At 67.2% G+C, this 115,343-nt stretch carries 92 protein-coding genes and 1 tRNA gene (2 of these 93 running past the window's edge); 59 read left to right on the forward strand and 34 right to left on the reverse strand.

Going from position 1 to position 115,343, the window contains the following annotated elements; all coding sequences use genetic code 11:
- Nucleotides 1-618: the 3' portion of a carbohydrate ABC transporter permease gene (locus W5W_RS0105485; RefSeq protein WP_017194668.1), read on the forward strand. 210 nt of this gene lie to the left of the window's left edge; 618 of the gene's 828 nt are visible here — the last part of the coding sequence; its start codon lies off the left edge, out of view; it ends in the stop codon at nt 616-618.
- 158 nt (nt 619-776) lie between these two features.
- On the forward strand, nt 777-2,777 hold the full coding sequence (locus W5W_RS0105490; protein ID WP_017194669.1) for a glycoside hydrolase family 31 protein: 2,001 nt from the start codon (nt 777-779) through the stop codon (nt 2,775-2,777).
- Between the two features lie 105 nt (nt 2,778-2,882).
- Here W5W_RS0105490 and W5W_RS0105495 read toward each other — a convergent pair whose 3' ends face one another.
- Nucleotides 2,883-4,169, reverse strand: coding sequence for an ROK family transcriptional regulator (locus W5W_RS0105495; RefSeq protein ID WP_017194670.1), 1,287 nt, complete (start codon nt 4,167-4,169; stop codon nt 2,883-2,885).
- A 239-nt stretch (nt 4,170-4,408) separates the two neighbouring features.
- On the opposite strand from W5W_RS0105495, the gene xylA reads away from it, so the two are divergent.
- Both xylA and W5W_RS0105505 read left to right on the forward strand, forming a co-directional pair.
- Nucleotides 4,409-5,590 carry a xylose isomerase gene (gene xylA / locus W5W_RS0105500; protein ID WP_017194671.1) on the forward strand — a complete coding sequence of 394 codons (1,182 nt, stop codon included), beginning with the start codon at nt 4,409-4,411 and terminating at the stop codon, nt 5,588-5,590.
- A 176-nt stretch (nt 5,591-5,766) separates the two neighbouring features.
- On the forward strand, nt 5,767-7,251 hold the full coding sequence (locus W5W_RS0105505) for a xylulokinase (RefSeq protein ID WP_017194672.1): 1,485 nt from the start codon (nt 5,767-5,769) through the stop codon (nt 7,249-7,251).
- Nucleotides 7,252-7,416: 165 nt separating this feature from the next.
- Here the strand turns inward: W5W_RS0105505 and W5W_RS0105510 are convergent, their stop codons facing one another.
- Complete coding sequence (locus W5W_RS0105510; RefSeq protein WP_017194673.1) at nt 7,417-9,558, reverse strand: glycoside hydrolase family 2 protein; 2,142 nt, start codon at nt 9,556-9,558, stop codon at nt 7,417-7,419.
- 123 nt (nt 9,559-9,681) lie between these two features.
- On the opposite strand from W5W_RS0105510, the gene W5W_RS0105515 reads away from it, so the two are divergent.
- The 7 genes from W5W_RS0105515 (at nt 9,682) to W5W_RS0105545 (ending at nt 15,223) form a co-directional block, all read left to right on the forward strand.
- A complete protein-coding gene (locus W5W_RS0105515) occupies nt 9,682-9,966 on the forward strand; it encodes a hypothetical protein (protein ID WP_017194674.1) in 285 nt (94 codons plus the stop codon).
- A complete protein-coding gene (locus W5W_RS0105520; protein ID WP_017194675.1) occupies nt 9,953-11,077 on the forward strand; it encodes a hypothetical protein in 1,125 nt (374 codons plus the stop codon). Before W5W_RS0105515 ends, W5W_RS0105520 begins: the two co-directional genes overlap by 14 nt.
- Before the next feature lie 63 nt (nt 11,078-11,140).
- Nucleotides 11,141-11,596, forward strand: coding sequence for a hypothetical protein (locus tag W5W_RS0105525; RefSeq protein ID WP_017194676.1), 456 nt, complete (start codon nt 11,141-11,143; stop codon nt 11,594-11,596).
- On the forward strand, nt 11,593-12,144 hold the full coding sequence (locus W5W_RS0105530; protein WP_017194677.1) for a hypothetical protein: 552 nt from the start codon (nt 11,593-11,595) through the stop codon (nt 12,142-12,144). Before W5W_RS0105525 ends, W5W_RS0105530 begins: the two co-directional genes overlap by 4 nt.
- Complete coding sequence (locus tag W5W_RS0105535; RefSeq protein ID WP_017194678.1) at nt 12,145-12,975, forward strand: hypothetical protein; 831 nt, start codon at nt 12,145-12,147, stop codon at nt 12,973-12,975.
- Between the two features lie 160 nt (nt 12,976-13,135).
- The gene (locus tag W5W_RS0105540; RefSeq protein ID WP_017194679.1) at nt 13,136-14,101 is read left to right on the forward strand and encodes an aldose epimerase family protein; all 966 of its coding nucleotides are present in this window, start codon (nt 13,136-13,138) and stop codon (nt 14,099-14,101) included.
- Nucleotides 14,102-14,212: 111 nt separating this feature from the next.
- Nucleotides 14,213-15,223, forward strand: a complete 1,011-nt coding sequence (locus tag W5W_RS0105545) for a LacI family DNA-binding transcriptional regulator (RefSeq protein WP_034498355.1) — start codon at nt 14,213-14,215, stop codon at nt 15,221-15,223.
- Nucleotides 15,224-15,338: 115 nt separating this feature from the next.
- Here the strand turns inward: W5W_RS0105545 and W5W_RS0105550 are convergent, their stop codons facing one another.
- Nucleotides 15,339-16,007 (reverse strand): potassium channel family protein, encoded by a 669-nt coding sequence (locus W5W_RS0105550; RefSeq protein WP_008733643.1) that lies wholly within the window; start codon nt 16,005-16,007, stop codon nt 15,339-15,341.
- A 103-nt stretch (nt 16,008-16,110) separates the two neighbouring features.
- Nucleotides 16,111-17,769, reverse strand: coding sequence for an MFS transporter (locus W5W_RS0105555; protein WP_017194681.1), 1,659 nt, complete (start codon nt 17,767-17,769; stop codon nt 16,111-16,113).
- Nucleotides 17,770-17,903: 134 nt separating this feature from the next.
- Between W5W_RS0105555 and W5W_RS0105560 the strand changes: the two genes are divergently transcribed.
- A complete protein-coding gene (locus W5W_RS0105560; RefSeq protein WP_029574098.1) occupies nt 17,904-18,572 on the forward strand; it encodes a TetR/AcrR family transcriptional regulator in 669 nt (222 codons plus the stop codon).
- Between the two features lie 65 nt (nt 18,573-18,637).
- On the opposite strand, the gene W5W_RS0105565 is transcribed toward W5W_RS0105560, so the two are convergent.
- Together W5W_RS0105565 and W5W_RS0105570 are read right to left on the reverse strand one after the other, a co-directional pair.
- On the reverse strand, nt 18,638-19,111 hold the full coding sequence (locus W5W_RS0105565; protein ID WP_017194683.1) for a hypothetical protein: 474 nt from the start codon (nt 19,109-19,111) through the stop codon (nt 18,638-18,640).
- A 10-nt stretch (nt 19,112-19,121) separates the two neighbouring features.
- Entirely contained in the window at nt 19,122-20,738 is a 1,617-nt protein-coding gene (locus tag W5W_RS0105570) for a TrkH family potassium uptake protein (protein ID WP_017194684.1), read from the reverse strand.
- 222 nt (nt 20,739-20,960) lie between these two features.
- On the opposite strand from W5W_RS0105570, the gene W5W_RS0105575 reads away from it, so the two are divergent.
- The 5 genes from W5W_RS0105575 to W5W_RS0105595 all read left to right on the forward strand — a co-directional run bounded on the left by W5W_RS0105575 (nt 20,961) and on the right by W5W_RS0105595 (nt 26,068).
- Nucleotides 20,961-21,200 (forward strand): helix-turn-helix domain-containing protein, encoded by a 240-nt coding sequence (locus tag W5W_RS0105575; protein WP_008733611.1) that lies wholly within the window; start codon nt 20,961-20,963, stop codon nt 21,198-21,200.
- A gap of 202 nt (nt 21,201-21,402) precedes the next feature.
- Nucleotides 21,403-21,501: a 30S ribosomal protein bS22 gene (locus W5W_RS15640; protein WP_003792170.1), complete on the forward strand. Its 99-nt coding sequence runs from the start codon at nt 21,403-21,405 to the stop codon at nt 21,499-21,501.
- 132 nt (nt 21,502-21,633) lie between these two features.
- Entirely contained in the window at nt 21,634-22,917 is a 1,284-nt protein-coding gene (locus W5W_RS0105585) for a UDP-N-acetylmuramate dehydrogenase (RefSeq protein WP_017194685.1), read from the forward strand.
- Between the two features lie 350 nt (nt 22,918-23,267).
- Nucleotides 23,268-24,116 (forward strand): glycerophosphodiester phosphodiesterase family protein, encoded by an 849-nt coding sequence (locus tag W5W_RS0105590; RefSeq protein ID WP_238533264.1) that lies wholly within the window; start codon nt 23,268-23,270, stop codon nt 24,114-24,116.
- Between the two features lie 428 nt (nt 24,117-24,544).
- Nucleotides 24,545-26,068: an MFS transporter gene (locus W5W_RS0105595; RefSeq protein WP_017194687.1), complete on the forward strand. Its 1,524-nt coding sequence runs from the start codon at nt 24,545-24,547 to the stop codon at nt 26,066-26,068.
- Here the strand turns inward: W5W_RS0105595 and W5W_RS0105600 are convergent.
- Entirely contained in the window at nt 26,032-27,087 is a 1,056-nt protein-coding gene (locus tag W5W_RS0105600; protein WP_017194688.1) for an adenosine deaminase, read from the reverse strand. The genes W5W_RS0105595 and W5W_RS0105600 overlap by 37 nt on opposite strands.
- A 138-nt stretch (nt 27,088-27,225) precedes the next feature.
- On the opposite strand from W5W_RS0105600, the gene W5W_RS0105610 reads away from it, so the two are divergent.
- Nucleotides 27,226-28,473, forward strand: a complete 1,248-nt coding sequence (locus W5W_RS0105610) for a phosphotransferase (RefSeq protein WP_017194690.1) — start codon at nt 27,226-27,228, stop codon at nt 28,471-28,473.
- Nucleotides 28,474-28,685: 212 nt separating this feature from the next.
- Nucleotides 28,686-30,194 carry an alanine/glycine:cation symporter family protein gene (locus W5W_RS0105615; protein WP_017194691.1) on the forward strand — a complete coding sequence of 503 codons (1,509 nt, stop codon included), beginning with the start codon at nt 28,686-28,688 and terminating at the stop codon, nt 30,192-30,194.
- An 87-nt stretch (nt 30,195-30,281) separates the two neighbouring features.
- Here the strand turns inward: W5W_RS0105615 and W5W_RS0105620 are convergent, their stop codons facing one another.
- A complete protein-coding gene (locus tag W5W_RS0105620; RefSeq protein WP_017194692.1) occupies nt 30,282-31,514 on the reverse strand; it encodes a pyridoxal phosphate-dependent aminotransferase in 1,233 nt (410 codons plus the stop codon).
- Nucleotides 31,515-31,755: 241 nt separating this feature from the next.
- Here W5W_RS0105620 and W5W_RS0105630 point away from each other — a divergent pair.
- From W5W_RS0105630 to rplA, 5 genes are all read left to right on the forward strand, one after another.
- A tRNA-Trp gene (locus W5W_RS0105630) sits at nt 31,756-31,828 on the forward strand.
- Between the two features lie 94 nt (nt 31,829-31,922).
- Nucleotides 31,923-32,201 carry a preprotein translocase subunit SecE gene (gene secE, locus W5W_RS0105635; RefSeq protein WP_008729736.1) on the forward strand — a complete coding sequence of 93 codons (279 nt, stop codon included), beginning with the start codon at nt 31,923-31,925 and terminating at the stop codon, nt 32,199-32,201.
- 123 nt (nt 32,202-32,324) lie between these two features.
- Complete coding sequence (gene nusG / locus W5W_RS0105640) at nt 32,325-33,182, forward strand: transcription termination/antitermination protein NusG (protein ID WP_008729735.1); 858 nt, start codon at nt 32,325-32,327, stop codon at nt 33,180-33,182.
- 287 nt (nt 33,183-33,469) lie between these two features.
- Nucleotides 33,470-33,901, forward strand: coding sequence for a 50S ribosomal protein L11 (gene rplK / locus W5W_RS0105645; protein ID WP_008729734.1), 432 nt, complete (start codon nt 33,470-33,472; stop codon nt 33,899-33,901).
- Nucleotides 33,902-33,987: 86 nt separating this feature from the next.
- On the forward strand, nt 33,988-34,677 hold the full coding sequence (rplA, locus tag W5W_RS0105650) for a 50S ribosomal protein L1 (RefSeq protein WP_008729737.1): 690 nt from the start codon (nt 33,988-33,990) through the stop codon (nt 34,675-34,677).
- 67 nt (nt 34,678-34,744) lie between these two features.
- Here rplA and W5W_RS14705 read toward each other — a convergent pair whose 3' ends face one another.
- Nucleotides 34,745-35,404, reverse strand: coding sequence for an OmpA family protein (locus W5W_RS14705; RefSeq protein ID WP_008733245.1), 660 nt, complete (start codon nt 35,402-35,404; stop codon nt 34,745-34,747).
- A 95-nt stretch (nt 35,405-35,499) separates the two neighbouring features.
- Nucleotides 35,500-36,162, reverse strand: coding sequence for a hypothetical protein (locus W5W_RS0105660; RefSeq protein ID WP_029574100.1), 663 nt, complete (start codon nt 36,160-36,162; stop codon nt 35,500-35,502).
- Nucleotides 36,163-36,584: 422 nt separating this feature from the next.
- Between W5W_RS0105660 and W5W_RS0105665 the strand changes: the two genes are divergently transcribed.
- Nucleotides 36,585-39,074, forward strand: coding sequence for a serine/threonine-protein kinase (locus W5W_RS0105665; protein WP_017194696.1), 2,490 nt, complete (start codon nt 36,585-36,587; stop codon nt 39,072-39,074).
- Nucleotides 39,075-39,308: 234 nt separating this feature from the next.
- Nucleotides 39,309-40,883 carry an OmpA family protein gene (locus tag W5W_RS0105670; RefSeq protein WP_008733232.1) on the forward strand — a complete coding sequence of 525 codons (1,575 nt, stop codon included), beginning with the start codon at nt 39,309-39,311 and terminating at the stop codon, nt 40,881-40,883.
- Between the two features lie 195 nt (nt 40,884-41,078).
- On the opposite strand, the gene W5W_RS0105675 is transcribed toward W5W_RS0105670, so the two are convergent.
- The 24 genes from W5W_RS0105675 to W5W_RS0105790 form a co-directional block, all read right to left on the reverse strand.
- Complete coding sequence (locus W5W_RS0105675) at nt 41,079-42,788, reverse strand: OmpA family protein (protein WP_029574101.1); 1,710 nt, start codon at nt 42,786-42,788, stop codon at nt 41,079-41,081.
- A 206-nt stretch (nt 42,789-42,994) separates the two neighbouring features.
- The gene (locus W5W_RS0105680) at nt 42,995-44,698 is read right to left on the reverse strand and encodes an OmpA family protein (RefSeq protein ID WP_008733189.1); all 1,704 of its coding nucleotides are present in this window, start codon (nt 44,696-44,698) and stop codon (nt 42,995-42,997) included.
- A gap of 206 nt (nt 44,699-44,904) precedes the next feature.
- Nucleotides 44,905-46,755, reverse strand: a complete 1,851-nt coding sequence (locus W5W_RS0105685) for an OmpA family protein (RefSeq protein WP_017194698.1) — start codon at nt 46,753-46,755, stop codon at nt 44,905-44,907.
- 168 nt (nt 46,756-46,923) lie between these two features.
- Nucleotides 46,924-47,472: a hypothetical protein gene (locus tag W5W_RS0105690; RefSeq protein ID WP_008733216.1), complete on the reverse strand. Its 549-nt coding sequence runs from the start codon at nt 47,470-47,472 to the stop codon at nt 46,924-46,926.
- Nucleotides 47,469-48,089 carry a hypothetical protein gene (locus tag W5W_RS0105695; RefSeq protein WP_017194699.1) on the reverse strand — a complete coding sequence of 207 codons (621 nt, stop codon included), beginning with the start codon at nt 48,087-48,089 and terminating at the stop codon, nt 47,469-47,471. The genes W5W_RS0105690 and W5W_RS0105695 overlap by 4 nt, the downstream gene beginning before the upstream one ends.
- On the reverse strand, nt 48,086-48,715 hold the full coding sequence (locus W5W_RS0105700) for a hypothetical protein (protein ID WP_017194700.1): 630 nt from the start codon (nt 48,713-48,715) through the stop codon (nt 48,086-48,088). Before W5W_RS0105700 ends, W5W_RS0105695 begins: the two co-directional genes overlap by 4 nt.
- A 51-nt stretch (nt 48,716-48,766) precedes the next feature.
- On the reverse strand, nt 48,767-49,705 hold the full coding sequence (locus tag W5W_RS0105705) for a hypothetical protein (protein ID WP_238533265.1): 939 nt from the start codon (nt 49,703-49,705) through the stop codon (nt 48,767-48,769).
- A 488-nt stretch (nt 49,706-50,193) separates the two neighbouring features.
- Nucleotides 50,194-51,201, reverse strand: coding sequence for a hypothetical protein (locus W5W_RS16390; RefSeq protein ID WP_017194702.1), 1,008 nt, complete (start codon nt 51,199-51,201; stop codon nt 50,194-50,196).
- Entirely contained in the window at nt 51,201-51,869 is a 669-nt protein-coding gene (locus tag W5W_RS0105715) for a hypothetical protein (RefSeq protein ID WP_017194703.1), read from the reverse strand. Before W5W_RS0105715 ends, W5W_RS16390 begins: the two co-directional genes overlap by 1 nt.
- A gap of 88 nt (nt 51,870-51,957) precedes the next feature.
- Nucleotides 51,958-53,688 carry a hypothetical protein gene (locus tag W5W_RS16085; protein WP_154650254.1) on the reverse strand — a complete coding sequence of 577 codons (1,731 nt, stop codon included), beginning with the start codon at nt 53,686-53,688 and terminating at the stop codon, nt 51,958-51,960.
- A gap of 51 nt (nt 53,689-53,739) precedes the next feature.
- Nucleotides 53,740-54,348, reverse strand: a complete 609-nt coding sequence (locus W5W_RS0105725; RefSeq protein WP_017194705.1) for a hypothetical protein — start codon at nt 54,346-54,348, stop codon at nt 53,740-53,742.
- A gap of 125 nt (nt 54,349-54,473) precedes the next feature.
- Nucleotides 54,474-55,166, reverse strand: coding sequence for a pilus assembly protein TadG-related protein (locus tag W5W_RS15645; RefSeq protein ID WP_081486211.1), 693 nt, complete (start codon nt 55,164-55,166; stop codon nt 54,474-54,476).
- Nucleotides 55,167-55,282: 116 nt separating this feature from the next.
- Nucleotides 55,283-55,591, reverse strand: a complete 309-nt coding sequence (locus W5W_RS14710; RefSeq protein WP_034498376.1) for a hypothetical protein — start codon at nt 55,589-55,591, stop codon at nt 55,283-55,285.
- A 30-nt stretch (nt 55,592-55,621) separates the two neighbouring features.
- A complete protein-coding gene (locus tag W5W_RS0105740) occupies nt 55,622-56,245 on the reverse strand; it encodes a response regulator transcription factor (RefSeq protein WP_017194707.1) in 624 nt (207 codons plus the stop codon).
- Nucleotides 56,242-57,426: a sensor histidine kinase gene (locus tag W5W_RS0105745; protein WP_017194708.1), complete on the reverse strand. Its 1,185-nt coding sequence runs from the start codon at nt 57,424-57,426 to the stop codon at nt 56,242-56,244. The genes W5W_RS0105740 and W5W_RS0105745 overlap by 4 nt, the downstream gene beginning before the upstream one ends.
- Nucleotides 57,427-57,487: 61 nt before the next feature.
- A complete protein-coding gene (locus W5W_RS0105750) occupies nt 57,488-58,396 on the reverse strand; it encodes a type II secretion system F family protein (protein WP_017194709.1) in 909 nt (302 codons plus the stop codon).
- A 1-nt stretch (nt 58,397) separates the two neighbouring features.
- A complete protein-coding gene (locus W5W_RS0105755) occupies nt 58,398-59,324 on the reverse strand; it encodes a type II secretion system F family protein (protein WP_008733234.1) in 927 nt (308 codons plus the stop codon).
- Complete coding sequence (locus W5W_RS0105760) at nt 59,321-60,634, reverse strand: TadA family conjugal transfer-associated ATPase (RefSeq protein WP_017194710.1); 1,314 nt, start codon at nt 60,632-60,634, stop codon at nt 59,321-59,323. The genes W5W_RS0105755 and W5W_RS0105760 overlap by 4 nt, the downstream gene beginning before the upstream one ends.
- 1 nt (nt 60,635) lies before the next feature.
- Nucleotides 60,636-61,031 (reverse strand): hypothetical protein, encoded by a 396-nt coding sequence (locus W5W_RS0105765; RefSeq protein WP_017194711.1) that lies wholly within the window; start codon nt 61,029-61,031, stop codon nt 60,636-60,638.
- Nucleotides 61,028-62,626, reverse strand: a complete 1,599-nt coding sequence (locus tag W5W_RS0105770) for a CpaE/TadZ family protein (RefSeq protein ID WP_017194712.1) — start codon at nt 62,624-62,626, stop codon at nt 61,028-61,030. Before W5W_RS0105770 ends, W5W_RS0105765 begins: the two co-directional genes overlap by 4 nt.
- Nucleotides 62,626-63,348, reverse strand: coding sequence for a Flp pilus assembly protein CpaB (cpaB, locus tag W5W_RS0105775; protein ID WP_029574104.1), 723 nt, complete (start codon nt 63,346-63,348; stop codon nt 62,626-62,628). Before cpaB ends, W5W_RS0105770 begins: the two co-directional genes overlap by 1 nt.
- Entirely contained in the window at nt 63,348-64,040 is a 693-nt protein-coding gene (locus W5W_RS16090; protein ID WP_154650255.1) for a hypothetical protein, read from the reverse strand. Before W5W_RS16090 ends, cpaB begins: the two co-directional genes overlap by 1 nt.
- Nucleotides 64,041-64,595: 555 nt before the next feature.
- A complete protein-coding gene (locus tag W5W_RS14720) occupies nt 64,596-65,531 on the reverse strand; it encodes a prepilin peptidase (RefSeq protein ID WP_017194715.1) in 936 nt (311 codons plus the stop codon).
- 13 nt (nt 65,532-65,544) lie between these two features.
- Complete coding sequence (locus tag W5W_RS0105790; protein WP_017194716.1) at nt 65,545-66,015, reverse strand: DUF192 domain-containing protein; 471 nt, start codon at nt 66,013-66,015, stop codon at nt 65,545-65,547.
- Between the two features lie 505 nt (nt 66,016-66,520).
- Between W5W_RS0105790 and rplJ the strand changes: the two genes are divergently transcribed.
- The 33 genes from rplJ to rpmC form a co-directional block, all read left to right on the forward strand.
- On the forward strand, nt 66,521-67,042 hold the full coding sequence (gene rplJ, locus W5W_RS0105795; RefSeq protein WP_008733214.1) for a 50S ribosomal protein L10: 522 nt from the start codon (nt 66,521-66,523) through the stop codon (nt 67,040-67,042).
- A 101-nt stretch (nt 67,043-67,143) separates the two neighbouring features.
- Nucleotides 67,144-67,533 carry a 50S ribosomal protein L7/L12 gene (gene rplL / locus W5W_RS0105800; RefSeq protein ID WP_008733203.1) on the forward strand — a complete coding sequence of 130 codons (390 nt, stop codon included), beginning with the start codon at nt 67,144-67,146 and terminating at the stop codon, nt 67,531-67,533.
- 596 nt (nt 67,534-68,129) lie between these two features.
- Complete coding sequence (locus W5W_RS0105805) at nt 68,130-69,116, forward strand: hypothetical protein (RefSeq protein WP_238533267.1); 987 nt, start codon at nt 68,130-68,132, stop codon at nt 69,114-69,116.
- Between the two features lie 927 nt (nt 69,117-70,043).
- Nucleotides 70,044-73,565, forward strand: coding sequence for a DNA-directed RNA polymerase subunit beta (gene rpoB / locus W5W_RS0105810; RefSeq protein ID WP_017194718.1), 3,522 nt, complete (start codon nt 70,044-70,046; stop codon nt 73,563-73,565).
- Between the two features lie 170 nt (nt 73,566-73,735).
- Nucleotides 73,736-77,695 carry a DNA-directed RNA polymerase subunit beta' gene (locus W5W_RS0105815; protein WP_017194719.1) on the forward strand — a complete coding sequence of 1,320 codons (3,960 nt, stop codon included), beginning with the start codon at nt 73,736-73,738 and terminating at the stop codon, nt 77,693-77,695.
- Between the two features lie 292 nt (nt 77,696-77,987).
- Nucleotides 77,988-79,082: a hypothetical protein gene (locus W5W_RS0105820; RefSeq protein WP_017194720.1), complete on the forward strand. Its 1,095-nt coding sequence runs from the start codon at nt 77,988-77,990 to the stop codon at nt 79,080-79,082.
- 381 nt (nt 79,083-79,463) lie between these two features.
- Nucleotides 79,464-80,267: a variant leucine-rich repeat-containing protein gene (locus W5W_RS0105830; RefSeq protein WP_017194722.1), complete on the forward strand. Its 804-nt coding sequence runs from the start codon at nt 79,464-79,466 to the stop codon at nt 80,265-80,267.
- A gap of 306 nt (nt 80,268-80,573) precedes the next feature.
- Nucleotides 80,574-80,993: a hypothetical protein gene (locus W5W_RS0105835; protein WP_238533268.1), complete on the forward strand. Its 420-nt coding sequence runs from the start codon at nt 80,574-80,576 to the stop codon at nt 80,991-80,993.
- 7 nt (nt 80,994-81,000) lie between these two features.
- Complete coding sequence (locus W5W_RS0105840; RefSeq protein WP_017194724.1) at nt 81,001-83,745, forward strand: hypothetical protein; 2,745 nt, start codon at nt 81,001-81,003, stop codon at nt 83,743-83,745.
- Between the two features lie 44 nt (nt 83,746-83,789).
- Nucleotides 83,790-87,362, forward strand: coding sequence for a tubulin-like doman-containing protein (locus W5W_RS0105845; protein WP_017194725.1), 3,573 nt, complete (start codon nt 83,790-83,792; stop codon nt 87,360-87,362).
- A gap of 41 nt (nt 87,363-87,403) precedes the next feature.
- Nucleotides 87,404-90,136: a hypothetical protein gene (locus tag W5W_RS0105850; protein ID WP_017194726.1), complete on the forward strand. Its 2,733-nt coding sequence runs from the start codon at nt 87,404-87,406 to the stop codon at nt 90,134-90,136.
- A gap of 53 nt (nt 90,137-90,189) precedes the next feature.
- Nucleotides 90,190-92,379, forward strand: a complete 2,190-nt coding sequence (locus W5W_RS0105855; protein ID WP_017194727.1) for a SaeA-related protein — start codon at nt 90,190-90,192, stop codon at nt 92,377-92,379.
- Nucleotides 92,380-92,383: 4 nt separating this feature from the next.
- Nucleotides 92,384-95,113: a GAP1-N2 domain-containing protein gene (locus W5W_RS0105860; protein WP_017194728.1), complete on the forward strand. Its 2,730-nt coding sequence runs from the start codon at nt 92,384-92,386 to the stop codon at nt 95,111-95,113.
- A 26-nt stretch (nt 95,114-95,139) separates the two neighbouring features.
- The gene (locus W5W_RS0105865) at nt 95,140-96,024 is read left to right on the forward strand and encodes a hypothetical protein (protein WP_154650256.1); all 885 of its coding nucleotides are present in this window, start codon (nt 95,140-95,142) and stop codon (nt 96,022-96,024) included.
- Nucleotides 96,021-97,214, forward strand: coding sequence for a hypothetical protein (locus W5W_RS0105870; RefSeq protein ID WP_017194730.1), 1,194 nt, complete (start codon nt 96,021-96,023; stop codon nt 97,212-97,214). The genes W5W_RS0105865 and W5W_RS0105870 overlap by 4 nt, the downstream gene beginning before the upstream one ends.
- Before the next feature lie 108 nt (nt 97,215-97,322).
- A complete protein-coding gene (locus W5W_RS15245) occupies nt 97,323-99,080 on the forward strand; it encodes a hypothetical protein (protein ID WP_017194731.1) in 1,758 nt (585 codons plus the stop codon).
- A 440-nt stretch (nt 99,081-99,520) separates the two neighbouring features.
- Nucleotides 99,521-99,895 carry a 30S ribosomal protein S12 gene (gene rpsL, locus W5W_RS0105880; RefSeq protein WP_008729379.1) on the forward strand — a complete coding sequence of 125 codons (375 nt, stop codon included), beginning with the start codon at nt 99,521-99,523 and terminating at the stop codon, nt 99,893-99,895.
- Nucleotides 99,895-100,365: a 30S ribosomal protein S7 gene (gene rpsG, locus W5W_RS0105885; protein WP_008729401.1), complete on the forward strand. Its 471-nt coding sequence runs from the start codon at nt 99,895-99,897 to the stop codon at nt 100,363-100,365. Before rpsL ends, rpsG begins: the two co-directional genes overlap by 1 nt.
- 81 nt (nt 100,366-100,446) lie before the next feature.
- A complete protein-coding gene (fusA, locus tag W5W_RS0105890) occupies nt 100,447-102,588 on the forward strand; it encodes an elongation factor G (protein ID WP_017194732.1) in 2,142 nt (713 codons plus the stop codon).
- A 184-nt stretch (nt 102,589-102,772) separates the two neighbouring features.
- Nucleotides 102,773-103,963, forward strand: coding sequence for an elongation factor Tu (gene tuf, locus W5W_RS0105895; protein ID WP_008729430.1), 1,191 nt, complete (start codon nt 102,773-102,775; stop codon nt 103,961-103,963).
- Nucleotides 103,964-104,481: 518 nt separating this feature from the next.
- The gene (locus W5W_RS0105900; protein ID WP_017194733.1) at nt 104,482-107,307 is read left to right on the forward strand and encodes a CshA/CshB family fibrillar adhesin-related protein; all 2,826 of its coding nucleotides are present in this window, start codon (nt 104,482-104,484) and stop codon (nt 107,305-107,307) included.
- 173 nt (nt 107,308-107,480) lie between these two features.
- A complete protein-coding gene (locus tag W5W_RS0105905) occupies nt 107,481-109,067 on the forward strand; it encodes a SpaH/EbpB family LPXTG-anchored major pilin (protein ID WP_017194734.1) in 1,587 nt (528 codons plus the stop codon).
- Nucleotides 109,068-109,200: 133 nt separating this feature from the next.
- On the forward strand, nt 109,201-110,148 hold the full coding sequence (locus W5W_RS0105910) for a class C sortase (protein ID WP_017194735.1): 948 nt from the start codon (nt 109,201-109,203) through the stop codon (nt 110,146-110,148).
- Between the two features lie 330 nt (nt 110,149-110,478).
- Nucleotides 110,479-110,787: a 30S ribosomal protein S10 gene (gene rpsJ / locus W5W_RS0105915; protein WP_003786051.1), complete on the forward strand. Its 309-nt coding sequence runs from the start codon at nt 110,479-110,481 to the stop codon at nt 110,785-110,787.
- An 11-nt stretch (nt 110,788-110,798) separates the two neighbouring features.
- On the forward strand, nt 110,799-111,467 hold the full coding sequence (gene rplC, locus W5W_RS0105920) for a 50S ribosomal protein L3 (RefSeq protein ID WP_008729392.1): 669 nt from the start codon (nt 110,799-110,801) through the stop codon (nt 111,465-111,467).
- A gap of 5 nt (nt 111,468-111,472) precedes the next feature.
- Nucleotides 111,473-112,129 (forward strand): 50S ribosomal protein L4, encoded by a 657-nt coding sequence (rplD, locus tag W5W_RS0105925; RefSeq protein WP_017194737.1) that lies wholly within the window; start codon nt 111,473-111,475, stop codon nt 112,127-112,129.
- Nucleotides 112,126-112,431 (forward strand): 50S ribosomal protein L23, encoded by a 306-nt coding sequence (gene rplW / locus W5W_RS0105930; RefSeq protein ID WP_008729405.1) that lies wholly within the window; start codon nt 112,126-112,128, stop codon nt 112,429-112,431. The genes rplD and rplW overlap by 4 nt, the downstream gene beginning before the upstream one ends.
- A gap of 21 nt (nt 112,432-112,452) precedes the next feature.
- On the forward strand, nt 112,453-113,289 hold the full coding sequence (gene rplB / locus W5W_RS0105935) for a 50S ribosomal protein L2 (protein ID WP_008729377.1): 837 nt from the start codon (nt 112,453-112,455) through the stop codon (nt 113,287-113,289).
- A gap of 12 nt (nt 113,290-113,301) precedes the next feature.
- Nucleotides 113,302-113,580, forward strand: coding sequence for a 30S ribosomal protein S19 (gene rpsS / locus W5W_RS0105940; protein ID WP_008729396.1), 279 nt, complete (start codon nt 113,302-113,304; stop codon nt 113,578-113,580).
- Between the two features lie 29 nt (nt 113,581-113,609).
- Nucleotides 113,610-113,987: a 50S ribosomal protein L22 gene (gene rplV, locus W5W_RS0105945; protein WP_017194738.1), complete on the forward strand. Its 378-nt coding sequence runs from the start codon at nt 113,610-113,612 to the stop codon at nt 113,985-113,987.
- The gene (gene rpsC / locus W5W_RS0105950) at nt 113,987-114,799 is read left to right on the forward strand and encodes a 30S ribosomal protein S3 (RefSeq protein WP_008729398.1); all 813 of its coding nucleotides are present in this window, start codon (nt 113,987-113,989) and stop codon (nt 114,797-114,799) included. The genes rplV and rpsC overlap by 1 nt, the downstream gene beginning before the upstream one ends.
- Before the next feature lie 3 nt (nt 114,800-114,802).
- Nucleotides 114,803-115,222: a 50S ribosomal protein L16 gene (gene rplP / locus W5W_RS0105955; RefSeq protein ID WP_008729395.1), complete on the forward strand. Its 420-nt coding sequence runs from the start codon at nt 114,803-114,805 to the stop codon at nt 115,220-115,222.
- Nucleotides 115,222-115,343, forward strand: partial view of a 50S ribosomal protein L29 gene (gene rpmC, locus W5W_RS0105960; protein ID WP_008729402.1) — the 5' portion only. The gene runs 124 nt beyond the window's last position; only the first 122 of its 246 coding nucleotides appear in the window; it begins with the start codon at nt 115,222-115,224; the stop codon falls past the right edge of the window. Before rplP ends, rpmC begins: the two co-directional genes overlap by 1 nt.

Genomic DNA, 115,343 nt, shown 5'->3' on the forward strand with positions numbered 1-115,343 from the left:
ACGAGCCTCGTGGTCTCCCTGGGCGCCGTGGCGATCTGCCTGTGCGTGGCCACGCCGGCGGCCTACGCCCTGTCCCTTCACCGGGTGAAACGCTCCGGGGTCATCCTGTTCGTCATGCTGCTGAGCCAGATGATCCCCGGGATCATCATCGCCAACGCGCTGTACAGCGCCTACAACACCCTGGGAATCCTCAACACTGTTCCCGGACTGATCCTGGCCGACGCCGCCCTGGGGATTCCCTTCTCCATCCTCATCATCCGCGCGTTCATGGCGGCTATTCCGGTTTCGATCCTGGAGGCGGCCAGAATGGACGGTGCGGGGCGCCTGCGCATCTTCTTCTCCATTGTTCTGCCGTTGGGCAGGAATGCGCTCGTCACGGCTGCGCTCTTCAGCTTCCTGTTCGCCTGGAGCGACTTCCTGTTCGCACTCACGCTCGACTCGAATTCGGCCGCAAGGCCGGTGACGCTGGGCATCTACCAGTACATCGGGGGCTTCGTGGCCGACTGGGGCTCCGTCATGGCGACGGCGACCATGGCCTCGCTGCCCGCCGCGATCCTGCTGGTCGTGGCGCAGAAGTACGTGGCCGCCGGCGCGACGGGAGGCGCGGTGAAGTCCTGAAAGCGCTGACCGCTCTCAGGGGCGATCCGCCGGGGCTGCCGAGCGGCCGAGCGGCTGGGCTGCCGAGGAGTCGCCGGGAAATCGCCGTCGAATACTGTCCGGCCATATTCGTGAGAATTTATCGAGTTCATCTGAATGCATGATAAAAAGGAATTCATATGCTGGAATACGTCACTATTGATCATGGCTTCGAGATCCGGCACGCGCATGAGGTGATGCGCGTCGAGCAGTGGGGGCGCGACTCGGTCCGCGTGCGCTGCACCCAGCACGCCATTGCGCCCACGGATGCCGGAGCGCTGGAGGCCGCGCCCGAGCCGCGCGACTGCGCCCCGGCCGTCCGGGATGGAGAAGAGGTCCGCCTCGTCGTCGGCGGCCTCACCGTTGAGGCCCGCCTGGACGCCGGGGACGGCAAGCCGGCGGTCATGCTCCGCTTCCTGCGCACTGACGACGGCCGGGAGCTCCTGGCCGAGGATCGTGAGCACTTCTGGTGGCCGGGTTCGCACGTCTTCTACGGGCAGCGCTCGGGCCTGTACGAGATCCACCAGCGGTTCCGCGCCTACCCCGGGGAGCGGATCTATGGGCTGGGGCAGCACACGCACGGGCGGCTGGACCACAAGGGGCTCGTGCTCGACCTCGTTCAGCGCAATGCCGAGGTGTCGATCCCCTTCTACCTGTCCAGCCGCGGATACGGATTCCTGTGGAACAATCCGGCGGTCGGGCGCGTGGAGTTCGCCGAGAACGGCACCCGCTGGGTCGCGGACGCCGCACCGGGACTCGACTACTGGGTGACGGCCGGCGAGACCCCGGCCGAGATCCTGGAGCACTACGCCGACGCCGTCGGGCACGCCCCGGTGCTGCCCGAGTGGGCCACGGGGTTCTGGCAGTGCAAGCTGCGGTATCTGGGCCAGGAGGAGCTGCTCGACGTCGCCCGGGAGTACCGGCGCCGGGAGCTGCCCCTGTCGGTGATCGTCACGGACTTCTTCCACTGGACCGCCATGGGCGACTACCGCTTCGACCCCGAGGAGTACCCGGACCCCGAGGCGATGATGCGCGAGCTCGACGAGCTCGGCGTCAAGCTCATGGTCTCTATCTGGCCGACGATCTCGCCCCTGTCCGAGAACTACGACGCCATGGCGGAGCAGGGCCTCCTGGTGGGCGCCGACCAGGGCGTGGAGCTCCACCAGGACATTCATGACAAGAAGATGCCGCGCTCCCTGCCGGTCGCCCTCTACGACCCGACCAATCCCCGGGCTCGCAGGTTCGTCTGGGAGACCGTCAAGCGCAACTACTTCGACCTGGGGGTGCGGGTGTGGTGGCTCGACGCCTGCGAGCCGGAACTCAACCCCGGACACCCGAGGAACCTGTCCTTCCACGCCGGACCCGGTTCGGCCGTGGTCAACATCTACCCGCGCGACAACGCCCGCACCTTCTGGGAGGGCAACCGGGATGCCGGTGCCCCCGGCACCGTGCTGCTGTGCCGCTCGGCTTGGGCGGGGCAGGCCAAGTACGGGGCCGCCGTCTGGTCCGGGGACATCGCGCCGACGTGGGAGTCCCTGGCTCAGCAGGTTCGCGCCGGCCTGAGCATCGGCATGTCCGGAATTCCCTGGTGGACCACCGACATCGGCGGCTTCCACGGCGGCGATCCGAGCGAGGAGTCCTACCGGGAGCTCTTCGCCCGGTGGTTCGCCTACGGGACCTTCTGCCCGCTGTTCCGCCTGCACGGGCATCGCGAGCCCCGCGGCGAGCTCGGCTCGCCCATGACCGGCGGCCCCAACGAGGTCTGGAGCTACGGGGAGCGGTGCCTGGGCGTCGCCCGCGAGCACATGGAGCTGCGCGAGAGGCTCCGCCCGTACATCCAGGAGCAGATGGCGGCTGCGGCTGAGCGCGGCACGCCCCCGATGCGCCCGTTGTTCCTGGAGTTCCCGGACGATGCGCGCGCCTGGGAGACCGACGACGAGTTCCTGCTGGGTCCCGATCTGCTCGTGGCGCCGGTGACGGAGCCGGGCGTCACCAGCCGCGGGGTCTACCTGCCCGCCGGAGCCGACTGGGTCGAGATCCACTCCGGCCGGACCTTCGCCGGGGGAGCGGACTACGAGGCGGACGCGCCGTACGAGTACATCCCCGTCTTCCGCCGCGACGGCGCCGAGATCGGCGTCTGAGGTCGGTCCGGCCCTCCTGGCCGGTCATGGTTGCTTACTACGCTTCTTCGCCCCTTACGTCCGTACAGTAAGGGGTAAAGGAGCGTAGTAAGCGGCCTGGGCGCCTCAGGCCCAGGCGGCCGGGTCCGCGATGACGCCCTCGAGCAGGGACCAAGCCCCTCCGGTGGCGCCCGGGGTCTCGTCGTCGGGGGCGGGGAGGATCTGCGGGGCGGACCAACGCGAGGCCAGGACGCGTCTGCTGAGGATCTTCTGCAGGGGCGGGGCGAGGAGCCCGGTGAGCGGGGCCAGGTGACCACCGAGGACGACGGCCGGGATGTCGAGGATGTTGATGGCGGTGCCCAGGGCGATCCCCAGGGCGTCGGCGGCGGCATCGATGGCGCGCCGGGCCCGTTCGTGATGGGGTGAGGCGTCGTCCTCGCAGGCCTTCAGCAGCTCTTCCGAGCCGGCGCCGCGAGGCAGACCGGCGGCGTTGAGGATGGCGCGTCGTCCCGCGAAGCGCTCCAGGCAGCCGCGATTCCCGCACCCGCACTCGGGGCCCTTCGGGTCCACCTGGATGTGGCCGATCTCCCCGGCGAAGCCGTTGGCGCCCAACCAGACCTCGCTGTTGCGCACGATTCCGGCGCCGATACCGTTCTCCCCGGACAGGTAGATGAAGTCGCGGTGCTCCCCGGGGGCGCCCGGGCGCACTCTGGCGGTGGTCAATGCGGCCAGGTCGGCCTCGTTCTCGACGACGAGGCCGGCGCCGAGGCGGTCCAGGACGGGGGTCAGGACCTCGGCGGGGCGGATGTCGGACCAGCCGAGATTGGGGGCGCGCAGAAGGGTGTTGTCGCGCACCAGGCCCGGCAGCGCCAGGGCGGCGCCCACCAGGCGCGCCGAGCCTACGGCGCCGATGGCGGCTATCGGCTCTAGCAGGTCGGCCAGACGCCCCAGGACGGCCGGAGCGTCGGAGGAGGAGAAGTCGTCGACGACGATGCGCTCGGCCAGGACCTGGCCGGCCAGATCGACGGCGCGCACGGCCATGCGGGAGACGTTGACCTCCAGTCCGAGGGCCACGAAGGTGCCCCTGGCCGGGAGCAGCGGGACTGCGGGGCGGCCGGGTCCGGAGGAGGCGACGGGGTCGAGCTCGCGCACCAGGCCGATGGCGACGAGCTCGTCGGCGAGCCGTGAGGCCGTCGAGCGGGTCATGCCGGTTTCGGCGGCGATGTCGGCGCGGGAGACGGGCTCGGGGGAGGAGAAGACCCGGCTGGCGAGCAGTGCGAGATTCGATGTGCGCAGACTGGACTGACGGGCCGAGGGGACGGCGTCGGGCGGGCCGCCCCCGGTCCGGTCGCGGCGGGATTCGGGGGAGGGCGACTGCGTTCGTCGTGCTCGCGTCCGTGTGCTTCGTGCCACGTCTTGACCCTACTCCGATGTTCCCGGTTAGTCGCGATCAAGAACAAAGGAGTCCTGGGAGGTGCTGAGGGGTCGCTGCTCCTCAAGGGCCGCCGAGGAGGGCGACGGACGTGCTGGTGGGGCGACGGGCGGCGCCTGCGGTCCTGGCCCCCTGGTCGGCCTCGCGTCCAGCCCTTGACCGGCGACGGGCGGAATGCCATAGTTGTTTCAATAAACAAAATTGGCTCAAGGAGGAGCTCATGGTTCGCAGGCCCACCAAGGAAGACAAGTTCTCATTCGGATTGTGGACGGTCGGCTGGCTCGCCGCCGACCCCTTCGGTGAACCGACTCGCGCCGCTCTGCGCCCGTGGGAGTACGCCGAAAGGCTCGCCGAGCTCGGCGCCTGGGGCATCACCTTCCACGACAACGACGTCTTCCCCTTCGACGCCACCGACGCCGAGCGCGACCAGATCGTCGCCAGGCTCAAGGAGACCGTCGAGGCCACGGGCCTGACCATCGAGATGGTCACCACCAACACCTTCACCCACCCGATCTTCAAGGACGGGGGCCTGACCAACAACGACCGCTCCATCCGCCGCTTCGGCCTGCGCAAGATCCTGCGCAACGTCGACCTGGCCGCCGAGCTGGGCGCCACGACCTTCGTCATGTGGGGCGGCCGCGAGGGCGCGGAATACGACTCCTCCAAGGACCTGAACGCTGTCTTCGACCGCTACAAGGAGGGCCTGGACACCGTCGCCGGGTACATCAAGGATAAGGGCTACAACCTCAGGATCGGCCTGGAGCCCAAGCCCAACGAGCCCCGCGGCGACATCTTCCTGCCCGCCGTCGGTCACGCCCTGGCCCTCATCGCCGAGCTCGACAACGGCGACGTCGTGGGGCTGAACCCCGAGGTCGGCCACGAGCAGATGGCGAACCTCAACTACACCCACGCCCTGGCCCAGGCCCTGAACGCCGGCAAGCTCTTCCACATCGACCTCAACGGCCAGAAGGGCCTGAAGTACGACCAGGACCTGGTCTTCGGCCACGGTGATCTGCTCTCGGCCTTCTTCACCGTGGACCTGCTCGTCAACGGCTTCCCCGGCGGCGGCCCCCGCTACGAGGGCCCGATCCACTTCGACTACAAGCCCTCCCGCACGGACGGAATGGAGGGCGTGTGGGAGTCCGCCGCCGCGAACATGGAAATGTACCTCCAGCTGGCCGACAAGGCCCGGGCCTTCCGCGCCGATCCCGAGGTCCGCGAGGCGCTCGAGCGCTCGGGCGTCTACGGGCTGAGCGAGCCGACCCTGGCCGAGGGCGAGTCCCTGGACGACTTCCTGGCCGATCGCTCCGCGTACGAGGACTTCGACACCGACGCCGCGGCCGCTCGCGACTACCATTACGTGGATCTCCACGAGAAGGCCGTCCAGCACCTCATCAGCTGAATCAGCTGAATCGGCTGACGGCCCGCATGCGCGGGGGCGGCGTCCGCGGGGCGCCGCCCCGAGCGCAGCCCATCGCCCGCATACTCGCCCGACCATCCCCTTCATCTCCCTCGTTGCTTTCGCAGCGTTTTACAGCCTTTACAGCCTTTACAGCCTTCACCGTGGAAGGAAGCCGCATGGCACTCGTCGCCGGCGTCGACTCCTCGACGCAGTCCTGCAAGATCGTCATCCGCGACGCCATCACCGGCGCCCTCGTCCGCCAGGCCAAGGCGTCTCATCCCGACGGCACCGAGGTCCACCCCGATCATTGGTGGCGGGCGCTGGGGGAGGCGATCGACGACGCCGGCGGCCTCGACGACGTCGCCGCCCTGTCCGTGGGCGGGCAGCAGCACGGCATGGTCGTCCTCGACGCCGACGGCGAGGTCATCCGACCCGCCCTGCTGTGGAACGACACCCGTTCGGCCGAGGCCGCCCGCGACCTCATCCGCGAGCTGGGCGACGGCGACGAGGCGGCCGGAAGGAAGGCCTGGGCCGACGCCGTTGGCAGCGTCCCGGTCGCCTCGCTGACGATCACCAAGCTGCGCTGGCTGGCGGATCATGAGCCCGACAATGCGCGCCGCATCGCCGCCGTCTGCCTCCCGCACGACTGGCTGACGTGGAGGCTGTCGGGGGCGGAGTCTCTGGAGTCGCTGACCACTGACCGCTCCGATGCGTCGGGCACCGGCTACTTCGACTCCGTGGCGAACGCCCACCGCCGCGACCTGCTCGCGCTCGCCCTGCGGGTCGACCAGGAGAATGCGGAGCGCATCGTCCTGCCGCGCGTCGTCGGCCCGCACGAGGCCGCCGCCCGCGGCGGGGGCGACGTCGATGGGCGCGACCTGAGCCATCTCGTTCTCGGCCCCGGCTGCGGCGACAACGCCGGTGCCGCTCTCGGCCTGGGGCTGCGTCCCGGGCAGACGAGCGTGTCCCTGGGCACCTCGGGGGTCGTCGCAGCCGTGTCGGCCGCCCCGAGTCGCGACGCCTCCGGGCTGGTCGCCGGCTTCGCCGACGCCACCGGCGTCTTCCTGCCGCTGGCCTGCACTCTCAACGGCGCCCGCGTGCTCGACGCCGCCAAGAGGGTCCTGGACGTTACCTACGACGAGTTCGACGCCCTCGCCCTGTCCGCCGAGCCCGGAGCCGGGGGGCTGGTGCACGTGCCCTATCTGGAGGGGGAGCGCACCCCGAACCTGCCCGAGGCCACCGGCGTGCTTACCGGCATGACCCTGGAATCGCTGACCCCCGCCAACTACGCGCGCTCCGCGGTCGAGGGCCTGCTGTGCCTCATGAGCGCCTGCGTCGACGCGGTACGGGCCCAGGGGGCCGCCATCGATCGGGTCAGCCTCGTGGGCGGCGGAGTGAAGTGGACCAGCGCCAAGGAGCTGTCGTCGGCGGTCCTCGGCGTGCCCGTCGATGTGCCCTCTCCCGGGGAGTACGTGGCCAATGGCGCCGCCAAGCAGGCCGCCTGGGTGCTGGCCGGAGGCGAGGAGCCCCCCGCCTGGGAGTTGGGCCCCGTCGAGCGTCTCACCGCCGAGCCCCGGCCCGAGGTCCGGGCCGCCTACGACCGGGTCTCTGAGATCGTCGCGGCGGCCGTGAGGGCCAGGCCGGCCGCAAGCGCGCGGTGAGGTGATCGAGGTGATCCGAAGCGATCTGCTGTGATCCGCGGTGATCACGGCTTCGCCCGGACACTGCGCCTGAATCGGGGCTGACGCCGGCTCGCCCAGGACTCAGCGCCGGCGGCCGACGCCCGCGTCCAACCGCCTACGAGCGCTCGCGTCCTGCTGTCGCCGTCAGGAGGTGACCGGCGCCTTCACGATCTCGCGGATCACCTTGGCCGCGATCTTGGGGCGGCGGCGCGCGTCGACCAGGCCGTTGGCCTCCTGCATGGTGTCGGTCAACTGGGTGTAGCAGAAGCCAGCCAGGTGGGGGCTCGCCTGGAGCGCGCCGAAGGCCCGGCGCAGTCGCGCCTCGAAGTCCTCGGGCCCGGCGGCGGTCGTATAGCCCCAGGTGGTCTCCTCCTTCTCGTCCTCGGCCTCGTCCGCGCTCTCGGCGGCGGCTCTGGAGCTCGCCTTGGCGTCCGTCTTGGCGGCGGCCACGGCCTCGACGGCGTTCTTGATGGTCTCCACGGCCTCGCTGGTCTTGATGGTCTCGCCGGTCTCGACGGCCTTGCCGTTCGAGCCGCTCCCGTTGTTGCCGCCGTCGGCGTCATCATGGTCGGGGACGTAGCGGATACCGCCGAACTCCGTGACCATGACCGGCAGCTCGCGGTCCACCGCACCCCGCACGGTGATGCGCCGCCCGGACGGACCCAGGCCGTCCAGCACGGCGCTCAGCCGGTCCTCCTCGGCGTAGCGTAGCGTCACCGCCAGGTCGTCGGCGTCGTAGTCGTGGATCGAGATGATGTCGGAGCAGGTGTGCTCCCAGCCGTCGTTGGAGACCACCGGCCGGGACGGGTCGAGCGCGCGGGTCAGGTCGGCGAGCGCCCGGCTGAGCGCCCGCTGCTCGGGGCGATCGGCGATGTGCTGCACGCCCCAGCTCTCATTGATCGGCACCCAGGTGACGATGCTCGGGTGGGAGCGATCGCGGCGCACCACCGCACTCCACTCCGCCACCAGTCGAGTCGCCGCCTGCGTGGTGAACTCGTAGGGCGCGGCCATCTCGCCCCATATCAGGAGGCCGAGCCGATCAGCCCAGTACAGGAAACGCGGGTCCTCGACCTTCTGATGGATGCGCGCCGCATTGAAGCCGAGCCTTTTGATCAGGGCGACCTCGTCGCGGCGGGCCTTGTCGTCGGGCGCCGCCAGGTGCGAGTCCGGCCAGAAGCCCTGCTCCAGGACCCCGCGCACGTAGTAGGGCCGGCCGTTGAGCAGGAAGCGGCGGTGCGCGGTGCCCACCGAGCGCAGCCCCAGGTAGGAGGCGACGACGTCGGGCACCGAGGCGGGCGCGGTGGCGGTCCCGCCCGCGAGTGCGGCCTTGGCGGGGGCGAGCATGACCTCGGCGTCAATGAGCCGCGGGTGCTCGGGGGACCATAGCAGCTTCTCATAGCGCTGGCCGTGCATCTGCTCGCGCAGGTCGATGGTCAGCCGGGCCGTGGTCGTCTCCGGCAGCCTCGCCGTCACCTCCGCCAGCAGGCGGCCCTCAATGCTCAGCCGGGCGGTGATCCGCGAGCCCTCCGGGACGGGGCGCGTCATGGTCGCCTCGAGCTCGACGGCGTCGCAGGCCCGGTTCGGCGTCCAGGCGAGCTCGGCGATGGCGGTGCGCGGCACCGCCTCCAGCCAGACACTCTGCCATATGCCGGTCGTGCGCGCGTACCAGATGTTGTGGGGCTCGGGCTGCCAGTCCTGCTTGCCGCGGGGCTGCCCGACGTCCAGGGGCCGGTCCTCGGCCCGCACGACGAGCACGGCGTCGGCATCGCCGGTGGGCAGGGCGCGCGTGATGTCGAGCGTGAAGGGGGTGTGCCCGCCCTCGTGCTCGCCCATGAGCTGGCCGTCGATCCAGACGCTCGCCCGGTAGTCGACCGCGCCGAAGTGCAGCAGTACCCGGTCGCCCTGAGCCGGCAGGCCGGCGCGGGCCAGATCGTCGGCGGTGAGCATGCGCGAGTACCACACGACGGGGTGGTAGCCGGTGTCCCCGATGCCGGAGAGCTCGCTCTCGGGCGGGAAGGGCACGGTGATGGTCCGCTCATCGACGCCGCTGTAGGGCCAGTCCTTGTCCGGGCCCGTCTCGGCGTCGTCGTAGGCGAAGTTCCACTGACCGTTCAGACTGCACCAGCGGGAGCGGCGCAACTGGGGGAGGGGGTGGCCCCCGGACGGGTCGGCGTGCGACCGGTGCCCCGTCGTGGCGCCCCCAGAGGTCCTGGAGGCCTCACTGGACGCCTCAGGAGTCTCAGCTGCCTCAGCAGGTTCAGCAGGTTCGGCGATGTCGGCACTCATCCATGTCCCCTTTCGCGGCCGGCGCGAGTCGAGTGTGCCACAACACCGGGTTTTGTTGACGGCCCGTTTCGCGGGGGGAATGATGGGGCGAGCTCGTTGAGTCCCGTCGAAGGAGACGCTCGCGTGACCACTCTGCATGTGAACCCAGACACCCTTGATGCCCAGGCCGGAAAAGTCGATGAGGCGGCGGCGGACCTGGAGTCCGTGTCCTACCCCGCCGCCCCCGACGTCGGGCGTTCGACCTCCTCGGTGTCCACCGCTATCAGCCGTCTCTCCTCCAAGGCGTCCGGTGCGGCGTCCAGCGCCCGATCGACGGCGAGCTCCCTGAGGAGGGCCGCCACCTCCTTCCGCAACACCGACGCGTCGGTGGCCTCCTCGACCCCGGGAGGCTCGCATGAGCACTCTTGACGCCAAGGTCATCACCGAGCCGTCGGGCGCCTGGAACGCGGCGCAGAGCCTGACGTCGATCTCGACGACCGTCAGCACCGCAGGCGAGGACATCTCCTCGGCCCACAACCAGGTGGCCTCGGACTGCACGAGCGAGACGACGAACGCCGCGCTCTCCTCACTGTCCTCGCAGCGGAGCACCCTGGACGCGCTGTCGACGAACACGACGTCGCTGGCGACGGCGCTCACCGCATTCGGCAACTCGATGAACTCGATCAAGACCCGGCTGGCTCAGGTCGTCGCCGACGCCGCGGCCGCGGAGCTGGTCGTGTCGGGGGCGACCATCCACTCCCCCGACGATACCTCCGATGAGAAGTACGAGACGAAGAAGGCGAAGTTCGACGAGCTCAAGGAGACCCTCTACCTGATTCGCCAGGACGAGTCGTCCGCGCACGACACCCTCATCTCCGCCTGCGACTCCCTCAAGAGCGCCGGTGAGTGGTTCAGGGACAAGTACCTGCCGACCGGAGGGGTGGGCGACGCCTCCAAGATGGCGGGGTGGGTGAGCCGAGTGGCGACTGGAGCCCATTGGGGATCGATCAGGGCGATCTCCAGGTTCCAACCGCGCTATCCGAAGGGACATCCCAATGCGGGGGCCTTCATGAGAGTGGCCGACCGCAACAAGATGGGAACCCTGCGCACGCTGTGGGCCAAGACGAAGACCTCGAACTGGGTGAACAAGCCCTACACCCGTGGCACGACCGCCTGGAAGGTGCAGCAGGGCGTGACCAAGGCCGCGCCGGTGCTCAAGGGGCTGGGGTACGCCTCGGCGGGTCTTTCCGGGGCGCTCGCCGGTTGGGATCAGTACAAGAAGGACTCGGCCAACCCCAGCATGGGGGAGGGGGAGAAGATCGCCCGCGCCGGGACCCAGGCCGTCACCCAGGGGGTCGGCGGATACGCGGGAGGATGGGCGGGGGCCCAGGTTGGTATGACGATTGGCGCCGTTGGTGGCCCTATTGGCATTGCCGCCGGAGGGATTATCGGCGGGGCGATCGGCGGCATGGCCGGTTCGAAACTCGGAGAGTCAGTGGGCAATGCCATCAACAAGGGCTGGCATAAGCTCTTCGGCTAGGGTCCGACTCCCGCGGGAGAATGGAATGGAGAGAAATGGAGAGAAGCGGACGGAGGTCATGTCGTGTGGGGCGCATTCGGCGTTCTCGTCTTCGGTCTCGTGATTATCATGTACTGGGCGCTGGCCATGTTCACGGATACCGGGTACGGCGAGTTCGCGCGTGAGACGAGTGCCGAGATCGGTCATAAGAACAATCTCGCCCTCACGATTCCCTCCACGGGGCTCATGTTCGTCTTCGGCTCCGCGACAATGGTGGCGGAGGGGTCCGACTCGACTCCCGTCTTCGTGTGCGGCATCCTGAGTGTTGTCTGCATGCTGGTTGTGGTGGTGAGCTTCACCCCGGTCCCTCTGCCGGCGTGGATGTATCCCGAGTGGCACCTGGCCCGTCGTCGGGAGGGGCGGCTGGCGCGGATCGCGGAGGCGGAGCGACGTCGGAGCGGCGCCCGCGCGGCCTCATCGCACCCGTTGCCCGGCGATTCGTCACCCCACTCGCCCGACCTCTCAGGAGATGATGCATGACACCCCGACCGACCTCGGACCTGCCGCAGAGGCTGGCGGGCCGCGCCATCGCGATGGCGGTCCCCGCCACGTGGATCCCCATCGACTCGGACGCCGTCACGGGCGCCGGCGGGCTCGCCGATAGCCCGGGAGATCCTGGTGGCCCGCACGGCCCCGCCGGCCCGGCGGGTTTCATCGACCTCATCTGCGCCGAGCCGCGCAGTGCCGGCCCGCCCGGCTTCGCGGAGAACTGCGTGGTCACCGTCGCCGACCTGCCGCCGGGGGCATCCGTCGAGGACTGGCACCGCGACTCCACCGCGCAGATCATGACCTCCATACCCGGGGCGCAGCTGATCGACATCACCGAGTGGGACATGGACGACCGCACGGGTCTGCTGCGCTCGGGCGTTTACATCAACGACACCGTCTCGGTGACCTTCCTGCAGTGGTCCTGGGTGAGCGGGGCCTCGCGGCGAGGCTTCTCCGCGACCTTCTCCTGCCCGACGAGATCCTGCGACACCGCGGCCCTGCGCTTCTCGGACATGGCCCTGACCCTGGAGGAGATCTAGATGGCTCACCTGGACACCGGCGGGTACGCCCCCGTCCTCATCCTCGGGGATGCCGAGTGGCTCACCGTGCGGGCCGTGGCCGCGGGAGGGCGGGTCCCCGATGACAGGGTCGCTCGCCGCCTGCGCAGAAGCGGGATCCTGGACGACGACGGCATCGCGCCGCAGGCCGTTCCCGCACTGCACGGGGCCGCGGGGGCGACCCGGCACCTCGACGTCGCCCGTTTCGAGGGCGACGGGTCGGGCCGGCGTGTCGAGGCCTGGATCGGCCCCCGGCGCGCGACCCTCGTCAAGCACGAGCAGGACGGCTTCCACGTCTACGGGCTCGATGACTGCGAGGTGCCCTCGGCCTTCGCCCAACTGCTCGACATCGGCCCGCGCTACAACGTCGACCTGGGGCCGCACGTTTTGCCCGAGCGGGTCTACGAGCTTCTCGACAGCGGCGACCTCGACGCCCTGGCCATCGAGCTGGAGGACCTCGCCCGTCGCCTCGACCAGGGCGCGGAGCCCGGCGAGCTCGGCGGACCGACTCCGCTGACCGAGGGCTTCGCCCACCGGACCTGGACGCTCAGCCTGATCTCCACTGAGGCCCTGAGGGCCGACGGGTGGGAGCTCGACGGCGCCCTGACCACCCTTTCGGTCCCGGAGTGCCTCTACGAGCTGCTTCCCAGGTCCGTCGCCGACGCTCTCGACTCCGGCGCCCCTCCGGAGGCTCCCGCCTCGATGGGCACGGCCGGGGCCGAGGAGTCCGGGGAGCCCGAGGAGATGGTGCTCGCGATGATGACCTCGCTGGAGCTGTGGGCGCGCGTGAGCACCTGGTTCTTCGCGGCGTGACGGGTCGGCTCCGGCGCGTGTGAGCGGCGCCCGCGGTCAGTATGCTGGGGCGGGCGTTCGCACCGGAGCCGAGAGGGGCGGACAGGATCAGCCGCCGTGCCGGTCGTTCGGGTTCGGAAAGACCGAGGAGCCGGCCTCACGAGAGACAGGACCCACCATCATGATCAATGGAGAGCTCATCGACCTGGTCGCCGGAGACTACGAGGCCCGCATCGCCACCTCGGGTGCCACCCTCGTCCACCTTCGCAGGGCGGGCAGCGATCTCGTCATCCCCTTCGACGCCGAGGCCTCACTGCCCGAGGGCTGGCAGGGCAAGACCCTGGTGCCATGGCCCAACCGCATCGTCGGAGCGCGCTACGCCTATCGCGGTCAGGAGTACCCGGTGCCCTGCAACGAGCCCGAGACCGGCTCGGCCCTGCACGGACTGGTGGGCTGGGCCGACTTCCAGGTGGTCGCCACGAGCGCCGGGGATGACGCGGTCGGCGATGCCCCGTCGTCGGTCGCGCTCGAACTGACGCTGCCGGGCTCGTACGCCTATCCCTGGAGCCTGCAGGTCGACGTGCGCTTCGCCCTGGACGCGCGAGCCGGGCTGACCGTGGCCGCCACGACCACCTGCCTCGGGGCGGGCGCGCCCGCGGCCCCCGACGCCGTCGGCGCCCCCGAGTCGGACGGCCTGCTCGCGCCCGCGCCCTATGGCGTCTCCTTCCACCCCTATCTGACGCGCTCCGTGCCGTTGGACGAGTGCGTGCTGCAGGTGCCGGCCGCGCGCGTCCTCGACGTCGATGAGCGCATGGCCCCCGCGGCCGAGCGCGACGTCGCCGGCACCGATTGGGACTGGCGCGCCGGTCGCCCGGTGGGAACCATCTCAACCGACAACGCCTACACGGGCCTGCCGCAGGGCCCCTGGGAGGTGCGGCTGACCGGAGGCGAGGCGGGCAGCACTGTGGTGCTGAGCGCCGAGGCGCCGTGGGTGCAGGTCTACACCGCGGAGCACCTGGGGCGACGGGGCGTCGCCGTGGAGCCCATGACCTGTCCTCCTGACGCCTTCAACAGCGGGCGCGACCTGGTCGAGCTGGAGGTGGGGCGTTCCCATTCCTTCAGCTACTCCCTGCGCGAAGACGACTGACGACGCCAGCCCTCCCCGACGTTCTCCCCAGTTCCCCCTCCAGTTCCCCCAGTTTTCCGAAGTTCTCCGCCGCGGGTGCAGGTCCGGCCGCGGTCGGTGCAGGAGGCGATCATGACAAATAGCAGCTCGGCGTCGCGACGCCCGGGCATGATGGACGTGGCCCGGCTCGCCGGGGTGAGCCCTCAGACGGTGTCCTGTGTGCTCAATGACCCGGAGTCGGTGCGTCCAGTGATGCGCGAGAAGGTCCGGGAGGCCATGGCGCAGCTGGGTTACCGCCGGGGTTCGGCTGCCCGGTCACCGGTCGCCGAATCCACGCGCACCATCGGGATCGTGACTGCGGGGTCGCACTTCTTCGGGCCGGCGTCGACGGTGGCCGCCATCGAGATCGCGGCACGGCGGGTGAGCTACGCCTCTCTCGTGATCGCCCTGAACCGGAGCTTGGACGATGAGGTCGCCGAGGCCCTCCACTTCCTCATCGCCCGGGGCGTTGACGGCATCATCGTCGTGGCCCCACAGACGCACATCGTCGCCTCGGTCGAGCGGGCCGCGTGGGCGGTCCCGCTGGTCGTCGTGGCCGACGGCTTCCCGTCCGGCAAGCGGATCCACGTGGTCTCCGTGGACCAGGAGCTCGGGGCGCGCACGGCGGTCGGTCATCTTCTCGGCCTCGGGTGCCAGTCGGTGGCCCACGTGCGCGGACCGCTGGACTGCTTCGATGCGGCGGCCCGGGTCTGCGGGTGGCGTGCTGCTGTGGAGGAGGCGGGGGCGAAGCCGGGGGATCTCCTTGAAGGGGATGGGAGTCCCGAGCGGGGCTACGAGGCCGGTGCCGCTCTTGTGGCGCGCGGGCTTCCGGACGGCGTCTTCTGCTCCAACGACCTCATGGCGCTGGGCGTGCTGGCGGCACTGCGCGACCGGGGGATTCGCGTCCCCGAGGATGTGGCTGTGGTGGGCTACGACGACGTGTCGGGGGCGGCTTTCTTCTCTCCCTCGCTGACCACCGTCCGACAGCCCTTCGACGAGGTCGGGAGGCTGTGCATGGAGGTGCTGCTGGAGGCGATCGGCGGGGCCGAGGGCAGATCCCACTCCATATCGCCGACTCTCCAGGTGCGCCGCTCCAGCACGTGAAGGGGCTGGTGCCGGGTTGCCGGGCTGGGTCCCCGGTCGTCGATCTCGTTCGAAGAAGTCTGTTTCGTGGTCTCGTATCTGTATACGGGACGCCGAACAGGCCCGCGCTCCGTCCTCAGGCCCGGTTGGCGAAGCGCTCCAGCAGCGTTGCGTCCCCGCCGACGACGAGCACGTCCTCGGCACTGACCAGGGTTTCCGCCGTCGCGTACTCGAAGGGCTCGCCGGGGCTCATGAGGCCGAAGACCGTGATGCCGTAGCGCGAGCGGATCTTCGACTCCCCGATGGTGAAGCCGTGCAGCTCGGCCGGCGGCCGCATTTTGACGATGGTGAAGCCGCCCTTCTCCATCTCGATGTAGTCCAGCATGCGGCCGCTGACCAGGTGCGCGGCGCGCTGACCGGCGTCGAACTCGGGGTAGACCACGTGGTGGGCGCCGATGCGGCGCAGGATGCGTCCGTGCGCCCGGGAGATCGCCTTGGCCCAGATCTGGTGGGTCTCCAGGTCCACGAGATTTCCGGTGATGAGGACGCTCGCCTCCAGGGACGTCGCCACGCCCACGACCGCGGTGCCGAACTCGGTGGCGCCCAGCTGCTCGAGCGCCTCCATGTCGGTGGCATCGGCCTCGATCAGGGGGATGCGGCCGGTCCACTGGCGCACGATCGCCGGATTCGACTCCACGGCGAGGACCTCTCGGCCGAGCCGGTCCAGGGTGGCCGCTACGGCCGACCCGAAGCGTCCCAGTCCGATGACGAGGGTCGAGTCGGTGCGATCGACGGGGGCTGCCATGGGTTCTCCTGCGCGGGCGGTACGGCGGATGGCCGGGCGGAGGCCGCGGCCTGGTGCATCCACCGTAGTGCAGTGCGGACGCGGGGTGGGCCGGGCGGCCGCCTCAGTCGCGGCGACGAGACCGACGGGCCTGCAGGGCGGCGCGTGCTCTTCTCAGGGCCGCCGGCGCCGTCAGCGCTCCCAGCAGCGCTCCGACGGCGATGAGGATGCAGGCCATGAGGAGGAATCCGCCGCTGTAGGCGCTGATCTGCGCGTGATCGGCCAGCTCGGCGGTGAATCTGGCGATGATCGATTGCCCGGCGGCGGAGTCCGGAGTCGCTTGCGCCTGGCTCAGTGCCCTCATGGCCTGCGCCTTGGTCTGCTCCGCATGCTCATCGACGTACATGTTCACGCGCCTGCTCGCGTAGGTCGCCAGGAGGGCGACGCCCAGCGAAGCGCCGATCTGCTGGGAGACGGTGATCACCGCCGAGGCCAGGCCGATGTGAGATGCGGGGATGTCCCGGGTGCCGGAGTTGAACGCGACCGGCATGACGAAGCCGATTCCGATGCCGAAGATCAGGAGTCCGGGGATGACTGCTGCGGCATAGGTGGAGTCGACGTCGATCCGGGACAAGAAGGCGAAGGCCGCCGCCTCGATCCCGATGCCCAGGATCAGGACGCCGCGCGTGCCCAGACGCCGGAGGAGGAACTGCCCGGCCGTCGGAGCGGTTGCGACGAGCGCGCCGATCATGGGCAGGAAGGCGATTCCGGTTCGCAGGGGCGAGTAGCCGAAGTGGTTCTGCATGTAGTAGGTCAGGTAGAGCGCCCCGCCCATCTGGGACGCGCCGACCGTGGCCGCTCCGACGTAGGAGGCGGCTCGTGCGGGCCGGGTAACAATCCATAGGGGCAGCGTGGGGGCGGAGGCGGTGCGCTCCCTGATGACGAACAGCAGCGCCAGGACGATCGCGGCGGCGAGCCAGCCGATGGTCGACGCCGATCCCCAGGAGGTCTGCTCGGCGCGGTCCAGGCCGAACACTGCGCTGAAGCAGGCCGCGCAGCCCAGGAACAGGCCGGACAGGTCGGAGAATGCCGGCTCGTCGCGGCGGGGGTTCGCGGCGGGCAGTCCGCGCAGGCCGACGAGGAAGCCGATCGTGGCGATCGGCACGTTGACGTAGAGGGACCAGCGCCAGTCGAGCCAATCCGTGAGCGCCCCTCCGATCAGGAGCCCGGCCGCGGCTCCGACGCCGCCCGTCGCGCCGAAGAGCGCGAAGACTCGTCTGCGACGCGGGCCTTCGGGGAAGGCGGAGTTGAGCAGGGCGAGTGCCGTCGGTCCGAGGAGCGCGGCGAAGGCGCCCTGGGCGGTGCGGGCGGTCACCAGCACGGGGAAGGAGGTCGCCATGCCCGCGACGAGGCTCGCGGTGGCGAAGCCGGTTTGCCCCAGCCAGTAGGCCCGACGGATGCCGAGAACGGCCGTCAGGCGCCCGCCGAGCAGGACGAGCCCTCCATTGGCGAGGGTGTAGGCGGTGATGGCCCACGGGCGCTGGGAGGACGTCAGCCCCAGATCCTCCTGCATGCGGGGCAGGGCGATCGCGATGATCGTCATGTCGAGGACGATCATGAGCTGAGTGATCAGGGAGCCGGCGACGAGGGACAGTTCCCGGGAGGGCGGGGAGGGGGTGGCCTGCGATGCGGCTTGCGATACAGCCTGGGATGCGGTGGCGCCGGTCGCTGAGAGACGGGGCGCTGCTGCGGGTTCCGGGGTCGGCGTGGGGGACATGATCATCACCAAATCAAAACGATCGTTTTTATGTTCGAGTCGGACTCTATTCGGCGGCCCATCTCGATGCAACAACGATCGTTTCGTTTTGGTGGTGCTGTGTGCTATGCCATATTCGGACGGTCCCGTATCCTGCTGCCATGCCCCGCGTCACTCAGTCGCACCGAGATCGGCAGACCGCCCGAATCCTGGCGGCTGCACAACTCTGTTTCGCTCGGCGGGGCTTCGACGGCGCCTCAATGGACGAGATCGTCGCCAAGGCGGGGATGTCGTCGAGTACGGTCTACCGATACTTCCCGGAGGGCAAGAGCTCGCTCGTGCGGACCGTCATCGGTCGAGTCATGGATCCGGTCGTGGACTGGATCGCGGGGCTGGCCGAGGTCGATGAGCTCCCGAGTTTCGAGGACGTCTTCGTGACGGCGGTCGAGCGCTCCTGGGTCTTCGGGCGCCCGTTCCTGGGTGAGGCCGATGCCTCGCCCGAGGCTGAATCTTCTGAGTCGGCTGCCGCGACCGCGGCCCCCGACCAGATCGATCTGATGGTCGGCGTTTGGGCGGAGCTGGCGCGGCAGCCGGATCTGCGGGAGGTGTATGCGGACGGCTATATCCGCGTGCGCGGGGAGATCGCGCGCGTGGTCCGTCAATGGCAGGGAAGGGGGGTCATCGCGGGCGGGATCGATCCCGATGAGGCGGCCGCCGTCATCCATAACGCGGCCGTGGGGCTGATCATCCAGCGAACCGTCACCGGTGAGCTCGGCCGGGCCGACGCCGCGACGACCGCCCATGCGGTCACGCGGCTCCTGGGCATCTGAGGGGTCTCTGATGCGCGTCTGACGGGCGTCCGATCGCGGGTCCCGGACTCCGCCGGCTCGCCGCCTCACCGCTCGGGCGGATCGGGCTGCTCGGGCGTCTCGGGGCGCGATGGGCGCTGAAAATCCGAGTCCGACAGTCTGGCCATGATGAAGGCGTTGTCCATTTCGCGCTCGTCGCCCAGGCCGCGGTAGGCCAGGCCCACGATCTCCCAGTACTCCTTGAGGTTCTCGTCGCTGGCGTCGGAGAACTCGTAGAGCGCGCCGGCGAGCTCCGCGGCGTGCAGGCACTCCTCGTACTGATGGGCCAGCAGGTGCCTGGCCGCCGCGGAGACCAGCTCCTGGGCCGGACCGTAGGTGATCAGACTCAGGTGCGGGTCCGCCTGCTCGCTGCTGCGGCCCGCCATGGCGGCGGCTCTGGCGCGCATGGCCAGCCGTGCGCCGTCGTCGTACATGCCCTGCGTGATGGCACGTATGGATAGGGAGCGCAACCGCGTGGCCTTCGGGTCGGAGGCCTCTTCCGGGGGGTCGTCGTACCGCATGGGCGCCTCGTCAACCGATGAGCGGGCGCTCGGCGGGCATGCGGATGACGCGACGGCGCTCGCGCATGGCCAGGGCGGTCGCCGCCGTCATGGTGCCCACGCGCCCCACGAACATGAGGACCACGATGACGTACTTGGCGCTGGTCGGCAGCAGGGGCGTGATTCCGGTGGACAGTCCCACGGTGGCGAAGGCGCTGACGACCTCGAACAGGATGCGGTCCAGCGTCAGGTTGGTCATCTCCAGCATGAGCAGCGTCGCGGTGCCGATGATGGAGGCCCCGATGAAGGCCACGGCCACGCTCAGGCGCACCGAGGACAGGGTGATGCGCCGCCCGAACGCCTCGATGTCGCGGTCGCCCCGCGCCTCCGCCAGAATCGCCAGGACCAGGATCGCGAAGGTCGTCACCTTGATGCCGCCGGCCGTGGAGGCTGAGCCGCCGCCGACGAACATGAGCGCGTCCTGAAGGAACCAGGTCGCCTCGCGCATGTGTTCGGGGGTGATCGTGGACAGCCCCGAGGAGCGGGCGTTGACGCCGTTGATGAGCGCCGTCAGGAGCTTTCCCCCCGTCGGCAGGGCTCCGTAGGTGCGGGGGTTGGTCCACTCGAAGGCGGCGATGGCCAGGGCGGAGACGGCCGACAGGGCGGTGTAGGTGGCCAGGGTCAGCTTCGTGTGCAGGGTCCACTGGCGCGGGCGTCGCAGGTGGCGCACGACGTCGAGGATCACGGGGAATCCGACGGCGCCCACGAAGGTGCCCACGGCGATCGGCACGCCCATCCACCAGTCCGTCGCGTAGGGTGCCAGCCCCTCGGGCAGGATGACGAAGCCGGCGTTGTTGAAGATCGACAGCGCCATGAAGAGCGCGTACCAGCAGGCGTGCCCCAGGTCGAGCCCCAGTGTGAGGAAGCGGGGCAGGAGGATGAGCGCCAGCAGGGTCTCGGCGCCGAGTGCGGTGTATATCACGGCCCGTAGTAGGGCGGCGACGTCGCCCAGGCGGGACTGGTTCTCGCTGGCCGCCATCATTCGCTGGGTCAGGCCCACATGGCGGGATACGGCGAAGGACAGCAGGGAGGCCAGCGTCATGATGCCCAGGCCGCCGACGGCCGCGCCCAGAATGATGACCGCCTGGCCGAAGGGCGACCAGTAGGTCGCGGTGTCGACTGTGGTCAGGCCGGTGACGCACACCGCCGAGGTCGCCGTGAACAGGGAGTCGATCATGCTGGCGTGCCGATTGTCGGCGGTCGCAATGGGCAGACTGAGCAGTGCCGTGACCACCGCGATGATGCCGGCGAAGACGACGACGGCCAGGCGGGCCGGGGTGAAGCGCGCGGCCCTCGCCAGGCGGCTGCGCAGGTTCCAGCGCTCCAGGAGCGCCAGAAGTCGTGGGGTCTCGGGGTTGCCGGCGGTCTGGGGCGCGGTGGAGGGCGAGGAGGAGGGCTCCGCAGGGGCGGTCGTGCTGGTCGCGGTGGTCGTTCTGGTTGAGGCGGTCGCAGTGGTCGAGGAGCGCCGTCGCCTCGCGAAGGTGGGGATCGGGGCGTGCCAGTGCCGGGGTCCGGAGGCACGCTTCCCCCGCTCTCCGCCAGGGGGCGGGGAGTCCGTGTGTCCGAGGGGGCGGTGCGAGGGGGGCACAGGGACATTCTTGCCCGGAGGGCCCGATGGCGGTAAACCGCGCGCCCTGCTGCCGTGATCAAAATGTGATCTGCGACGCGAGTGGCTCATGTGAGAGGAAATCACCTATGCGTCGCGAGAGGCTCAGGTTATATTGTCTGTGGGCCCGCTGTGGTGCGGACCCGCGCGGCGGTAGCAGCGCTGTCGCGTCACCGACATCCGACGACGGGAAACTCACAACCCATGGCACCGGGCATCCCTTCCTCCGGCGCTTCGAGCGCCCCCTCCTTCCTCACCGTGGCCGAGGTCGCCACCATGCTCCGCGTCTCCAAGATGACGGTCTATCGCATGGTTCACTCCGGCGACCTCCCGGCCATGCAGGTCGGCCGTTCCTTCCGCGTGCCCGAGCGCGCCGTCAAGCAGTATCTCTCTGCTGGGCTGGGTGACTGGGGCCACGAGCAGTCTGAGTCGACGGGCTCCTGATACCCGCTACACTCACGCAAGTCACCAGTGTGGCCGGAGTGTGGGCTGTCCGCGGGCAGCCCGCCGTTCGGCCACCGTACTCGCTCAACTCGCTCACCGCTCGCTCATGCTCTCCGGCCATCGGCCGGCGTCGGCGATAGATGCCGGAACATGAACGTGAACGTGCTCGAGCCTCCGGATGCACCACAACTGAGGAGTCCCTATGGGATCTGTCATCAAGAAGCGCCGCAAGCGCATGGCCAAGAAGAAGCACCGCAAGCTGCTCCGTAAGACCCGCCACCAGCGCCGTAACAAGAAATGACGATCGCACCGCTGTGATCGCAGGCCCCGCACCGCTTCGTGCGGGGCGTTCTTGTGAGTGAACGCCAGCCGGAGCCGTGCACGGCATCAGCCCGATGCCCGCCCGATCTCAGGAGCCATTCAGGAGTCAGTCATGAGTCAGCCCACCAGCGACACCCCCGGTCCCCTTGGCTCCGCCGAGCCCCTCTTCGAGGACGAGATGTGCGCCATGCCCCTGTCCGTCAACGCGGACTGCGCCGACTGGCCCGCGTCCGTTGAGGCGCTCGGCCGGGTGCCCGGCTCGCAGGCACAGGCGGAGGCGCCCTGTCTGGCCGAGCTGACGACTCTGCGCGTGGGCGGCCCGGTGGGCCGCTATGTCGAGGCCGCCGACGAGGCCGAGCTCATCGACGTCGTCAGGCAGGCCGATGCCGAAGGCGCGCCGCTGCTCGTGATCGGCGGCGGCTCCAACATCCTGGCCGCCGATCGCGGCTTCGACGGGGTCGTCGTGCGCGATGCGCGCGCCGACGTCGACCTGGTCTCCGATGACGCCTGCGGGGGCGCGGAGATCACCGCCACGGCGGGCACCACCTGGGATGACCTCGTGCGGCAGGCTGTTGCCTCCCACTGGGGCGGCTTCGCCGCGCTGTCGGGCATCCCCGGCACGGTCGGTGCCGCTCCCGTGCAGAACATCGGCGCCTACGGCACCGAGGTCGCCGAGCTCCTGGCCTCCGTGCGCGCCTGGGACCGCGCCGCGGGGAGAGCGGTTCACCTTCCGCTGTCGGAGCTGCGTCTGGCCTACCGCGACTCCGCTCTCAAGCGCTCCTTGACCGATCCGGATATCGGTGCAGGACGCACGTGGGGGCCGACGGGCCGCTGGGTCGTGCTCTCGGCGACCTTCCACGTGCGCCAGGCGTCCCTGTCCGCCCCCATCGCCTACAGTCAGCTGGCCGCGGCTCTCGACGTCGATATGGGCGCCCGCGTCGATGCCCGTGAGGTGCGCGAGGCTGTGCTGGCACTGCGCCGCTCCAAGGGCATGGTCCTGGATGCGGCGGACCACGACACCTGGTCCGCCGGCTCCTTCTTCACCAATCCGATCCTCACTCGGGCGCAGGCCGCGACTCTTCCCGAGGATGCGCCCCGCTTCCCTGTCACCGACCACACGCGGGTCGTCGCCGGCACCCGGGGCGCTCCCGTCGTCGATGGCCTCGTCAAGACCTCGGCCGCCTGGCTCATCGACCACGCCGGGTTCCCGAAGGGCTTCAGCGTCTCCGGGGGCTCCGGGCGGGCGAGCCTGTCCACCAAGCACGTGCTGGCCCTGACGAACCGGGGCGACGCCACCGCGGACGACGTCGCCGCCCTGCGCGATGCGATCGTCGCGGGGGTGCGGGAGCGCTACGGGGTCACCCTGGTGCCCGAGCCCGTCGCCGTGGGCTGGTGAGGTCAGGCATCCCGAGCCCGCCTCTTTCGTCGAGATCGGTCGTACTCCGGCTCGAGATCGGTCCAAGCGCGCGCCGGGCGGCCCGCCGAACCGATCTCGGTGCGGAAGCGGACCGATCTCGGTGCGGAAGCGGACCGATTTCGGTGCGGAACTGGACCGATCTCGGTGCGGAAGCGGACCGATCTCGGCGTGGGCGGGTGGCGCGCTAGTCTGGACCCGGACGTCGAGACCGGGGAAGAAGACTGCACATGCCGGATACGTCGAGTACGCCAGACACGTCGGGGCCGTCGGGTCCTCACGATGGGAGTCGTGAGGGCCCCACCGCGCGGGCGCTCGCGCGCATCGCCGGCATGACCGTGACTGCGACGAGCAGTGCAGGTCGGGCTGCAGGCGGGGCTGCAGACGGGCCGGACGGAGCCGGCCGGGCACCGGCGCTTGCGAAGCGCAATGCTCCCTGCCTCGAGCGCGCGGTACTGGCCCATCGGGGGCTGCCCTCGGCCGCCCCCGAGAACACGATGGCGGCCTTCTGCGCAGCCGCCGACGCGGGCGCCAGGTGGATCGAGACCGATATCGACCTGCTCGCCGATTCGACCCCGGTGATCATCCATGACACTGCTCTGGGACGGACCACCGACCGCAGCGGCAGCATCTACGGGCTGCGGGCCGCCGACCTCGAGAACATCGACGCCGGCGGCTGGTTCGGCCCCGGTTTCGCCGGCCAGCGCATTCCCACGCTGGACAGCTTCATCGACTTCATGAATGAGCGCGGAATCAACGCCAACATCGAGCTCAAGGCCAACGAGCAGGGGGCCGCCCGCAGTATCGAGCTGGTCGATGCGCTCGCCGCGGCGCTGGAGCGGCTCGACGCGTGCAGGCAGGTCCTCGTGTCCTCCTTCAGTCAGCCCCTGCTCATGGCCTTCCACCAGCGCCACCCCCAGTACGCCACCGCCGTCCTGTACAAGTCGGCGACCATCCGGCCCGACTGGCGCTCGGTGGCCGAGCTGTGCGGAGCCGTCGCCATCCACCCAGAGGACGAGGGGCTGACCGAGGCGATGGTGCACGCCGCCCGCGCGGCCGGCTACGGCGTCAACGTGTGGACGGTCAATCGGCCCGACCGCGCCAACCAATTATTCAACTGGGGCTGTACCGGGGTGTTCAGCGATGTCTATCCGCTTCTCGCCGCGGGCCCGGCGCGCTGAACACATCGCTCGGGACAGGGGAGTCCCGCCCGGGTCTTTCTCCACCTGGACCGCCCCACCGGAGGGCTGTGATGGTTGGCTGACGGGCTGTGACGGTCGGCTGACGAGAGCCCGTAATCTCGTACAACGACCGCGGTTGGCAATTCTCTGTGCTGTCGAGTAATGATGGCGCAGCGGCACGGCCCCGCGCGTTCTGTATTATCAGTATTATCCGGAACGCGTCTCTTTACTCCCACGATCGTTCCTATTTCATTCCTGCCATGTTCTGTTCGAACACCGGCCATGCCGTTATGTTCTCCATCTCATCAGCGCAATGACAATTGACAATCCCGACGTCGGATAACCGCTGTCGATCTCACTATTCTCGCTCAGGGCCCCGACTCTCCTTCCCCGTTACATCACCCGATCTCTCTTGAGGAGATATCCCGATGAGTCCGCGTTCAGGTTCAGCATCACTCCTCCCCGCCTTCATGCGCCGGGGCCGCATCCTGCCCTTCCTGATCATCTCCCTGTCCGGAGAGATCATCTATGGGAGTTTCGAGGCCTTCAAGGGATCACTTATGATTCCTCTGCAGGAGACCCTCGGAATTACTCAAACCCAGTTCGGCCTGCTCATGACCTACCTCGGCCTGGCCATGTTCATGTATGTGCCCGCGGGCTGGGTCAACAATCGCGTCCGAGTGCGCACAATCATCCTGTACGGCATGGGCTGGAGAATGATCACCGGCCTCATCCTGTTCGTGTTCATTCCGCCCTTCGTGATCATGAGCGCCATTGCGATCTCCTGGGCGGTCGTCGATGCCATCATATGGCCCGCCGTCGCCAACGGCGTGTGCGTTCTGGCGGCGGATCAGGACCGCAAGGGCAGGGGCCTGGCGATGGGGCTGCTGGAGGCGATCCGCCGTTTGACCGAGTTCGTCCTGAACGGAATCGTCATCCTGGTCCTCATCGTCCTGCCCGATTCGACGACCACCGTCATGCGCGGCTTCGCCATCGGCTACGCCCTGCTCTTGATGCCGATGATGCTCGCCGTGGCGCGCCGCGTCCCCGACACCAAGATCGCCACCGCGGAGAACGCCTCGCATTCGATGGCCGCTCTCAAGGGCCTGCTGCACGTGCTCGCCCTTCCCCGCATCTGGCTCGCCGGCATCGCCGCAATGGCCGTGTACTGGTGCGACGTCAACCTCATGTACATCTCCGCCCCGTACCTGGAGCAGGTCTTCGGGGCCTCTACCGCGGTGGCGGCGACCTTCGGCATCTTCAACGTGGGCGTGGTCGCCATGTTCGCCGGAATCATCTCGGGAGTCACGGCCGACTACGTCTTCAAATCATCTACCAGGATGATGATGGTCGCTCTGGGCATCGTCGCAGTGGCCTGCAACATCATCCTGGTACTGCCGGCCACGTCGGGCATGATCGGGCCCATCGTCTGCCTGCTCGTTCTGGTGGCTCTGGCCACCTTCCTCGGCAAGTCCGTGATTCTGGCGCCTATCGGCGAGCTGGAGCTGCCCGAGGAGATCGATGGATCCGCCATGGCGGTCGGCTCCCTTCTGGCCTACGCCTCCGTCCTGTGGGGCTACAACCTCAACGGTCGTATCCTTGACAGCTACGTCTCCGACCCGGCCACGGGATATCGGATCATCTTCATGATCACTGCGATCGCCGCGGGGCTCGGCTGCATCACCGCCGTGGTCCTGGACCGGGCCAACCGTCGCGCCGCTCGACTCGAGCGGGGCAGGGAGACGGTTGAGCCCTCCGGTAACCCTGATAACCCCGATGAGGCTGTGAGCGCGGCCGTAATCGAGGATGAGGCGCAGTCCGTGGTTGAGGCTGGGGAGGAGGCGGCGGAGCCTCAGTTCGCGGGCGAGGCCCCGGCTGAGCCGGCAGCCGAGGTAACGGAGGCTGCGGACGAGCCTCAGGATCCGGAGGAGACCGGCACCACCGTCTCCTGATCCGCTGGGCCGGCCAGCCAGGCGTCGATCTCCGCCAGCCATCGGCGCTTGGAGGTCGGCGAGGCCAGGCAGGCCCGGATCGAGCTGCGCGCCAGCTCGGCCAGGGCGGTGTCGCTCAGGCCGAGCCGGCGCGCGATCTCGTACTGGTCGGTCAGCCGCGACTGGAACAGGAGCGGATCGTCGGCACTGAGTGCGACCTGCGCCCCGTGCTCGAGCAGAGTCGCCAGCGGAACGTCCTCGGCGGTGCGGTAGACCCCCAGGCACACGTTCGAGGTGGGGCACACCTCCAGGCTGATGCCCGCGGCGACCACGGAGTCCAGCAGCGCCGGATCCTCGCTCGCGCGCACGCCGTGCCCCAGCCGCGTCGGCCCCAGGGCCGTCACCACGTCGCGCACGTGCTCGGGCCCCAGCAGCTCGCCGCCGTGCGGGAGCGAGGCGAGTCCCGCGCGGCGGGCGATCGCGAAGGCGGGCTCCCACGCGCTGGTCCGGCCGGCGCGCTCGTCGTTGCTCAGCCCGAAGCCGACGACCGTGCCCGGAGCGTCCCCCGCATACCTGGCTGCGAGCCGGGCGAGCGTGCGCGCGTCCAGGGGGTGGCGCATGCGGGAGGCCGCCACCACGACGGCGACCTCGATCCCCGACAGGATCGTCGCCTGGCTCGCCGCGTCGAGGACGATCTCCAGCGCCGGCGTGAGGCCTCCCACGAAGGGGGCGTAGGAGGTCGGATCCACCTGGATCTCCAGGCGCCGCGAGCCCTCTGCGGCGTCGTCGAGCGCGGCCTCCAGCACGATCCTGCGCATGGTCTCCTCAGTGGTGACCAGGTGGCGGGCGGTGTCGTAGGCCCGCTGGAAGCGGAACCAGCCGCGGTGGTCGGCCGGGACCCGGAGCGGGTCGCCGTCGATGAAGGACGACGGCAGGCGCGTGCGCGAGGCCTGGGCCAGGTCCACCAGCGTCTCCAAGCGCATCGCCCCCGTGAAGTGCAGATGCAGGTGCGCCTTGGGCAGGCGGGAGAGGTCGCGCATGAGACCGGATTGTGTCATGCGCCCGGTCGTGCTGGTCCTGGTCGCCGACGGCGCCGTCATGCGCCGGTGTCAGCCCTCAGCCGCAAAAGTCGTCGCGGATGTGGCGGATGACGCCTCGCGGTGAGGCACACTACTCCCATGAGCAGAACGCAGGTCGCACGTGAGCCCGAGGAGGTCGCCCTCCTGACCGGGCCGCGTGCCGCCTCCGTCCTGTCCGGAGCGCTGGCCCCGGTCGGCCAGCAGCTGTTGAGCTGGGAAGTGCACTCGGTCCACCATCGGCCGGGCGCCGGGGTCTCCGTCGGCTACACGGCCGTCGTGGTCACCCCGAACGGGTCTCATCGCACTGAGTATCTGTGTGCGACGACCGCGCGCCTGTCCAACCCCCAGGCGGCGGGCCTGACCCGGGTCTCGCCGCGCGGCGGGGAGGGGCCGGTCGTTCATGTCTGGCGGCATCCCGCTGATCCCGAGCTGCCGGCGTTGGCGATCGCCTGCACTCCGTCGCTGCTCTCCCGGCGTCTGGGCACGCCGATTAAAGCCACCATGGTGGCTTATCGGCCCACGCGGCGCGCGGTCGTGCGCGTGACCTACTCGGACTCGTCGACCGCTTACGCCAAGGTGCTGCGGCCCGGCCAGTCGTCCGCTTTCGCGGATCGGCATCGCATGCTGCGCGCGGCGGGCGTGCCCGCGCCCGATGTCCTGCGCGACGACCCGGACGGCCTCGTGCTGCTGTCGACCGGGCGCGGTGTGGCCCTGTCGGGCCTGCTCTCCCGCGGCATGGACGAGGGGCGCGCCGCCCGCGTCTTCACCTCCCTGACCACGCTTCTGGACGCGCTGCCCACCAGCGCCCTGCAGCTCACCCCTCACCCGGCCTGGTCCGAGCGGGCTCGCCACTACGCGCATGCGGCCTCGACGGTGCTTCCCGAGCATGCTCTGCGGGCGCGCGCCATCGCCGACGGCGTCGAGCAGCTCATGGCGGCCTCCGATCCCGGTCCGATCGTCCCGGTGCACGGCGACTTCTACGAGGCGAATGTCCTCATGGAAGGCGAGGGCGTGGCGAGCATGCTCGATGTGGATTCCCTGGGGCCCGGTCACCGTGTGGACGACCTCGCCTGTCTGCTCGGCCATGTCAGTGTTCTGGACCATCTGGCCCCGGCCTCCTACCCCCATCTGCGCCCGGTGCTGGAGGTGTGGACGCGCCTGGCCGAGCAGCAGGTCGATCCGGTCTCTCTGCGTGCCCGCTGCGCCGGCGTCGTCCTGTCTCTGGTCGCGGGTGCGCGCCGGGAGGACGGCGGTCCGTGGCGCCCCGACGCCGAGGGGCGGCTCGCGCGCGCCGAGACCTGGCTGGCCCAGGCCCGGGAGATTCAGGCCAGGCGGGGTGCGCACTGAGGCCGCGGCCGTCCTAGAAACCGCGCTGGAAACCTGGGAACCTGGGAACCTGGAAACACTGAACTAGCGGCATGGGCGCATGCGCCCGGAGCTCCTCTCCGCCTCCCCGCAGCCCTTAGCCCCTGTCCGCATGGCGGATGTCACCTTCCCGTCATCGTGCGTGCGCATACGGTGCGGCGCACACCCGACCCGGGGACGGAAAGGCGCGTCCAATGCTCGATCCCACCTTTGCCGCAGCCCATCCCATTGCGGGCTCCGCAGCGCCCGCCAGCGCCGCAGCGCCCGCCGGCGCCCTCAGTGCCCTCAGCGATGGCCTCGAGGCTTTCGACGCCTTCCTGTGGGGGCCATGGCTCCTCATCCCCCTGCTGCTGGGCACCGGCGTGGTGCTGACGATCAGGCTGCGGGGGCTGCAGGTTCGAAAACTCGGCCCCGCGCTGCGCTTCGCCTTTCTGCAGCGCGACGGCGGCGGAGAAGACGCGAGCGCGGAGGGGGACATCTCCCACTACCAGGCTCTGACCACAGCGCTGGCGGCCACCGTGGGCGTGGGCAACATCGTGGGGGTCGCCACTGCGATTCACCTGGGCGGCCCGGGCGCCCTGTTCTGGATGTGGGTCACGGCCCTGTTCGGCATGGCCTCGAAATACGCCGAAGCCTTCCTCGCGGTGCGGTTCCGCACCGTCGACGCCCGCGGGCGGCAGTCCGGCGGCCCTCAGTACTACCTCATGCGCGCCGTGCCCGGCGTCGCGGGGAAGGCGCTGTCGATCTTCTTCGCCTGCGCCGCCATTCTGGCCTCCTTCGGCATCGGCTCGATGACGCAGTCCAACGCGGTGGCGGCTCAGCTGCACAACTCCTTCGGCTGGGACGGCGCCGTCGTCGGCATCGCCCTGGCGATCGCCGTGGGCGCCGTCCTTCTGGGCGGGATCGAGGCGATCGGCACGGTGACCAGCGCCTTCGTGCCGATGATGATCGTCTTCTACGTCGGCGGCTGCTTCTACATCCTGGCCGCCAACGCCTCCGGGATCCCCGCGGCGCTCGGCCTGGTGCTCGGCGGCGCCTTCACCGGGCACGGTGCGCTCGGCGGTTTCGCCGGATCGACGTTCCTCATGGCCGTGCAGTTCGGGGCGGCGCGCGGCATCTTCTCCAACGAGTCCGGAATGGGGTCGGCCGCCATCGCGGCCGCTGCGGCCAGGACCAACCACCCCACCCGTCAAGGGCTGGTCTCCATGACCCAGACCTTCATCGACACGATCGTGGTCGTGACCTGTACGGGGCTGGTGATCCTGACGACCGGGACCTGGACGGGCTCGGACCCGGCCACCATGACCGGAGACGCCTTCACCCATGGTCTGCCGGGAGAGTGGGGCCACTACATCGTGTCGGTCTCGATCGTCTTCCTGGCGGCGTCGACGATCCTGGGCTGGGCCTACTACGGCGACCGTTGCGCGGAGCGGCTGGTGGGCGTGCACGGCGTGCTGCCCTTCCGGCTCATCTTCACCTGCGTCGTCTTCCTGGGCGCGGTCACCGAGCTGAAGGACGTGTGGACCTTCGCCGACATCGCCAACGGCCTCATGGCCATTCCGAACCTCATCGGCCTGCTGGTCCTGTCCGGCCTGATCGCCCGGGAGACCGCCTCCTACCTGGAGCAGGATCCGCACCTGCGCCGCCGCGGCGACGACTTCGACTCGCTGCCGCAGACGGCCGCCGACGATTGCGCGAACTGAGCCTTGCGACGCCGGCGGGGCCGGAGCCCATTCCTCGGGCTCCGGCCCCGCCGGCTGCTGACAACTGCTGACAACTGCTCTGCTGGCTCAGTCCACCTCGGCCAGGAGCGTCTGGATGCGGCCGACGCCCTCGACCAGGTCGTCGTCGCCCAGCGCGTAGGACAGGCGCAGGAAGCCGGAGGGCCCGAAGGCCTCACCGGGCACGACGGCGACCTCGGCGTGCTCCAGGATGAGCCCGGCCAGGGTGGCCGAGGAGTCGATGGCGGTCCCGCGCAGGCTGCGGCCGAGCAGCGCCTCCATGCTGGGGTAGGCGTAGAAGGCGCCGCGCGGCACGGGCACGGTCAGCCCCTCGATGGTGGAGAGCATCTCCACTATGGTCCGGCGGCGGCGGTCGAAGGCGCTGCGCATCTCCTCCACGGCGGTCAGATCGCCGCTGACGGCCGCCAGTGCCGCCCGCTGGGAGACGTTGGCGACGTTGGAGGTCAGGTGGGACTGGAAGTTGGTGGCCGCCTTGATGACGTCGGAGGGGCCGATCATCCAGCCCACGCGCCAGCCGGTCATGGCGTAGGTCTTGGCCACCCCGTTGAGCACCACCGTCTGGTCGGCGAGCTCGGGCACCAGGGCGACGACGTGGGCGGGCTGGGCGCCGTCGTAGAGCAGGTGCTCGTAGATCTCATCGGTGATGACCCAGATGCCGTGCTCCAGCGCCCACTCGCCCAGGGCCCTCAGCTCCTCGGGGGTGTAGACCGAGCCGGTCGGGTTCGACGGCGAGCACAGGAGCAGGGCCTTGCTGCGCGGCGTGCGGGCCGCCTCCAGCTGGTCCACCGTGACCTTGTAGTCCTGGTCGGCGCCGGCGAAGACCTCCACCGTGGTGCCCCCGGCCAGGGCGATGGCCTCGGGGTAGGTGGTCCAGTAGGGGGCGGGCAGCAGGACCTCGTCGCCGGGGTCCACGAGTGCGGCGAAGGCCTGGAAGACGGCCTGCTTGCCGCCGTTGGTGACCAGGATGTCGTCGGGGGAGACCTCATAGCCGGAGTCGCGCAGCGTCTTGGCGGCGATGGCCTCGCGCAGCGCCGGCAGGCCCTTGGCGGGGGAGTACTTGTGACTGGCCGGGTCCTTCGCGGCGGCGACGGCGGCCTCGACGATGTAGTCGGGCGTGGGGAAGTCGGGTTCCCCGGCTCCGAAGCCGATGACGGGGCGGCCGGCGGCCTTGAGGGCCTTGGCCTTGGCGTCCACGGCCAGGGTGGCTGAGGGGGCGATGGCGGACAGGCGGGCGGAGACGCGGCTCCTGGGGGCCGTGCGTTCGGTGTTATCGGTGCTCACGGGCTCATGGTCCCACGCATGGGTGTCATGCGCCCGTCACACGGGGCGCACGGGGCCGCCGGGAGTGCCGGGATCGTGAGGCGCGAGCCGGTGAGGAGCGCGGTGATGCGTACGGCGATGAGCGCGGTGAGGAGCGCGTGAGCATGCCGATCTGCCGGCGATGGGCCGACTCGCGTGGCGCAGTCCACGTCCCGGCGCTTCGCCATCCGGGCGAACCTGTGACAAGATGGGGCACCGCTGAAGGGCAGTGGCGCAATTGGTAGCGCACCGGTCTCCAAAACCGGCGGTTGTGGGTTCGAGTCCCGCCTGCCCTGCTGAGAACGGCGGATCTGTCGGGGATACCGTCGGTTCCGTCCTCTCGCCCATTAAGGGCATGATCGAACCGTCGAACCCGAGGAACCTCAGAGCATGAGTGAGAGCGCGAGCGTCGCCAGGCGCAAGCAGAGCACCAGGCGCGGCCCCCTGGGGGGCATCGTCCTGTTCTTCCGCCAGGTGATCGACGAGCTGCGCAAGGTCGTCTGGCCCACGAGCAATGAGTTGTGGACCTACTTCCTCGTCGTCGTGGTGTTCATCGCGGCGATCATGGCCTTCACCGGGGTGCTCGACTTCGCCTTCGATCGGCTCGTGATGTGGGCCTTCTCCCGCCCCGGGGGAGGCGTGCAGCCGACTCTGACTCCGACTCCTTGACAATCCCTGATAATTCTGACAACTCCCCAACCCTTGAACCCCTGAGCCCCTGAGACTCCTCCGAGACTCACTGAAGCCGGGCGTCGCCCTCAGTCGCATCCGCCCGAGGAAAGCAGGTACATCGTGTCCGAGCCGTCCGAGCAGATCCTTCCCGAGGAGCTTGCTCCTGTCATCGACGAGGTCGACGAGGAGGCCGTCCAGCTGGATGAGGCGCAGCCCGACTCCCTGGACTCTCAGGCCGAGGAGGCCGTCGCCGAGGAGGTCGAAGAGGCTGAGCCGGCTGAGTCCGCCGAAGAGGCTGAGCCGGCGCCCGCCGCGCCCGAGCCCGAGGTCGATCCCGTCGAGGAGTTCCGCAAGCAGATGTCCTCGCTGCCCGGCGAGTGGTACGTCCTGCACACCTACTCTGGCTATGAGCGCCGTGTGGCCGCCGATATCGCCGCCCGCGCCGAGAACTTCGAGATCGAGGACTATGTGTTCGACGCCGTCGTCCCCATGGAGACGGTCATCGAGATCAAGAACGCCGGCAAGAAGAAGGAAGTCTCCCGGGTGCGCATCCCCGGGTACGTCTTCGTGCGCATGGACCTGGACGACCCGGAGACCTCGGATAAGGTGTGGCGCACCATCAAGGACACCCCGGCCGTGACCGGCTTCGTCGGCGACCGCTATAACCCGGTGCCGCTGACCTTCGAGGAGGCCGTCTCCCAGCTCGGCCCCACGCCCGAGGAGATCGCCGCCAAGCAGACCGCCGCCAAGGCCGCTCCCCAGGAGGGCGCGAGCGCCAAGGCGTCCTCGGACGGTCCGGTCTACGAGGTCGCTTTCGAGGCGGGCGAGTCCGTCATCGTCACCGATGGCCCCTTCGAATCCCTCCCGGCCACCATTGCCGAGATCCATCCCGAGACCCAGAAGCTCCAGGTGCTCATCTCGCTGTTCGGCCGCGACACTCCGGCCGAGCTGTCCTTCTCCCAGGTCGCCAAGATCTGAGGCGGTAGGGGTCGTCGGCTCCGGCCCCGAGGACTCCTGAGCACTGTTGTGCACCGCGACGCCCGTCGTCGGCCAGTGGGACCGACGACGGGCGTCGCGTTTCACACGAGTCGCCGCTGTGATTCCGTGCACCGAACGCTCCGCGGACTCCGGTCGGGGATAAGATGAGCGTTCGTGTGTGCGTATGCCTTATGGTCGCGCAATATGCAGGTTGTGCAGGCGCATGCGCACGCACTCCGCTGCACGGCAGGCGTGCAGCTCTCCGGACAAGAAAGAGATCCATCCACATGGCTCCCAAGAAGAAGGTCTCTGGGCTCATCAAGCTCCAGATCCAGGCCGGCCAGGCCAACCCCGCCCCGCCGATCGGCCCCGCGCTCGGTCAGCACGGCGTGAACATCATGGAGTTCTGCAAGGCCTACAACGCCGCGACCGAGTCCCAGCGCGGCAACGTCATCCCGGTGGAGATCACGGTCTACGAGGACCGCTCCTTCACCTTCGTGACCAAGACGCCGCCGGCCGCCGAGCTCATCAAGAAGGCCGCGGGCGTGCCCAAGGGCTCCCCGAGCCCCCACGCCGACAAGGTCGGCTCGCTCACCGCCGCCCAGGTGCGCGAGATCGCCGAGTCCAAGATGGCCGACCTCAACGCCAACGACGTCGAGGCCGCCTCCAAGATCATCGCCGGCACCGCCCGTTCCATGGGCATCACCGTTGAGGCCTGAGCCGCGACTGACATCGCACCCCCGATCGAACCCCCCCGTGGAAGGGCCGGCGCGGCCCGTTCACCACGACTGCTAAGGAGAAGCAGATGACCAAGCGCAGCAAGGCCTATCGAGCCGCCGCTGAGAAGATTCAGTCCGGAGTCCTCTACACCCCGGCCGAGGCCGTCGCACTCGCCAAGGCCACGTCCGTCACGAAGTTCGACTCCACCGTGGATGTCGTCCTCCGTCTTGGCGTGGACCCCCGCAAGGCCGACCAGATGGTGCGCGGTACCGTGTCCCTGCCGCACGGTACCGGCAAGACCGCACGCGTCGTCGTCTTCGCCCAGGGAGAGCGCGCCGAGCAGGCCCTCGCCGCGGGCGCCGACGAGGTCGGCAGCGATGATCTCATCGCGAAGGTCGCAGGCGGTTACACCGACTTCGACGCCGCCGTCGCCACCCCGGACCTCATGGGCAAGGTCGGCCGTCTCGGCCGCGTGCTCGGTCCCCGTGGCCTCATGCCCAACCCCAAGACCGGCACTGTGACGATGGACGTGGCCAAGGCCGTCACCGACATCAAGGGCGGCCGCATCGAGTTCCGCGTCGACCGCGCCGCGAACCTCAACTTCATCATCGGCAAGGTGTCCTTCACACAGGAGCAGCTGACCGAGAACTTCCAGGCAGTCCTGGACGAGGTTGTGCGTCTGAAGCCGTCGACCTCCAAGGGCCGCTACATCCTCAAGGCGACCATGGCCACTACCATGGGCCCCGGCATTCCGCTGGACGTCGCCAAGGCCTGAGGCTCTTCTTCACGACGGCGTCGGCCGCCTCCCATGCGTGGGAGGCGGCCGACGCCGTTCTCGATCGCTACTGATTCCAGGTGAGCTCCACCCGGCGGTTGGCGGCCCTGCCCTCCTCGCTGACGCTGCCGTCGTCATTGGTCTCGCTGGCCGCGGGCTGGGTCTCCCCCTTTCCCGAGGCCTCTACTTTTACTGAGGGCGACCGGGAGGTCAGATAGTCCGCCACCGCCTGGGCCCGCTGTTCGGAGAGGGTTTGATTGTGGGCGTGGTCGGCCACCGAGTCGGTGTGGCCGATCACGGTGACCGAGTCCGGCGGCGTCCCGCCCCAGTCCGACACGATGCCGTCCAGGATCTCGGTGGCACGGGGCGTCAGCGTCGCCGAGTCCACCTCGAAGGTGACATCGCTGTTGAGGGTCGCCTTCGTCCTGCCCTTGCCGGAGTCGGTGGTGACGGCGCCGTCGGACGCCCCCGTGCGCAAGACGAGGGAGAGCGCCGGGGCCACCGTGTCTATGACGGGTGCGATATCAGGAGTTGCCGACTTTGGGGGTATCGCTCTGGTGGCCGTGGGGGACAGGGACGCTTTTGTTGCTGTTGCTGTTGCTGCCGCCGACGGGTTCGGCGTCGGAGAACCGCTTTCCTTGGCGGCCGAGTCCGCCGCGGGGACCAGGAGTCCGGCCGCCAGCGCGGTCACGGCGGCCGCGGCGACGGCGGGTCGTGAGGCCACCATGCGGAATCCACGAAATCTCTTGAATCCGGTGGATCCACTGAATCTTCTCAATGCTCTGCTAATTCGCTGGTGCCTCTGATGCGCGGTTCGGGAATTCATCGCGTCACCGGCACATTCTCGAAAGCGCCCGCCATGGGAATGGTGACGGTGACGGTGTCCACGTCATCGGGCACTGCCGCGAAAGACGTCTGCAGAACTGTGGTGGCGCCTCGGGCGATGGCGACGCCATCGGTGCTGGAGCATAAGCATCCGCCGGCGGTGTCGTAGGCGGATCGGTAGATCTTCTTGCTTGAGGTGTCCAGAACCGTGACGCCATCGGTGTTGAATTCGGTTCCGCCGCTTGTCGTAGCTCCATCATCGTTGAGGGGAACATCATTGGATCCGTCGGAGAAATGAGTCATCACGGACCAGGTATTGCTGGAAGAACCCGGCGTATCGTTCGTGACAGAGAAGATGACGGTGGTGATCCCACCGGTCACGCTCACCGAGTTGAGCGTGACTGACAGCGGAATGTCATTGTCGGAGGTCTGTCGCGTGGCGACCACCGGCAGCTCCGAGTCGACCTCCACGGGGTCCGTCGAACCCGCCGCGGCCTGCGTATCCGCCAGCGTGCTTTTCACCTCCTGAGAGGTCGCGGGGTGGGTGGCGCTGGAATCGCCATCGCCTTTGCCGACCTCCACGAATTGGCATCCGGTCAGGCTCGCGGCCAGTCCGATTGCGCTCACTGCGGCTAGAGCCCGTCCTGGAATCCCGATCATTGCGGATCCTCCTATTCTTCATTCCTCACGATTCTTCGCGATTCTTCATGGTCATCTTCATTCTGACGCGGCCGCGCTGCGCGATATCGCTGCGATGTCCGTGTGATGTCGGTGTGGTGTCGATGCGATCTCTTCGAGCCGTAATGGGCTCGCGGCGCGGTGTCACAGTAAAAGACTCTCAGCGCTCGACGAATGGGCACTTTTGCACGGGGAGAAAACGTGTCGTACCCGGGGATGGCCGGGTACTCCCCATATCCGCATTCACTCCCCATGCACTGCACGGGGAGTGAATGGGGATGAACCGGAGGGCGAACTGGAGAATGAATTGGAGGGGTGAGTATGGCCCACCGTCATCACACGCGGGTCACGACGCTGTAGGTTTGGCCCCGTAGCCGACTAGCCCCGACCCGAGTGGAACCCGCATGACCGCCCCCAGTCCGACCAGCCCCGGAGAACCCCGTCGCCTCGGCAGCGCCTATGTCCTGACCTCCCTCATCGGCACCGGCGCTCAGGGCGAGGTCTGGCTGGGACGCCGCGTCGACGGCCCCGCGATCAACCTCGCGGTGAAACTCCTGCGCGCCGATCTTCTTCAGGATCCCGGGGTCATCGAGCGCTTCGTGCGCGAGCGCGCCACCCTGATGCGAGTGCGTTCCCCCTATGTCGTCGGTGTGCAGGACATGGTGGTCGAGGGGGACAGCGCCGCCATCGTCATGGACCACGTCGGCGGTGGGGACATGCGCGGGCTTCTGGAGGCATGGGGCACCATGCCTCCCGCCGAGGTCGCCAGGGTCGGGGCGCTCCTGGCCGAAGGGCTGTCTGTGGTGCACAGCGCCGGCGTCGTGCACCGCGACGTCAAGCCGGCCAACGTCCTCATCGACGTCGTCGATACCCCTGGCGCCTCGGCCCAGGCGCCCGCCGGGCAGGCCGTCACCACGTGGATCCCGCGCCTGGCCGACTTCGGTGTGGCCCGCATCTGCAGCACGGTGGCCTCCTCCAAAGCGACCGGCGCCATCGGCACGCCGCTGTACATGGCGCCGGAGATCCTCGACGTCCATGCACCGACCCCCGCCGCCGACATCTACTCGCTGGGAATCGTCCTGTACGAAGCGGCGTGCGGTGTACCGCCCTTCGTCGGCGCGCCCTCCCAGGTCCTCGGTCAGCATGCGCGGCGGGCGCCGGGGCGGCCGCAGGGCATCCCGGACTCCTTGTGGATGATGATCGAGCGGATGCTCGCCAAGCGGCCGGAGGCTCGACCCGCTGCGTCCGAGATCGCCCAGACCCTGACCGCCGTCGCCCCCAGTCTGGCGGGGCTGCCGGCGGCCCCGCGCGCCCAGGAGCCGCCGCCCTCGACGCCGTCGGCGGTGCCGTACATGTGGAGCGAGGAGTCAGAGTCAGCCCCGAGCGAGGACACCGTTGCGCCCACCGCTCCTACGACGGGGACGGACCCAACGGTTGTGGACGGGTACGCGCCCACCCTGGTCGCGCCCTCGACGCCGGCCGGGGAGACAGTAGCGGTATCCCCGTCCCCGGGCACGCCGACCATCTCGTCCGCCTCCGCCGCGGGTGCCACTGCGCCGCGCCGGCGGCGTCGCCGTCCGCTCATCGTGGCGGGCATCGCCACCGTTGTCGTCGTCTGCCTGGTCCTGGTCGCCGGAGGCCTGTTCCTGTGGCAGCGTCACCGCAGTCAGGCCGCCCTCGCCGGTACCTTCGCCTCCCTGCCGGGCAAGGCCAAGGTGGTCGAGCTGCGCCATATCACCGACGTATCCGACTATGCCTCCGCGCCTGGCGGAGGCGCCCTGGCGGTCAAGTCCTCCGGCGAGTGGTCGCTGTACGACCTCGATTCATCGGATCAGGCCCCGACGTGGACGGGCAAGTGCGACAAGGTCCGCTTCTGGAACAACACGACGCTGGCGTGCAAGGGAACATCCGACGCGATGACCCTGGTCTCGCTCGATGGCAGCACCTCTGACGATGTGCCCGGCCCGGCGGGCCATCAGCTCATGGGCTCCGACGGCGAGCGCGCCGTTCTCATTGAGGGCGACACCAAGGGCACGAGCAGCTCCCAGGGCTCCCTGGTCGCCATCGACAAGGACGGGAAGGAGTCCTGGCGCTCGGAGGGCCACTTCTCCAAGGCCCGCGTCAGGAACGGCTTCGTTCTGGCCTATGAGGGCCACTCCAAGCGCCTGTACGTCCTGTCCGCCGCCACCGGGGACGTCCTCTACTCCCAGGCCGTCGACACCGCCCCCGACTTCGCCCGTACGGGTTCGGGCAGCAGGGATCCCGCTCCCGGTGACGAGTACTTCGAGCCCGGCGGCATCAATCTCGATGCGGGAACCAACGCCTTCGTCGTGCGGGGGAGCTCGTCCGCCACCGTCTACGATTCGCAGGGGGGCCAGATCGCCAGCATCTCCAGCGATACCTCGAAAGACCCGGCCTGGGCGATGTCGGCGAACCGTGAGGCCAAGGACTTCGCCAACGATCTGTCCAAGGTCGAGGGTGCGTCCGACACGTTCGCGGTGGTCGGGGCGGGCGCCTCGGTGCCCGTCGAGGCCGATGCTGCGGGCTGCGAGGCCACGCGCACCGACAAGAAGGTCACATTCACGCCGCCCGAAGGGGCCTGCACCATGAGGCCCATGGGCCTCATCGGAGGGGATTCTGCCGCCCTGTTCGCCACGGGGGACTCCACGACCACTACGAGTGGCACGAGTAGCTACGACACCACTGACGCCTATGCGGTCGCCTACGACCTCAAGACGGGCGAGCAGTTGTGGCAGGCGGCCGGCATTCCGGCCCGGGCGCTGCCGCCGTCCAGCAATGCCTCCGGGAATGCAGCCGGGCAGCCGCGCCTGCTCATGCTTCGAGGCACGAGCAGCAGCGGCGAGCTGGTCATCGACGCCATCGTCCCCGGCTGAGCTCGGCGGGCGCAGCCGCCGGTGGGCGGGGGCCTGCAGGCTGCACTCGGGCTGTACTGGCTGGCTTCCGGCCTGCTGCTGACTGCCGGCCGACTCGACTCGCTGCCTGCCGCCTGCCGGGCCCGTCGCGCACCCCGGCTCGGCCTCGTGCGCGGCGGTGCGGTGCAGTACTGCCCATCGTCGCCGCGGGCGCGGCACGGTATTGTCGCGACACCACGTATAGGAAAGTGACCCATGAACAACCTCCGTCATCCCCGCGCGACACGATCCGGCCTTTCCCGCCGGGTTGTCCTCTCGCTGCCCGCGCTGGCTGTGGCCGGCGGGCTCGCCGCCTGCAACAAGCGCGAGTCCCCCATCGTTCCGGCGACCCCCACAGCCTCCCCGGCCTCGACCGCCGCCGAGGCGCTCACGACCGGTGAAACGCTCAACATCTCGGTCGGCCCGCTGGTGCGCGTCACCCATCAGGGGAGCGATCTGTCGGTACTTCCCCTCACCATCGCCCGCCCCAAGGATGCGGTTGAGCCGACATTGAACGCCGCGGCCGTCATTATGGGAGGTATTACGAGCAATGTGGTTCTTTACAGGCCTCTGCGTCTGATCGACTCCGCGGGGCTGCGGGTCTGGTCGACCACCACCGGGAAGACCGATTTCGGCTCCATCGCTCCCGGTGATGACCAGGACCTCTATCCGACTTTCGGTCCGGTCGACGTCGATACGGTGACGGTCTTCCTGTCTCACGGGGGCTTCATTGAGGTGCCCGTCGTCAACGCCGACGATGCCCAGGCGCCCAAGCTGGACGTCGGCTCGATCGTTTCGAATGCGAAGCTTCAGGACACCCTGCGCGATCCCGTGTCCATCGAGCGCTACTCCGTGGCACTGGACGGCTCCTCCAGCGGGCTGACCGATGGGGACGAGACGTCCGTGGACGTGGCCAGCGATGTCACCTTCGCCGTCGATTCCGCCGAGCTGACCGCTCAGGCCGACGATGCTCTCAAAGGGGTCGCCGAGACGATCGCCGGTTACAGCGGCGGGGAGCTGACGATCACCGGGCATACCGACGATGTGGCGGACGACGCCCACAACCAGAAGCTGTCTGAGGACCGGGCCCAGGCCGTCGCCGACCGGCTCGGGAAGCTGACCGACCTGAGCGCCTGGACGACGACCGTCGCCGGCAAGGGGGAGACCGAGCCCAAGTCCGCCAACGACACCGAGGAGGGCCGTCAGGCCAACCGGCGCGTCGAGGTGGTCATCGCTCCGACGGACGGGACCGACGGCTCCCTGGCGCGCTCCGGCAGTGGCGCCGAGATCCCTGAGCCCGCCGGACCCAGCGGCAGCGGACCCGATGGCGTCACTGTCGGGAGCGGTACGTTCGGGCTGGGGCAGGTCACGGTCAAGCTCGCGCAGGTGCAGCGCCGTGGAAGCCTGCTGCTGGGCGTCCTCGAGGTCACCGGGGGCAAGGGCGGGTCGTTGACCCCTCTGGGTACTGGTTGGCTCTCCGATCCGGGCAGTGTGCTCAACAATGCGCGCGGCGAGCTGGGCGGCGCCACGAGCCTGTTGGCCTCCGACGGGCTGACCCTGCTGTCGGGGTCGGATCGGATCTATCCCGTGGACTACCTGCTGCCCGATTCGGATGCGCACCGTGCGCTCACCGAGCTCGAGCTCTCCGAGATCCTGACCGAGGGGCAGACGAGCCGGGTGTGCGTGGCCTGGCCCGACACCGAGGAGGACACCGTCATGGTCGATCACCCGGACGGCGGCGCCCTGCCCTGGCCCTGGCGGCTGACCGACGTGCCCGTCGTCGATGGCTGAGTAGGCTGAGTAGGGTCAGGCGGGTGGTCCGGGTCCCGTTCCCGTTCAGTGCCGCCACTGCCGCCAGTGCTGCGCCGAGATCGGTCGTACTCCGCGCCGAGATCGGTCGTACTCCGCATCGAGATCGGTTCACCAGCGCTAACGGATGAGGCTGCCGGTAATACTGGCAGTGCCGGTGACTCTCAGGCGGCGTTCTCAAGCAGTGATGACGGGGATGTCGGTGAGGCGGAAGACATATGAAAGGTTGTTCTTGTGTCCGGGGTGGTCGAGGGTGACGGTGTCCTGGCCGGTGTCGGGCCAGACGACGCACACGGTGGTGGTGGCGCCTTCTTTGAGGGGTTTGTAGGTGTAGAGCTCGGTCAGGGGGTGGTGCCAGGTGCTGTCTGGTGGGAGGTAGTCGGTGGGGTAGAGGCGCTGGCCGTCGGCCAGGAGGGTCAGGCCGTTGGCGATGCCGACGGCGCTCGCACCGCCGTTCTCGCCGCGGGAGCTGGCGAAGGCCTGTGCGGGGTCTTTGAGCCAGGTGGTTAGGGTGGCGTCGTCGGTGCCGCCGGGTCCGGTGGTGATGGTGAGCTGGGCGGTTAGGAGGCCGCCGTTGCGGGTGACGTGGTCGAGGGTGATGGTGATCTGGCCTTTGCCGTCTGGGCCGGGGACGGTGACGCCGTCGGGGCCGGTGCCGACGGGGCCTTGAGCTTCGGGCAGGCCGGTGTCCGAGGCCGGTGGGGCTGACGGCGTGGCGGTGCCGGTGGTTCCCGGCTGCTTGGCGGTGGTGCCGCTGGTGGGGGTGATGGTGATGACGACGCGTCTGTTGGCGGCGCGGGCTTCGTCGGTGGTGTCGTTGATGGCGGGTTCGGTTTCGCCTTTGCCGGTGGTGGTGATCTGCCATTTGGCGAGGGCGGCCAGCTGGCCCAGACGGTCCTTGACCGTGCCGGCCCTGTTCTCGGACAGGGTCTGGTTGTGGGCGTTGTCGGCGACGTCGTCGGTGTGTCCCACGATGTCGAGGTTTCCGCCGTCGGGGTACTGGGCGATCTGGTCGGCGACGGTCTGCAGCTGGGCATCAGCCGCTGCCGTGAGGTTGTAGGAGTCGGAATCGAAGGTGACATCGCTGGCCAGGGTGACCGTGACGTCCTTGTCGGTGGTGCGCGTACCGGTCGAGTCATCCAGAGCCCGGGTGTAGCGCTCCAGGGGCACCACGGCGGCCTTGTCACCGGGGCCACTATTGTCTTGGATGATCTTGTCGGCCTTGCCCAGGGCTTCGGAGCTGACCCCGACGTCGGCGGCGGCGTCGCGGTCGATGACACGCACGCGGACAAAACCGGTCTGCGGGACGAGCACGGTGACCTCGTCAAGGTCGACCGGTGTGAACACCACGGTGGAGGAGACCGTCTCACCGGGCTTGAGCTCAAGAGTTCCTCCGGACGCCGATCCGGCGGTCCACACCCGACCCGCGCCGGCAGTGTCGATCAACCGCACACCGCTGGCGCCACGAGCCGGAAGAGGTCTACCCAGAGAGGTGCTGGCGTAGACCGTGTTGTCACTGTCGTCCGAACCGCTCTCGGAGCTCTGGACATCGGCGACCGCCGCGTCGTCCGCTGCCCGGGTGAGTTCCAGGACCAGGGCCGTAGCCTCCTCACTGACACGCACCAAGGGCGATACCCTCACCGAGACGCGGTGCCCCAGCAGATGACCATCCAAGTCCTGCCACCCATCTGGTGCAGGCGAAGCCGCACCCGACGACCCAGCACCACCACCGCCCGAGACACCACCACCGCCCCCAGACCCGGCCCTGGACAGACGACACCCCGCCACCACCGGCACGCCCGCGGCGGTCAGGGCGGTCAAGGTCAGGAAGGAGCGTCGGCTGCTTTGCTTGGGATGGAGGGCCAGTGGTCGTGGTTTAGGGGACATGATGGGCCTCCTTTCAGCGAGGCTTGATGTTCATTGCGAATGATGTAAGCGGAACGCTCCGATCTCGGTTCTCAGCGCGGAACTGGACCGATCTCGAGCCGGAAGTGGACCGAACTCGAGCCGGAACCGGACCGATCTCGGTGCGGAATACGACCGATCTCGGCGATGAGGGGGCCAGCAGTGCCGGTGACTCTCAGGCGGCGTTCTCAAGCAGTGATGACGGGGATGTCGGTGAGGCGGAAGACATAGGAAAGGTTGTTCTTGTGCCCGGGGTGGTCGAGGGTGACGGTGTCTTGTCCGGTGTCGGGCCAGACGACGCACACGGTGGTGGTGGCGCCTTCTTTGAGGGCGCTGGTCAGCGTCTGCTCGGTGAGGGGCCTGTGGCGGTCTATGTCTGGTGGGAGGTAGTCGGCGGGGTAGACGCGTTGGCCGTCGGCCAGGAGGGTCAGTCCGCTGGAGGCGCCGATGGCTTCGATCCCCCCTGTTTCTCCTCGTGAGTTGGCCAGGAGGACGGAGCTGTCAGTGAGCCATGCGGATAAGAACGGGTTACCGGTGCCACCGGGGCCGGTGGTGACGGTGAGCTGGCCGAGTAGGAGGCCGCCGTTGCGGGTGACGTGGTCGAGGGTGACGGTGATCTGACCGCCGCCTCGGGTGTCGGGTCCGTTGAGGGTGACGCCGTCGGGGCCGGTGCCGACGGGGCCTTGTGCGTCGGGCAGGCCGGTGTCCGACGTCGGTGGGGCTGACGGCGTGGCGCTGTTCGGGGTCCCCGGTTGCGTGGTGGTGCCGCTTGTGGGGGTGATGGTGATGGCGACGCGGCGGTTGGCGGCGCGGGCTTCGTCGGTGGTGTCGTTGATGGCGGGTTCGGTTTCGCCTTTGCCGGTGGTGGTGATCTGCCATTTGGCGAGGTCGGCGAGTTCTGTCAGTCGTGTTTTGACGGCGGCGGCGCGGTCCTCGGAGAGCTTCTGGTTGTGGGCGTCGTCGGCGACGTCGTCGGTGTGGCCCACTATGTCGAGGTTTCCGCCGTCGGGATGCTGGGCCAGTTGCCCGGCCACGGTCTGCAGCTGGCCGTCGGCCTTGTCGGACAGATTGGCGGAGTCGGAGTCGAAGGTGACGTCGCTGGACAGGGTGACCGTCACGTTCTGGTCGGTGGTTCGCGTGTTGGTGGAGTCGTCCAGGGCCTCGGTGAAGGACTCAATGCGTACGGGGGCACTCCTACCGGAATCGGTGCTGAGCTTGCCCAGGGTCTTGTCCATGGCGGCCAGGTCGATGCCGATGGTGGTGGCCGTGTCCCGGTCGATCACGCCGAGGGGAACGAAACCGGTCTGGGGGATGAAAGCGGTGACCTGATCGATGTCGACCGGCCCGAAGGGAATGTAAACCGTGTCGGATTCGCCCGGGGCGAGTATGAGGTACTGCAGACTATCCAGCGTGGTAATCCATACTCGACCCTGGTCGGGGTCCAACAGCCGCACACTGCTGTTAACGGAGTCGGTCATATACGGGTTGACTGGCATCCGGCTGTCGCTATTCCAGTGCTGCTGCACATCCACCATGGCGGCGTCGTCGGCGGCCCGAGTGAACTCCAGGACCAGGGCCGTGGCCTCCTCACTGGTGCGGACCAGGGGAGAGACCCGGACAGATAATCGGTGCCCCACGATGCGGGCGTCCAGGGTCTGGAAATCGGTCGGAGCGGGAGACGCCGAAACCGAGGAAGTACTACCACCAGACCCAGACGACGCGCCGCCATCGGCCCCGACCTTGGACAAACGACACCCCGCCATCACCGGCACGCCCCCGGCACCCAGGGCCGTCAGGGCGGTCAGGGTGAGGAAGGAGCGTCGCCCGGGTGCCGCCGCCGGGTGAGGGGCTGGAGGCTGCGGCTTGGTGGGGTTGGCGGGGGTGGCGGACATGAGGGGCCTCCCTTCGGTGAGGTCTGATGGTTGTGCGGATGCAGTAAGAAACCGGACCGATCTCGGTGCGGAATACGACCGATCTCGAGCCGGAACTGGACCGATCTCGGTGCGGAATACGACCGATCTCGAGCCGGAACTGGACCGATCTCGGCGGTGAGGGGGTCGGCAGTGCCGGCGGGCCGCCGGCGGGCCGCAGGCGGCTCTCAAGCGGTGATGACGGGGATATCGCTGAGGCGGAAGGCGTAGCCGTCGTCGAAGCGCCCGCCGGGGTGGTCGAGGGTGACGGTATCCTGGCCGGTGTCGGGCCAGACGACGCAGATGGTGGTGGTGACGTTCTCCTTGAGGTCCTCGTAGGCGTAGAGCTCGGTGAGGGGCCTGTGCCAGTCGCCGCCGGGCAGGATGTAGTCGGCGGTGTAGACGCGCTGGCCGTCGGCCAGGAGGGTCAGGCCATTGGTGATGCCGACGGCGCTCACGCCGCCGCTCTCGCCGCGGGAGCTGGCGTGAACTTGTGCGGGGTCGTTCAACCATCCGGTCAGGGTGGTGTCGCCGGTGCCGCCCGGCCCGGTGGTGACGATGAGCTGGCCGAGCAGGAGGCCGCCGTTGCGGGTGATGTGGTCGAGGGTGACGGTGATCTGGCCGCCGTAGTCCTCCGGTCCTTTGACGGTGACGCCGTCCGGGCCGGTGCCGACCGGGCCCTTGGCCTCGGGCAGACCGGTGCCCGAGGTCGGTGGGGCTGAGGGCGTGGCGGTGCCGGTGGTTCCCGGCTGCTTGGCGGTGGTGCCGCTTGTGGGGGTGATGGTGATGACGACGCGGCGGTTGGCGGCGCGGGCCTCGTCGGTGGTGTCGTCGATGGCGGGCTCGGTCTCGCCCTTGCCGGTGACGGAATCCGGCCACGATCCCAGATCGGCGAGTTCGGCCAGCCGGTCGCGCACGGCCTGGGCCCGGTCCTCAGACAGCTTCTGGTTGTGGGCGTCGTCGGCGACGTCGTCGGTGTGCCCCACGATGTCGAGGCTGCCGCCGTCGGGATACTGAGCCAGTTGCTCGGCCACAATCTGCAGCTGGCCGTCGGCCTTGTCGGACAGTGCCGCGGAGTCGGAGTCGAAGGTGACGTCACTGGACAGGGTGACCGTGACGTCCTTGTCGCTGGTGCGCGTGCCGGCCGAGTTGTCCGGGGCCTGGGTGTAGCGCTCCAGGGGCGCGACGGCCGCGTCCTCACCGGGGCCGCCGTCCTGGATGATCTCGTCGGCCTCGTCCAGCGCCTGAGAACTGATCCCGGCTCCTGCCGCCTGGTCGCGGCCGATGACGCTCACCGTGGCGAAGCCGGACTGGGGCACGAAGACGATGACCTCGTCGATGTCGACCGGTCCGAACACGACCGTGGACGTGATCGTCTCGCCGCGCTTGAACTCCAGGGCCCCTCCGGATGCCGACCCCGCGGTCCACACCCGTCCCGCGCCGGCGGTGTCGATCAGACGCACGCCATCGGCACCACTGCCCCCAGCGGGCGCGCTCAGACTGGGAGTGGCATAGGCGGTGTCCGGATCAGTGCCCGAGTCAGCGCCCGGGTCGTCGGTGCTGTCCGGACTGCCCTGACCGTCCTGCGCGTCGTCGGAGGCGGGGGATTCCTCGGCGTCGTCTGTCGGCAGGCTGCCGGAGTCCTCAATGTCGGCAGGCGCAGCGTCGTCAGTCGCGCGGGTGATCTCCAGGACCAGGGCCGTGGCGGTGTCACTCGCGCGCACCAGGGGCGAGACCCGGATCGTGGCGTGATGCCCCAGCAGGTGGCCGTCGAGATCCTGCCATCCGGCCGTGCCGTTGTTCGTCGCCCCGGCCGAGGCGGCGGAGGTGGCGGAGGCGCCATCGGTGGGTGCTCCGTTCTCGCCCGAATCGGATGAGCGCCCGCAACCCGCTGCCAGTGACGCGCCCGCGGCGGTCAGGGCCGTCAGGGCGGTCAGGGTCAGGAAGGAGCGTCGCCCGGGCGCCGTCGAGCGAGGGACCGGAGGCCGGGGCGGTCGTGCCGGGGTTGTTAGGTTCAGGGGACGTGAGGTGCGGTGCATGGTGGTCTCCTCCCGGTGAGGTAGGGACTTCTGCGGCGGATGGACCGGAGGAACACCTCGACCGTAGCCGGTCGGCCCTGCGTTCTCGATGGGGACGGACCCATCAGTCCCCATCTGCTCCCCATCACTACCCGTGCACTCCCCGTGGAGCGCCGGCCGTTCAGACGATCAGGCGAGCTCGATCCAGCGGCCCGCGGTCTCGAGCTGCTGATCCGTGATCGACTCGCCTGAGAAGTCGATGAGTGAGATCCGTGAACCGTTGCTCACCGCCCAGGTCGCGCCGCGGTTCGCGTAAGGCCAGGAGGTCTGATAGTCCTGCCGGGCCACAACGGTACCGCCGTCGGTGATCGCTGTGCGGGCTCCGGGCAGGTAGCCGCGTGTGGAGGCGCGGGCGGCATTCATCGCCAGGTCGAGCGCCTGGTACGCATCCGCGGCGCTCACCGACTGGGCCGTCATGAGTACGGACGACTTGTCCGCAGGGTCCGTCCAGCGGGTGCTCCACAGGCTGGACTGGGGGACCGTCTTGTCCCAACCGGACGGGACGATGAGCCGCAGGCCGCCGTCCTGCGCCTTGTCCCAGCCGGGGACGGGGCCTGCGGATGAGCACGCGGTGAGTGATGCCAGCGACGCCAGCGATCCTGCCGACGCCGTCGAGGCCGCGACCAGCGTGACCAGGACTCCGGTGCGCCGTCGTATGCGTGTCTGCATGCGCGTCATGCCGCTCTCCTCGTCAGATTGAGCGTGTTCTCGATGCCGTTGCGCAGCCCGTCATCGATCGAGGTGCCGAGGAGGGTCATGACGCCCGTGCCGGCATCCGTGGCGATAATCCAGGTCCACCCGCACCAGGTGCTGTCCGGCCCCCAGTAGAAGGCGATGCGCTCGATCGCCGGGCCGTTGGAGTCCGCCTGCCAGGAGACGCGACCGATCTCCGCATAGTTCTCGATGAGGCCGGAATTGATCAGGTCGGTGGTCTGCCTGATGCCGTCGGCGGTGGTGACGGCATCGACCGTCGAGACCATGACCCGCTGGTCGAACTCATTGTCCGATTCGGCCAGATCGTAGGAGACGGCGTACAGGCCCCAGTCGGTGTGCGGCGTGGGACCGGTCATGGTCGTCGGGATGCTGAAGGAGATGCCGGAGAAGTTCACGGCGGTCCACTCCTGCGGGGATTCGTCCGGACCGGGGGAGGGGGCCGGGGGCTGGCTCACGTCGGCGACGGACTCCATGCCGTCGTTGGGTGCGGCCTCTTCCGACTTGCCACAGGCGGACAGGGTGCCCAGGGCAGCGATCCCGCCGGCGCCGGCACCGGCGGCCAGTAGCGTGCGGCGCCTCATGGGGCGCTCACCACGATCGAGTCGAGAATCGCTGTCATCTGAGCCGTGCTGTCGGCCCTCGTGGAGTCGGCGAAGACATAGACGCCGTAGCTGTATCCGTCCGCCCCGTCGACGATGATGCCAGTGCTGGCGACCTTCACCGGGGTGGCCTGGGCGTCCTGGGACCACGGCGGGACGGCGGAGGACGTCCAGCTGAGACGGGTGGCATTGCCGCCGCCCTCGACCGTGGCTGAATCCGCAGTAGCCTCCACGCCCTGCGACGTCAGGGCATCCTTCTCCGCGGCGAGCATGGCGCTGGCCGGCTTGGTGCCGCCGGAGTAGTACTCGACGTCGATCGTGACGGCGGTGGAGTCGTAGTAGGTCTGGGTCATGCCGTCGTCGTAGGTTGTCGCTGCCGCGGTAAGGGCGTCGGCGGGCACCTGAATCATGAGCCCCGGGGCCGGCTCAAGGGTCATATCCGTTGTCCCCGCAGCGTTGCTCCCGCCCGATGACGACACCGCCTGCGATGCGGTCACGTTGGTCGACGGCGCGGAGGCTTCGGCGCCGCCGCTGCCGGAGCAGGCGGCCTGGGCCAGGAGCGCCGCGATCAGGAAGGCGGACGCTGTCGCCCGCCGTGCTCGTGCCATCGTCCCTCCTCACGTGGGATCCGGGTGTTACAGGTGTTCATGGGCGGCCCGTCAGAGATCCTGGGTGGCCAGCTGCTTGCGATCCGCCGCCAGTCGGCTCGCGGTCCAGCTCTGGGCCAGGGCGTCCGCACCGCCGTGGTCCTTGAGCGCCGCCCCCTCCAGGATCTGCCGGGTAGTGGTGGCGTGGGCGGAGACGATGTCGGCGAAGCCCTGTCCGGGGCTCATGGCGGGCGATAGCGCCGTCAGAGGGGTGTCGAGGGTGCCCGATGCGAGGGCGGAGCGGCGCGCATAGGACGTGGCGATCTCCTGGTCGGCCTCGCTGAGCAGCGGCACCTCCAGGGTCGTGGTGACGATGCTGGTCACCGTCGCGCCCGGGGTGACCCCGGCGATGCCCTCCCTGGCGGTGCCCTCGGTTGCGTGGGTGAAGACGATGGTGTCCAGATCTCCACCGCTGTCGTAGCTGAAGGAGATGCTGCCGACGCAGGTGCGCTCGCCCTCGGCCGGTGCGGTCGTGCCGAATGAGCTCCAGGGATCCTCCTTGTCCTGCTGGACGGGCGGAACCTCGGCCTTGTAGGACAGCGTGTGCGAAACCGCACCGGTTCCGTTGGGCTCCGCGGTGGTGGCGCGCTGGTAGCCGGCTGTACCGCTGATCGTGAGCGCGGGTTCTGAGGCGCCGGCAGTCGCGGCGTCGGTTGGCGTGGTCTTCCCGGGACTGGTCTGGCCGGCAGAGGCGGCGGAATCGAAGGAGGGTAGTGAGAGGACGACGCGGGCTCCGGCCGACTCGACTGTGTGGTCGAGTGCGACGTGGCCCCGCCGCCGATTGGTGCGTAGGCGGCCGGTGCCGGCGTTATCCGCTGGAGTACTGCTCACCTGCCCGGCCGCGTCGCAGGTCCGTTGATTGGCGCATTGGCGGGTGGTGTCGGTGGCGAGCATGGCGGTGACCTGGGAGGTCACAGGGTTGTCTGCGACGGTTTCCTGGTCTGCTGCCATATAACCACTGGTGAGCTTCTGGGTTGTCGAGGTTGCCCGTGAGGAGTCCGCGGTTGCGGCTGTCGTGTCCGTGGCTGTGTTCGTCGTAGCCGCGCCTGCAGGAGGCGCCGTGCTGATGGGCGCACTCGCTGCCAGAGCGATGGCCAGTGCAGTGGCACGTGTGCTCGAGAGCTTTGAGTTCGGCGCACCAGTTTTCCCGGCATCGGCTCCCCCGGCTGCGAACCGTGCGAATAGCGGCGCCTGGAGGCGACGGTGCATGAGGGTGCATCCTTTCGACGGCGGCGGACGGCGGGTGGCGTCCAATGGTTCCGTTGGTTCCGTGTGATGGGACCACGATTCGCTGCCGAGCTTAAGGGCGCATGTGCTGAGCCGATACGGGGAGTGGGACCCGTGGAGCATGAACGGGTTCTTGACACCGGCCATTCGGGAGATCGATTATCCGGAGCGCCGGTTTCATCGATGTGCTATCGCTTTCTATGGCCGTGCAATCACACCGTGAGGGCGAGAGACTGCTCGATCGAGTCGCGTAAATCAGTATCGATGGGGCCCGTGCCCGAGTACTGCACAGCTGCGACATGGGAATCCTGGCGAAGCACCCATATGCAGCCTTCATCGGTATTGTTATCGCCGGCGCTGAAATCGGTTCGAATCGCTTCGGTGAGACCGGACAGGTGAAGGGAATTCTCCTGCTGCTTGGTGTAGTTGACCAGTGCACCGCCGGACGAGTCATTCTCAATTTGAGACATTGCGTCCGTGACGGTGCTCTGCGGCATGGTAGGTGCAAGAAAAAGCCTCTGCGCCATGATCTCATCCTCGACCAGCGCCCAGGTACTGACCCACCTCTCCGAGCCTTCCAGAGCGCCTGTATCAGTCCAGTCCTCGGGCAGAGCGCAACTGAGCCCCGAGACCTCAATGTACTGGCTGCCGTCGGTGCCGGGCGATACCGTTGCGGAACTTGTGATCGACGCAGTTGCGGAGGCGGTTCCAGTGAGCTCGATCCATGAGCCGACGGTGGTGAATTGCTCGTCCGTCACGGAGCTCCCGCTCAGATCGACGAGAGCAATAAGACCATTGGAACTGATCGCCCATGTGCTTCCGCGGCCCTCAACTGGCCACGTCGTCTGATAGTCCTGTCGGGCCAGAGTAGTAGTGCCGTCGGACCAAGCGGTGCATTCGCCGACCAGCCGGTATCCCCGGGTGACGGATCGCGCGGCGTCGGCCGATGTGTCGAGCGCTGTGTAGACGTCGTCCTCGTCGATCGAGCTGGTGGTCATGAGGACATTGGAATCGTCTTCGGGGTCGGTCCAGCACGTCGTCCATGCGCCGCTATCGGGAGTGGATTTCTCCCAGCCCTTCGGGATGGCGACCAGAAGATTGCCGTCGCCGTCCCGCTGCCAGTTCCCCGAGGGGGCCGCGGGTTTGTTCGACGAGCATGCCGCAACCGCGGAACTCACTGCGATGGTCGCCAGTGCGGCGAGGCCTGAACGGCGTTTCATCATTCCCCTCCATCCAGGGTCAGAGTGTCCTCAATGCTGTTGCGCAAACCATCGTCAGCGTTGACGCCTAAGGAGGTGACGACCCCGACTCCCGCAGAAGACGCGATCATCCAGGTATAGCCGGGGAAGTCGATATCGGGACCCCAGTAGAAGGCGATCCGCTCGATGGCGGTGGTGTCGTCCACGCTCCAGGAGATCGTATTGATCTCGCTGTAGTTCTCGATCAGCCCGCCATTCATGAGATTGACCGTCTGCCTGATCCCATTGGCGGTTGTGACCTCGGTGTCGATGCCTGTGACCAGAATCCTGTGGACCTTGGTGTCGTCCTCGAAACGGTCATACGCCATCTTGTAGATTCCCCAGTCATCATGCTGCGCGGGCTCCTCGAAGGCCGTCGGAAGACTGAAGGACTGCCCTTCATATGTCACGGTTGTCCAGTCGTCGGGAGCCTCGCTCTGCGGCGTTGTTCCAGCATAGGGCTGGGGGACATCATCGACCTTTGCGAGCCGGTCTCCCGGAGGCTGTGACGACGTGCCGTCGCATGCCGCAAGAGTCGTCAGGGCGGCCCCCGAGAATCCCGCCATGAGGAATCTCCGTCGCCTGGCGATGACGCCGTAGTCGGTCGACGGGGGGAAGGACGTACTGGTGCCCGCGCTGTTGTGGTGCACAAATCCTCCTTATCGGATGTTGTCATGAGGCCGACTCAGAGTGCTCACAGAGCCGCTTACGCCTACTCCTGCTTACTTCCACATCTACTTACTCCACATCCTCAAACGTGCGTTCTCCGTCCGGCCCGGGACGGCCCAGCTGCTGAGCCTTGATCGTGTCCTGCGAGCCATGAGTGGATTGCGTCTGATATCTGAGGACCCAAAAGTCCCAGCCCCCGTTCTTGGTGATCATCTCGCCCTCCTGCACGGTTCGAGTCGTTTGCCCCTGGCGATAAAGCAGGTTGTCGAAGCTGTCGCTCGATGGTTTCGATGGTTTGAAGGACGACTCCGTGACAAAGAGTGCACCATTTGTAAAGGATCGGGAGGCGTACTTCTCCGCGATTTTGCGATCCTCTTGACTCAATCCGGAAACGTCCAGTGTGGTTGTGATCGTCGTTGTCTTTGATTCGCTCTTTCCTCCTCTGCCTTCTTCCTGATGCTCCTTGACGTTGGTGAATGTAATGGTCTTGAGTTCGCCGTCATCATCGTAGGTCAGCTCGTAGCTGCCGTAATAGCTGCCGTTTGTGCTATTCTTTCCGTTATCTTCGCCGAAAGCCGAGCCTGCTAGCTCTGCATTAACCTCGCCCTTGTATGCGAATCTATTGGATGTTTCTGTCTTTCCGTCGGCATGTGTTTCGGTGCGGGTGTAGCCCACTTTTCCGGATGCGCTTGCACTGGCTTTAGCTTTGACTCTGCCGTAATTCAAGACTTTTTCCTTAGCGGCCTCCTTGGCGTCTTTCGGGTCGTATCGGCGCTCTTTTCCGCCTTTTTTATTGCCCTTTTTTGTATCTTCTGGATCCTTTACTCCGATCTCAGTGCTGACGGAAACTCCACCCTCGAGTTCTGCTTCGGCGGTCCATGAGGTGGACGTGCTATCGGGCTTCTGCTTGACCTCCGTATCGCCGCTGGTCGCTCTCCCCAGGCCCTGATCGTCGAGGTGCTCCTGAGCCACTTCGCGATTCCGCTTGTCGTGCTGGCGGCATGTGGGGTGGCCGGGGGTGTCGCACTTGTATGTCTTCGTTGTTGTGCGATTGATGGAGCCTTTTATTGAAGCCTGGATTTCGGCGTCGAAGGGCGCTCCTTTGCTGTCCGAGTCATCATCGCTGGATTTACCGGCTTCGTTCGCCTTTCTCTTTTTCCAGGCTTTATGCTTGCTGGTGCTGTAGTCGTAGGAGGCGCTCACCTCGGTCGTCTTGCTGTATTGACGGCTTCCGGAGCCGTCCATGTATCTCGTCTTCTTAATGGAGGCGTTGTCGCTTCCATCGACTTTTAAATCTCCGGGCCCGAGTTTAGGAATGGTTACGCCTGCAGATGTTGATTTGCTGGTCTCGCTGACGTACGAAGGGACAGCGGCGGGGTTGGCGGCGTAAGGGTTGCCGTTCAGGGGGCACTCGTACGATCCTCCGGCGACGGAATGGATATGCTGGGAGATCTTGCAGAGGACGGCTTGACCGATTTTGTCTCCGGATGTCACGGTGATTCCTCCCGCGACCACTAAGAGCAGGGCGACGACCACCAGGCCGATACCGGCATGCTCCGTGAGCGTCTGTCCCCGCTCTTGCCACAACGATTTCTTACGAGGGCTCATTGAGGTCTCCTTGCGCTTTACAGCAGGTGCTGCCAGTAGTGAACCTTGTCGGCGTTCGGCGTCGAAGGGGCGAGCGCCCCGGAAAGCGCCCTGCAGTGCGTAAGGCGTGAGCGAAGCCGGAGCTTCGCTCGCACTTGCGGCATATGAATGGCGCTGCCCGACCATGCCAACGGGGCGGTCGTGCAGCGCCATGAATTGAAGCTGGAATTGAAGATGAATTGAATTGATGATGAATTCTGTGCGTCAGGACTCGCTGACCGTCATGGAATCGAGAACTGCCTGCATGGCGTCGATGCTCTGCTGATTGTCCTTGGGTGCGCAGGCATAGACCCCGTAGGCGTAGCCCTCGGGGCCGTCCGCCAGTTTCGCCTGGCAGGACAGATCGATGGCGGGCGCCGTCGGGTCCCATGGGGGTGCGGCGTTCTGCTCCCAGGTGTATGTGTATGCGTCGGGGGAGCCCTCGACGGTAGTCGCCGTGGGGGTGATGGTGATGCCGTCTTCTGCGTAGGCGTTCTCGTCCAGTGATGCGATGCCGGATGCGGTCTGGGAGCTCTCCGTGTAGTACTCGACGTCGATGAGAGCCGGTGCGGACTCGTCCTGAACGTAGTAATCGACCCGCCACTTGTCATTCGAGCCCTTCCTGGGCTCCTCATCGGAGGTCAGATTGGTGGGGAGTGTCAGGGTGAGTCCGTATGCGGGCGTGAGACTGGCGGTCGTCTCGGTGGCCTGCGCGTCCGTGGAGGTGGCCGTTGCGCTGGGGTCGGCGCTTTCGCCGCCTTCGCCGCCGCACCCGGTGAGCAGTGCGAGAGTGAGAGCGGCGATGGGAAGTGTATGTGAAACAATGGTGCGCACGATATTTCCCCCAGTAGTTGCACGGTGAATACGAATATGACTATGGAATGAATGGTTTATGAGCCGTCGTGAACCATCGGGGCGCGGTGGTGAGAGCGCCTTTGAGAACCCGTATATGTTAATGGTCAGGACGTCAGCTTGGTAGTGACTTTCGCGTGCCTGCTCATGCCGGAGGGGCCCGTGAAAGGCGTGGGCGTTGAGGAGGGTGACGGAGAGGGTGAAGACGTTGGAGAGGGTTCGGGGCTCGGGGTCTCCTTGGGGCGTTCGGTGACGCAATTTCCATCGATCTTGAACCCGACTTTGCCTCCGCCGAGGCAGACGCCGTCCTTGAGGACGATCTCGGCGGTAGAGGTTGCTGTCATTTTCTCATCGGTTCCTTCAACGGTGGAATTGGTCTCCACGCTGACGGTCACGGTCTTCTGGGTGGCGTCGACGGAGTATGCTGTGACCGTGGCGCCATTGTGGGAGGCGTATGTGTCGGCAGCATTCTTGGCTTCCAGGCCCGCGTAGGATCCTAATCCTTTTCCGATGCCGCCCCACAAGCCGTCGGCGTTATCGGAGTCGACGGCGTCGTCGTACATCGACTCGATGGAGTCCGCCCACGCCCCGGCGGCGGCGAGCGCCGCGGCATCCGCCGCATTGCTGGCGTCTCTCCGATGAAGCGTGGTGTCTCCCAGGCTGAGCATGAGGAGCAGCGCCACCATGGCGAGAGCTCCGCAGGCGATGCAGAGATAGGGAAAGATGCTGCCGCGCTCATCATTCCTGATTCGGCGACGACGCGCGCCTTTCAATAGGCTCAGACGGTGGTTCATCCTCATTCAGTCCTGCGTGACGGAGGTGTTCATGAAAAGGTGATAGAAAAAGCGCAGTTAGGTGCACCCCGCTCTCGGGTGCACCTAACTGAGCTGGTTGCGTCAACCGCACGCGGGAAGACTCACTTTCCTGTCTTGATACTCTTGATGACCTCTGAGATCTTGCCTGTTATTGCTCCACCAATGCCTCCACCCTTATTGCTGGCTAATCCCGTGACGACGGCGGCGAGAATGGCGACGACGACCAGACCGATACCCGCGTATTCGACCATTGTCTGGCCGCGCTCGCTGTCGCGCAGGTCGGTCCATGCCTGCTGAATGCGGACCTGAAGACGGAGCAGGGAGTTGTTGTTCATCATGACCTCCATATAAGGGTTGAAGTCGGTGGACTGGTGATGTCCTTCTGACAGAATTAAAATTAGGTCGACCACCGCCCCAGGGTGCAGGGGCGGCTGCCCCGATCAACGCCCTTGGCTTCGCCCCAGCCAGGCGGACACCGCCTCGGCGCGGTTATGTACATCGATCTTGGGATAAGCTGCATTGAGATAGTTCTTGACAGTCCGTTCTGATAGAAACAACTGAGAAGCGATCTCCGCATTAGACAGGCCGCCGGCCGCGAGGTCGAGAATCTCCGCCTCGCGGTCAGTCAGATGCTCGCGCAGGGGATTGGGCCGATCGCCGCGAGAGGGATGAAGCATGACCTCGGCCGCTTCCCTGCCCAGAACCAGTCCGCCGTGCCGACACGTCTCAATAGCGCCGGCGACTTCATTGACGCCCAGCTGGCCGTGCACCAGGTACCCGCGCGCCCCGGCGTCGATCGCCCGGCGGATCAGTGCGGGATCCTTCAAGGAGGTGAGCATGATGACCGACATGCGGTCGACGAGTTCGGGAAGAACGTCCAGGCCACTGCGCCCGGGCATGGAGATGTCCAGCAGGACGATCTCCGGCGACTCGGCAGCGGCGATCTCGAGGGCTGCGAAGGCGTCCTCGGCCTCAACGACGTCCGTCACCGAATCCACGCGGGCCAGCACCGCTCGAAGGCCCGCACGCACGATGGCGTTGTCATCCACAACCATGATCTTCATGTCCGCACCTCCTGTGGCGCTGTCAGTGATGTCAGCGGAACGAGCAGTCGCGTCCGCAGCCCGACGCCGGGCTCCGGTTGCGACTCGATGCTCAGCTCGGCGTCGAGCGCTTCAGCGCGCTCGCGCATGCCGGTGAGGCCGTAATGGCCTTCGGGGCTGATGGGTTCGCTGCTCTTCGCATCCGTCAGCCCGACGCCGTCGTCGTTGATCTCGATGCGCAATCGATGCTCCTCCACCCCGATGGAGAAGCTCACGGCGCTCGCGCGGGCGTGCTTCTCTATGTTGGTGAGCGCCTCGCCGAGCACGCGCTGGAGCTGCCACATCGTCTCCGGCGAGCACGGCATACTCTGCGACGGCTCGGATTCGAGGCAGGCCGCGGCGATGCCGGTCCGAGCGCTCCAGCGGGCAACCTCTTCGCAAAGGGCTCCCGCGACGTCGTCCTCTCCGCTGATTCGCAGGCCGTCCAGGACCAGGCGCGCCTCGCGGCTGGCCTCGTCCGCCGACTCGAACAGGGTGCGACTGAGGGCGGCGTCCTTGTGCCGCTCCGAGCGGAGCGAGTCGTCCAGCGCCTCGGCCAGCATGCGGATGCCGTGGACGCTCTTCGCCAGTGAGTCGTGAAGATCCCGGGCGATTGCGAGGCGTTCGGTGAGCGCCCGTTCCTCGGCGCGGGCGGCCGCGGCCTCGGCGGTGAGCCTGCCGACCTCCTGGAGCTGAGTGAACAGCCGATTGCCGAGGAGCACGCCGGCTCCGATGCCGAGGGTCGAGATGAGTGACACCGCCGGAGAGAGCGGCATGTGACTGTGACTCAGTCTCGTCGTGACCAGGACGGTCAGGACGCCGATTGTCCATATAGCGGCCCATGCCGCGTTTGTGACGGTGCCCACCAGCAGTGCGGAGGTCAGAACGTATGCGAGCACGAGCTCCTCGGCGCCGTTGAAGGCGTCGGAGAGGGCGAAGACGAGCGTGCCGGTGACAATGAGGTCCGTGCAGGGGAAGAGCCATCCCCGGTTGATCACCGCCGGGGCCCGCCGTATGACGCGCAGCGGTATCCAGCTCATGCCCATCGCCACGAAGAGGGAGATGATCGATAAAGCTGAGGTGCCGGTCGTCATGAGGGCGAATTCGCAGGTGAGGAGGATACCCAGCCTCACGTCGCAGATGAGTCCCACGGCGCCGGACATGCTGCGGTCTCGTATCTCCCTTGCCAGGGGCGCCCGGGAGATTGTTGTCCGAGGTTCCATCTCAACCACCGAAAATGCGGGCGAAAACGTCGCGATTGGCGTAGAGCATGCCGCCTATCATGAGGACGATGGTGCCCGGCAGCATGGTCATCGTGGCGACGAAGGAGACCTTCGGCGAGGCCTTGGCGGCATCGCGCCGCACCTGCTCGGCGCGCTCGCGCCTGATCTCCTTGACGATCGCCTGGAGCGCCTCGCCGATCGGGGTCCCCAGCTCCTCGGACTGGAGGAGAGCCGTGACGAAGGTGTCGATGTTCTCCGAACGGCCCCGCTTTCGAACTGCGGTGAAGGCATCGCGCCGGGAGACCCCCAGGCGCATCTCATGGAGGGCCGTGATCATCTCCTCCGATACCGGTCCCTCGAAGTGCTCGCAGACGCGCTCCAGCGCGTTTCTGAAAGGCAGTCCCGAGCGGACGGTGACCGCGAGGATGTCGAGGAAATCCGGCAGGTCGCGGTTGAGCTTCTTCTGCCGGTTGCGGAGGGCCTGGGCGAGCCAAAGGTACATCCATCCTGAGAAGACGACGGCGACCACGATTCCGATCGTCCATCGGCCCAGCAGTGCGAATATGAGCAGCAGAATCGCACTGAGGATAACGAATCCCGCCTCGCGCTGAATGAACAGGTCGAGGTGCAGGCCTTCCGGGTTGCCCGCGCTTCTCAGACGCTGATCGAGCGCGCGCAGGCGCACCGGCCCGTAGAGGCGGCGAAGCGCTTGCTGCCCCCGCATCCCCAGAGTGTCGATGAGTTTGACGAAGACGCCCTCTTGCCGACGCTCCTCGATGTCAATCGCGGTGCCGACGGTGCTTCCGGTGCCGGTCAAGTGTTTGGTGCCGTCGTCGCGGATCATACGGATGCCGCCGGCGGCTGCGAGCACGAGGCATGCGGCCAGGAAAGCCGTGCTGAAGGCGACCACCTCACACCTCCACTCTCGAGACGAGCCGGATGAGCAGGGCGCCGAGGCCGAAGAAGACGAAGGCGATCAGAAGGATCAATCGGCCGATGAAGGAGGACGCCATGTCGTCCAGGACGCCGGGCTTCATGAGATTGAGAAGCACGACGCATCCCACGCCCATGACGGGGACGATGTAGCCGCTGACCGCCGATCCGAGGATCGCCGTGCGCACTTCGCGGTGCAGCTGCTTGCGATCCTCGAGTGCATAGGCGATCTCCTGCAGGGCTGTGACCAGGGTGCCGCCGGATCTGGACTGAATGATGATGGTGCGCACCAGAACGTCGAGTTCGCGTGAGGGCATCCGTTCTGACAGATCGGTCAGGGCGGATTCCAGCGCCCAGCCCAGCCCCAGTTGGGCGACCACCCGGTTCAGCTCTGTCTTCGCCGGCTCCGAGACCTCCACGGCCGCCAGGCCGAGGGCCCGTTCCACGGACATGCCCGCCGAGGTGCCGTTGGACAGGACTCTGGAGACGTCCGGGAGCTGGGCGATGAAGCGCTCAGTGCGCTGTGCGGCCCGACGCTGCATCCAGCGGGAGAACGCGAATGGCACGGCTGCTGCCAGAACCCCGCCGGCTATCCTCCCGATGAAAGGGCGCACTCCCAGGAACACCAGGACCACGAGTGCGGCAAGGGCCAGTTCGGTGATCGCCGGGTCCCAGTCGAGTCCGGCTCCGATGAGCCGTTGTCGAAGCCTGCGGGTCAGGGGCAATCGCTGCAGCTGTGCTAGAAGGACGGCTACAGGGCCGTGTCTGCGGGAGTCGTCCGAGACTCCCAGGCTCTGCGCGACCTGGGAGACGCGTCCGACACTGGCGCTGAGGGCGAGCACTGCTGCGGCACCTGTGGCGACGGTCGCCACGGTGCCGAGAATGATGACTCCGACGCCGTTCATGCCGCTGTCCCCGCCGCTGTGAGACCACGGGGCAGCGATTGCCCGTGCTGGAGCATCCGCTGCGCCATGGCTTCCGAGATGCCGCGGAACTCGAAACGGCCGGTGCCGCGTCGCGTCGCGTGGACGTAGTGCAGGAGCGGGGAGGTCGCGTAGTTCTCGCGACGCCGCGACGTGACCGACTCGATGCTGCTGACTCGTCGTATCCCCGCGGAATCCCTCTCCAATTGGACGATGACGTCGATGGCGCCGTTGATCTGGTCTCGCACGGTCTCCACAGGGAGCGCGACGTCGGACATGGAGGCGAGTGTTTCCAAGCGACTGAGCGCATCTACCGCGGAGTTCGCGTGCACGGTGGTGAGCGATCCCTCGTGGCCGGTGTTCATGGCCTGGAGCATGTCCAGGGTCTCGCCGCCGCGAACCTCGCCGACGATGATCCTGTCCGGGCGCATGCGCAGGGAGTTGCGGACCAGATCGCGGATGGCCACCTGGCCGCGTCCCTCGATGTTGGCCGGGCGCGCTTCCAGGCGCACCACATGGGGCTGCTGCAGAGAGAGCTCGGCGGCGTCCTCAATGGTGATGATGCGCTCGCGCCGCGGAATCATGCCGGACAGGGCGTTGAGGAAGGTGGTCTTGCCGGAGCCGGTTCCGCCCGAGATGAGGATGCTGAACTTCGCCGCCACCAGCGTTCCGAGAAGATCGGCCGCCTCTTGGGGCAGGCTGTGGCGCGCCACGAGATCCGTGAGCTGAAAGGGCTGAGGGAAACGACGGATCGTGATTGTCGGCCCGTCCAGGGCGAGTGGCGGGATGATGACATTGACGCGCTCGCCTCCGGGGAGGCGGGCGTCCACCATGGGGCTCGATTCGTCCACACGGCGATTGACCGAGGAGACGATGCGATCGATGAGCTGGTAGAGCTCGGCCTCGGAGGTGAAACGGGTGGGGACCCGCTCGATCCTTCCGGAGCGCTCGACGAAGACGTCTTCCGTGCCATTGACCATGATCTCGGTGACGGTGTGGTCCGCCACCAGCGGTTCGAGGACGCCGAGGCCGACGGCGTCATCGATGATCCGTTTGACGAGCCATGTCCTTTCCCGGGGGGACAGGACCGGCCCCTCCAGAGACAGGAGCCGGGAGAGTATCCGTTCCAACCGCGCTCGCTGCTGGGGAAGCTCGAGCCCGGCCACTTCATCCAGGTCGATCTCCTCCAGCAGGCGGACCCGGTACTGGGCGACGAGATCCTCTCTGCTGCCCGCCATGTGGCGCTTCTCCGCGGGTGAGGCCATTGAGGCCATGCGGTCTTTCAGTGCCATGTCAGTCCTCCGGGAAATAGGCGGTTCGTGTCACGGTGATGTGCTCGGTGGTGAATGCGGGCAGGCCGATCGGGACTCGTGCGGTCACCTGCACGCAGTGGTCGTTGCCGCAGTCGTCCGTGACCGACTGGAGTGTGACCCAGTCCGGTAGCGAGTTCTCCGCGGCGGCAGTAGCGGATCGACCGAGCATGGCGGCTCGGGCGCCGTCGCGGGCGGCTGCGCTGGTGGAGGTGACGGTGGAGACGGCCAGGAAACCCTGGAGGAGAAGGAGCAGGACGATGACCAGCGCCGGTATGAAGCCGACGAGCTCGATGTCGAGGACGCCGCGCTCGTCGTGGCGCAGCATGTGCAGGAGACGCCGCGGGGGCCGCGGAGGCCGTGAGAGCAGAGCGCTCATTGCTGCGCCTCCCACACGATCCCGGCCTCGGCGGAGGTGTGAAGCCTCATGGCGGAGGGCACTGGCAGGGTGACGGTGACCCTGTCGTCAGGGGTCCGGGTGATGGTCATGCCCGAGCCATAGGCGTCGGGAAGATGCTTGGCGACGTCCTGGTGAACCTCCTCTGTGCTCATACCGATGCCGTAGTCACGGGCCGCCTCCTCAGCGGCGTGATTGGCGAGCATGTAGGAGACTCCGTAGCCGAGGAGCTGCACGCACAGCAGGAGTGCCGCTGTGGCGAGGGCGAAGACCACGGGGAACTCCACCGTGACCTGCCCCTTCTCCGAGCGCCCGCGCCATCGTCTCGCCCGGCGTCGTTGTGGCTGCGGTTGTGGCGGCTGCGGCTGCGGCTGCGCCTCGCCCCTCGGCCCGGGTGCGATTGACCCTGCAGTACCAGTAGTACCAGTAGTACCAGTAGTACCAACGGTCTCGGCCAGGATCGTCTTGGCGATGTAGTGGGTGGCCTTGACCAGGGCCGGCAGCTTCGCCGTGAGCAGCGTGTTGGAGTTGACCGCCATCTCCATCTGCGACGTCAGATCTGGGACGGCGATGGCCAGAGGGATCGCTGCCATTCTCGCGGCCGTCTTGGGCTGGATCTCCCGCTTGCGACCACTGCGATTCACGATGAGACTCATGGGGCGTCCGCGGGCGATGTCGAGGCGGTTGAGAGCCTCCGTCAATCGGCGCACGGAGCGCACAGCCGGCGTATCGGGGGTGGTCACCACGAGTACGCGGTCGGCGGAGTCCAGCGCCATCGCCAGGACGTCGTCCAGCCTGCTGCCGCAGTCCAGCACCACATGGTCGAACTGGTACCGCAGCATGGAGATGATCTGGCGAGTGGCGACCTCTGTCATCGCCTCGCCCATCTCGCCGTGATCCGGAGCGGGCAGCAAGGCGATTCCACCCGGCAACGGATACATGACCTCTGAGATCTCCCTGGCGCTGGCCTCGACGGCGATGTCCACCAGGTCCGTGATCGAGCGCCGCACGGACAGGCCTGTCATGGCGGCGATGTCTCCTCCGCGCACGTCGAGGTCGACCAAGCAGGTGCGGGCGTGCTGGGCCAGCTGCGCCGCGGTCATCAGCGCCACGGTCGAGGCGCCGACGCCTCCCTTGGCTCCGACGACGGCGGTCACGCTGCCGAGCCGACGAGAGCTGAGATCGGTGTGCGCGCTCGCCTCATTCTGGACCGCCTGCGACCATGCCAGCACTGGTTGGAGACGAGTGCTCAGCTCCTCCAGGGACAGAGGAAGAGTGAGTACCGTGCGCGCTCCCGCATCCATGGCGGCGGTGAGAACCTCGGCGGTCCGACTGCGGCTGAGCAGGACCACCGGGATGAGCGGATAGGAACGGGCGATGTCCTGCACGACTGCCAGTGCGGAGATGTCTGAGAGCCCCTCGTCGATGAGGACGCAGGAGACATCGCCCGTGCCGAGGGACTCTCGCAGGCGCTCGAAGGAATCGGTGGCCATGACCTCGCCGAAGCCCTCGGCCTCGGCGATGGCCGCGATCACCTGAATCCGGATCTGCTCGTCTTTCGTCAGTAGGTACTGCATCACTGATTACCTCCAGTGGCGTCGGGGGAGTCCGTCGTCGTCGAGTACTCGGGGCTGTTTACGGAGCTGTCATCGCCGTCGCGGCGCAGCAGGAGGCGCACCTTCTTGGAGAAGCTCTCGGCGTAGGCGAGCTTGAGCGATTCGTCCGGGGTGAGAGCGAAAGTCACCGGCACGGCCTCCGACTTGGTGAAGTCGCCGGAGGCGCTCTCGTCCTCCACCTGGGTGGCCACCCCGACGTCGGTGATGAGCGCGTTCTGGATGATGACCTGAGCCGTCTGCTGCTTGTCGTTGGGATCCTGCAGGGTGGAGACGACGTCGACGCGCGAGCCGGACGTGATCTTGCCGGCCACCCCGGTCTCGGCGTCGACCATGATCGTCACCTCGCGGTAGCCCTCCGTCAGCTGCGGCGGGTCCTGAAGCATGCTGGTCTGGATGACGGCCCCCTTGCGGTAGGAGGAGGCGGTCACCTTGCCCTGAAACTCGGAGAGGTCGTGGACCGCGTCCTTCGGGGCCCAGCGCTCGGGCACCTCCGTGGCGGTGACGTCTGCGGCGGTGATCTCCTGAAGTTCAACCACGTTCTTCGAAAGCTCCAGCACAGTGGTCTTGGGGCCGACCTGTGAGGAGACGGATTGGACATAGTTGAGCACGGCCAAGAAAGTGACAATGGCCCCAAGAATTGTGACGAGGATGAGCAGAATCCCTCGCCGTTGACGCGGATTCATCAGGTCTCCTTTGCTGGGATGGGGGCGAAGGCGGGCGACGTTGATGCAGAGGCTGATGCGCAGGGGGTTGGAGAAGCGGGCGGAGTCGTCCATGCCTTTGCCGGCGATCGTCGGGACACCGGCACAAGCGGTTCGCGGCGGACTCCTAGCCGCTGGAGGCGCGCGGTGACCTGGTCGTTGTCCTCGTCGGCCGTCCAAGCGGTTGGACGGGCCTGTGTCAAGGCGGTCCGCGTCGTGGCGTTGATCCTGCTGCCACACTCGCGCTCCCGGTTCAGACCCGGGTCGAACCGTGGCCCCGGCACCACGCCCTGCCCATGCCGCTCGAAAAAGGGGCCGGGCTGGGCGAGGCGACTCACGGATGCGAGTACGACGCGGGTGCGCAGTGCGTCGAATACTGCGAATACCGCGAACATCGCGAATACCGCGAGTACCTCTGTATCTTGGCTGAGCACTCGCAGGTTGAAGCGGTTCGGACGGTGGACCAGTGCTCGGAACCGGGTGTTGACCTCGTTGAGAGGCGCTATTCCCAGCGCGTTTCTGTTCATAGTCGAGAGGGACAGGTGGGCGTCGCGCTCGTCCTTGCCGTTGCAGCATAGGGCGAGAGTCGGCTCCAGGTTCTCGAGCACATCAGTGGCCCGGAACGTGTCCCGGTCGCCGGCGGCATTGGCGGGAGGCCGGGGCCCGGTGATCACAAGCATTCGGAGGGGACTTTCTGTATCGTCGCTGACGCGCTGGGTGCGCGGCATCGATGGCGCCAAGAAATGGGATTCTAATGACGTCGGTGGAGTGAGCGCGGACGATGATCGTGGCGGCGACGATATTGCCAGGGAGTAGTTAAACAATATGAGTCACAGCATGTAGTGACAAGCGATTGCGATATACCGCGTACTCACATGGTCGTGTCGATTTCGGCTGTATTTTCGCCATGGACCTCCAAGTGTTCGAAGTGAAAGAAGATCGGTGATCTAGTTGCGCTCTGCGGTGAACGGATGGGGCAACTAAATTTATATCGAACACTATGAGGAGCGCTTTTTCGGCGCCATGGGTAAGGCTCCCCGTGATGCCTTCGAGTTCAATTCAAGATGTGGGCTGAGCTCTGAGCTCCTATTGGCGTGCAGGCGGTTGTGAATAGGCGTCAGAGGTGTACCCGTTAAAGGTGGAGAACTGGCCGATTTAAGGGGTTCTGAGGATTTGAATAGGGTTCAGATATCGTGGCGAATAGGCTCTATCAGGGTGTTTGTGCCGTCCTATGAGACGACAGCCAGGGGCCAGCCCATCAGGGCGCCCGCAATGAGGTACGGACCGTATGCGATGGAGCTCTTCCGACCGGCTCGGCGGGTGAGGAGCATGAGGATTGCGGCGAGCCCGCCGAGAATAATTCCCGTGCATAGACTTGCAACAAGTATTGGTGCTCCGTGCCAGCCCAGCCAGAGGCCGATGAGTGCGCCGAGTTTGACGTCGCCCAGCCCCAGGCCGGATCCGATGAAGGCGAGCAGTAGGCCGATCGCTCCAACCGCGAGTGCGCACAGCACCGCTCGGAATGCGTCCCGAATACTCCCGGGATTCACGAGGACGGCCACGGCGCCGCAGGCCGCCAGCCAGATCGCCGTCGTCCCCAGCAGCCGGTTGGGCAGGAGGTGCGAGACGGCGTCGACGCTGGCGGCGCTGCCCAGCATGGCGTAGACGGGTACGGCGACGAGCGTTGCACCCAAGGCGTTCACCGTCATCCCCCACCACACGCAGAAACCGCAGAGCGCAAGCGCGAGCAGGCTCTGCGGGATGACGGCCAGGAGAGCGGGGCGTCGTAACGTCGGGTATGTCGGGTATGTCGATTGCGTGGCCGGGGACGGCCTCTGGTCCTGGCCGCGTCGTGTCTGTCGTGTCCGGGTGCCTACAGCGATGGCGCGGGAGGTTCCAGCGTCGATAATGCTGGCAGTACCGGCAGTGACGTCATCGGCCTCGGCCTCTGAGGTGTACGAGGCGCTGATGATGTCGTCGCCGGCGTGCGCCTGGTCGTCCTCGCGGCCGGCATCGTCACTGGTGTCGCTATCGACGCTGTCGTCGTTGTAGTCCCTGAGCGGCTGGCGGACGTAACGCCGTGTCCACGCCGAGACGGGGCCGGCCACGAGCGCCACCGAGCATGCGGCCACGGCTGCCAGAGCCCAGGGGTGGAACAACGACATTGGGGGACACCTCTCAGACGGTCGTATTCATGGCGCGGTCGTCGGAGTCGACGGCATTGGCATCATCGGCTGCCTGGTCAGGGTTGCAAGCAGGTGCGGTGGTCGGGGTTGAAAGTGCGGACAGGGTGCTACCCGGGCGGATGCCCAGCCGAGCGGCTTCGCCCCGAGCCATCTCGAGCACGGCGGCGGCGCGCAGGTTCGGCATCCCGATGCGACCGGGGCGCAGGGGTTTCACGGCCGCGACCTTGTCGCGGCGGGTCAGGTAGACGACGTCGATCGTGTGCCGCATGCCCAGGCAGTGCACCCAGTTGCAGCGAGTGATCCACAGGGCGCCGTCGATGCCGTCGGTGCCGAGCAGCCCCTTGTTGCGCTCCCGGCGGGTGCGAGCGGTCCACAGCGGCAGGCCGGTGTCCCTCCCGTCGACGGCGAGGCGGGGGAGCGCCTCGACTGGCGTCGTCGACCAGATTGGCGTCGTGACAGTCATATTTGGATGGTAAGGACAAGGGTGCGGGGCGGGGCAGGGGCGATCGCCCTCTCGTCGTGGGGCGCTGGGGCATGGGGGGGGGCATGGGGAGCCGGGCAGCCGTCCATCGCCGAGATCGGTCGAGTTCCGCGTCGAGATCGGTCCGCTTCCGCGTCGAGATCGGTCGTACTCCGCATCGAGATCGGTCGCAACCCGCACCGAGATCGGTCCAGAGAGACGAATCCGGCCTCACCAAGGGCGCGCGTGATCAAACGCACCGCTTCTCGAGGCCGGGCTCGGTTGCGCCGAGGTCCCCGCGAACCTGTATGGTGTGGTCCGCCAAAGACCGCAGGTCTCCCACTCCGGTGGGGCCAAGTCCGACGTCGCAGAGTCGCCGGAGCCCGCGCAGGTGAGAAGCGAGTCCGCTCCAGTGCTCCGTGTACAGAAGTGCGCCCCGTGCCCACCGGCACGGGGCTTTTTCGATGAGGGCGCCGGATGCCTGCGGCAGACCACGGAAGGAGGGCCCATGGCACGGCCTGACAAGGAAGCGGCTGTTGCCGAGCTGGCGGATAAGTTCCGCTCCAGCGGCGCTGTTCTGCTGACCGAGTACCGCGGGCTGAGCGTTGCCGATCTCAGGACGCTGCGTCGTTCCCTCGCCGGTAATGCCGAGTACGCCGTGGTGAAGAACACGCTGGCCGCGATCGCCGCACGACAGGTCGGGCTCGAGGCGCTCGCGGACGACCTCACGGGCCCCACGGCCCTGACCTTCGTCACCGGTGAGCCGGTCGAGGCCGCCAAGGCGCTGCGTGACTTCGCCAAGGAGAACAAGAACCTCGTCGTCAAGGGCGGAGTCATGGACGGCAACGTCATGGACGCCGCTGATGTCGACAGGCTCGCTTCGCTCGAGTCCCGCGAGGTGCTGCTCGCCAAGGCTGCGGGCGCCGTCAAGGCGTCGCTGTCCAAGGCCGCGTACCTCTTCGCTGCGCCCGCCTCCAAGGCGGTCCGCACTGTCGACGCCCTGCGCGAGAAGCAGGAGACCGCGGCCTGAGGCTGCGCGCGTCACCCACAACCACACAGACATACAGACCCTGTGCTGACAAGAGCTGACACGACAGTGCAGGACCCGTTTTTCAGGAAGGAACGCCCACTATGGCGAAGCTGACCACCGAGGAGCTCATTGATGCCTTCAAGGAGCTGACTCTCATCGAGCTGTCCGAGTTCGTCAAGGCCTTTGAGGAGACCTTCGACGTCACCGCCGCGGCTCCGGCCGCCGCCGTGGTCGCCGCGGCTCCGGGCGCGGCCGGTGAGGCCGCCGCCGAGGAGGAGAAGGACGAGTTCGACGTCATCCTCGAGGCCGCCGGCGACAAGAAGATCCAGGTCATCAAGGAGGTGCGCGCCCTGACCTCCCTCGGTCTGAAGGAGGCCAAGGAGCTCGTCGACGGCGCCCCCAAGGCCGTCCTCGAGGGCGCCAACAAGGAGGCCGCCGAGAAGGCCAAGACCCAGCTCGAGGGCGCCGGCGCCACCGTCACCCTCAAGTGAGTCGAGTGAATTGGGCTGAGTGAGCAATGAGCTCAGCCCCGTAGCCGTCCGAGCCGTTTGATAGCCGGGGGCTACGACACCGACCGGGCCCCGTCCGCATGATGTGGACGGGGCCCGACGTGTGTCCGACGGCGATGGTTCTTCCGGCGGTCGGCCCACGGCATGGGGGGCGGGGCGAAAAATGGACGGCGTTTTGCCTCGTCAACGGCGGTTTCTCCCATCTTTCGCGACTCTGCCCTCAGAAGGATGGGAGAAAGATCCGTTGGTGCGACGAACCGCCGTCGGCTCGGGGCGTCGTCTTGCTTCAGTGTTGCCCTTCAGTGTTACTCCCGGTTACTCCCAGTTACTCCCGGCTTTACCTTCAGCGGTATTTCGCTGGTGGTTCTGGAGCTGCCGGGCTCCACAGGGATGGTCGGAGCGTCGGCCGTCCACAGGCGGCACGACGCCTCTCGCATGCCATGGTTCCACCACAGAAGACTCGCCTTATGAAGCATGCCGGCGTCTGCCCCATCCAACCTCGTCTTCGCCCCACCATCATCTACTCGCGCGACCGTAGGGGCTTCGATCGTTCACGTGCACACGGACTTCTCCGTCTCATGCGCGGGGCCTACCTCAAGCCGGAGCGCAACCTGATGTGTTGGGAGCAGCGTTTCACGGTCTCCCTGGCGCGCGCCATAGCGGCACTGCAGCTGTTGCCCTCGGCCAGATGTCTCACGCACACCTCCGCCGCTCTGGTCCAGGGGCTCGCCATGTGGACCCATGAACCTGATGTCTACATCGCCGTTCCCAGCAACCCGCGTATGACGACCATGCGGCTTCCTCTGTTCCGCTTCCCCGTCTCCGGAGTGCCGAAGCCGATCGATCGTGTCGAACCAGATGATCGGCGGGTAATGCTGCGACGACGTCGTCTCGATCTCGCCGATGACGAGATCCGGATCGTGGGAGGCGTGCCCGTCACTCATGCGCTGCGTACAGCTTTCGATTGCGCTTGCGATGAGCCCCCATTCAATGCCTTGTCGATCGCGGACTCCGCCCTGCGCCAGTACTGCCGACCGGATCCGTGGAACCGTGAGTCTTGCAGGGGCAGAGAGAATGAGGCCAGGGCGTACTGGGACGGGCTCGCATCGCGATATCGGGGTCGTAAGGGGATAGCGCAGGCCCGGGCAGTACTGGCGGCGGCCAGTCCTTGGGCGGTCCTGCCGGGGGAGAGTGTGCTGCGCTGGATGGTTCTTGTCCTGGGGCTGCCTGAGCCGGCTCTTCAACACCGGGTCGATACCCGCGCGGGTGAGCGCTTCATCGACCTGTGCTGGCCCCGGTTCCGCATTGCTGTGGAGTTTGACGGCCGTTTCAAGTACAAGACCGAGGACGATGTTTTCACCGAGAAGCTCCGTCAGGACGACATCCAAGCGCAGGGATGGATCTTCCTGCGCGTTACGTGGGAGGACTTGCGCGAGATGCGTCAGGCGGCCGATCGGCTCCTCGCGCTGTTCCCCGGAGAGGTGGTCGCCCATCTCAAGCCGGTTCCGGATCTGCAGGGAGCCGGGCTGTGGGGATCCGGGTCTGAAACTCTCTTGATGCCATGAGGCTCTGAGGTCGGAACACAGTGAAGTTCTGGAAGTTCTGTACGTATCGTCGGGAGATCGTCGAGGCCCGGCGCGGAGAGGACTGCCGTACTCGGGCGCTCGGGAGCGCGGGGTCCGGACGAGTTCGACCGGGCAGGTTGATACTTCGGCACTGCGCGGTCGTGCGTCCGAGGAGCGCGGGGAGCGTGAACGCACCTTCGCAGCGTCAACGGCGGTTTCTCCCATCCTTCGCGACTCTGCCCTCAGAAGGATGAGAGAAACCGCCGTTGACGCTGCAAACCGCCGTTGACGGCAATGCGCAGTCCGCCTACAGCCCGGCTCGAGCGCTCCGCCCGACGTCGTGCCGCACGCCGTTCCCCGTCTGGCGGGCCCTACAACGGGGCTGAGGTTCGACGCCGACCCGTACAGCACCGCTCCCCGTCTGGCGGGCCCTACGCACCTGAGCGCCAGTGGCAGAGAGTGACAAGAGAACACAGGGAACACAGAGAAGGCAGTGCCGAACGATTCCCTCTACGGGCGGGGCGCCCCTGCAGCAGGGGCGTGAGCGATGCCGGTATGGGAACGCCCCCTGCAGGCGGAGGGCGTCCAGGCGGTGGGAGATCGGGGACCGTCAGGACAGAACGCCCCTCTCTGCGGGCAGGAGCCGAGCAAGAGTCGAGCAGGAGCCGAGCAGGAGCCGGGCGAGAGCCGGGTGGGGGACGGGGCAGTATGCGCGGCTGTGGCGCGAATCGCAAGGGCCATTGTCCCTTTGGGCATAGCCCATGGTGTACGTGGCGTGTACGCTAGCGCTTTGCGTCCATTGTGTGTACTGCCTTCGGTCAAGCTGTCGGGTATCAAGCACTTATCGCTGGATTCTCAACGTAAAGTCGTTATCGCATGTACCGCCCCGGACGCAGAGTGATCCCCGAGATGAGGGAAGGATCCCCTTTGGCTGCCTCGCGCACCTCTGCACCTACCGCCGCTGACATCGCCGCGCGTACCGCGTCGCGTCGTATCAATTTTGCGAAGATCGCCGAGCCCATGCAGGCTCCCAACCTTCTCGCCCTTCAGACCGAGAGCTTCGACTGGCTCGTCGGCAACGAGAAGTGGCGTGCGCGCGTGGACGCCGCCAACGCCAAGCGCCCGGGCTCCCTGCCCGAGACCTCCGGTCTGGAGGAGATCTTCGACGAGATCTCGCCGATCGAGGACTTCGGCGAGACCATGGCGCTGTCCTTCCACGACCACCGCTTCGAGGAGCCCAAGTACACCGCCGAGGAGTGCCAGGAGAAGGACCTCACCTACTCCGCCCCCCTCTACGTGGTGGCGGACTTCGAGAACTTCTCCACCGGTGAGATCAAGTCGCAGACCGTCTTCATGGGCGACTTCCCGCTCATGACGGACAAGGGCACCTTCATCGTCAACGGCTCCGAGCGCGTCGTCGTCTCCCAGCTCGTGCGCTCCCCGGGCGTCTACTTCGAGCGCACCACTGAGAAGGCCACGGACAAGTACGTCTACAACGTCAAGTTCATCCCCTCGCGCGGCGCCTGGCTCGAGTTCGAGATCGACAAGAACGATCACGTGGCCGTGCGCGTGGACCGCAAGCGCAAGCAGGACATCACCGTCTTCCTGCTCGCCCTGGGCCTGGATGAGGCCGAGATCCGCGAGGAGTTCAAGGACTACCCGGCCCTGACCTCCGCCCTGGACGAGGACCGCAAGGTCACCACCCAGGACGACGCCCTCCTGGACATCTACAAGAAGATCCGCCCGGGCGAGCCGCCGAGCGTCGAGGCCGGCCGCACCCTGCTGGAGAACTTCTACTTCAACGCCAAGCGCTACGACCTGGCCAAGGTCGGTCGCTACAAGATCAACAAGAAGCTCGGCCTGGCCGGAGACCTGACCGACTCCGTCCTGCGCATCGAGGACATCATCGCCGCCATCAAGTACCTCCTGGCCCTGCACGCCGGCGCCGAGACCGTCGAGGGCGTGCGCGATGGCGAGATCGTCGACATCGTGGTCGAGTACGACGATATCGACCACCTCGGCAACCGCCGCATCCGCGCCGTGGGCGAGCTCATCCAGTCCCAGGTGCGCACCGGCATGAGCCGCATGGAGCGTCAGGTGCGCGAGCGCATGACCACTCAGGACGTCGAGGCGATCACGCCCAACACCCTGATCAACATCCGGCCCGTGACCGCGGCGATCAAGGAGTTCTTCGGAACCTCCCAGCTGTCCCAGTTCATGGACCAGAACAACCCGCTGGCCGGTCTGACCCACAAGCGCCGCCTGTCCGCGCTGGGCCCCGGCGGTCTGTCGCGCGAGCGCGCCTCCATGGAGGTCCGCGACGTCCACACCTCCCACTACGGCCGCATGTGCCCCATCGAGTCCCCGGAGGGTCCGAACATCGGCCTCATCGGCTCGCTGGCCACCTTCGCCCGCATCAACCCCTTCGGCTTCATCGAGACGCCCTACCGCGTCGTCATCGATGGCCAGGTCACCGATGAGACCCACTACCTGACGGCCGACGACGAGGACCGCCACATCATCGCCCAGGCCAACGTCGAGCTCACCCCCGACGGCCACTTCGCCGAGGACCACGTCCTGTGCCGGGTCACCGGCGGCGAGCCGGCGCTCGTGGCGGCCGACCAGGTCGACCTCATGGACGTCTCCCCGCGCCAGATGGTGTCGGTGGGCACCTCGCTCATCCCCTTCCTCGAGCACGACGACGCCAACCGCGCCCTCATGGGCGCCAACATGCAGCGCCAGGCCGTGCCGCTCATCCGCCCCGACGCACCGCTGGTGGGCACGGGCATGGAGCGCCGCACCGCCGTGGACGCCGGCGACGTGCTCGTGGCCTCCAAGGGGGGCGTCGTCACCGAGGTCTGCGCCGACTTCGTGCGCGTGGCCAATGACGACGCCACCGAGACCGTCTACAAGGTCGCGAAGTTCCGCCGCTCCAACCAGGGCAACTGCTACAACCAGCGCGTCGTCGCCACCGAGGGCGAGCGGGTCGAGGTCGGATCCGTCCTCGCGGACGGCCCCGCCACCGCCGACGGCGACCTGGCCCTGGGGCAGAACCTCCTGGTCGCCTTCATGACCTGGGAGGGACTGAACTACGAGGACGCCATCATCGTCTCCCAGCGCGTCGTCTCCGACGACCTGCTCACCTCGATCCACATTGAGGAGCACGAAGTCGACGCCCGCGACACCAAGCTGGGCGCCGAGGAGATCACCCGGGACATCCCCAATGTCAGTGAGGAGACCCTGGCCAACCTCGACGAGCGCGGCATCATCCGCATCGGCGCCGAGGTCCGCAGCGGCGACATCCTGGTGGGCAAGGTCACCCCGAAGGGGGAGACCGAGCTGACCAGCGAAGAGCGCCTGCTGCGAGCCATCTTCGGCGAGAAGGCCCGCGAGGTCCGCGACACCTCCCTGCGCGTGCCGCACGGCGAGTACGGCATCGTCACCGGCGTGCGCGAGTTCGACGCCTCCACCGAGGACGCCGAGATGCCCGCCGGCGTCAACCGCATGGTGCGCGTCTACATCGCCCAGCGCCGCAAGATCACGGTGGGGGACAAGCTCTCCGGCCGTCACGGCAACAAGGGCGTCATCTCCAAGATCAACCCGGTCGAGGACATGCCCTTCCTGGCCGACGGCACCCCGGTCGACGTCATCCTCAACCCGCTGGGCGTGCCCAGCCGCATGAATGTCGGACAGGTTCTCGAGCTGCACCTGGGATGGGTGGCCTCGCACGGCTGGAACGCCTCCGCGGCCCGTGAGGCCGGCGAGGAGTGGGCCGAGCGCCTCCCGGACAACGGCGTGACCGCCGAGCCCCGCACGCCGGTGGCCACCCCGGTCTTCGACGGCGTGCGCGACGACGAGCTCATGGGATTGCTGGACTCCACGCTGCCCAGCCCCGACGGCGTCCAGCTCGTTCAGCCCGACGGCAAGGCTCAGCTCTTCGACGGCCGCTCCGGCGAGCCCTTCCCGTACCCGGTCTCGGTCGGCTACATGTACATCCTCAAGCTCCACCACCTCGTGGACGACAAGATCCACGCCCGCTCCACCGGCCCGTACTCCATGATCACCCAGCAGCCGCTGGGCGGTAAGGCGCAGTTCGGCGGCCAGCGCTTCGGCGAGATGGAGGTGTGGGCCATGGAGGCCTACGGCGCCGCCCACGCCCTCCAGGAGCTGCTCACGGTCAAGTCCGACGACGTCAACGGTCGTGTCAAGGTCTACGAGGCCATCGTCAAGGGCGAGGACATCCCCGAACCCGGCATCCCCGAGTCCTTCAAGGTGCTCATGAAGGAGATGCAGTCGCTGTGCCTGAACGTCGAGGCCCTTGACGTCGAGGGCGGCGTCATTGGGCTGGACGACACCGATGACGACTCCCGCCGCGCCTCCGAGGAGCTCGGCTTCGATCTGGGCCGGCGGCCGGGCGGGGCCACCGCCTCCACGGTCGATGAGATCTGACCCGCCGCAGGCCCCGGCTCGCGGGGCGGGGGAGCGGCGCGCAGGCGCATGCCGACTCCCGCTCACGCCGAGCCCCCGGGCCGCCACCGGGCCCCGCGCCGTCGTGGAACACGACGCGGCCGCCCGCTCACCACACTCTTGAGCTGAACACCTAATCGGAAGTAGGAACTGTGCTCGACGCAAACGTGTTCGACAGGATCCAGCTCGGCCTGGCCACTGCCGAGGACATCAAGTCCTGGTCGCACGGCGAGGTCAAGAAGCCCGAGACCATCAACTACCGCACTCTCAAGCCGGAGAAGGACGGGCTCTTCTGCGAGAAGATCTTCGGACCCACTCGCGACTGGGAGTGCGCCTGCGGCAAGTACAAGCGCGTGCGCTACAAGGGCATCATCTGCGAGCGCTGCGGTGTGGAGGTCACCCGCTCCAAGGTGCGCCGCGAGCGCATGGCCCACATCAAGCTGGCCGCGCCCGTGACCCACATCTGGTACTTCAAGGGCGTCCCCTCACGCCTGGGCTACCTGCTCAACCTCGCGCCCAAGGACCTGGAGAAGGTCATCTACTTCGCCGCCTACATGGTCACCGAAGTCGATGAGGAGGGCCGCCACGACGACCTCCCCAGCCTGCGCAACGAGCTCGAGGTCAAGAAGAAGCACATCGAGGAGGCCGGACTGGCCGACGTCGAGGCGCGCCAGCAGCGCCTCGAGGCCGACCTCGCCCAGCTCGAGGCCGAGGGCGCCGAGCAGTCCCAGCGCGACAAGGCCCGCAAGACGGCCGAGCGCGAGATGACGGCTCTGCGTAGGAAGAACGCCCGCACCCTGGAGCACATGGACAAGGTCTGGGACCGCTTCGTCAGCCTCAAGGTCGGCGACCTGGAGGGCGACGAGGTGCTGTACCGCGACATGGTCGCCGACTACGGCATCTACTTCAAGGGAGCCATGGGGGCAGAGGCCATTCAGGCCCGCCTGCGCAACTTCGACCTGGACGCCGAGGCCGCCTCGCTGGCGGAGATCGTGGCGAACGGCACCGGCCAGCGCAAGACCCGCGCCATCAAGCGGCTGAAGGTCATCAACGCCTTCCGCCTGACCGACACGGCTCCGGAGTCGATGGTCCTGGACAACATCCCGGTTATCCCGCCGGACCTGCGCCCCATGGTCCAGCTCGACGGCGGCCGCTTCGCCACCTCGGACCTGAACGACCTCTACCGCCGCGTCATCAATCGCAACAACCGCCTCAAGCGGCTGATGGACCTGGGCGCTCCGACGATCATCGTCAACAACGAGAAGCGCATGCTCCAGGACGCCGTCGACGCCCTGTTCGACAACGGCCGCCGTGGCCGCCCCGTCACCGGTGTGGGCAACCGCCCGCTGAAGTCCCTGTCCGACATGCTTAAGGGCAAGCAGGGCCGCTTCCGCCAGAACCTCCTGGGCAAGCGCGTGGACTACTCGGGCCGGTCCGTCATCGTGGTGGGCCCCCAGCTCAAGCTGCACCAGTGCGGCCTGCCCAGCCAGATGGCCCTGGAGCTGTTCAAGCCCTTCGTCATGAAGCGGCTCGTGGAGCTCAAGGAGGCCCAGAACGTCAAGGCCGCCAAGCGCATGGTGGAGCGCGCCAACCCCAAGGTCTGGGACGTGCTGGCCGAGGTCATCGGCGAGCACCCCGTGCTGCTCAACCGCGCCCCCACGCTGCACCGCCTGGGCATCCAGGCCTTCGAGCCCCAGCTCATCGAGGGCAAGGCCATCCAGCTCCACCCGCTGGTGTGCGGCGCCTTCAACGCCGACTTCGACGGCGACCAGATGGCGGTCCACCTGCCGCTGGGCGCGGAGGCGCAGGCCGAGGCCCGCATCCTCATGCTGTCGAGCAACAACATCCTCAAGCCCTCCGACGGGCGCCCGGTGACCATGCCCAGCCAGGACATGATCATCGGCACCTACTACCTCACCAGCGAGCCGGATCCGGCCGTCGAGGTCGAGCGCGATGCCGAGGGCAACGAGATCGTCCCGTCCTTCTCCTCCTTCGCGGAGGCGGTCATGGCCTACGACTTCGGCAAGCTTCACGTCAACGCCGCCTGTGACATCCGCTTCGAGGAGGGCATCGTGGCGCCCAAGGGCTGGCAGGCCCCCGAGGACTGGAGCGAGGGCGACCCGATCACCCTGCGCACCTCGCTGGGCCGGGCCCTGTTCAACACGGCGCTGCCCGACTCCTTCCCCTACGTCAACTACGTGGTGGATAAGAAGCAGCTGGGCAATATCGTCAATGCCCTGGCCGAGAACTACTCCCGCGTCGAGGTGGCCGCTTCGCTGGACGCCCTCAAGGCCAACGGCTTCTACTGGTCCACCTGGTCCGGCATCACCGTGGCCTTCGCCGACGTCGTCTCCCCGCCCTCCAAGCCCGAGATCCTCGCCCGCTACGAGGCCGAGGCCGCCGAGATCGAGGAGCAGCACAGCTTCGGCGCCCTGACCGATGAGGACCGCTACAAGTCCCTCATCAGCATCTGGACCCAGGCGACCGCCGAGGTCGCCGAGGCGATGCGCGAGAACTTCCCCGAGCGCAACACCGTTTTCCAGATGGTGGCCTCCGGGGGCCGCGGCAACTGGGACCAGATCCGTCAGCTCGCCGGTATGCGCGGCCTCGTGGCCGACCCCAGGCAGCGCCTCATCGAGCGCCCGATCAAGTCCAACTACCGGGAGGGCCTGAGCGTTCTGGAGTACTTCATCGCCACGCACGGAGCCCGCAAGGGCCTGGCGGACACGGCGCTGCGCACCGCCGACTCCGGCTACCTGACGCGCCGACTGGTGGACGTCTCCCAGGACGTCATCGTCCGTGAGGACGACTGCGGCACCCGCAAGGGGCTGACCAAGCGGCTGGTGACCTGGAAGGAGGAGGGCGACGAGCGCATCAGGGAGGTCTCCGACATCCTGGAGACCACCGTCTACGGCACGACGCTGGCCCGCGACGCCGTTGATGCCGAGGGCAATGTCGTCATCCCCGCGGGAACCGATCTGAGCGAGGCCGTTGTCTCCAAGGCCATTGATGCCGGGATCGAGGAGGTCGTGTGCCGCTCGGTGCTGACCTGCGACTCCGCCGTCGGCACCTGCGCCGCCTGCTACGGGCGTTCACTGGCGACCGGCAAGCGCGTCGATATCGGCGAGGCCGTCGGCATCATCGCCGCCCAGTCCATCGGCGAGCCCGGCACGCAGCTGACGATGCGCACCTTCCACACCGGTGGTGCGGCGGGCGCCGCTGACATCACTCAGGGGCTGCCTCGCGTCCAGGAGCTCTTCGAGGCCCGTACACCCAAGGGCGAGGCGGCCGTGGCCGAGGCCGCGGGCACCCTCAAGATCGAGGACGACGCCGATGGCAAGCGCCTGATCATCACTCGCGACGACGGCGAGGAGGACCTGCTGGTCCCGGTGTCGCGTCGTCAGCGCCTGCTGGTGACCGACGGCGATCACGTGGAGCCGGGCGACGCCCTCACCGAGGGGCCGGTCGACCCCAAGAAGGTTCTGCGTCTGCGCTCCGTGGGCGCCACCCAGCGCCACCTGGTGGATGAGGTGCAGGACGTCTACCGCTCCCAGGGCGTGGACATCCACTCCAAGCACATCGAGGTCATCGTGCGCCAGATGCTGCGTCGCGTCACCGTACTGGAGGCCGGGGACACCAACCTGCTCCAGGGGGACCTGGTTGATGTCATGCACTTCCGCGCCGAGAACCGTCGCGTCGTGGCCGAGGGCGGCAAGCCCGCCTCCGGGCGCACCGAGCTCATGGGGATCACCAAGGCCTCCCTGGCCACGGACTCCTGGCTGAGCGCCGCCTCCTTCCAGGAGACCACGCGCGTGCTCACCGAGGCCGCCATGAACGGCAAGTCCGACCCGCTTCTGGGTCTGAAGGAGAACGTCATTCTCGGTAAGCTCATCCCCGCGGGCACGGGCTTGAACCGCTACTCGGACATCGAGGTCGAGCCCACCGAGGAGGTCAAGGCCGAGGTCTTCTCCCGGACCGGTCTCACCGAGGACATGCTGGGTGTCGGCGAGGCCGTGGCGCTGGACGACTTCTCCTTCGGCGGAAACTTCAGCGCCGACTTCTCCGACGACTTCCGCACTGGATTCTCCTCGAGCGAGGACTACCAGTTCTGAGCAGCTCTGCGCCCCGTCTGAATCTCGACCCGCATACCGGGTCTGCACGGCGGCCGGCCATCCATCTGGGGTGGCCGGCCGCCGTCGCATGTGGCGGGTCCCTCGAGCCGGCCGTTCTTGAGCATCCGCATGGGACTCCGGCCCCCGGAATCCCGTGCGGACCCGTACAGATCGCTTCACTATCCCCGATCGCTGGCCGGGCCCGCGGGTGGGACGCACCTCGGTGACGTTCACAAGCTGGAGGCGTAGCCTCATGGCGACCGCATGCCTACCCGTGACAGGAGCGCTCACCGTGTCTGCCTCCACCCCGCCCGAACCGCGTTCGTACAAGCCTGAGACCGCCACGCCGCGCCCCACGGAGCGCATCAGCATTCTGAAGCACCCTGATAGTTCTTCCAGTTCTTCCGAAGCGCCGGGCGACTCGTCGGCGACACAGGCCCTCCCCGCCGGCTGGGCGGACGAGCAGGCCGCCACCTCTGTGATGCCCGCAGGGTCGGATCAATGGGCGCAGGCCGATGAATGGGCTGACAGCCAGCCCACGACCGCCGTTCCCTCCTATGCTCCGGAGCCGACGGTTCAGGCTCCCGCGGCGACCGCGCAGTGGAGCGGTCCGGCAGTGCAGCCGCAGCCCCAGCCCGCGCCGCAGCCCCAGCCGGCCGCTCAGCCGCAGCCCGCGCCGCAGCCCCAGCCCGAGGTGCTGCCGCCGAACCGGTCGATCAGGCAGCGTACGGCGGCCTTGCCGATCGGTACCTTCCTGCTGGTGGCCTCGGTCGTGCTGTTGGGCTGGGGCGTCTACACGCTGCTGGTCTCGCTCCACGTCTTCGACGTCGTCCTCAACAACGCCTCGCCCATCAACTGGCCCGCGGCGATCGCCGTCGGGGTCGGGGCACTGCTGGCCTTCTTCGCATTCATCGCGGCTCTCGTCGCGTGCAGCCGGGCTCGCCCCAAGACCGCGGCCATCATGCTGCTGCTCGGCACCCTGGTGCTGCCCCTGGCCGCGACGGCTGGAGCGGCCTACTACGGCGGTACTCAGCTGAAGGATCAGACCCTCGCCGATGCCTCGCAGTGGAAGGGGAAGATTGATGTGTCGCAGCTCAAGGACCTCAAGGGCCTCATCGACCAGGTCGAGAACGTGGGTATCGACGTCAGTTGGCGCGACGACCTGCTGCGCACCCTCGGGGTGAGCGACGGCAGCAGTGGTGATAGCGCCCCCGGCTCCAACAACGGTAATGAGGGTCCCGGGACCGATAGCGACGGCGATGGCGGAAACGACGGTTACGGCAACGGCGGCGATGACGGTGATGACGGCGGCAACGGCTATGACAACGGAGGCTATGACAACGGGGGAGATAACGACGGCGGTGACGAGGGCGGCAACAGCGATTGAGTGAGGAGTCGCAGGCCGGCCGGTTCAAAGCAGCCGGCCGGCTCGGGGCGGTGGGTGCGCTCCTCGCGTCTCGCAGGACAGGCGCCATGCGAATGCGCGCGAGTGCGTAAGGAGCTGTACGGATGATCGTCTTGTTACGAATGCAAGACGGTGCAATCATGTTGCTCGGTTCCGTCCTCTTTCTCCTCGGCCCAGGAGTCCGCTCATGGTCCCTGTCTCCCTCCGCAGCTTCTCCCTCCGCAGCTTCTCCCTCCGCAGCTTCTCCCTCCGCAGTGCGCCTCCCGCGACTTCGAAGGGCCCCGACTCGTGTGCGATGCGTGCGCAGTGGCGACTCCTCCGGGCGGCCGCGCCGGAGTGCAGCGGCAAGGCAGAGGCCCTTCGATGAGAGCGCAGGACATCCCGGAGGCTGCTGAGGCCGCAGACCCGTCGACTTCTCCGGAGCGGCTCGGCGATATTGCGGACGCCTACCAGGAGCTCCACCCGATTCTCGTGCTCAACCCGGCCTGCCCCGATGATCTGAGACAGTGGATACGGGCGACGACTCCGGAGGCGAACGAGGCATGGGAGAACCACCTTGCCGCCGAGCGCGCTCAGCGGGAGGCGGCGAGTAGTCAGACCGGCCGGCAGAGCTGGCAGATCCAGCAGAGTCAGTACCGAAGCGCTTCGTCGAATAAGAAGGGGTGGGAGCGGGTGGGCCGCTGGCTCGTCCTCGGCGTCGTGATCATCAGCGTCATAGCGGTCATACGTGGCTGTGGGCGCCTGGTTCAAGAGGTGACGAGCTCCAGCGGCTCGGATACGAGCACCTCCGCCACGCCGAGCGTCTCCCCGGCTCCGGCGAACGCGATCTCGGCCAGTTCGGCCAGCCGGTTCCAGTCCCCGACGCAGAACATCTCTTGCGAGATCTACGATGACCGGGCCTCGTGCTCGATCTACGCCCGCGACTACGGGGACGCCGGGCTGGAGGACTGCGACGGCACCTACTTCTCCATGGAGATCCGGGACAGCGCATCCCCGGCCTGCGGCTCGGAGTTCGCGACTGACGGCATGGCGATGACCCTGGAATACGGCGAGAGCGTCAAGAGTGAGGGCTTCGCCTGCTCCTCCGCCGATGACGGCATGAGGTGCTGGAACCAGTCGAACGGTCACGGCTTCAAGATCGCACGGGAAGGCTATTCGACCTTCTAAGCGCCCATTCGCACCGGATACTGTTGCACGTGAGCGGGGTTACCACCGTCTCGCCCTGCCCCGCCGGCCCTCAGCTTTTTCCCTGCCGAGGAACCCCATAGGAATCACGAAGGAATGCATGATCCCATGCCCGCTCCGTCACAGCTCGATCCCTCACCGCTTCCTACGGCGGGTATCCGTCCGTCATGACCGGATGAGTCAGGAGAACCAGCAGACATGACCTCGACACCGAACATTCCGTCCGCGGGCGCCTGGAGCTCCTCAGACGGAGCCGGCACAGGAGCTCCGGAGACGAACGATCCGAGTGTGATCACGACGACTACGGGAGCGGTCCTGCCCTCCGGTTTCGGAGAATCATCGGATACCGGCTTCCCCCGGGCCGCGGAGTTTTCCAGCACCCAGGACGCCGGCACCATGTCGGAGGTCCGTCCGGTCTCGGCGCCGATTCTCTATCTGTACAGTTCGATGCTGGCCGTCCTCGTCGCGCTGATCCTAGCGGCGATGTCGAGCTCGATCGTCCTGGGCGTGCTGGCCTGGCTCCTGTCCGTGGTCCTGGGGCTGGGCTTGGCCATGGTCTTCGTTGTGAAGAACACGGCACGGCAGGCCAGCCCCTGGTACGACAATCAGCCTTTTCCGATGATCCTCTATCGGGTGAGCATCGCCGCCTCCATCGTGGGCATCATCGCGGCTTCCGCGCGAATTGCCCTGTTCGTGGGAAGGATGTGACCGGCTCATGACGGCCTTCTCCGTCCGTCGCGCAGTCGTCCTGGTGGCGGCACTGTGCATGGCTCTCCTGGGGCTCCTGGGCTCAGCGCCTGCCGTCTCCGCATCGCCCGACAAGCCCTCCGATCAGCAGACGGGCCTGTCCGAGTTCGGCTCATGTTTGTCGGGCGGTGGCAAGGGATCTCTGGTGATGCTCATGGATCAGTCCGGCTCACTGCAGAAGACCGATCCCGACAAGGCGCGGGTGACTGCTGCACAGTATCTGGCCGCGCGACTGGCGTCTTTCTCCACGACGAAGGGCATCACGCTGGATGTGCGCGTCGCGGGCTTCGCCTCCAGCTATGCGGGGGCGGGTGACTGGACCTCGCTGACACCGGACGCGCTGGAGACGGTCAAGAGTCAGATCAGCGCCGTCGGCGATGACATCAAGGATTACGACACGGACTACTGGAACGCGCTGGAAGGCGCCCGCCAGGACCTGGTCGACCACGACACCTCCGGCTGTCGCGCGGTGGCCTGGCTCTCGGACGGAGAGTATGACCTGGACGTCCGAGCCTCCGGAGGCAGCCGGAGCGCCGATGACAGCAAGCCCTATGCCCCAGGTGTCTCGCTCGATTCCGAGGAGGGTGTCGCCGAGGCCGAGCGGGCGGGGACGGCCGATATCTGCCGTCCGACGGGTGTCGCCGATCAGCTGCGCTCCTCGAAGGTGACTCTCCTGGGACTCGGCTTGACCAGCGGGGATACCGACTTCACCTTCATGAAACGGATCGTGGGCGGCGGCGGGACGAACGCCGGGACGAACGGCGTGGATGTATGCGGCGATGTGTCCTCGCCGACGGGCGCCTTCTATCCGGTTTCAGACATTGATTCGCTGCTGCTCGCCTTCGACTCGATCTCAGCCCCGGGCACGGCGGTGCGCAGTGACTCGGTGAACATCTGCCAGGGCGACGTCTGCACCACGGGGGAGTCGGCCTTCGTCCTGGACAAGTCCCTGCAGAATGTCCACGTGCTGGCGTCCTCCGATGTCGAGGGGCTCGAGGCCGATCTGTACGCGCCCGGGGCGACTGAGCCGATTGTCATGTCGCAGTCTTCCGGTCCGCAGACGTCCTCCGGTGTGAGCTACGAGTGGTTGACTCCGCGCTCTCTTCAGATCGACCTCGCTGCGGACTCGGTGCCAACATGGAGCGGCCAATGGCGCCTGGCCTTCGTCGACAAGAGCTCCTCGACGGAGGGCGAGCAGGCGCACATCAATCTTGACCTGTCCTCGCCCCTGACGCTGTCCTGGAAGGACCTGGAGAGCACCGAGTTGCATCAGGGCGAGACGGCCGACAATGTGCAACTGACGCTCCTCGACCATGCCGACGGCGAGCCGGTCGATGTCTCGAGCCTGACGGGCACGATTGCCGCATCCGTGACTCTGACGGACTCGCAGGGAGCAGAGACCACCCTCTACGAATCGAACGACTTCGGAGAATTGAGCAAACCGCTCAGTATCCCGATTGGGGCGGATGTCGCTCTTGGCGAGGCGACCGTGACGAGCTCGGTGACGGTGACCACCGCCTCGACCACCGGTGCCGACGGCAGTCGGATCGATGGCACCACCCTTGCTCCGACGAAGGCGACCACGGAGGTGACCATCAATCCGCCGCTGGACTTCCCGGCCCTGTCGGCCCCGGTCGACTTCGGGCGTCTGGAGAAGGACACGACGGCCCGCGCAGCGCTGCAGATCAGGGGACCCGGTTGCGTCTGGGTGCCATCGGACGCCGTCACCCTCACGGGCGCACCCGAGGAGGCCGGCACGATCACGATGACATCCGACGCGGCTTCGCAGGACTCCTGCGTAAGCGTCCCCGAGGGCGGTACCGCCGACCTTGATCTGTCCCTGTCGACCCACGACCATGCCAATGGCGCGATTACGGGGAATGTCTCCGTGATGGTGGCGCCGCTGGACGAGCCGGACCGCGCTCAGACGGTCGACGTGCCCTTCCGGGCGGAGATGCGCCGCCCGCTTGACGTCGGGACGGCATGGACCGCTTTCGCCATTGCCCTCCTGGCAGGCATCGGGATTCCGGTCGGTTTGCTGTACCTGTTCAAGTTCCTTGCCGCCCGCATCCCGAGTGGCACCGTTGCCGTGGCGACGACCATCGTCGATGTGCCGCAGGACGATTCGCCCGCCGCCATTGAGATCCCCTCTCAGGACTGGGCTTGGGTCTCGGTGCCGAAGGGGGCACGGGAACTGTCGGTCGGGGGCTGCACTCTGCGCACGCGGATGGGCGCCTCGCCGATGTCCGTTCCCGATGTCACTGTTGTTGCGCCGGATGCGCCCTCGATCTCTGGAGCATCGCCGATCGGCGCTCGCAAGGGGCACGCGGTCCTGCCCTTGAGCGTGCGAGGGAATTGGATCGCGGTCCTTGATCAGCCCGATTCTCCTCGACGCGTCACTGTCGTCCTGGTGGCATCCATGGACGACAGGGCCAAGGAGCGACTGGTGGAGACCGCCGGCCGCGAGTTGGCGACCGGCGTCGCCCGAATTCGGCTCATGCGGCCAGATCATCCGCATGAGCCGCATTCGGGCGACTCGGGAACTGGCGAGCCGGTGACGGGCTCCAGTGGTGGCGCGCTTCCCGGGGTCGGGGACGACCCGGCGGACTCGGGATTCGCCTCCGGGCTGCCTACGCTCAATGAGGACGATCCGTTCGCAGGATATACGACACGGCCGGACTCGCCAGGGTCCGGGAACTCCTCCACCGTCTGACTCGGCGACCGGCGCCGGAGATGCCGGAGATAAGGAAGCGAATAATGTACAAAGTGCTGGTCATCGGCTGCGGTGGTTCGGGTGCGAAGACGTTGTCGTACATGATGGATCAGCTGCGCGCGGATCTGGCCGTTTACGGGATTGAGGAGATCCCGGGGTGCTGGCAGTTCCTCAATGTGGATACTCCTGTTCAGGAGGAGACCAGCGCCGTCGGCTCTGTGAGTCGGCAGGGCGGGGCGTACGTGTCGTGCGGTGTGGCTGACGGCCGCTACCGGACGGTTGACGAGGTGCTGACGACCCGAGTGCAGTCCCGGGATGCTGGGGGATTGCGTCATCTGGCAACATGGATACCCCGGCGCCCGAAGGACGTGTCCTTCCCGGTGACCGTGGGAGCGGGGCAGTTCCGCGGCATCGGACGGCTGCTGATCCTGCGGCGACTCGGCGACGTGCGCGAGGCCGTGGAGGCGGCTCTGGCGCGAATGGCCAGTCCGCAGGCGCGGGAGGCCGCCGAGCAGGTGGCGCGCACCGTTCCTGGGATGGGAGACGCTCCGAGTTCGTCGGCGTCTCCCATGGTGCTGGTGGTCTCGTCGATGGCCGGCGGCTCTGGCGCGTCCATGACCTTGGACGTGTGCCGATTGGTGGCGGGGGCGACGACGACTCCGGCAATCGATCCGCAGAAGATCTCGGTCTTCCTGTACACGGCGGAGGTATTCGAGGAGGTCCCGGATCATCTGCGTGCGGGCATGCCGGGGAATACCCTGGCGATGCTGGGCGAGATCGTGGCTGCTCAGACGGGCGCCGAGGGCGACGCCGCCCGGCTCGATGCTGACCTGTATTCGCTGTTCGGAGTCTCGATCACGGCCGAGCGGGCCTTCAAACGCGTCACGCCTATCGGCCTGAGGGCCGGGGGGACGGGCGCCGTCTTCGGCGACGGCAGCACCGATGGGGTCTTCCGCGGCATGGGACGGGGTCTGGCCCGCTACATCTCGTCACCGGCTTTCGATCGATATGTGAGTTTCGATATTGCCAACGACGTGGATGTGCCGAATCGCAGTCTGGTGAGCTGGGACGTGGACCCGACAGACACGGCGTGGTCCTCATTCGGGTACGCCTCCTTGAGCATGGGGCGCGACCGGTACGCCGAGTACGCGGCGCAGCGACTCGCTCGGCGTACGGTCGATCATGCTCTGGACGGGTTCCGTCTCCCCGGAGGCTCGTCGAACGACTCGCAGCGCCTGGCGGATCTGTGGGAGCACCGCCGATCCGGCGAGCTCGTGCAGATGGGACTGCCGATGTCGGCGGGAACGACCATGATGGGCGCGACGAGTGCCATCGATCGTGAGACTCTCGACTGGCTGCTGTCCGACCAGGCCAGCAAAGCGCTCAACAAGACCCAGCTGGCAGCTCGCGCACGCAGCACCGTCAACGCGGTCATGGCACGCCGACCGCAGACGGAGGGCATGCCGGTCGCCGAGTGGGGAGCGGCCATGGCGAACTGGTTGCGTACGCAGGAGAATCTCGTCCGCCCGGAGTTGGAGGACGCCAGCCTTCAACTCGCGGTGCAGCGTGCTCGGGAGCACCTCGATCGCATTGTTGATCAGACGCGTCGAGACCTCGCCGATCTGGGGATCCCGTACGCGATCCACGTCATGGGGGAGCTGGGACAGTCGGGCGGCGCCCTCAGGCCGCTCGCCGATCGGCTGGAGCAGGTGGGGGCGCAGTGCCCGTCCTCCGCTCTGAAGATTCCGGACACGCTGTCCTCGACTATGCGGGGCATGGGCAAGACCCTCCTCGGCGAGGCCGGGAGCGAACAGCTTGTGGACCGGTTGACCACCGGGCTGACGGATTCGGTCTTCCAATGGCTGCTCGCCCGATCCGCAACCGCTCTGGCCGTGGCGCTGCGGGATCTGGCGGCCTCAGCGGTCAAGCCGCTCTCCGATGCCATGGACGATGCTCGCAAGGTCCTGGAGCTGGAGCGCAAGGACGATCACAGTGCGATCGGGGTCGCGGATGTGGCGACCGATCTCTACCAAGCATGGCCGGGCGAGCCGCTGGCCGGGGAGCCGGATGACCTGGCGGTGCCGAAGCGATTCGCGACGGCGCACAACGAGGTGGTTCTCATGGGCGTGGAGCAGTACCCGGGGCGCTTCCAGGAGCACATTGCGGGCGCAGTTCCCCAGGAGCTGGGAGGAGACCTCCATCAGGCCTACGCGGAGGCCGTGCGCGAGGTCCTCACCGGTCGGTGGGAACAGGGCAGCGGGGACCGGGCTCCCGAGGATCTGCTGAGGGTGTCGACGCGCTGGGTTCCGGCCGGGCTCCAGGGGGCGACCGGCAACGCGCTCCCGACTGCGGCGAGGTACGAGTTGAAGCTGCGAGCGGCCGATGTGGTGGGACGGGCGCGGGCCTTCGTCGGGCGCCGTGGTGAGGTCTTCGCGAGGTTCACATCGCAGTCCCTGCGCGAGTACCTGGAGGACGACGCGGTGGGGGACTTCGAGAAGTCGCAGCGCTCCGAAGAGGTGCTGGCGGGGCTCAAGCGGGTGCTGGACATGGCACGGCCGCTGGTGGAGGTCGACGAGAGGATCTACTCCGATCTGCACGACGGCGAACGTCCGCGACTGTCGTTCACGTTCTCCGCGATCCCATTCCGCGGACTGGATGTGGCGGGGCAGTTCCTGGAGTACCTCAAGAACAACCCATCGGTCGCTCCGGGGCTGCTCGGGGAGGTGGAGAGGAGCCTCGACGACGAGGAGGTGCCGCGCGTGGATGTGTTCGGCTCCTATCCGCGCACCCTTCCCGTGGCGTACTCGGGGCTGCTGAATTCGGTGTCGAAGACCTGGGACGGCGCCATCGGCTCCGACGGCGCGCGGGGCGCCTTCTGGAAGTGGCGCCGCGCCCGCCCACTTCCGGGTGGACTGCCGGTGGGGGATGAGGAGCGCCGGGCCATGGTGCGCGGCTGGTGGGCCGCGACGCTGTCCGGCGGAGTGGACCGCCCGGAGTGGAAGGACCGGTCCGCCGCCCGTCCCGTGCGGATCTGGGACCGTGGGGAGGGCGAGTGGGTGGCCTTCCCATATCCGCTGCTGACCCCGAGAGCGCGCATGATCGCCCCCAATGCCTGGTTGGCGTCGGTGCTGGAGTCGATGCTGCTGGCCTATGTGCAGATCGAGCGGCGGGGCCTGGAGGCCTTCCGCCCCTGGAAGGTGCTGCGTCGGTGGGCGGATGACGGCGAGAACGACAAGGAGATCTCGATCGACGACGATGGTCCGGTGTGGACCGTGCTCGGTGAGCTGCTGGGGCGGGGCCATGTCGCCGGTTTGCCGGTGCCGGGATCGTTGGAGGGACTGGAGGATGCCGAGGAGCGTCGGAAGAAGCTCCTGGCCCAGTGCGACCTCATTCTGAGGGATTTGGATCAGAAGTACCTGCCCGGTGCCGGTAAGGCGGATGACGCGAAGCACTTCACGAACTACGCCAAGCGGGTCCGGGTGGAGACGACGCCCCTGTCCGTCGATCTGGCTCAAGAGATGTACGACGAGCTCGTCGAGGTGCGCGAGATCCTGACTCGGGTCGAGCCCTCCTCCGGGGAGCGGTCCGGCGATGACGCCGACGAGATCGAGTACTGATGGCCGCACGAGTACATAGCGAATCGAGTAGTGAGATGGCAATGACCTCTGCGCGAGACGACGAGGCTCATCGGGACATCGTCTCGGTCTTCATCGCTCCTCCCAGCCAGCGCCCTATTCTCGCAGCCCTCGTGGACCTGTCGAGCGCCGGTCTGATCGCTCCATTCCACTGGATCGAGGCCGACGCCGACGCCGACGTGGAGGGGCTCGCCGCCGACCCCGATCTGGTCTCGGTCAGCGACGGGCAGGTCACCGCCTCCCGCTACTCCCATGTCGTCAATCGACATGGCCTGAGGGCTGTCCGGCTCCTTGTCGTGGTCCCAGTGGGGCATCCGGCCGAGGACGCGCTGACCGCGGAGACCGAGCTCTACTTCCACAGTCTGGGGATCACCTCCACGGCCGAGCGCGAGTGCACCCGCGTACTCGTGCCCTGGTCGCCGCAGCCCCTTGAGGTCGAGCTCGGACGCGTGGGCTGGAACAACGTCATGCTGTCTCCGGAGGCGACTGCCGATCCCTCCTACAGTCCGACGCCCTGGTGGGAGGACACGACGATTATCCCCGGTGCGGCCGCCGTCGGACTCGCGGTGCAGGCCGGTCTGTGCGGAACGGTCCAGGACGCCCCGCACGATGGGAGCCTGAACACCTCGTCCACCTATGTCGAGGTCACCCGCTCCTTCGTCAGGACGACCGATGCCCATGCCGCCGAGGACGATCTCCGTCGTCGGGTCATGAGTATGGACGGCCGCTTCCCCCGGCCCACCCGGCGGGAGACCGGTGTCCTGCTCCCTCCCTATCCCGACCCCGCCGAGCGGGTCACGACGGCCGCGCAAGTCTGGAATCAGCGGCACCGGGATAAACTGCGCCGGCGGATGGCGCCCGACCCGGTCGGGGCGGACAAGGAGATCGATTTCCTTCAGGCCCTGAAGCTGTTTTTCTCCTTCATGCTCAAAGCCGTCCTCGGGGCCCCCGGCGACTGGTTGCGTGGGCAGCTTCGCTCCGCCAAGGCGGCGATCGCCTCGACGACCGGCAGGATCGTCTTCGGCCAGGACTCTCCGATGCTCGTGGTCGTCGGCGGAGTGGACGCCGCCGGGAGGAATGCGGGATGGCGGGACATCATGAGCGCCGCCAAGCAGGCCTCCGCGGTCATGCCCGAGGACTTCCCCCGGTCTGATCAGCCTGTTCGCAGGGATTTCAGCGCCCTGTGGCGGGATCTCGTCTTCGGCGCCCGTGCTCTCGTCGACGGTTCGGGATGTACCGAGCTGGGCCTGGCGGCCTACGAGGGCTATGTCCCCGACCGTGACGTCATCGCGCCGCCTCGGGACGGCGAGGGCTCATTCACCATTGCCGAGACCATCGGCTCGATCGCCGCGGGTACCACGGTCCACGCGTGGGACCGCCTGGAGATCGATCGGATCGGAGCCGAGCTCAGGAAGGTCGTTGAGGCGAACGGCCCCCATTCCCAGACGGCGGCGCAGTACTTGGCGCGGATGGGGCAGTGGCGCGCACGCGGCAACCAGCGCTTCCTCTCGCTCATCGGCGGATTCCTGGCGGACTCCTTCTCCAGGACTCGCCGAGACATTGCCTCTCTCGCCGCTCAGCTCAAGGCTCTTATCCAGCAGGATCTGACCGAGCAGACCGAGCTCCGCCAGCGCCGGCTGGCCAGCATGATCAGAATCCTGCTCGCGGTGTTCGTCGTGGTGCTCATTGCGCTCGCCGTGCTCGGAGCACTCAAGACGATGACCTGGAAAGAGGTCGGGATCATCTCGATCATCGTGTTCCTGGTCTGGCTCATCGCCTCAGTGGCCGTCTTCGTCTCTCAGCAGCGCGAGGTCTTCCGGCTCATCGCTGCCGCTCAATCGCGGGATCGTCGTCTGCCGGTCATCAATGCGAATCTGCGCCTGGCCATTGAGGACCTCGCTGCTCAGGGGGAGGCCTATGCGCAGTTCGATCGCTGGGCGTCGGTGCTCACGTCCTTCCTCACCGACCCTCTGGGCGAACGGGACACCGAGCGCACTGCGCGCGAGCACCTCACTCGGCTGCCCATTCCGATTCAGCGCGTGGAGGTCGAGGCCGACGACGAATCACTGGCGGACGCGGCGGCAGAGCTGCGTTCGAAGGTCTTCACGGTCGGCTGGGCCGGTCAGGCGTGGGAGGCGCTGAACGCTCGGATGAAGGAGGATCTCACTCCGGACCAGCGCAGTCAGCTCAAGAGCAGGCAGCTCGAGATGTTCTCGGAGTCCGGTGCGGAGGGATCAGCCTTGAGCAACTGGGCCGAGGGACTCGCATCGAAGGGCGTGCGCTCCGCCGCCGGAGCGGACCACTGGGCGACGTGCCTGAGGCTGCTCGACGGCGAAGAGGGCGGTCTTTCGCTGGAGCTCATCGCACTCACCCCCGATGGTCGGCGCCATGTCGCCGACTATCGGGAGGATCTTGCCGCTCGCCGCGGCAGGAGCGTGATTCGGGAGATCTTCGGCGCGAGCGCTCGATCCGGGCAGGAGGGCTTCACGACCGAGGCCGGCCATTGGTTCGCCGAGCGCCGCGACGGCCTGTCCGAGACGCTCGTCCTGGCCGATTCAACACAGCCCCTGCCCGAATCCGCCTTCATCTACCCCGGGCCGCGGGCGCACGAGGGCGCCGTACCGGACTCCGTCGTGATCGGGGCCGACGCGGGCGGCGACGACTCGGAGGATGCGTTGCGCACCCGGTGGGACTCGTCCGACCGACCGCAGGTTGTCAGTGATGGTCCCGATGATGACGACGATCTCGAGTACTGAGCACTGCCCCTTCCGTCTTCCCGCCTTTCAGAACGTCTCGACAGGATTCGACCATGCCCATCACCTTGCGCGAGTTCACTCAGGCCATGAACGAGTGGATGCCAACTGCTCCGCCGGAGGCCCGGGAGCATCTGCGCCCCTCGACCTGGAAGCAGATCCTGCACACCGGGCAGGACGTCGATGGCGGTACTCGCTTCTCGCCGCACACCATCGTGGACCGGGTGCTCAACGGGCGCGATGACTTGGCCATGGACGTGGCGCTGCCCGTTGCGATCATGCTCAATCGTCGCTTCGGACCCGAGCATCTGGGAGCCGATGCCGCTGAGGCCCCCGGCCCGGAGTCGTCAACGGACGGGCTCTCGCCGGCGGATCCGGAGATGCCTCCGGTGCCCCTGCCGCCCACCCAGTCGCCGTCGTCAGCGTCCTCTCGGACAGCGATGCCGGAGACGCCGGACACAGGTGCGAACACGGAGGGGTCGGAGGAATCGTGGGACTTCCCCATCTATGACTACTCCCGGGAGGACCTCGATTCCTTCGAGGACTCCGGTAACCATGTCGACGTCCAGGTCCAGCGCATCGGCGAGCGTTTTCACTACACGTGGCCGGACGCGGGGGAGAACGAGGTCTATCGCGTCGTCGTGTCGGACGCGGAAGAGCCCTACAGCCCGGACGACTTCACCGAGGTCGCGGCCACGGACGGCACCGAGTGCTGGGACGAGACCCCCGTGGAGAGCGCGGTGCGTTTCATCACCGTCTGGGGCTACAGCCGTCTGAGCGGATCCGAGATCCTGGGACAGTGCCGACGGGTTGCGAGCAGAGTCGTCGTCCATCAGCTGGGGGACTGGACTCTGGCCTTCAACACCGAATCCCGTGCGGTTGAGGCGAGCTGGCAGCCGCCGGTCGCGCCCCCCGGCGCACGTCTGACTGTGCGCACGGCGCGGCTGCCGCTGGACCAGCCGGTGGGGCGCTTCCTGCGCGGAGCGCTGTGGATGTCCTACGAGATTCCGAACAATGGCGCGGGTTTTCAGGATCTCGATGTTGTTGGTGGCAAGACCCACAACTATGTCGCTGCCGTCGAGGTCGAGGTCGCCGGCAGAACATACACCTCTCCGCCCGCGCGCAATCAGATCACTCCCGAGGTCGTTATTGAGGCGATCGACGATCTCAGCGTTGATCGGAGGACGGAGGACGCCGGTGCGGCGACCGAGTCCCTGACCGTGCGCTGGACGCAGGTGCCGTCGGCCAGGGTGACCGTCTACCGGACCAGTTCGCCAGTGGCCCCCGAGGCCCTCGACCGCGGCACTGTGCCGGTCTCACGGCTTCCCAGGGCCGGGTTGCCCGAGGATGCGGCCATCTCCACGGCGGCCGGCATCGACGAGTCCGGTATCCCTGAGCGGCAGATGCGCACCCTTGAGAACGTCATCTGGCCCTCGGGCAGCCAGTGGGACACTATCCACCTCACCCCGGTGACGATGAGCGGCGATGGCCAGGCGACTATCGGAACGCCAGTACGCCTCAAGCGCGCCGGAAGAATCGAGAACCTGACTCTTACGCGGCGTCTGGACTGGGATCTGGTGACCTTCGCATGGCCGGGCGACGCCACGAGTGTCGAGCTGCGCATCACCGATCCCGAGGCCTCTTACGATCCTGCCGCCGTTCCCATCGCCGAGGTCACGCAGGACACCTATCGGGCCGAAGGCGGTGTCGTTGTTCCCGATGGTCTGAGCCCGCAGGGCGGTCGCCTTTACGCCACTGCGGTGACGCATCTCGAGGGAAAGAGGATCCCGTCCATGCCCACGAGCATTGAGGTGCCGGCCCAGTGGAAGTACCGGTACTCCATCTCATGGCCTCGTTGGGTCGCGGGACCCTTCCGCAAGACCGTCGTCGAACTCGATCTGACTCCGGTTCACGGGGTGTCCAGTGAGGATGACGTCATCGGGGTGGCCCTCATCTACAGGGAGGATCGACTGCCCCTGCACGCGAACGATGGCAAGCGGGTCCCCGTCTATCTGGAGCGCCCCACCAAGGAGGGGGGTCAGGAACCCGTACCGGCCGTGCGTGTGCCGCCGCAGGGCCGGAACCTGCCACTGTGGTTCGACTGCGCCGGCTTCGGCGCCGGGTACTTCCGCCTCATGATCGACTCTGTTCCCGACTCGGCTATGGAACCGAGTCATCGGCACCAGGCGCTCGAGCGCTACGCCCTCGCCGATCCCGACCTCGGCCAGCTGTACAGGAAGCGGTGAGGCGATGACACCCTCCGCAGAGGGCCCGACGTCGCCCGGTTCGGAATCCAGGGCCGTGCGCCAGTTGCTGTACACGAATGCCGATCGCGTCGTCGATGGCGTGAAGACCGGCGGGTGGCAGATTCTCGAGCAATCGCCCGCGCTTGACGATGTCACGGCCTCCCGTCTGCTCGCACTGGTTGAGCCCCGGCTGAATCCGGTCTCCCCGCTGTCCGGATTCCCCACCCCGGAGGAGATTGCGAATGCGGCCCGCCGTTACGCCCAGATCCCGACCGACGACGGTACAGTACTGGTGCATACGGCGCCCGCGGGCGCGGATGCGACCGGCCGGCCGAACACCATGAATCATGTCGTGCTTCTGGCCGATGAGGAACGGCCCTCGGTCTGCACGGCCGACCTGTGGCGCTCACCGGATTGGTGCGTCCCCTTCGGCCCTGACGAGGTGCGCGCCACGGCGATGCCCGCTTCCAACCGGATTCGTGCCGGCCAGAGCGTCTCGGACGACTCGGTGTCCGACTTCATGGCGGTTCCCGGACGCGGAGCGGTTCTCGTCGCCCTCGCGGAGATCCTCGACGGCGTCCTCGCCCAGCGGGTCAACCGGTCCGCGACATCCGTGGACAAGACGACGACGGTCCTGCTGCCTGTGCCGTCCACCGACGAGGCGGCGCTGTGGGTCGGGGCGCTGCAGCGCACCTGCGCGCCGCGCACGGGCAGGCTCCTGGGGTTCTCGACTCTCGAGAGGGTCGGGACCGAGCGGGATCTTGAGGCCCTGGCGGCATCGGGGATCGACCTGGCGTGCGTTCCCGAGCAGGATCTTGCCGGGATGCCCATCCATCGCAGCGGCTTGGCCGTCGTCGATCCGCAGACGCCGCCGACGAGCGCACCGGATTCTGCATGGGCCCGGATGGTGGCGGCGATGACGGCGGATCTGGGCGCCTGGGTGGCCGGGGTCGAGGCCGTGCGCGATGTCCTCGACCTCCTAGAGGACCACCGGGACGTGGCTCCGGGATGGCCTCTGGCGATGGCGGAGGCCTGCGACCCGGGCCTTTTGGCGGGCCGGGCGGAGGAGCTGGTCGGCGAGGCCGTTGAACACGAGCTTGTCGCATGTCAGCCGGGCGCTATAGCGGGCAACGGTTACCTGATCGGTGTGGTCAATGACCGGGTGCTCGGATCCGCGAAGACCGACCCGGGGCACTGGTACAGCAGGCTGTCCGCGGTCCCCGTGTCGGCGCCTGTGACGGGCGTGGTCACCGGACTGGCCCGTAAGTACGTGGAGACGGCCGTCCGCAACCCGCGGTGGCTTCTGGATCCCGCGCGTCAGGTTAGCCGGCGCGCTTTCCGCTGCCTGGACGCGTGGAGCAGATCGGCGGAGGGGCGCGAGGCGCTCGTCCCCCTGCTGGAGGCCGCCGTGCACGCCGTCTCCCAGGATCCTCGCGAGACGGCTGTGCTCATCATGGTCGATCGTCTTGTACGAGATGGAGTGAACCCGCCGGGGGCGAGGACGGACGAGCTCCTGATCCCGGTGGCCCGGGCCCTCGCCGCGGAGCAGGACCCCATGGGGCAGCGCGCGCGGATCCTCGGACTCGACCTCGATCGCCGATGCCGGGATGCGCTCATGCGCCTCGTCGAGCGCGTGCTCGAGGAGTCCGCAGGGGCGGAGTCCAGCAGGACGCTTCCGTGGATGTCGGAGGAGGTCATCGCGTGGTTCGACGGCGGCGCGGTCGCCCCGGCACTCGGCGAGCTCGCGGCGCAGGCCGTATTGATCGAACTGGCTGGTCTTATCGACAGGCCGGTCGCGGGTCCCGCAGCAGCAACTGCGGAGCGCGCCGTCAAAGCGCTGCATGGCGTCGTCGGCGGTTTCGAGTTGAGGCCGGACGTCGTTCGGCTGCTCGCGGACTTCGCGCCGATCGACTGCCTCGAGGCGCCGCCGCCCGGCTGGCGCAATGTGTGGGACGTTCTCGGGCCCGCACTGCTGAGAGAGCCCGACTCGCCGACCTCCGCTCGTATCTGCCGAGAATACCTCGCCAGGCGCGGGCACCCGGAGGCGGTCTTCGCGCAGTCGGTCTTCAACAGGTTCTCGGTGCCGACGGCGGTGTGCCTCGTGGTCCTGGTGCGCCATACCGCGCTCATGACGCGCTACAGCGTGCAGGCCGCCGGCACGTACGCCCGTCACATCCTTCTCGCGGCCGCGATTCTCGACGGCGATCCGCTGGTGGCCCGTTCTCCGGCAGTTGCCATGGCCCGGAGCAAGGCACTGGCGCTGCTCGTACTCGTGGTGTGGAACGGGCAGCAGGTGGACCTGCCGGACGCCCCTGCGCTGCCCGCAGCGGTGCAGGACCTGGACGCCGCCCTGGACGAGGATCCCTCCGTGCTCGCCGCTCCGGGGGAGACCGGCCTGGGCGAGCTTCTGCCCCTGGCGGTGACCCGCGTGTTCTGGCGCGGTCGCGGCTCCGACATCCCCGATGAGTGGTTCGACTCGGTCGATCAGGATCTTCGTCGCATGGAGTACGCCGAGAGCCGGTCGAACGCCCTGCTGCGCAACTGCGACAGCACCGTCGTCGTCATCGCCCGCTCTTGGGCCGCTTATCTGGGCGCGGGGCAGAGCGAGACTCTGCGTGCCGCGCTTCTGGAGCGCATGGGGGGTGCACCAGGTGCCGAGCGCTGGCTGGACAAGCGTGTTCTTCCGGCCAAGGAGGCCTCCGGCCTCCGCCGTAGGCTCTTCGGCGGCCGTTGAGCCGCAGAACGCGAAAGGAGTACATGATGCCTGACATCTTGGTCAACGGCCAGTGGGAGAGGCTGTCACTGGTCAGCGACGGGGCTGTTCATATCAGTCTTGTGTCCGCCGTTGCGGCGCGATTGGAAGTGTCGGGAACGGCCCGGCCGCCCAAGTACCTCGGCCCGGCGCACGATGTCGCGGCGTTCCCGACCAGCGCGGTTGCGGATTCCGAACCGGTCAGCATCCGGGCGCGCACGGTCACCGGTGACCCGTTCCCGGGCGACGGGGTCATCGATCTTGCTGTGGACTCCGGCCAGGGAGGACAGTCATTCCTGCTCAAGGGGATTCCTGTCGCAGGCCAGATCAGTGCGCCGGTACTCCAGTTCTCACGGCAGGACGAGAGGACCATTGTCGCCCTCCCCGCCGAGGGCGGCAGTGCTACGGCGGGCCTGGGCGGATGGTGCGCCAGGCGCATGAGCGAGCAGGGTGGGTCTCCGAGGCCCACGGTCACCGACCTGATCATCGATACATCTTCGTCAATGCGTCGCTTCACTCCGCAGGTCGATGCCCTGCTCCGGTTCCTCGGCGACCTGTACGTCACGACAGGAGTCGCCGCACCGACCATTCGACGCGCCGTCATCGCGGGCGCGCGCAACGACGGCGTGGGGTGCGTCCAACCGGGCCGGACCGGCGGACGCGTCGTCGTCGTCACCGATCTGCCGCTGCTCCCCGGCCAGGGAGAGTGTCTCGTCATCGGCGCTGCGGATCTCTCCGCCGCCCTGCCGGGTGATGCACACGCTCCCGCTCCCGAGGTGTGGCAGGAGCTGCTTCGCCCCGACGCGGCCTTCACAGCCGAGACGCTCAATATCCTCACTCCTCTTCTGGACTGGCTCAGCCCGTCCTCATCCCAGAACGGATCTGATTCATGACTGCCTCCTGCCCGTACTGCTTCACACCCGTGGAGGCCGACAGGATCGGCTTTCGATGCGTTGGCGCGTGCATTCCCAGGCCCGATGCCCAGGCGAGCTTCTACGCCGGGAAGAGCCTGGCAGTGCCGCCGGTGTATTGCATGATCCGCAACGACAGGACGAAGCAGCTGCCCACTTACGTGGTGTGCCGGCGCTGCGGCGCGCAGACCGCCCAGGAGGTGTGCCTCGTCTGCCACCGGGATCTTCCTCCGAGATGGCGGCAGGCCCGGACCTTCACCATGACTGTCACCGGGGCGCGCGACACCGGGAAATCCGTGTACATCGCCGTCGTTGTCCAGATGCTGCTCCGCTATGCGCAGCAGCGGTCCCGCACTGTCATGGCCTATACCCAGGGAACGCAGGACGTGTACGGCAACGACTACTACGAGCCGCTTTACCACAGGAATGTGGTGATGGAAGGCACGCCCAGTATGACCGGCGGCGGCGCCTACCAGGAGGATCCTCTCATCTGGGAGATCGCCGGAGGTGATGGCGGCCGCTTCTACCTGGTCATGCGGGATATCGCCGGAGAGGATCTTGAGCGTCTGACCGGCCGTGAGGGGGCCTTCAGCTTTATCGATCGCGCGGACCTGGTCCTCTTCCTGTTCGATCCGCTCATGCTGGACGCCGTCCGCAAAGTGCTGTCCGGCCTCATCCCCGATCTGGATACCAACCGCAAGGGGGTGAGACCTGGCGAGGTCCTGCCCAAGATCCTGGCGCAGATGAGCTCAGGCGGATCCCGGCTGGCACTGACCATCTGCAAGTTCGACGCTCTGCAGCAGTTGCCACGCGCCAACAGCAAGATGGCGCCCGTCCTGGCCAATCCGGCCGCCCACTTCAACTGGGACGACACCATGGTCCGTGCGAGGACGCCGTCGTCCAAGCAGAGGGTTCGGGCGCTGGAGGAGGACGGCGCCTTCTTGGATGCCGAGGTGTGCTCTATGCTCCGCTACCTCGGTGAGGATGCCGTCACGCTGCAGGCGGTTCAGGCGGTCAGGAACCGCAAAATCGCGGCCCTGCGTCACTTCGTCGTCTCCTCGTTGGGGGAGACGCCGCAGCATAGAGAGAAGCTCACCGAGCGCGGGATCTCGCCGTTCCGTGTGCTGGACCCGATTCTATGGGGGTTGAGTCAAGCCAGAGTGGAGTTCTGAGGGCTGTTGCGGATCGTTGCTGGCGAGATACGGCCGGGACGCATTTGATCGTCTTGTGGGTGGTGGATCACAATGCACCCACATCCCCTTTCCCAGGAAGGTCGCAGCATGAGCGACGTGAGTCCAGTAACGCCCGATTCCGACTCGCCCGAAGAGCCGCAGATCGAGCCGCCCATCAGCGCTGATACTCCCGACGACGAATCCTCGGCATCGGAGATCGGGGACGTTGAGACCTCGCCGGCGGCAGAAGCAGCCTCGCCGGCGGAGTCGGTATCGTCGCCGGCTGAGCCCGCTGAGGAGGACTCTTCCATGTCGGCTCTGGGCCCGGTTCCGCCGCCGCCGTCTGCGCCCGAGGATGCGAAGAGCGAGCCGGCTGACTCCGAGGAGCCGCCGGCCGGTCAGCCCGAGGAGCCGTCGGCCGGTCAAGCCTCTCCGGCGTCCCCTGACGCTTCTGACACTTCTGAAGCCTCTGCCGACACCCCGGCTGTCTCTGCGACCCCCGAGGACGCCGCCGAGTCGCCGGTCGAGAGCAGTTCTGAAGCGCCGGAGCCGGGTCAGCCGCCGACCGCGGCCTCTGCCGCTACGGGGGCGTTCCCTGTGGGGCCGGTGATGGGTGTGCCGGGTCAGCCGCCCACTGTGCCCTCTGCCGCTACGGGGGCGTTCCCTGTGGGGCCGGTGATGGGTGTGCCGGGTCAGCCGCCGACCGCGGCCTCCGCCGCCACCGGGGCCTTTCCTGTGGGGCCGGTGATGGGTGTGCCGGGTCAGCCGCCCACCGCTGCCTCCGCCGCCACCGGGGCCTTTCCCATGGTGGCTCCGGCGCCGCCGCCTCCCCCTTCGCCGATGAGCCCGGCGACCCGCAGGCAGCTCAAGGTCGGCCTTGGCGCTCTGGCACTGGTGCTGGTGCTGGTGATCGCAGGCATTGCGGTTGTCAGCCTACTGAACTCCCGCAGGACCCCGGAGAAGGAGGTCTCCGCCTACCTTGCTCTCATCGCTGATGGGCACGCGGAGGACGCCAACAAGATGGTGGATCCGGGTGCCTCCCATGACGAGAGCCTGCTCCTGACCGACGAGGCCCTCGGCGCGGCGACCTCCCGCATCACGGCCGTCAAGGTCGAGGACGCGGACGTCGATGGCGATGACGACAGCGCCCTCGTCACGGCGACCTTCCGTCTTGACGGGGAGAGGTTCGAGCACACCTTTTCTGTGAACAGGGGCGACAAGGAATACGGGCTGCTCGACAACTGGGAGATCGAGGACCCTCTGATCAACAAAGTCGAACTGACATCGTCGACATTCGACTCCTTGACAATCGGAGGTCAAGAGGTATCGCTCGACAACAGCGAGTACACAAGCTCTCATGAGACGCTGCAGTACGTTTACTTCGGCGTCTACGACATTGCCGCGAGCTCGTCTCGATCGAAGTATCTGACTCCGGATACGACCTCCCTGCAGGTGGACTCGTCGGAAAGGGTGAACTCGTCGAAGGGGGCTCCCGACCAGACCGTTACGGTATCGGCCAGTCCGACCCAGGCTCTCAAGGATCTTGTCCTGAATAAGGTCAAACAGGAGACGACGGACTGCACCACGCCGCCGAACAATATGGACTCCGAGTGCCCCTCTGCCGTGCAGTCGCGTCAGATCTCGAAGATGGAAGTCACCACGGAGGCCTCGGAGGTCACCATTGACTCGTCGGCGACGACTTTCACGAGCGGCAAGATCGTCATTACGACGACCAAGAACTCCACATACGGAGGAACGCCTTCCACGGATACGAGCAGATTCAAATTCGAAGGGGATATTGATTGGGACGCGGGCCAGGAGGAGCCCACGGTGACGGTCCTGCGAACGACGAGCGCTTATTACTGATTGTCGCTGATTACTACTGATTACTGAGCTCCCTGAGCACGGGCGCTCCTGAGTGCGGGCTCGTCGGACTCGCCGGGGCGGGCCCTCGACAATGCGCATACGTGCGAGTGAGGGCAGTGGCGAGAAACACGGAACCGCTCTCGCCCTGGGATGGCGGGCCATGCTGTTGAGCGCGTAATCTGACCGATGGTGCCCGAGCGCGGGTTGCCACTTCTCTCTCCGTTCCCAGCGACGGCGGCCCGGTGGGCCCCTCGTGACGCGGGTCTGCCGCGGCGGGAACCGACGGGCCCCTCCACGGGGCTCCGGACGCGGCGTATTGGATGAACCGATCGCGGTGGACCGGCCCGACTCCGTGGGGGCGTGCGCGCCTCACGGGGGGAGCGGGGCCGGTGCGCGGGCAGCACAACCATCCAGATGCACTTCACTATGGAGATTGAGTAGTGCCTACAATTCAGCAGCTGGTCCGCAAGGGCCGCTCGACCAAGCGCTCGTCGTCCAAGACGCCGGCGCTCAAGTCCAGCCCGCAGCGCCGTGGCGTGTGCACCCGCGTGTACACCACCACTCCCAAGAAGCCGAACTCCGCCCTTCGTAAGGTCGCCCGTGTGCGCCTGTCGACTGGTATTGAGGTCACCGCCTACATTCCCGGCGAGGGCCACAACCTTCAGGAGCACTCCATCGTGCTCGTCCGCGGTGGTCGTGTGAAGGACCTTCCCGGTGTCCGCTACCACATCGTGCGTGGCTCCCTCGACACCCAGGGTGTCAAGGGCCGTCAGCAGGCACGTTCCAAGTACGGCGCCAAGAAGGAGAAGAAGTAATGCCTCGTAAGGGTCCCGCTCCCAGGCGCCCGCTCGCCGTCGACCCCGTCTACGGCTCGCCGGTCGTCACCCAGCTCGTCAACCGCGTTCTGCTAGACGGCAAGAAATCCACCGCTGAGCGCATCGTCTACGGCGCGCTGGAAGGTGTGCGCTCCAAGACGGACCAGGACCCGGTCTCCGTCCTCAAGCGGGCACTGGACAACATCCGTCCCGCCCTGGAGGTCCGCTCCCGTCGTGTCGGCGGCGCGACCTACCAGGTCCCGGTCGAGGTGCGCCCCAACCGCGCCACCACCCTCGCACTGCGCTGGCTCGTGGACTTCTCCCGCCAGCGCCGTGAGAACACCATGACCGAGCGTCTCATGAACGAGATCCTGGATGCCTCCAACGGCCTGGGCGCCGCGGTCAAGCGTCGCGAGGACATGCACCGGATGGCCGAGTCCAACAGGGCCTTCGCCCACTACCGCTGGTAACAGCAGCGCCGGTCGGGGCCGTTTCCCGCCCGCCTCGACCGGCGTCCTCCTCACCACTCTCACGAACGAAGGACTTCACTAGTGGCACTCGACGTGCTGACCGACCTGAAGAAGGTCCGCAACATCGGCATCATGGCCCATATCGATGCCGGCAAGACGACCGTGACAGAGCGCATCCTGTTCTACACGGGTATCAACTACAAGATCGGCGAGACGCACGACGGCGCCTCGACGATGGACTGGATGGAGCAGGAGCAGGAACGCGGCATCACCATCACCTCCGCGGCCACCACCTGTTTCTGGAAAGACAACCAGATCAACATCATCGACACCCCCGGCCACGTGGACTTCACGGTCGAGGTCGAGCGCTCCCTGCGCGTGCTCGACGGCGCCGTCGCGGTCTTCGACGGCAAGGAGGGCGTTGAGCCGCAGTCCGAGACGGTGTGGCGTCAGGCGGACAAGTACAACGTCCCGCGCATCTGCTACATCAACAAGATGGACAAGCTGGGAGCCGACTTCGAGTTCTCCGTCCGGACGATTCGTGATCGTCTCCACGCCACCCCGATCGTTCTCAACTTCCCGATCGGCGCCGAGAGCGAGTTCTCCGGCCTCGTCGACGTCCTGGAGATGCGGGCCATCCGCTTCCCTGAGAAGGACGCCGACGGCAAGGACACCCGCGGCTCCGTCGTCGAGTACGAGGAGATTCCCTCCGAGCTCGTTGCCAGGGCCGAGGAGCTGCGCGGCGAGCTCCTCGAGACGGTCGCCGAGGCCGACGACACCCTCATGGAGAAGTACCTCGAGGGTGAGGAGCTCACCGTCGCCGAGCTCAAGTCCGGCATCCGCAAGCTCACCGTGGCCGGCGCGGCCTTCCCGGTCCTGGCCGGGTCCGCCTTCAAGAACAAGGGTATCCAGCCCGTGCTCGACGCAGTCCTGGACTATCTGCCCTCCCCGCTCGACATCCCCGACGTCGAGGGTCACGCCGTCGGCAACGAGGAGGAGGTGCTCACCCGGCCGGCCGACGAGAAGGCCCCCTTCTCCGCCCTGGTCCATAAGGTGGCCACCCACCCCTTCTACGGCAAGCTCGTCTACGTGCGCGTCTACTCCGGCAAAGTTGCGCAGGGCGAGATGGTCCTCAACGCCACCAAGGGCAAGAAGGAGCGCATCGGCAAGCTCTTCCAGATGCACTCCAACAAGGAGAATCCGGTCGAGCAGGCCCATGCCGGCCACATCTACGCGTTCATCGGCCTCAAGGACGTCACCACCGGCGACACCCTGTGCGCCCAGAGCGCGCCGATCATTCTGGAGTCCATGACGTTCCCGGACCCTGTGATCCACGTGGCCATCGAGCCCAAGACCAAGAGCGACCAGGAGAAGCTGGGCATCGCAATCCAGAAGCTCTCCGAGGAGGATCCGACCTTCACCGTCAGGCTCGACGAGGAGACCGGCCAGACCGTCATCGGCGGTATGGGCGAGCTCCACCTGGACGTCTTCGTGGACCGCATGCGTCGCGAGTTCAAGGTCGAGGCGAATGTCGGCAACCCGATGGTCGCCTACCGCGAGACCATTCGCCGTAAGGTCGAGAAGGTCGAGTACACCCACAAGAAGCAGACTGGTGGCTCTGGCCAGTTCGCCAAGGTGCAAATGGCTTTCGAGCCTCTGGTCGCCGACGAGGCCGCCGAGACCGCTGACGGGGAGAAGGCGCACTACGAGTTCGTCAACGCCGTTACCGGCGGCCGCGTGCCCCGCGAGTACATCCCCAGTGTTGACGCGGGTGTTCAGGACGCCATGCTCACCGGCGTCCTGGCCGGCTACCCGATGGTGGACGTCAAGGCGACCCTCGTCGATGGCGGATACCACGAGGTCGACTCCTCCGAGATGGCCTTCAAGATCGCGGGTTCCATGGCCTTCAAGGAAGGCGCCAAGAAGGCCTCGCCGGTCCTTCTCGAGCCCGTCATGGCCGTTGAGGTCCGCACGCCCGAGGAGTACATGGGCGACGTCATCGGCGACCTCAACTCCCGTCGCGGCATGATCCAGTCGATGGAGGACGCCGTCGGCGTCAAGGTCGTCAAGGCCGCCGTGCCGCTGTCGGAGATGTTCGGCTATGTCGGCGATCTGCGCTCCAAGACGCAGGGACGCGCCGTGTACTCGATGAGCTTCGACTCCTATGCCGAAGTTCCCAGGAACGTCGCGGACGAGATCATCGCCAAGGCAAAGGGCGAGTGATTTCCTCTTCCGGGGCCGGAGGCGATTCGCGTTCGGCCCCGGAGCCCCGGCACCGCGTCCGAGGCACCCCATTTCAGTAAGATTTCCAACAATCCATCCGTAGAGACTCTTTGCGTCACCACGGCTAGCATGGTCTTAGTCGAGTCACGACGAAGAGAACTACCCGAGTCCCAGGAGGACACCAGTGGCCAAGGCCAAGTTCGAGCGGAACAAGCCGCACGTCAACATCGGAACGATCGGTCACGTCGACCACGGCAAGACGACGCTGACCGCTGCGATCTCCAAGGTTCTGCACGATGAGTACCCCGAGCTGAACCCCTTCACCCCCTTCGACGAGATCGACAAGGCTCCCGAGGAGCGCCAGCGCGGTATCACGATCAATATCGCGCACGTCGAGTACGAGACCGAGAAGCGTCACTACGCTCACGTCGACGCCCCCGGCCACGCCGACTACATCAAGAACATGATCACCGGTGCGGCCCAGATGGATGGCGCCATCCTCGTCGTCGCCGCCACTGACGGCCCCATGGCCCAGACCCGCGAGCACGTCCTGCTCGCCCGTCAGGTCGGCGTGCCGGTCCTCCTGGTCGCCCTCAACAAGTGCGACATGGTTGAGGACGAGGAGCTCCTCGAGCTCGTCGAGATGGAGGTTCGCGAGCTGCTGTCCTCCCAGGAGTACAACGGCGACGAGGCCCCCGTCATCCGCGTCTCCGCTTTCAAGGCCCTTGAGGGCGACGCCGAGTGGACTCCGAAGATCAAGGAGCTCATGGACGCGGTCGACGAGTACATCCCGACCCCGCAGCGCGACATGGACAAGCCGTTCCTCATGCCGATTGAGGACGTCTTCACCATCACCGGTCGCGGCACCGTCGTCACCGGCCGTGTCGAGCGCGGCAAGCTCCCGATCAACTCCGAGGTGGAGATCCTCGGTATCCGGGACGCCCAGAAGACCACGGTCACCGGTATCGAGATGTTCCACAAGGCCATGGACGAGGCCTGGGCCGGCGAGAACTGCGGTCTGCTCCTGCGCGGCACCCGTCGTGAGGACGTCGAGCGCGGTCAGGTTGTCGCCAAGCCCGGCTCCATCACCCCGCACACCGAGTTCGAGGGCCACGTCTACATCCTCACCAAGGATGAGGGCGGTCGTCACAACCCCTTCTACTCGAACTACCGTCCGCAGTTCTACTTCCGGACCACGGACGTCACCGGCGTCATCACCCTCCCCGAGGGCACCGAGATGGTCATGCCCGGCGACACCACCGAGATGAGCGTTCAGCTGATCCAGCCGATCGCCATGGAGGAGGGCCTCGGCTTCGCCATCCGTGAGGGTGGACGCACCGTCGGCTCCGGCCGTGTCACCAAGATCGTCAAGTGATGATCTAACGTCCAAGGGCTTGCCGTTGTTGAACGGCTGAGTCTTATGCAGAGTTCCCTCTCTGCTGACCAATATGGTCGGCAGAGAGGGAACTTTTTTCTGCGCGGACGAGCGTCGGCGTTTGCCGTTGCTGAATCGCAGCCCTAACGCGATCGCCTCGAGACTGCCGGAACAGGATCGTCTAATACACTCGCCGCATACCTGAATGGATGCTCGTCGCTTTGCGGTTCGGCGAGCTGATCGATTTTTATGCTGCTCCCGGCGGATCTATTGGAGCTTGGCCGTTTCAGGTATTTTGAGGATTTTCTGCATGCCTGGCGAGAACTCGATATCTGTAAACGAATCGATACTGCATTGAAGCTGTACTGAAATCGAATTTAGTGCTATCGGCTCAAGATCGGGAATATGATTTCCGCGTTCCCCTCAGTAGATCAATCGTAGAGCAGGCTCGCGCCCTCAGATTGCATTGGAGTTTTCGAGTGATTCGTTCTCGTTCGGCGAGGCTATACCGCCGTGTCGTGAGTCTCATCGCTGTGTGCAGCGCCGGCGCAGCTCTTGCACTTGGCCCAAGCGTCGTTCCCACCTCGGCCTCTGCGGCCCCCGGAGCCGGAGGGGCTCTCCCCGCGGTTTTCGCGACCGGAGGCTCGGGCCGCTATGTCGATACCATTCAGTGGCTCCAGTGGGGTGACTACGAGACCCAGTTCAAGGGTCAGGCGAAGCCGAATGTTCCCGTACTCGACTACGGGCAGACTAAGGATTTCGTCAACCAGCGGGACCTGGGCGATGCCGGCCAGCTCATGACCACCTGCACCCTGTCCAACCTCCAGCACCTCGGTCACTCTCCCGATCTGTCCGACCAGCAGTCCAAGGGCCCGCTGGTGGCCACTATTCCCGGCGCCTGGGCGGGTGATGCCCTCGACAATCTCTATAACGTCGGTGGTCCCGGGCAGTGGAGTGACGGCAGCGAGACCTGGCACAGCGGCCTGACCTATCCCACCGATTACGTCAATAAGAATCAGATGGCCATCGGACTGGCCAATGGATACGCCTATAACGGAGGTAATACCTGGGACGGGAAGAAGTGGGGAACGCCCGGTTCGAGTACCGAGCCGACCGGTTATGCCGCTCGGGTGAGCGTGGACTACTCCTGCACGGCCGAGCTCCACGCTCCGGACGGCAGCGTGAAGCCCGTTCCCGTTGCGGGCCTCGTCTTCGCTGATGCGGAGGCCTCATCGCGGCGCTACGGGATCAAGTCGTGGGCGACTACGGAGTGGACTGATGAGTGGATCCAGGCCAATACCGATCAGGACGTGACGTGGCGCGTCCTGGACACCATGCGCTCCGATCCCTGCGTCTCCAGGAATACCGGCAAGCAGGTGACCACCGATGCCGAGGTCTCCGACGGCGGCCACACCCTGCGCCTGATGCCCAGTGATGAGGAATGCGTCTACCAGAGCGGAGGGAGTTACAGCCGTCCCAACGGCCTGGGCGGGCCAGACGCCGTCATGTTCATGGAGGGCGCCACCAAGGCGACGGTCACAATGCAGGGCTCCGGATACTCCGCCGTGGCGCTGGGCCTGATCGTCGCCACCGACTTCGGCGATGCTCCCGAGTCCTACGGCTACTCCGGCGCGCTCTTCCAGCCCAAGTGGAAGGGCGGCGAGGTCTCCGCAACGACGGACGCCTTCGGAGTGCAGCCCCAGGCCACCATGTATCTGGACCAGAGCGCTCCTCGCCTGGGAGAGCACATCGACGCCGAAGGCCGGCAGATATTCAGCGCTGACGCCCGCGGCGACGACGACAACGCCCTCTTCGACGACGAGGACGGCATCGACACGACGTTATGGGACGGCGGCATACGAACGGCGCCCGGTGCGACTCATACCGAGAGTCTCACCTGCGAGGGAGCCGGGAAGATCGCCGGATGGATCGATTGGAACAACAACGGCGCCTTCGACGACACCGAGAAGAGCGATGAGGTGCCATGCACGGGCAATAGCGCGACGCTCAGCTGGAAGGTCCCGTCGGACGTCACGAACACCGTGCGCAGTGTGGATGATGAGGCCGGTTCCAGGCCGGACAGTTATATGCGCGTGCGCATGACCAAGGACAATGACGGCAACGACCAGAAACCCACGGGTATTACCGCCACCGGTGAGGTCGAGGACTACAAGGTCTCCATCCGCATTCCCACTATCCAGCTCAACAAGAATGTGGACAACAGCCAGGCTTCTGATGAGGCTCCGGGCCTGTCTGTGGACCAGTGGACTGTTGAGGCCCAGTCTGGAGACGTCACTCGCTCGGGTCAGGGCACCACGGGCGATCCCCAGTCCATCCCCCAGGGCGAGGTAAAGCTGTCCGAGAAGTCGGATAATCCGGAGGCCGCCGGTTATCAGCCCGGCCAGTGGACGTGTCAGGAGACCCCGGGCACCAATGGGGAGAACTACTCCTCTGCCGTCGGCGATTCCAGTGACGGCGAGGCGACGCTGACGGTCAACAACCAGGACCGTGTCACTTGCGACATCACCAACATCGCTCAACCGGGCTCTTTGACATGGAAGAAGCTCGATGCCGATGAGACGACCCCTCTTGGCGGATCGGAGTGGACCCTGTCGGGGCCGGAGGTTCCTCCGGACGCCCGTGTCACCGACTGCGTCGACACCTGCGGTTCGGGCGCCTATGACGACCAGGATCCCGAGCCGGGGGCGTTCACCCTCACCGGCCTGAAGTGGGGCACCTACACGATCCAGGAGGCTCGAGCCCCGGAGGGCTATACCGCCGCCACCGGTGATTTCGCATTCACGCAGATCAAGGGCTCCGCCCTTGAGGGAACGCTGGTTCCGGCCGAGGGCGTCGCGAACAACGGCGTCATCAACAAGCGGCTCATCGGGTCAGTGGCCTGGAAGAAGATCGATGCGGACAACGACGCGCCGCTGTCCGGATCGACGTGGACCCTCACCGGGCCGGGCGTGCCCTCGGGCACGATAGTGGCCGACTGCGACCAGGATCCCTGCGAGGCGGGCGACTACAAGGACCAGGATCCCGTCGCCGGTTCCTTCAAGGTAGGCGGGCTGAACTGGAGCGACCAGGCGTACAGCCTCACGGAGAAGGAGGCCCCTGCCGGCTACAAGCTGGACAAGACCCGGCACGAGTTCACGATCTCGACGGACGCCCTTGACTACTCCTTCGACGAGGCCTTCAAGAATTCCAAGACCATCGTTCCCGGTCTGCCGCTGACCGGCGGGCTCGGTGCGGCCATATTCCTGATAGGCGGCGCGGTGCTCCTCATCCTCGCCGTGATCGCCGGAATCGTGAGGAGGCGCCGCTCGCAGACCGTTCAGTAAGGACACACTCGGCTGCCTGATCGGGAGCCGCCCTCCGGCTCCCGATCATGAGCACGACAACCGAGCGAAGCCCCGTCCCCGGGCGAGCGCTTTCCCTCGCTTCGTGTCCCCATCACCGCAATCCCCAGCATCCGCATGACTCTGTCGTGCACGATGAAAGGACAATCACAGCAATGAATACGACTGCTCGCACCTTCGGGTGCAGGGTCGCTGCCGCCGTTGGAGCGTTCGCTCTCGCCTTTGTCGGCCTGGGCGGTACGACGACCACCGCCCGGGCTGCCGATCTCGGCAACATCGATTCGAGCCGAACCGGCTCGCTCCTCATTCACAAGCACGAGTCGGGCTCCCAGAGCGCTGACGGCACTCCTGACGGTCAGACGCCGTCGGGCGGCGCGGGCGTCGCCGACGTGGTCTTCACCGCGTACAAGATCACCAACCTGGATCTGACCACCCAGGCCGCTTGGGATGGGCTCAAGAACCAACAGGTTCCGGCCGACGCCTGCGGCGCCGACTACGCCAGCCCGTCGCTCGGCTCCTACACCTTCGACGGCGGCACGGCCAGCGGTTCGACCGACGCCCAGGGCGACACGACGATCGGCGGCCTCCCGGTCGCGGCCTACCTCGTGTGCGAGACGAGTGCTCCCAGCACTGTCAAGACGAAGGCCGCTCCCTTCCTCGTGACGGTTCCCTTCCCGAACAACTCCACGAACGCCGCCAATGGCAATGGCGAGTGGCTCTACGACGTCAACGTCTACCCGAAGAACACCGTCGTGCTCGCTCCGTCCAAGGGCGTGGACGTGGCCGCCAACGGTCTGAAGACCGACAGCCAGGTCACCTTCCCGGTTACCGCGACGGTTCCAAGCATCGCTTCCACGGATTCGTTCAAGCACTTCGTGATCAGCGACCCGTTGGATGCCAACCTCACGAGCGGCGACGTCGCCTCGGTGAAGGTCGACGGTCAGGACGTGGACAGCTCCTACTACTCGATCACGCCCGGACAGACCGTCTCGCTCGGCTTCACCAAGGCGGGCCTGGCCTTCCTCAAGACCAAGCCGAACGCGACCGTCGAGGTCGTCTTCACCGCCAAGGTCGTCTCCGTTCCGGCGGGCGGTGTTATCGAGAACACCGCAACGCTGTATGTGGACACCGTCCCGCAGGGCGACCCGCCGGACACCCCGCCCCTCACGCCTCCGAGCGAGCCGGGCACGCCCACCAACAAGGTCGCCACATCCTGGGGCGACGTCAAGGTCAACAAGACCGATGCCGACAACAGCAAGTCCCTGAAGGGCGCGACCTTCCAGGTGTACAACGCCAAGGACCCGTACGCCGCCTCGTGCGACAACGCGGTCAAGGAGGGCTCTGCCATCTCAGTCGACGGCGCCACCGAGTTCACCTCGGACGACGACGGCGTGGTCTCCATCGCAGGCCTCTTCGTGGACAAGAAGAAGGGGGCGCCCAACGAGGACCCCGTCACTCCGGATCACGCCCAGCGCTGCTACGTCCTGGTTGAGACGGCCGCCCCTGCCGGCTACGTCCTGCCGGCCAACGCGGACACGCCGGTCACGGTCAAGGCCGGCCTCACCGCGACCGGCACCTATGACCTGACGGTCACCAACTCCAAGCAGAATGTGCCCCAGCTCCCGCTCACGGGTGCCAATGGCCGTCTGCTGCTGATGGCGCTCGGCGCCATTCTCGTCCTCGTCGCCGGAGGGGCGGCTCTCGTGGCCCGCTCCCGCAAGGAGCGCGAGCCGCAGAACTGAGCATGCCCGTCGGCGCCGGTCGCGAATACTCCGACCGGCGCCGACAGGTACTCGAGTCCTCACACCGATACCGCGTGACGGGGAGGCGCCGCCTCCCCGTCACGCGTGCGCCCGTTACCAGGAGACCCGCCGCATGAGCCCCCGCCGCAACCCCTCGCGTCAACGATCCAACCGTGCTGTTTCCAAGGGCGAGCGCCGTTGGCGACTGTCCCGTTTCTCCCTTGTTCCCGCTCTGCTCGCCCTGATAGGCATGCTGGCCTTCGCCTATCCGACGGCGGCCAGCTGGGTGTCTCAGTACAACCAGTCCAAGGTCGTGGCCGACTACTCCTCCGAAGTGGACCATGCGGATCCCGATGCGGCCACGCAGATCGCTCAGGCGCATGCTTACAACGATGCGCTATCCGTCGGGGCGCTGCTCGAGGCGAACACGCACGTTCCCACCGGAGCGGGGAGCGCCGACGGCGCCGATCTGGACTACAACAGCGTGCTGAATGCCAATGACTCCGGCCTCATGGCCCGCCTGCGCATCCCATCGATCGACCTGGACCTGCCCGTGTATCACGGCACCTCGGACCAGACCCTGCTCGAGGGCCTGGGGCACCTCGAGGGAACCTCTTTGCCCGTAGGCGGAATGGGCACCCGCTCCGTCGTCACAGGGCATCGCGGGTTGGCGGACGCCACCATGTTCACCAACCTCGACAAGGTCGGCGTGGGGGACACCTTCACCGCCGAGGTCTTCGGCGAGGTGCTGACCTACCGCGTCGTGGAGACCAAGGTCGTCGAGCCCGAGCAGACCGAGGAGCTGCGGGCCGATCCCGATCGCGATCTCATGACTCTCATCACCTGCACGCCGTTGGGCGTCAACACCCACCGCATTCTGGTGACGGGGGAGCGGATCCCCACTCCGCAGGATGCTGTCGCGGGGGAGCGTCCGGACATTCCCAGGTTCCCGTGGTGGGCCATCGCCCTCGCCCTTGGGATCGCCCTCGACGGCCTTTACGTATGGCGGGCCGGTTATCCTGCTAAATCAGCTAAATCAGCCAGTTCAGCCACATCAACTAAATCGGCCGGGGTCGCATGACTGCTCTGCGGCCCGCCCCCGCGGACCCCGGTGGAGTACCCGCGACACGCCCGAGCGCGTGGACCGGGTGGGCGGTCTCACAGCCGCCAGGTCGTCCGAGCGCTTTCGCGCTGCAGGTCGGCGCTGCTAGCGTTATCCCGCTGAGCGGGGCCGGCGCCTCGCCCGGTCATCGCCCGGGTCGCCCCGGGAACCAGTCTGACGGACTCGATCATCGGGTTTCCGTGTGTCCAGACCGGCCACCTCTTCTTCACAGCGGAGTCTCCTGCGCGTCGCCTCGCGACACGCCCGAGCGCGTGGACCGGTCACCGAAAGCAAGAGAGGTTAGGCGCCATGGCGGGACAGAAGATCCGCATCCGGCTCAAGTCCTACGACCACGAGGTCATCGACTCCTCGGCGCGCAAGATCGTCGACGTCGTGACCCGCGCTGGTGCGACGGTCGTGGGCCCCGTGCCGCTGCCGACCGAGAAGAACGTGTTCTGCGTCATCCGGTCGCCGCACAAGTACAAGGACAGCCGCGAGCACTTCGAGATGCGCACGCACAAGCGGCTGATCGACATCGTCGACCCGACGCCCAAGGCCGTCGATTCGCTCATGCGGCTCGATCTGCCGGCCGACGTCAACATTGAGATCAAGCTCTGAGGACTGAAGCCATGACTACGCTTAACAAGCCGGCTGCCGCCGCGCCTGCCAAGGCGCTGCTCGGCACCAAGCTCGGCATGACGCAGATCTGGGATGAGGGCGGACGACTGCGTCCCGTCACGGTCGTGCGTGTCGACACCAACGTCGTGACCCAGATCCGTACCGTCGAGAACGACGGATATGAGGCCGTTCAGCTCGCTTTCGGCGAGATCGACGAGCGCAAGGTCACTAAGCCCCTCAAGGGGCACTTCGACAAGGCCGGGGTCGCCCCCCGTCGTCACGTCGCCGAGGTCCGCACCTCTCTGACGGACGACTTCACCCTCGGCCAGGAGCTCACCGCGGATACCTTCGAGGTCGGCCAGCTGGTCGATGTCACCGGCACCTCCAAGGGCAAGGGCTTCGCGGGCGTCATGAAGCGGCACGGCTTCAAGGGGGTGGGCGCCTCTCACGGAGCGCACCGCAACCACCGCAAGCCCGGCTCCGTCGGCGCCTGTGCCACCCCTGGCCGTATCTTCAAGGGTCTGAGGATGGCCGGCCGCATGGGCCACGCCACCACCACCGTCCAGAACCTCAAGGTTCGCGGCGTCGATGCCGACAAGGGCGTGCTCCTCGTGGGCGGCGCCGTCCCCGGCCCCAAGGGCGCGGTCGTCGTCGTCCGTACCGCCGTGAAGGGAGCCTGAGACTCATGCCTGAGAACCAGAAAGCGGCACTGTCCGTCGCAATCGTCGACTCCAAGGGAAGCAAGACCGGCACCGCCGAGCTGCCCGCCGAGATCTTCGACGTCGAGCCCAATATCCCGCTCATGCATCAGGTGGTCGTGGCTCAGCTCGCCGCGATCCGTCAGGGCACTCACGCCACCAAGACCCGCGGCATGGTCCGCGGCGGTGGCCGCAAGCCCTACCGCCAGAAGGGCACCGGCCGCGCCCGCCAGGGCTCCACCCGCGCCCCGCAGTTCGCCGGCGGCGGTGTCGTTCACGGCCCGCAGCCGCGCGACTACACCCAGCGCACGCCCAAGAAGATGAAGGTCGCCGCCCTGCGCTCGGCGCTGTCCGACCGCGCCCGTAACGGCCGCGTTCACGTCATCACCGAGTTCCTCGTGGCCGACAAGCCCTCCACCAAGCAGGCGCTGGCCGGGCTGCGGAACCTGACCGACCGCAAGGCGCTCGTCGTCGTCAGCCGCGAGGACACCCTCTCCGTCCTCAGCCTGCGCAACCTGCCCGACGTCCTCGTGACATGGGCCGACCAGCTCAACACCTACGACGTCCTGAACAGCGACGACGTCATCTTCACTGCCGACGCCCTGGACGGCTTCCTGGGCAAGGGCGAGGAGGAGTCCAAGTGAGCCTCGAGAAGTCCAAGAACCCCCGCGACGTCATCGTCGCGCCGGTCGTCTCCGAGAAGTCCTACGCCTGCATGGATCGTGGCCAATACACGTTCCTCGTGGCGCGGGGCTCCAACAAGACCGAGATCAAGCAGGCCGTCGAGGCCATCTTCGACGTCAGGGTCGCCTCCGTGAACACCCAGAACCGACAGGGCAAGACCCGTCGCACCCGCACGGGCATGGGCAAGTCGAAGGACACCAAGCGCGCCATCGTCACGCTGCGCGAGGGCTCCATCGACATCTTCGGCGACGTGGCGAAGTGACCCGGAAGGTAGAGGATCGTTATGGGAATCCGTAAGTACAAGCCGACGACGCCGGGGCGCCGCGGCTCCTCCGTGGCCGACTTCGTCGAGATCACGCGCAGCAAGCCCGAGAAGTCCCTCGTCCGCCCGCTGAGCAAGAGCGGCGGCCGCAACAACCACGGTCGCGTGACCACCCGCCACAAGGGCGGCGGCCACAAGCGCGCCTACCGCGTGATCGACTTCCGTCGTCACGACAAGGACGGCGTGCCCGCCAAGGTCGCTCACATCGAGTACGACCCCAACCGCACCGCCCGCATCGCCCTGCTGCACTACCTGGACGGCGAGAAGCGCTACATCATCGCGCCCAACAAGCTCGGTCAGGGCGACCGGGTCGAGTCCGGCCCGAACGCGGACATCAAGCCCGGCAACAACCTCCAGTTGCGCCACATCCCCACCGGCACGGTCGTCCACGCCGTGGAGCTGCGACCCGGTGGCGGCGCCAAGATCGCCCGGTCCGCCGGCACCTCCGTGCAGCTGGTCGCCAAGGAGGGCAAGTACGCGCAGCTGCGCATGCCCTCCGGTGAGATCCGCAACGTGGAGGCCGCCTGCCGCGCCACCATCGGCGAGGTCGGCAACGCCGAGCAGTCCAACATCAACTGGGGCAAGGCCGGCCGCATGCGCTGGAAGGGCGTGCGGCCGACTGTCCGCGGTGTCGTCATGAACCCCGTGGACCACCCGCACGGTGGTGGTGAGGGCCGTACCTCCGGTGGTCGTCATCCCGTCTCTCCATGGGGCAAGCCCGAGGGCCGTACCCGTCGTCCCAACAAGTCCAGCGACCGCCTCATCGTGCGTCGTCGTCGGACCGGCAAGAAGCGCTGATAGGAGCCTGATATGCCGCGCAGCCTGAAGAAGGGTCCCTTCGTCGACGACCACCTCCAGAAGAAGGTGGACGCCCAGAACGAGAAGGGCACCAAGAACGTCATCAAGACCTGGTCCCGCCGTTCGGTCATCACGCCGGACTTCCTCGGACACACCTTCGCCGTCCACGACGGCCGCAAGCACGTCCCGGTCTTCGTCACCGAGTCCATGGTGGGCCACAAGCTCGGCGAGTTCGCTCCGACCCGCACCTTCCGCGGGCACGTCAAGGACGACCGCAAGTCGCGTCGCTGATGTCGGTGGAAGTTAGAGAGGCAGAGAACATGGAAGCCAAGGCGCAGGCCAAGTACGTGCGCTGCACGCCGATGAAGGCGCGCCGGATCGTGAATGTGGTCCGCGGCAAGCGCGCCGTCGAGGCCGTGGGCATGCTCCGTTTCGCCCCGCAGGCAGCTGCGGTGCCGGTGCGCAAGGTCATCGAGTCCGCCATCGCCAATGCTCGGTTCAAGGCCGAGCGCGACGGTGAGCGCTTCGACGAGAACGACCTCTACATCACCGAGGTGTACGCCGACGAGGGTCCGACCCTCAAGCGGTTCCGTCCGCGCGCCCAGGGGCGTGCCAGCCGGATCCTGAAGCGGACCAGCCATATCACCGTTATCGTCGGGGACAAGTCCGACGCCGCACAGAAGGAAGGAGCCCGGTAATGGGGCAGAAGGTCAACCCGACCGGGTTCCGCCTGGGCATCACCACGGACCACCGCTCGCGCTGGTTCGCCGACTCCACCAAGCCCGGTCAGCGCTATCGCGACTTCGTGGACGAGGACGTCAAGATCCGTCGCCTCATGGCCGACGGCATGGAGCGCGCCGGCATCTCCAAGGTCGACATCGAGCGCACTCGTGATCGGGTCCGCGTCGACCTGCACACCGCTCGCCCGGGCATCGTCATCGGACGCCGCGGTGCCGAGGCCGAGCGCCTGCGCGGTCAGCTCGAGAAGCTGACCGGCAAGCAGGTCCAGCTCAACATCCTCGAGGTCAAGAACCCCGACATGGATGCTCAGCTGGTCGCCCAGGGCATTGCCGAGCAGCTCGCCAGCCGCGTCTCCTTCCGCCGCGCCATGCGCAAGGGCATGCAGTCCGCCATGCGCGCCGGCGCCAAGGGCATCCGGGTGCAGTGCTCCGGTCGTCTCGGCGGCGCCGAGATGAGCCGCAGCGAGTTCTACCGCGAGGGACGCGTGCCGCTGCACACTCTGCGGGCGAATATCGACTACGGCTTCTACGAGGCCAAGACCACCTTCGGACGTCTCGGCGTCAAGGTGTGGATCTACAAGGGCGACATGACCGAGCGCGAGTTCGCGCGTCAGCAGGCCGAGTCCGGCTCGCGCGGTCGTGGCGGCCGAGGCGAGCGCCGCGGTGGACGCCGCGGCGACCGCGCTCCGCGCCAGAGTGAGCAGCAGCAGGCCGAGCAGGCGCCGGCCGCCGAGAAGAACGCTGCCGCAGACCAGGGAACGGAGGCCTGAGCCGTGCTCATCCCTCGCCGGACCAAGTTCCGCAAGCAGCACCGCCCGCACCGCGCGGGCCTGTCCAAGGGCGGCAACCAGGTCGCCTTCGGTGAGTACGGCATTCAGGCTCTCGAGCCGGCCTACGTCACCAACCGTCAGATCGAGGCGGCCCGTATCGCCATGACCCGTCACATCAAGCGTGGCGGCAAGGTGTGGATCAATATCTTCCCGGACCGCCCGCTGACCAAGAAGCCCGCTGAGACTCGTATGGGCTCCGGAAAGGGCGCTCCCGAGTGGTGGATCGCCAACGTCAAGCCCGGCCGCGTCATGTTCGAGCTCGGCGGTGTCGACGAGGCCCTCGCCCGCGAGGCCATGCGCCGTGCACAGCACAAGCTTCCGATGAAGACTCGTTTCGTGACTCGTGAGGGTGGTGACGTCTGATGGCTATCGGCTCGAAGGATCTGACCCCGACCGACCTGGACGCCATGGACAACGAGCGCCTCGCCGAGGAGCTCTCCAAGGCCAAGGCCGAGCTGTTCAACCTCCGGTTCGCCGCCGCGAC

Source organism: Actinomyces massiliensis 4401292, from assembly GCF_000269805.1.
Taxonomy (GTDB): Bacteria; Actinomycetota; Actinomycetes; order Actinomycetales; family Actinomycetaceae; genus Actinomyces; species Actinomyces massiliensis.

Bases quoted from the DNA above. Each gene is read 5' to 3' on its own strand.
- W5W_RS0105680 (WP_008733189.1), bottom strand. From the start codon at position 44,698: ATGTCCGCCACCCCCGCCAACCCCACCAAGCCGCAGCCTCCAGCCCCT.
- W5W_RS0105565 (WP_017194683.1), bottom strand. From the start codon at position 19,111: ATGCGGTACGACGACCCCCCGGAAGAGGCCTCCGACCCGAAGGCCACG.
- W5W_RS0105685 (WP_017194698.1), bottom strand. From the start codon at position 46,755: ATGCACCGCACCTCACGTCCCCTGAACCTAACAACCCCGGCACGACCG.
- rplD (WP_017194737.1), top strand. From the start codon at position 111,473: ATGCCTGAGAACCAGAAAGCGGCACTGTCCGTCGCAATCGTCGACTCC.
- W5W_RS0105665 (WP_017194696.1), top strand. From the start codon at position 36,585: ATGACCGCCCCCAGTCCGACCAGCCCCGGAGAACCCCGTCGCCTCGGC.
- W5W_RS0105660 (WP_029574100.1), bottom strand. From the start codon at position 36,162: ATGATCGGGATTCCAGGACGGGCTCTAGCCGCAGTGAGCGCAATCGGA.
- W5W_RS0105675 (WP_029574101.1), bottom strand. From the start codon at position 42,788: ATGTCCCCTAAACCACGACCACTGGCCCTCCATCCCAAGCAAAGCAGC.
- rpsC (WP_008729398.1), top strand. From the start codon at position 113,987: ATGGGGCAGAAGGTCAACCCGACCGGGTTCCGCCTGGGCATCACCACG.
- W5W_RS0105510 (WP_017194673.1), bottom strand. From the start codon at position 9,558: ATGAGTGCCGACATCGCCGAACCTGCTGAACCTGCTGAGGCAGCTGAG.
- W5W_RS0105560 (WP_029574098.1), top strand. From the start codon at position 17,904: ATGCCCCGCGTCACTCAGTCGCACCGAGATCGGCAGACCGCCCGAATC.
- W5W_RS0105545 (WP_034498355.1), top strand. From the start codon at position 14,213: ATGACAAATAGCAGCTCGGCGTCGCGACGCCCGGGCATGATGGACGTG.
- W5W_RS0105490 (WP_017194669.1), top strand. From the start codon at position 777: ATGCTGGAATACGTCACTATTGATCATGGCTTCGAGATCCGGCACGCG.
- W5W_RS0105705 (WP_238533265.1), bottom strand. From the start codon at position 49,705: ATGGCAGCAGACCAGGAAACCGTCGCAGACAACCCTGTGACCTCCCAG.
- W5W_RS0105770 (WP_017194712.1), bottom strand. From the start codon at position 62,626: ATGCAGTACCTACTGACGAAAGACGAGCAGATCCGGATTCAGGTGATC.
- W5W_RS15245 (WP_017194731.1), top strand. From the start codon at position 97,323: ATGAGCGACGTGAGTCCAGTAACGCCCGATTCCGACTCGCCCGAAGAG.
- rplB (WP_008729377.1), top strand. From the start codon at position 112,453: ATGGGAATCCGTAAGTACAAGCCGACGACGCCGGGGCGCCGCGGCTCC.
- W5W_RS0105700 (WP_017194700.1), bottom strand. From the start codon at position 48,715: ATGGCACGAGCACGGCGGGCGACAGCGTCCGCCTTCCTGATCGCGGCG.
- W5W_RS0105550 (WP_008733643.1), bottom strand. From the start codon at position 16,007: ATGGCAGCCCCCGTCGATCGCACCGACTCGACCCTCGTCATCGGACTG.
- W5W_RS0105540 (WP_017194679.1), top strand. From the start codon at position 13,136: ATGATCAATGGAGAGCTCATCGACCTGGTCGCCGGAGACTACGAGGCC.
- rplJ (WP_008733214.1), top strand. From the start codon at position 66,521: ATGGCACGGCCTGACAAGGAAGCGGCTGTTGCCGAGCTGGCGGATAAG.
- W5W_RS0105855 (WP_017194727.1), top strand. From the start codon at position 90,190: ATGCCCATCACCTTGCGCGAGTTCACTCAGGCCATGAACGAGTGGATG.
- W5W_RS14720 (WP_017194715.1), bottom strand. From the start codon at position 65,531: ATGTCGTTGTTCCACCCCTGGGCTCTGGCAGCCGTGGCCGCATGCTCG.
- W5W_RS0105765 (WP_017194711.1), bottom strand. From the start codon at position 61,031: ATGAGCGCTCTGCTCTCACGGCCTCCGCGGCCCCCGCGGCGTCTCCTG.
- rplL (WP_008733203.1), top strand. From the start codon at position 67,144: ATGGCGAAGCTGACCACCGAGGAGCTCATTGATGCCTTCAAGGAGCTG.
- W5W_RS0105610 (WP_017194690.1), top strand. From the start codon at position 27,226: ATGAGCAGAACGCAGGTCGCACGTGAGCCCGAGGAGGTCGCCCTCCTG.
- W5W_RS0105790 (WP_017194716.1), bottom strand. From the start codon at position 66,015: ATGACTGTCACGACGCCAATCTGGTCGACGACGCCAGTCGAGGCGCTC.
- xylA (WP_017194671.1), top strand. From the start codon at position 4,409: ATGGTTCGCAGGCCCACCAAGGAAGACAAGTTCTCATTCGGATTGTGG.
- W5W_RS0105585 (WP_017194685.1), top strand. From the start codon at position 21,634: ATGAGTCAGCCCACCAGCGACACCCCCGGTCCCCTTGGCTCCGCCGAG.
- W5W_RS0105845 (WP_017194725.1), top strand. From the start codon at position 83,790: ATGTACAAAGTGCTGGTCATCGGCTGCGGTGGTTCGGGTGCGAAGACG.
- W5W_RS0105740 (WP_017194707.1), bottom strand. From the start codon at position 56,245: ATGAAGATCATGGTTGTGGATGACAACGCCATCGTGCGTGCGGGCCTT.
- W5W_RS0105600 (WP_017194688.1), bottom strand. From the start codon at position 27,087: ATGCGCGACCTCTCCCGCCTGCCCAAGGCGCACCTGCATCTGCACTTC.
- W5W_RS0105850 (WP_017194726.1), top strand. From the start codon at position 87,404: ATGACCTCTGCGCGAGACGACGAGGCTCATCGGGACATCGTCTCGGTC.
- W5W_RS0105590 (WP_238533264.1), top strand. From the start codon at position 23,268: ATGACCGTGACTGCGACGAGCAGTGCAGGTCGGGCTGCAGGCGGGGCT.
- W5W_RS16085 (WP_154650254.1), bottom strand. From the start codon at position 53,688: ATGGCGCTGCACGACCGCCCCGTTGGCATGGTCGGGCAGCGCCATTCA.
- W5W_RS0105615 (WP_017194691.1), top strand. From the start codon at position 28,686: ATGCTCGATCCCACCTTTGCCGCAGCCCATCCCATTGCGGGCTCCGCA.
- W5W_RS16390 (WP_017194702.1), bottom strand. From the start codon at position 51,201: ATGAAACGCCGTTCAGGCCTCGCCGCACTGGCGACCATCGCAGTGAGT.
- W5W_RS0105670 (WP_008733232.1), top strand. From the start codon at position 39,309: ATGAACAACCTCCGTCATCCCCGCGCGACACGATCCGGCCTTTCCCGC.
- W5W_RS0105755 (WP_008733234.1), bottom strand. From the start codon at position 59,324: ATGAACGGCGTCGGAGTCATCATTCTCGGCACCGTGGCGACCGTCGCC.
- W5W_RS0105860 (WP_017194728.1), top strand. From the start codon at position 92,384: ATGACACCCTCCGCAGAGGGCCCGACGTCGCCCGGTTCGGAATCCAGG.
- secE (WP_008729736.1), top strand. From the start codon at position 31,923: ATGAGTGAGAGCGCGAGCGTCGCCAGGCGCAAGCAGAGCACCAGGCGC.
- W5W_RS0105530 (WP_017194677.1), top strand. From the start codon at position 11,593: ATGACACCCCGACCGACCTCGGACCTGCCGCAGAGGCTGGCGGGCCGC.
- W5W_RS0105520 (WP_017194675.1), top strand. From the start codon at position 9,953: ATGAGCACTCTTGACGCCAAGGTCATCACCGAGCCGTCGGGCGCCTGG.
- cpaB (WP_029574104.1), bottom strand. From the start codon at position 63,348: ATGAATCCGCGTCAACGGCGAGGGATTCTGCTCATCCTCGTCACAATT.
- W5W_RS14705 (WP_008733245.1), bottom strand. From the start codon at position 35,404: ATGGTGGCCTCACGACCCGCCGTCGCCGCGGCCGCCGTGACCGCGCTG.
- W5W_RS0105870 (WP_017194730.1), top strand. From the start codon at position 96,021: ATGACTGCCTCCTGCCCGTACTGCTTCACACCCGTGGAGGCCGACAGG.
- rpsS (WP_008729396.1), top strand. From the start codon at position 113,302: ATGCCGCGCAGCCTGAAGAAGGGTCCCTTCGTCGACGACCACCTCCAG.
- W5W_RS0105555 (WP_017194681.1), bottom strand. From the start codon at position 17,769: ATGATCATGTCCCCCACGCCGACCCCGGAACCCGCAGCAGCGCCCCGT.
- rplK (WP_008729734.1), top strand. From the start codon at position 33,470: ATGGCTCCCAAGAAGAAGGTCTCTGGGCTCATCAAGCTCCAGATCCAG.
- W5W_RS0105910 (WP_017194735.1), top strand. From the start codon at position 109,201: ATGAGCCCCCGCCGCAACCCCTCGCGTCAACGATCCAACCGTGCTGTT.
- W5W_RS0105830 (WP_017194722.1), top strand. From the start codon at position 79,464: ATGAGAGCGCAGGACATCCCGGAGGCTGCTGAGGCCGCAGACCCGTCG.
- rplA (WP_008729737.1), top strand. From the start codon at position 33,988: ATGACCAAGCGCAGCAAGGCCTATCGAGCCGCCGCTGAGAAGATTCAG.
- W5W_RS0105575 (WP_008733611.1), top strand. From the start codon at position 20,961: ATGGCACCGGGCATCCCTTCCTCCGGCGCTTCGAGCGCCCCCTCCTTC.
- W5W_RS0105745 (WP_017194708.1), bottom strand. From the start codon at position 57,426: ATGTCCGGCGCCGTGGGACTCATCTGCGACGTGAGGCTGGGTATCCTC.
- W5W_RS0105805 (WP_238533267.1), top strand. From the start codon at position 68,130: ATGCGCGGGGCCTACCTCAAGCCGGAGCGCAACCTGATGTGTTGGGAG.
- W5W_RS0105505 (WP_017194672.1), top strand. From the start codon at position 5,767: ATGGCACTCGTCGCCGGCGTCGACTCCTCGACGCAGTCCTGCAAGATC.
- W5W_RS0105695 (WP_017194699.1), bottom strand. From the start codon at position 48,089: ATGAGGCGCCGCACGCTACTGGCCGCCGGTGCCGGCGCCGGCGGGATC.
- W5W_RS0105760 (WP_017194710.1), bottom strand. From the start codon at position 60,634: ATGGCACTGAAAGACCGCATGGCCTCAATGGCCTCACCCGCGGAGAAG.
- W5W_RS15640 (WP_003792170.1), top strand. From the start codon at position 21,403: ATGGGATCTGTCATCAAGAAGCGCCGCAAGCGCATGGCCAAGAAGAAG.
- W5W_RS0105595 (WP_017194687.1), top strand. From the start codon at position 24,545: ATGAGTCCGCGTTCAGGTTCAGCATCACTCCTCCCCGCCTTCATGCGC.
- W5W_RS0105840 (WP_017194724.1), top strand. From the start codon at position 81,001: ATGACGGCCTTCTCCGTCCGTCGCGCAGTCGTCCTGGTGGCGGCACTG.
- rpsJ (WP_003786051.1), top strand. From the start codon at position 110,479: ATGGCGGGACAGAAGATCCGCATCCGGCTCAAGTCCTACGACCACGAG.
- W5W_RS0105865 (WP_154650256.1), top strand. From the start codon at position 95,140: ATGCCTGACATCTTGGTCAACGGCCAGTGGGAGAGGCTGTCACTGGTC.
- rplV (WP_017194738.1), top strand. From the start codon at position 113,610: ATGGAAGCCAAGGCGCAGGCCAAGTACGTGCGCTGCACGCCGATGAAG.
- rpsG (WP_008729401.1), top strand. From the start codon at position 99,895: ATGCCTCGTAAGGGTCCCGCTCCCAGGCGCCCGCTCGCCGTCGACCCC.
- W5W_RS0105690 (WP_008733216.1), bottom strand. From the start codon at position 47,472: ATGACGCGCATGCAGACACGCATACGACGGCGCACCGGAGTCCTGGTC.
- W5W_RS0105905 (WP_017194734.1), top strand. From the start codon at position 107,481: ATGAATACGACTGCTCGCACCTTCGGGTGCAGGGTCGCTGCCGCCGTT.
- W5W_RS15645 (WP_081486211.1), bottom strand. From the start codon at position 55,166: ATGAGGATGAACCACCGTCTGAGCCTATTGAAAGGCGCGCGTCGTCGC.
- W5W_RS0105535 (WP_017194678.1), top strand. From the start codon at position 12,145: ATGGCTCACCTGGACACCGGCGGGTACGCCCCCGTCCTCATCCTCGGG.
- rplC (WP_008729392.1), top strand. From the start codon at position 110,799: ATGACTACGCTTAACAAGCCGGCTGCCGCCGCGCCTGCCAAGGCGCTG.